The 89,146-nt window shown below is 74.2% G+C and carries 70 protein-coding genes (1 of these 70 only partly in view); 41 read left to right on the top strand and 29 right to left on the bottom strand.

Translation table 11 applies throughout. From position 1 onward, the window contains the following. Nucleotides 1-157 precede the first annotated feature (157 nt). From ACWF41_RS15720 to ACWF41_RS15705, 4 genes are read left to right on the top strand one after another with little or no spacing between them, the layout of a single operon-like run. Nucleotides 158-442 (top strand): F0F1 ATP synthase subunit epsilon, encoded by a 285-nt coding sequence (locus tag ACWF41_RS15720; RefSeq protein WP_380327012.1) that lies wholly within the window; start codon nucleotides 158-160, stop codon nucleotides 440-442. Nucleotides 443-453: 11 nt separating this feature from the next. Continuing rightward, nucleotides 454-873 carry a DUF2550 domain-containing protein gene (locus tag ACWF41_RS15715; protein WP_380327009.1) on the top strand — a complete coding sequence of 140 codons (420 nt, stop codon included), beginning with the start codon at nucleotides 454-456 and terminating at the stop codon, nucleotides 871-873. 56 nt (nucleotides 874-929) lie between these two features. After that, nucleotides 930-1,625, top strand: coding sequence for an endonuclease NucS (nucS, locus tag ACWF41_RS15710; RefSeq protein WP_380327006.1), 696 nt, complete (start codon nucleotides 930-932; stop codon nucleotides 1,623-1,625). A gap of 55 nt (nucleotides 1,626-1,680) precedes the next feature. Beyond that, nucleotides 1,681-2,964, top strand: a complete 1,284-nt coding sequence (locus ACWF41_RS15705) for an N-acetylglucosamine-6-phosphate deacetylase (RefSeq protein WP_380327003.1) — start codon at nucleotides 1,681-1,683, stop codon at nucleotides 2,962-2,964. A 98-nt stretch (nucleotides 2,965-3,062) separates the two neighbouring features. Here ACWF41_RS15705 and ACWF41_RS15700 read toward each other — a convergent pair whose 3' ends face one another. Then, on the bottom strand, nucleotides 3,063-6,113 hold the full coding sequence (locus ACWF41_RS15700; protein WP_380322499.1) for a glycoside hydrolase family 3 protein: 3,051 nt from the start codon (nucleotides 6,111-6,113) through the stop codon (nucleotides 3,063-3,065). Nucleotides 6,114-6,468: 355 nt separating this feature from the next. Here ACWF41_RS15700 and ACWF41_RS15695 point away from each other — a divergent pair, with 355 nt between their 5' ends. The 11 genes from ACWF41_RS15695 (at nucleotide 6,469) to nrdF (ending at nucleotide 20,727) form a co-directional block, all read left to right on the top strand. Further along, nucleotides 6,469-7,515: a LacI family DNA-binding transcriptional regulator gene (locus ACWF41_RS15695; protein ID WP_380322496.1), complete on the top strand. Its 1,047-nt coding sequence runs from the start codon at nucleotides 6,469-6,471 to the stop codon at nucleotides 7,513-7,515. Between the two features lie 125 nt (nucleotides 7,516-7,640). Then, nucleotides 7,641-8,966 carry an ABC transporter substrate-binding protein gene (locus ACWF41_RS15690; RefSeq protein ID WP_380322493.1) on the top strand — a complete coding sequence of 442 codons (1,326 nt, stop codon included), beginning with the start codon at nucleotides 7,641-7,643 and terminating at the stop codon, nucleotides 8,964-8,966. Nucleotides 8,967-8,970: 4 nt separating this feature from the next. After that, nucleotides 8,971-9,927 carry a carbohydrate ABC transporter permease gene (locus ACWF41_RS15685; protein ID WP_380322490.1) on the top strand — a complete coding sequence of 319 codons (957 nt, stop codon included), beginning with the start codon at nucleotides 8,971-8,973 and terminating at the stop codon, nucleotides 9,925-9,927. Further along, on the top strand, nucleotides 9,927-10,835 hold the full coding sequence (locus ACWF41_RS15680) for a carbohydrate ABC transporter permease (protein WP_380322502.1): 909 nt from the start codon (nucleotides 9,927-9,929) through the stop codon (nucleotides 10,833-10,835). The genes ACWF41_RS15685 and ACWF41_RS15680 overlap by 1 nt, the downstream gene beginning before the upstream one ends. Nucleotides 10,836-10,914: 79 nt before the next feature. Further along, nucleotides 10,915-13,218 carry an alpha-xylosidase gene (yicI, locus tag ACWF41_RS15675; RefSeq protein ID WP_380322487.1) on the top strand — a complete coding sequence of 768 codons (2,304 nt, stop codon included), beginning with the start codon at nucleotides 10,915-10,917 and terminating at the stop codon, nucleotides 13,216-13,218. Continuing rightward, entirely contained in the window at nucleotides 13,215-14,648 is a 1,434-nt protein-coding gene (locus ACWF41_RS15670; RefSeq protein ID WP_380322484.1) for a GH1 family beta-glucosidase, read from the top strand. The genes yicI and ACWF41_RS15670 overlap by 4 nt, the downstream gene beginning before the upstream one ends. A 67-nt stretch (nucleotides 14,649-14,715) precedes the next feature. Beyond that, nucleotides 14,716-16,137 carry a serine hydrolase domain-containing protein gene (locus ACWF41_RS15665; RefSeq protein WP_380322481.1) on the top strand — a complete coding sequence of 474 codons (1,422 nt, stop codon included), beginning with the start codon at nucleotides 14,716-14,718 and terminating at the stop codon, nucleotides 16,135-16,137. Nucleotides 16,138-16,714: 577 nt separating this feature from the next. Then, nucleotides 16,715-16,957, top strand: coding sequence for a glutaredoxin-like protein NrdH (nrdH, locus tag ACWF41_RS15660; protein WP_380322479.1), 243 nt, complete (start codon nucleotides 16,715-16,717; stop codon nucleotides 16,955-16,957). A 151-nt stretch (nucleotides 16,958-17,108) separates the two neighbouring features. Further along, nucleotides 17,109-17,540 (top strand): class Ib ribonucleoside-diphosphate reductase assembly flavoprotein NrdI, encoded by a 432-nt coding sequence (gene nrdI, locus ACWF41_RS15655; protein ID WP_380322476.1) that lies wholly within the window; start codon nucleotides 17,109-17,111, stop codon nucleotides 17,538-17,540. A 38-nt stretch (nucleotides 17,541-17,578) separates the two neighbouring features. Continuing rightward, on the top strand, nucleotides 17,579-19,705 hold the full coding sequence (gene nrdE, locus ACWF41_RS15650; RefSeq protein WP_452182842.1) for a class 1b ribonucleoside-diphosphate reductase subunit alpha: 2,127 nt from the start codon (nucleotides 17,579-17,581) through the stop codon (nucleotides 19,703-19,705). Between the two features lie 41 nt (nucleotides 19,706-19,746). Next, a complete protein-coding gene (gene nrdF / locus ACWF41_RS15645) occupies nucleotides 19,747-20,727 on the top strand; it encodes a class 1b ribonucleoside-diphosphate reductase subunit beta (RefSeq protein ID WP_380322470.1) in 981 nt (326 codons plus the stop codon). 99 nt (nucleotides 20,728-20,826) lie between these two features. On the opposite strand, the gene ACWF41_RS15640 is transcribed toward nrdF, so the two are convergent. Next, entirely contained in the window at nucleotides 20,827-21,387 is a 561-nt protein-coding gene (locus tag ACWF41_RS15640; RefSeq protein ID WP_380315734.1) for a TetR/AcrR family transcriptional regulator, read from the bottom strand. Between the two features lie 67 nt (nucleotides 21,388-21,454). Between ACWF41_RS15640 and ACWF41_RS15635 the strand changes: the two genes are divergently transcribed. After that, complete coding sequence (locus tag ACWF41_RS15635; RefSeq protein ID WP_380315732.1) at nucleotides 21,455-22,369, top strand: alpha/beta fold hydrolase; 915 nt, start codon at nucleotides 21,455-21,457, stop codon at nucleotides 22,367-22,369. A 6-nt stretch (nucleotides 22,370-22,375) separates the two neighbouring features. Here ACWF41_RS15635 and ACWF41_RS15630 read toward each other — a convergent pair whose 3' ends face one another. After that, nucleotides 22,376-22,906 (bottom strand): phosphoribosyltransferase, encoded by a 531-nt coding sequence (locus tag ACWF41_RS15630; protein WP_380315729.1) that lies wholly within the window; start codon nucleotides 22,904-22,906, stop codon nucleotides 22,376-22,378. 118 nt (nucleotides 22,907-23,024) lie between these two features. Continuing rightward, complete coding sequence (locus tag ACWF41_RS15625; protein ID WP_380315726.1) at nucleotides 23,025-23,990, bottom strand: FKBP-type peptidyl-prolyl cis-trans isomerase; 966 nt, start codon at nucleotides 23,988-23,990, stop codon at nucleotides 23,025-23,027. A 121-nt stretch (nucleotides 23,991-24,111) separates the two neighbouring features. Between ACWF41_RS15625 and ACWF41_RS15620 the strand changes: the two genes are divergently transcribed. From ACWF41_RS15620 to ACWF41_RS15610, 3 genes are all read left to right on the top strand, one after another. After that, nucleotides 24,112-24,411, top strand: a complete 300-nt coding sequence (locus ACWF41_RS15620; protein WP_380315724.1) for a hypothetical protein — start codon at nucleotides 24,112-24,114, stop codon at nucleotides 24,409-24,411. 64 nt (nucleotides 24,412-24,475) lie between these two features. Continuing rightward, entirely contained in the window at nucleotides 24,476-25,249 is a 774-nt protein-coding gene (locus tag ACWF41_RS15615) for an alpha/beta hydrolase (protein WP_380315721.1), read from the top strand. A 55-nt stretch (nucleotides 25,250-25,304) separates the two neighbouring features. Beyond that, a complete protein-coding gene (locus ACWF41_RS15610) occupies nucleotides 25,305-26,150 on the top strand; it encodes an alpha/beta fold hydrolase (RefSeq protein WP_380315718.1) in 846 nt (281 codons plus the stop codon). Nucleotides 26,151-26,278: 128 nt separating this feature from the next. Here the strand turns inward: ACWF41_RS15610 and ACWF41_RS15605 are convergent, their stop codons facing one another. Continuing rightward, the gene (locus ACWF41_RS15605) at nucleotides 26,279-27,781 is read right to left on the bottom strand and encodes a coiled-coil domain-containing protein (RefSeq protein WP_380315715.1); all 1,503 of its coding nucleotides are present in this window, start codon (nucleotides 27,779-27,781) and stop codon (nucleotides 26,279-26,281) included. A 307-nt stretch (nucleotides 27,782-28,088) separates the two neighbouring features. On the opposite strand from ACWF41_RS15605, the gene ACWF41_RS15600 reads away from it, so the two are divergent. The 3 genes from ACWF41_RS15600 to ACWF41_RS15590 are packed head-to-tail and all read left to right on the top strand — an operon-like array spanning nucleotide 28,089 to nucleotide 31,498. After that, nucleotides 28,089-29,510, top strand: coding sequence for a hypothetical protein (locus ACWF41_RS15600; protein WP_380315713.1), 1,422 nt, complete (start codon nucleotides 28,089-28,091; stop codon nucleotides 29,508-29,510). Further along, nucleotides 29,507-30,523 (top strand): hypothetical protein, encoded by a 1,017-nt coding sequence (locus tag ACWF41_RS15595; RefSeq protein ID WP_380315710.1) that lies wholly within the window; start codon nucleotides 29,507-29,509, stop codon nucleotides 30,521-30,523. The genes ACWF41_RS15600 and ACWF41_RS15595 overlap by 4 nt, the downstream gene beginning before the upstream one ends. Before the next feature lie 24 nt (nucleotides 30,524-30,547). Next, entirely contained in the window at nucleotides 30,548-31,498 is a 951-nt protein-coding gene (locus ACWF41_RS15590; protein WP_380315707.1) for a co-chaperone YbbN, read from the top strand. On the opposite strand, the gene glgB is transcribed toward ACWF41_RS15590, so the two are convergent. Both glgB and ACWF41_RS15580 read right to left on the bottom strand, forming a co-directional pair. After that, on the bottom strand, nucleotides 31,485-33,740 hold the full coding sequence (gene glgB / locus ACWF41_RS15585; RefSeq protein ID WP_380315704.1) for a 1,4-alpha-glucan branching protein GlgB: 2,256 nt from the start codon (nucleotides 33,738-33,740) through the stop codon (nucleotides 31,485-31,487). The two genes, ACWF41_RS15590 and glgB, sit on opposite strands and share 14 nt — an antisense overlap. A 56-nt stretch (nucleotides 33,741-33,796) precedes the next feature. Further along, nucleotides 33,797-34,684 carry a LacI family DNA-binding transcriptional regulator gene (locus ACWF41_RS15580; protein WP_380315701.1) on the bottom strand — a complete coding sequence of 296 codons (888 nt, stop codon included), beginning with the start codon at nucleotides 34,682-34,684 and terminating at the stop codon, nucleotides 33,797-33,799. 296 nt (nucleotides 34,685-34,980) lie between these two features. Here ACWF41_RS15580 and ACWF41_RS15575 point away from each other — a divergent pair, with 296 nt between their 5' ends. The 8 genes from ACWF41_RS15575 (at nucleotide 34,981) to ACWF41_RS15540 (ending at nucleotide 46,638) form a co-directional block, all read left to right on the top strand. Then, nucleotides 34,981-36,696 carry an ABC transporter substrate-binding protein gene (locus ACWF41_RS15575; protein ID WP_380315698.1) on the top strand — a complete coding sequence of 572 codons (1,716 nt, stop codon included), beginning with the start codon at nucleotides 34,981-34,983 and terminating at the stop codon, nucleotides 36,694-36,696. A gap of 39 nt (nucleotides 36,697-36,735) precedes the next feature. Then, entirely contained in the window at nucleotides 36,736-37,725 is a 990-nt protein-coding gene (locus ACWF41_RS15570; RefSeq protein WP_380315695.1) for an ABC transporter permease, read from the top strand. Nucleotides 37,726-37,739: 14 nt separating this feature from the next. Further along, entirely contained in the window at nucleotides 37,740-38,726 is a 987-nt protein-coding gene (locus ACWF41_RS15565) for an ABC transporter permease (RefSeq protein WP_380315692.1), read from the top strand. Then, nucleotides 38,723-39,640: an ABC transporter ATP-binding protein gene (locus tag ACWF41_RS15560; RefSeq protein WP_380315689.1), complete on the top strand. Its 918-nt coding sequence runs from the start codon at nucleotides 38,723-38,725 to the stop codon at nucleotides 39,638-39,640. The genes ACWF41_RS15565 and ACWF41_RS15560 overlap by 4 nt, the downstream gene beginning before the upstream one ends. Further along, a complete protein-coding gene (locus tag ACWF41_RS15555; protein WP_380315686.1) occupies nucleotides 39,637-40,440 on the top strand; it encodes an ABC transporter ATP-binding protein in 804 nt (267 codons plus the stop codon). The genes ACWF41_RS15560 and ACWF41_RS15555 overlap by 4 nt, the downstream gene beginning before the upstream one ends. Before the next feature lie 69 nt (nucleotides 40,441-40,509). Continuing rightward, nucleotides 40,510-41,730: an ROK family transcriptional regulator gene (locus ACWF41_RS15550; RefSeq protein ID WP_380315683.1), complete on the top strand. Its 1,221-nt coding sequence runs from the start codon at nucleotides 40,510-40,512 to the stop codon at nucleotides 41,728-41,730. A 112-nt stretch (nucleotides 41,731-41,842) separates the two neighbouring features. Further along, nucleotides 41,843-44,437, top strand: a complete 2,595-nt coding sequence (locus tag ACWF41_RS15545) for a glycoside hydrolase family 2 protein (RefSeq protein ID WP_380315680.1) — start codon at nucleotides 41,843-41,845, stop codon at nucleotides 44,435-44,437. Beyond that, on the top strand, nucleotides 44,434-46,638 hold the full coding sequence (locus ACWF41_RS15540) for an alpha-galactosidase (protein WP_380315677.1): 2,205 nt from the start codon (nucleotides 44,434-44,436) through the stop codon (nucleotides 46,636-46,638). The genes ACWF41_RS15545 and ACWF41_RS15540 overlap by 4 nt, the downstream gene beginning before the upstream one ends. On the opposite strand, the gene ACWF41_RS15535 is transcribed toward ACWF41_RS15540, so the two are convergent. The 3 genes from ACWF41_RS15535 to ACWF41_RS15525 are packed head-to-tail and all read right to left on the bottom strand — an operon-like array spanning nucleotide 46,622 to nucleotide 51,876. Further along, nucleotides 46,622-47,989 carry a maltokinase N-terminal cap-like domain-containing protein gene (locus tag ACWF41_RS15535; RefSeq protein WP_380315675.1) on the bottom strand — a complete coding sequence of 456 codons (1,368 nt, stop codon included), beginning with the start codon at nucleotides 47,987-47,989 and terminating at the stop codon, nucleotides 46,622-46,624. The two genes, ACWF41_RS15540 and ACWF41_RS15535, sit on opposite strands and share 17 nt — an antisense overlap. Next, nucleotides 47,986-49,788 carry a maltose alpha-D-glucosyltransferase gene (gene treS, locus ACWF41_RS15530; RefSeq protein ID WP_380315672.1) on the bottom strand — a complete coding sequence of 601 codons (1,803 nt, stop codon included), beginning with the start codon at nucleotides 49,786-49,788 and terminating at the stop codon, nucleotides 47,986-47,988. Before treS ends, ACWF41_RS15535 begins: the two co-directional genes overlap by 4 nt. 24 nt (nucleotides 49,789-49,812) lie before the next feature. Next, a complete protein-coding gene (locus tag ACWF41_RS15525) occupies nucleotides 49,813-51,876 on the bottom strand; it encodes an alpha-1,4-glucan--maltose-1-phosphate maltosyltransferase (RefSeq protein WP_380315669.1) in 2,064 nt (687 codons plus the stop codon). 352 nt (nucleotides 51,877-52,228) lie between these two features. Between ACWF41_RS15525 and ACWF41_RS15520 the strand changes: the two genes are divergently transcribed. Then, nucleotides 52,229-52,966, top strand: a complete 738-nt coding sequence (locus ACWF41_RS15520; protein WP_380315666.1) for a hypothetical protein — start codon at nucleotides 52,229-52,231, stop codon at nucleotides 52,964-52,966. Between the two features lie 89 nt (nucleotides 52,967-53,055). Here the strand turns inward: ACWF41_RS15520 and ACWF41_RS15515 are convergent, their stop codons facing one another. Beyond that, nucleotides 53,056-54,771 carry an FAD-binding dehydrogenase gene (locus tag ACWF41_RS15515; RefSeq protein ID WP_380315663.1) on the bottom strand — a complete coding sequence of 572 codons (1,716 nt, stop codon included), beginning with the start codon at nucleotides 54,769-54,771 and terminating at the stop codon, nucleotides 53,056-53,058. Between the two features lie 124 nt (nucleotides 54,772-54,895). Here ACWF41_RS15515 and ACWF41_RS15510 point away from each other — a divergent pair, with 124 nt between their 5' ends. Then, nucleotides 54,896-55,144 carry a ribbon-helix-helix domain-containing protein gene (locus tag ACWF41_RS15510; protein ID WP_380315660.1) on the top strand — a complete coding sequence of 83 codons (249 nt, stop codon included), beginning with the start codon at nucleotides 54,896-54,898 and terminating at the stop codon, nucleotides 55,142-55,144. Continuing rightward, a complete protein-coding gene (locus ACWF41_RS15505) occupies nucleotides 55,144-55,458 on the top strand; it encodes a type II toxin-antitoxin system PemK/MazF family toxin (RefSeq protein WP_380315657.1) in 315 nt (104 codons plus the stop codon). The genes ACWF41_RS15510 and ACWF41_RS15505 overlap by 1 nt, the downstream gene beginning before the upstream one ends. Nucleotides 55,459-55,470: 12 nt before the next feature. Here the strand turns inward: ACWF41_RS15505 and glgX are convergent, their stop codons facing one another. The 3 genes from glgX to ACWF41_RS15490 all read right to left on the bottom strand — a co-directional run bounded on the left by glgX (nucleotide 55,471) and on the right by ACWF41_RS15490 (nucleotide 59,568). Then, the gene (gene glgX / locus ACWF41_RS15500) at nucleotides 55,471-57,759 is read right to left on the bottom strand and encodes a glycogen debranching protein GlgX (protein WP_380315654.1); all 2,289 of its coding nucleotides are present in this window, start codon (nucleotides 57,757-57,759) and stop codon (nucleotides 55,471-55,473) included. Between the two features lie 118 nt (nucleotides 57,760-57,877). Then, nucleotides 57,878-58,624 carry a sugar isomerase domain-containing protein gene (locus ACWF41_RS15495; RefSeq protein ID WP_380315651.1) on the bottom strand — a complete coding sequence of 249 codons (747 nt, stop codon included), beginning with the start codon at nucleotides 58,622-58,624 and terminating at the stop codon, nucleotides 57,878-57,880. Continuing rightward, nucleotides 58,621-59,568, bottom strand: coding sequence for a MurR/RpiR family transcriptional regulator (locus tag ACWF41_RS15490; protein ID WP_380315648.1), 948 nt, complete (start codon nucleotides 59,566-59,568; stop codon nucleotides 58,621-58,623). The genes ACWF41_RS15495 and ACWF41_RS15490 overlap by 4 nt, the downstream gene beginning before the upstream one ends. 101 nt (nucleotides 59,569-59,669) lie before the next feature. Here ACWF41_RS15490 and ACWF41_RS15485 point away from each other — a divergent pair, with 101 nt between their 5' ends. The 4 genes from ACWF41_RS15485 to ACWF41_RS15470 all read left to right on the top strand — a co-directional run bounded on the left by ACWF41_RS15485 (nucleotide 59,670) and on the right by ACWF41_RS15470 (nucleotide 66,341). Then, entirely contained in the window at nucleotides 59,670-60,653 is a 984-nt protein-coding gene (locus tag ACWF41_RS15485; RefSeq protein WP_380315645.1) for an N-acetylglucosamine kinase, read from the top strand. A gap of 150 nt (nucleotides 60,654-60,803) precedes the next feature. Then, on the top strand, nucleotides 60,804-64,382 hold the full coding sequence (locus tag ACWF41_RS15480; protein ID WP_380315642.1) for a discoidin domain-containing protein: 3,579 nt from the start codon (nucleotides 60,804-60,806) through the stop codon (nucleotides 64,380-64,382). Between the two features lie 121 nt (nucleotides 64,383-64,503). Then, a complete protein-coding gene (locus ACWF41_RS15475) occupies nucleotides 64,504-65,310 on the top strand; it encodes an electron transfer flavoprotein subunit beta/FixA family protein (protein ID WP_380315639.1) in 807 nt (268 codons plus the stop codon). A gap of 11 nt (nucleotides 65,311-65,321) precedes the next feature. Beyond that, complete coding sequence (locus tag ACWF41_RS15470) at nucleotides 65,322-66,341, top strand: electron transfer flavoprotein subunit alpha/FixB family protein (RefSeq protein WP_380315636.1); 1,020 nt, start codon at nucleotides 65,322-65,324, stop codon at nucleotides 66,339-66,341. A 13-nt stretch (nucleotides 66,342-66,354) separates the two neighbouring features. Here the strand turns inward: ACWF41_RS15470 and ACWF41_RS15465 are convergent, their stop codons facing one another. From ACWF41_RS15465 to ACWF41_RS15405, 13 genes are all read right to left on the bottom strand, one after another. Beyond that, nucleotides 66,355-66,624, bottom strand: a complete 270-nt coding sequence (locus tag ACWF41_RS15465) for a MoaD/ThiS family protein (protein ID WP_380315633.1) — start codon at nucleotides 66,622-66,624, stop codon at nucleotides 66,355-66,357. Between the two features lie 2 nt (nucleotides 66,625-66,626). Beyond that, on the bottom strand, nucleotides 66,627-67,736 hold the full coding sequence (gene moaA, locus ACWF41_RS15460; protein WP_380315630.1) for a GTP 3',8-cyclase MoaA: 1,110 nt from the start codon (nucleotides 67,734-67,736) through the stop codon (nucleotides 66,627-66,629). 4 nt (nucleotides 67,737-67,740) lie between these two features. After that, nucleotides 67,741-68,058: a DUF6457 domain-containing protein gene (locus tag ACWF41_RS15455; protein WP_380315627.1), complete on the bottom strand. Its 318-nt coding sequence runs from the start codon at nucleotides 68,056-68,058 to the stop codon at nucleotides 67,741-67,743. Continuing rightward, nucleotides 68,055-68,798, bottom strand: coding sequence for a molybdenum cofactor guanylyltransferase (mobA, locus tag ACWF41_RS15450; protein ID WP_380315624.1), 744 nt, complete (start codon nucleotides 68,796-68,798; stop codon nucleotides 68,055-68,057). Before mobA ends, ACWF41_RS15455 begins: the two co-directional genes overlap by 4 nt. Before the next feature lie 14 nt (nucleotides 68,799-68,812). After that, nucleotides 68,813-70,228, bottom strand: coding sequence for a molybdopterin molybdotransferase MoeA (locus ACWF41_RS15445; protein WP_380315621.1), 1,416 nt, complete (start codon nucleotides 70,226-70,228; stop codon nucleotides 68,813-68,815). A gap of 88 nt (nucleotides 70,229-70,316) precedes the next feature. Next, nucleotides 70,317-71,546, bottom strand: coding sequence for an MFS transporter (locus ACWF41_RS15440; RefSeq protein WP_380315618.1), 1,230 nt, complete (start codon nucleotides 71,544-71,546; stop codon nucleotides 70,317-70,319). A 72-nt stretch (nucleotides 71,547-71,618) separates the two neighbouring features. Continuing rightward, nucleotides 71,619-72,380 carry a respiratory nitrate reductase subunit gamma gene (gene narI, locus ACWF41_RS15435; RefSeq protein ID WP_380315615.1) on the bottom strand — a complete coding sequence of 254 codons (762 nt, stop codon included), beginning with the start codon at nucleotides 72,378-72,380 and terminating at the stop codon, nucleotides 71,619-71,621. After that, a complete protein-coding gene (narJ, locus tag ACWF41_RS15430) occupies nucleotides 72,371-73,084 on the bottom strand; it encodes a nitrate reductase molybdenum cofactor assembly chaperone (RefSeq protein ID WP_380315612.1) in 714 nt (237 codons plus the stop codon). Before narJ ends, narI begins: the two co-directional genes overlap by 10 nt. Continuing rightward, on the bottom strand, nucleotides 73,081-74,739 hold the full coding sequence (narH, locus tag ACWF41_RS15425; RefSeq protein WP_380315609.1) for a nitrate reductase subunit beta: 1,659 nt from the start codon (nucleotides 74,737-74,739) through the stop codon (nucleotides 73,081-73,083). Before narH ends, narJ begins: the two co-directional genes overlap by 4 nt. Further along, the gene (locus ACWF41_RS15420) at nucleotides 74,736-78,578 is read right to left on the bottom strand and encodes a nitrate reductase subunit alpha (protein WP_380315606.1); all 3,843 of its coding nucleotides are present in this window, start codon (nucleotides 78,576-78,578) and stop codon (nucleotides 74,736-74,738) included. Before ACWF41_RS15420 ends, narH begins: the two co-directional genes overlap by 4 nt. Before the next feature lie 152 nt (nucleotides 78,579-78,730). Further along, the gene (locus ACWF41_RS15415; protein WP_380346861.1) at nucleotides 78,731-79,204 is read right to left on the bottom strand and encodes a hypothetical protein; all 474 of its coding nucleotides are present in this window, start codon (nucleotides 79,202-79,204) and stop codon (nucleotides 78,731-78,733) included. 9 nt (nucleotides 79,205-79,213) lie between these two features. After that, complete coding sequence (locus ACWF41_RS15410; protein ID WP_380324243.1) at nucleotides 79,214-79,696, bottom strand: hypothetical protein; 483 nt, start codon at nucleotides 79,694-79,696, stop codon at nucleotides 79,214-79,216. Nucleotides 79,697-79,733: 37 nt separating this feature from the next. Beyond that, the gene (locus ACWF41_RS15405) at nucleotides 79,734-80,204 is read right to left on the bottom strand and encodes a hypothetical protein (protein ID WP_380324240.1); all 471 of its coding nucleotides are present in this window, start codon (nucleotides 80,202-80,204) and stop codon (nucleotides 79,734-79,736) included. Between the two features lie 164 nt (nucleotides 80,205-80,368). Between ACWF41_RS15405 and ACWF41_RS15400 the strand changes: the two genes are divergently transcribed. The 4 genes from ACWF41_RS15400 to ACWF41_RS15385 all read left to right on the top strand — a co-directional run bounded on the left by ACWF41_RS15400 (nucleotide 80,369) and on the right by ACWF41_RS15385 (nucleotide 88,048). Beyond that, the gene (locus ACWF41_RS15400) at nucleotides 80,369-82,651 is read left to right on the top strand and encodes an AfsR/SARP family transcriptional regulator (RefSeq protein WP_380324237.1); all 2,283 of its coding nucleotides are present in this window, start codon (nucleotides 80,369-80,371) and stop codon (nucleotides 82,649-82,651) included. Between the two features lie 203 nt (nucleotides 82,652-82,854). Further along, the gene (locus ACWF41_RS15395) at nucleotides 82,855-84,219 is read left to right on the top strand and encodes an MFS transporter (RefSeq protein WP_380324233.1); all 1,365 of its coding nucleotides are present in this window, start codon (nucleotides 82,855-82,857) and stop codon (nucleotides 84,217-84,219) included. Beyond that, complete coding sequence (locus tag ACWF41_RS15390; protein ID WP_380324230.1) at nucleotides 84,216-86,390, top strand: molybdopterin oxidoreductase family protein; 2,175 nt, start codon at nucleotides 84,216-84,218, stop codon at nucleotides 86,388-86,390. The genes ACWF41_RS15395 and ACWF41_RS15390 overlap by 4 nt, the downstream gene beginning before the upstream one ends. Continuing rightward, the gene (locus tag ACWF41_RS15385) at nucleotides 86,387-88,048 is read left to right on the top strand and encodes an FAD-dependent oxidoreductase (protein WP_380324227.1); all 1,662 of its coding nucleotides are present in this window, start codon (nucleotides 86,387-86,389) and stop codon (nucleotides 88,046-88,048) included. The genes ACWF41_RS15390 and ACWF41_RS15385 overlap by 4 nt, the downstream gene beginning before the upstream one ends. Here the strand turns inward: ACWF41_RS15385 and ACWF41_RS15380 are convergent. Both ACWF41_RS15380 and ACWF41_RS15375 read right to left on the bottom strand, forming a co-directional pair. Continuing rightward, a complete protein-coding gene (locus ACWF41_RS15380) occupies nucleotides 88,045-88,356 on the bottom strand; it encodes a hypothetical protein (protein ID WP_380324224.1) in 312 nt (103 codons plus the stop codon). The genes ACWF41_RS15385 and ACWF41_RS15380 overlap by 4 nt on opposite strands. Beyond that, nucleotides 88,353-89,146: the 3' portion of a sulfite exporter TauE/SafE family protein gene (locus ACWF41_RS15375; protein WP_380324221.1), read on the bottom strand. Its footprint extends 49 nt past the window's final position; the window shows 794 of its 843 coding nt (coding positions 50-843); its start codon lies beyond the right edge, outside the window — the gene reads right to left on this strand; its stop codon occupies nucleotides 88,353-88,355. Before ACWF41_RS15375 ends, ACWF41_RS15380 begins: the two co-directional genes overlap by 4 nt.

Genomic DNA, 89,146 nt, shown 5'->3' with positions numbered 1-89,146 from the left:
GGGGGGGGGGGGGGGGGGGGGGTGGAGGGGGGGAGAAGGAGGGAGTTGCGTTTTCTTTTCTTTTTCCGCTGTTTGTGCCCGTGGTGGTTCTTCCCCTCTTGGGTGCTCCCGCCGCGACTCATGACGACCCTCGTACGATCGGAAAGAGGACATGGAGATGGCAGAGCTGAACGTGGACCTCGTCGCGTCCGACCGCAAGGTCTGGTCCGGCGCGGCGCGCGAGGTCAGCGCACCGTCCGTCGACGGGCAGGTCGGCATCCTCGCCGGCCACGCCCCGCTCCTCGCGGTGCTGCGGCCCGGCACGGTCAAGGTGTCGACGGCCCACGGGACCGCGGTCGAGGCGCACGTGACCGGCGGCTTCGTCTCCGTCGACGGCAACCTCGTCACGATCGTCGTGGACGAGGTCTCGGAGCTGTCCGGCCGCGAGCCGGCGCTGCGCTGAGGCAGGTGCCGGTGGCGTACGTCGTCTGGATCGCGATCGGTCTCGTCGTCGCGCTCGGACTGGTGCTCGCCGCCGGCGCCTCCCGCCTGCGGACCCTCTCCCGGAGGGTCGGCTCCTTCCCCTGCCACGCCCGGCCCGCGGACGACCCGCAGGCCGCGTGGATGGTGGGGATCGCCCACTACGCCGTGGGCCGCATCGACTGGTGGCGCGGCTGGTCGCTGGCCCCGCGCCCCGCGCGGGTCTGGCACCGCGACCGCCTGTCGATCACCGGCCGAGCCCCGCTCGACCAGGCCGGCCAGCCCGACCAGGTGCTGGTGCGCTGCCGCTACGACGGCACCGACTTCGAGCTCCTGATGTCGTCCGGCGCGTACGCCGGCCTGGCCTCCTGGCTCGAGTCCGCGCCCCCGGGGCGTCGCGACCTGGTCCTGTAGCGACCTGGTCCCGTAGGGCACCGCCACAGCACCTGCCACGAACGAAGAGGGGGACCGTGCGTCTCGTCGTCGCCCGCTGCTCGGCCCGGTACACCGGCCGGCTCACCGCCCACCTGCCGCTCGCCACGCGGCTGCTCGTCGTCAAAGCCGACGGCAGCGTGCTGCTGCACTCCGACGGCGGCTCCTACAAGCCGCTGAACTGGATGAGCCCGCCGTGCGCGACGTCGGTCGCGGACCCGGACGACGAGGCGCGGGAGCGCGGCGTCACCCAGGTCTGGACCGTGCAGCACCAGAAGTCGGACGACCGCCTCGAGATCGAGCTGCACGAGGTGGAGCACGACTCCGCCCACGACCTCGGCATCGACCCGGGCCTGGTGAAGGACGGGGTCGAGGCGCACCTGCAGGAGCTGCTCGCCGCGCAGATCGACCGCCTGGGGGCGGGGCACACGCTGGTACGCCGGGAGTACATGACGGCGATCGGCCCGGTCGACATCCTCGCGCGGGACGGCGCGGGCGCCACGGTCGCGGTGGAGCTCAAGCGGCGCGGGGACATCGACGGCGTCGAGCAGCTGACGCGCTACCTCGAGCTGCTCAACCGCGACCCCCTGCTGGCCCCCGTGCGCGGCGTCTTCGCCGCCCAGGAGATCAAGCCGCAGGCCCGCGTGCTCGCGACGGACCGCGGCATCGAGTGCCTGATCCTCGATTACGACGCGATGCGCGGCGTCGACGACGTCGACTCCCGCCTCTTCTGACCGGGTTTGTCAGGAAGGTTTCGCAACTTGTGTGGCGTGCGGCAGGATGTGGCGCATGAGTGATGCGACCTCCCCGGCCCCTGTCCCCGCGCCCGGCGAGCTCGCCGTGCTGCGCGGTCGGGTCGTGACACCGCACGACGTCGTCGAGGACGGCGCCCTCGTCGTGGCCGACGGCGTCGTCCGCTGGGTCGGCCCGGTGGCGGCGGCCGAGCACGCGGATCCCGCGGTGGCGGCGGCCGTCGCGGCGGCGCCCGCCCCGGAGCCCGGCACGGTGCTGCTGCCCGGGCTCGTGGACCTGCACGACCACGGCGGCGGCGGCGTCGGATTCCCCGACGCGGCGAGCGCGCAGGAGGCGATGGTCGCGGTGCTGGAGCACCGGCGGCACGGCACCACGACGATGCTCGCCTCGCTCGTCACCGCCGACCGGGAGACGCTCCTCGCGCAGGCCGCGATGCTCGCCGGGCTGGCGGAGGCGGGGGAGATCGCGGGTATCCACGCCGAGGGTCCGTTCCTGTCGCACGAGCGTCGCGGCGCCCAGAGCCCCGACGACCTCGTGCCCGGTGACCCCGCCCTGGTCCGCGACCTCGTCGAGGCCGCGCGCGGGCACCTGCGGACGATGACGGTGGCCCCGGAGATCGAGGGGGTCGCCGGCCCCGGAGGCGCGGCCGAGGCGCTGGTCGAGGCCGGCGTCGTCCCGTCGTTGGGCCACACGGACGCCACGACCGAGCAGGCGGAGGCGCTCGTCGCCCAGGTCGCGGCCGGGCTCGCCGCGCGTGCCGCCGACGGTGAGGCCCCTGCGCGGGAGATGACCGCGACCCACCTGTTCAACGGCATGCGCCCGCTGCACCACCGCGCGCCCGGCCCGATCGCCGCGTGCCTGGCGGCGGCGGCCCGCGGAGACCTCGTGGTCGAGCTCATCGCGGACGACGTGCACCTGGCGCCGGCCACCGTGCGCAGCGTCGTCGAGACGGTCGGCGCCGACCAGGTCGTGCTCGTCACCGACGCGATGGCGGCGGCGGGCATGGCGGACGGCTCCTACGAGCTGGGGCCGATGGCGGTCACCGTGCGCGACGGCGTCGCGCGGCTCGCCGACCCGGAGTCGTCCGAGGGCGGCTCGATCGCGGGCGGCACCGCGCACCTGGTCGACGTGGTGCGCTCCACCGTCGCCGCCGGCGTCCCGCTCGTGGACGCCGTCCGCTCGGCGTCGTGGGTGCCCGCGCGCGTGCTCGGCCTCACCGACGTCGGCGGCCTGGTCGTGGGCCGGCGTGCCGACGTCGTCGAGACCGACGGCGACCTGCGCGTGCGCCGCGTGCTGCGCGGCGGCGTGCCGGTGGTCTGAGGCGCGGCCCAGGTGACGCCCGGCCCGGCGTGCCCGCGGCCGGCCCGGGACGAGCGCCCCGGGCCGGCCGCGTCGTGCGTCCCGGCCTGCGTCCCGCCCTACGAGGTCAGGTGGAACGTCGAGACGCGGACACCGTCGCCGAGCACGAGGTAGACGTCCTGACGCCCCGCCGCACGCCGGATCGGCACGGTGACGTCGGCGTAGGCACGGGCGTCTCCCGTGGCAGGTACCTCGGCGCTGCCCACCAGCCGGCCGTCCGGCGCGCCGAGCCGCACCTCGAGGCGCGCCGGGCCGTCGCCCGCCTTCGCCACGGAGGCGACGAGGGACCGGGCGCCGTTCGTGAGGTCCGCGTCCTCGTAGGCCACCCACGCGCCGTCGCGCGTCGCGGCCACCGAGGTGCCGCGCTCCTTGGTGGTGTCGACGAGGGTCGTCCCGTCGGCGTCGTCGTAGTTCTGCGCCTGCGTGACGCGCGTCAGGTCGCGCGCGGGGATGCGCTCGCCGTCCACGCGCACGGACGCCCGCGCCCGGACGTCGGTCGACGATGCCCCGACCAGCAGGTCGTGCGTGCTGGCCTCGACCACCCAGCGGTCGCGGGTGACGTCCCAGTGCCGCAGGGCGTCGACGGGCACCTCGAGGTGCACCCGCACGGTCTGGCCGGCGCGCACGTGGACGCGGTCGAAGTCGCGCAGCTGGCGCACGGGCTGGTCGTCGCGCGACGTGCGCTGGTGCGTGTAGAGCTGGACGACCTCGTCCCCGTCGACGTCCCCGGTGTTGGTGACGTCCACCGACACCCGGACCGTGTCGCCCGGCGCGACGGACCTGTCCGCCACCCGCAGGTGCGAGTACCGGAACGACGTGTACGACAGCCCGTAGCCGAACGGGTACAGCGGGTCGTGGGCGTCGTCGTACAGGTAGGTCTGCCGGGATCCGACGACGTCGTAGTCGAGCATCGTGTCCGGCAGGTCGTCGACGGACCGCGGCCACGTCTGCGTGAGCCGTCCTGCGGGGTCGGCGTCGCCGAACAGCGTGTCGGCGAGCGCGTTCCCGGTCTCCTGCCCGGCGTGCGTGGTCCACAGGATGGCGGGCACGGACTCCTGCAGGCCGCCGATGGTCTGCGGGTAGCTGGAGGTGAGCACGACGATCGTGTTCGGGTTCGCCTCCCGCACCGCCCTGACGAGGGCCTCCTGGCCGGCCGCCAGGTCGAGCCCGGTCCGGTCGTGGGCCTCGCGGCCGTTGATGAACGGCATCGTGCCGACCACGACGACGGCGGCGTCCGCCTCCTCGGCGGCGGCGACCGCCTGCGCCGTGCCGTCCACCACGACGTCGCGCGTGAACGCGGTGGCCTCGTCGGCGGTCCGCGCGCCGAGCTGGAGCGAGCCGTCGTCGGCGACGACGAGGTAGGGCGTCGCGAACGACGGCGACCACGACTCGGCCGAGTCGTAGCCGGCGTACCGCAGCACCACGTCGCCGTCGGGGCGCTCCTCGATGCGGAAGAGCTGCTGGACGTACCAGCCGTTCGGCTGCTCCTGGTCGTTGGCGAAGCCGCTCCAGTTGAAGCCGACCGTCTTGCCGTTGGCCGCGCTGCGCAGCGTCACGACGCCCTCGCCCCAGTCGAAGACGTCGAACTGGGCGGTGGTGTCGGGGGAGTCCGCGGTGGCCGCGAGCGGGCCGCCCGCGGAGCCCGCGCCGCCGGCGAGGTACCGGCCGGTCTCGGCGTCGCGCAGCGTGATGCGGTCCACGCCCTCGGTGGTCGCGACGGCGTCGGCCCCGAGGCGGGCCGCGATGCCGTCGACGGGCGTGACGGAGTACGGCTGCTTACCGCCGTACCAGTCGGTGTAGAGGGTGTCGGCCAGCGGGCCCACGACGGCGACCTCGCCGGTGGTCGCGGGGTCCAGCGGCAGGGTCCCGCCGTCGTTCTTGAGCAGCACCTGCGCCGCGGTCGCGCTCTCGCGGGCGAGGGCGCGGTGGGCCGCCGTGTCGACGGCGCCGACGTCCCCGTAGGGGCCGCCGTCCGGGTCGAACTCGCCGAGCCGGAACCGCAGCTCGAGGTTGTGCGACGCGGCGGTGCGCACGTCGGACCACTCGAGCAGGCCCTGGTCCAGGGCGTCCTGGACGGCGTCGATGGTGGGTTGCGGGTCGTTGTCGTTGACCGTCATGGAGTCGAGGCCGGCCTTGACCAGCGCGGCGTCGGCCTCGGCCTGGGTGTCGTAGTACTGCTGGGACGCCACGAGGTTCAGGGGTGCGGCGGCGTCGGACACGTTGAAGAGGGTCCGGTCCGTCCACGAGCGGACGGTGTCGTCGAGGCTCGGGTCCGCGGTGGCGGGGCGGCCGTTGATGAGGTTGTACCCGGTCATCACCCCCGTCGCGGCGTTCGCCCGGATCACGGGCTCGAACGCCTGCTCCTCGTACTCGTGCAGCGCGCGGGGCGGGAGGACGGCGGAGACGGTGTCGCGCGCGGTCTCGGTGTTGTAGCCCAGGTAGTGCTTCAGCGTGGGCGCGGTCTTGAGGTAGAACGGGTCGTCACCGGTGAGGCCGTGCCCGTAGGCGGTCGCGATCTCGCTCGAGAGCGTCGGGTCCTCGGAGTACCCCTCCTCGTTGCGCCCCCACCGCGGGTCGCGCAGCAGGTTGACGACGGGCGCCCAGAGGTTGAGCCCCCACAGGTCCGGGTCCTGCGCGTGGTAGGCGCGGGCTTCGTCGGAGACCACGGTGCCCACCTGCTCGACGAGCTCGGGGTCCCACGTGCTGGCCAGGCCCACGGCCTGCGGGAAGGTCGTGGCGGTGGCGGTGTGCACGGCGCCGTCCTCGTGCGACGTCGTCCAGGCGAGGCCGTGCAGCGCCTCGGTGCCGCTGCGGAACTGCCCGATGCCGAGCCGCGGAACGGGCAGCGGGAACTGGTGCAGCAGGCTGATGGTCTCGGTCCTCGTGAGCCGGCCCAGGAGGTCGTCGACCCGCTGGTCGACCGACAGGTCGGGGTCGCGGAACGGCAGGTCGTCGAGGTGGTCGGGCGCCGCGGCGGCCGCGGTCGTCGCGGCGTCGGCGGGGGTCGCGGTGGCGGAGGCCCACGCCAGCCCGGGCGTGAGCGCGAGGACGCCGAACGCGGTCGTGGCGGCGATGCCGCGGCGCGTCCGACGGCGGTGTCGGGTACTCATGGTGCTCCCTCGGTTCGGGGGCGGCCGTCGTCGGCCGCCCGCTGGGGGACGGAACGAGCACCTCACCGGGGAGCGTCGGGCGCGCCGACGCCGGGCAGCGGCCCCGAGCCTGGTGAGGACGTGCGGCCTGGCGAGACGATCATCGTCGAAGCGCTTCGACCCGCTGCTTGTCCATGACGCTAGTCCGGTCGACGGGCTTGTGGCAATGGATGAACTAAATCCGCCCGGAGGTCTTGACAGGCGGCTCCCGCCCCGCCCATGCTGGCCGTCGAAGCGCGTGGTCGAAGCGCTTCGACGGTCTCGGGACCGCGGCGTCCGCCGACGGTGCGGGACCCCGGCACAGGGAGGTGGCGGCATGACGACGATGCAGGACGTGGCGCGGCGGGCGGGGGTCTCGCTCAGCACGGTGTCCTACGCGTTGTCCGGCAACCGGAGCGTCTCCGCGGCGACCCGGGACCGGATCGCGGAGGCGATGGCGGAGCTCGGGTACACGCCGAACGCGATGGCCCGCGGCCTGGCCTCCCGGCGCAGCCGCGTGCTCGCCCTCGTCTTCCCGGCCGCCGAGCGCGGCCTCGGCGGCACCGTGGCGGAGTTCGTGTCCGCCGCGGGGGACACCGCCCGGGAGAACGGCCACCACCTCGTGCTCTGGCCGTTCCGGACCACCCAGGCCGACGAGGTGCGCGACCTCGTCCTCCAGGGGATGGCCGACGGCGTGCTCGTCATGGAGGTCACCCTGGACGACCCGCGCGTCGCGACGCTCCGCGACGCCGGCGTGCCGTTCACGATGATCGGCCGCACGCGGGACGTGGCGGGGCTGCCGAGCGTCGACGTGGACTTCGAGCGGACCACGCGGGAGGCCGTCGAGCACCTCGTCGGCCTCGGGCACCGGCACATCGCCTTCCTCAACCACTCCCAGGCCACGGCGGACGAGGGCTATGCCCCGACGTTCCGCGCCGAGGAGGGCTTCGCCGCCGCGATGCGGGCCCGGGGGCTCGAGCCGGTCACGCGTCGCGTCGACGAGACGCCCCAGGCGGGCCGCGAGGCCCTCGGCGAGGTGCTGGCCGCGGAGCCGCGCACCACCGCCCTGGTGACGATGAACGAGATGGCGACCTTCGGCGTCCTCGCCGAGCTCCAGCAGCGGGAGATGCCGGTGCCCGGGCGGATGTCCGTCCTGGCGATCGTCACCTCGCCCGGGGTGGCCGACATGAGCAACCCCCGGCTGACCACCATGCACTCTCCCGGGACGGAGCTGGGCAGGCTCGCGGTGCTCACCCTGCTCGCCCGGGTGGCGGGGGAGGACGACGGGCCGGCGGGCACCCTCATCGGCTGCACGCTCGAGCCCGGCGAGAGCGTCGGGCCGGCACCTGCCGACGCAGGCGTGCCGGGGCCGAGCCGACCCTGACGGGCGGCCGCCCGCCGACCCACGTGCCGTACCACCACCGACCACAACTGACGACCGACCTGACCGGGCACCGGAGCCCGGCGCCCCGACGCGCCCGCGCCGGGGCCGACGAAGGAGGAACTGCGATGACGCGTATCCGCAAGGCATCGACGATCGCCGCGCTGGCGGCCCTGCCCCTGGTCCTGACCGCCTGCGTCGGCGGTGGCGGAGGAGGCGGTGGCGACGCCGCGGGCGGCGGCGACACCGACGACAAGACGCTGACCATCTGGCACTACGAGAACGACGACTCGGCCATGGGGCAGGCCTGGGCGAAGGCGATCGAGATCTTCGAGGACGAGCACCCCGACGTCACCGTCGACGTCGAGAAGCAGACGTTCGAGCAGATCCAGAAGAACGCCAAGATCGTGCTCACCGGCGACGACGTCCCCGACGTCATGGAGTACAACAAGGGCAACGCGACCGCGGGGCAGCTCGCCGCGCAGGGGCTCATCGCCCCGCTGACGGACGCCGCGGAGAAGAACGGCTGGGCCGACAAGCTGTCCGGGTCGCTGCAGACCACGGCGCGCTACGACGACAAGGGGCTCATGGGCTCCGGCGACTGGTACGGCGTCCCCAACTACGGCGAGTTCGTCGGCGTGTACTACAACAAGGCGATGTTCGAGAAGGCCGGGCTCGAGGTGCCGACCACGCTCGACGAGCTCGAGCAGGTCATGAAGGCGTTCAAGGACGACGGCGTCACGCCGCTGGCCGAGGCCGGGGCCGAGTACCCGATGGGCCAGCTCTGGTACGAGCTCGTGCTCGCGAACGCGGACCGCGACCTCGTGGACCAGTACCAGCTCTTCGACGGCGACGTGGACTTCCACGGCCCGGAGCTGACGGCCGCCACGAAGAAGCTCGACCAGTGGATCAAGGATGGCTACGTCGCCTCCGACTCCGCCGGCCTCACGGCTGAGGACATGGGCGTGGCGTTCATGAAGGGCGACTACCCGATGATGGTCTCCGGCTCCTGGTGGTTCGGCCGCGTCACGGCCGAGATGAAGGACGACTGGGGTCAGTTCAACTTCCCGGGCAACACGCTGCAGGTGGGCTCGTCCGGCAACCTGTGGGTGGTGCCGACCAACGCGGACTCGCCGTCGCTGGCCGAGGAGTTCATCGACACCACGCTGCGGCCGGAGGTGCAGGACGTGCTGGCGCAGACCGGCGGCCTGCCGGTCGCGGGCGACGCGTCGACCATCACGGACGAGAAGACGCGCGAGCTCACCCAGAACTTCCAGGACATCCTCGACGACGACGGCCTGGCGTTCTACCCCGACTGGCCCGTGCCCGGCTACTACGACGTCATCGTCAGCCAGCTGCAGTCGCTGGTGAACCAGTCCAAGACGCCGGACCAGGTGCTCGACGGCCTGAGCTCCGCCTACACGGACGGCAAGGCCGACCTGCTCGGCGAGTGACGACATGACGGCCACCACCACGACCGCCCCGGCGGCGCCCCGCCCCGCGCGGGCGCGCGGCCGCCGCCGCTCCCTGCCGTACCTGCTCTACCTGCTGCCCGGCGCGGTGCTCTTCGTGCTCGTCATCGGGTACCCCCTGGTGACCAACGTCTACATCAGCCTGTTCTCCTGGCGCGGCGGGCTGGCCCCGCTCACCTGGGTGGGGTTCGACAACTACGCGGAGCTCTGGCACGACGCCGCGTTCTGGACGTCGTTCCAGAACTCGATCGCCATGATCGTCGCGATGGTGATCGTGCCGACCGCGATCGGCCTGCTGCTCGCGGCGGTGCTGTTCGACTACCTCGGGCGCCGGTTCGGCCCCCGCGTCGCGTCGGTCCTGCGGGCCACGTACTACCTGCCGCAGATCCTGCCGGTCGCGGTCGCGGGGGTGCTGTGGAACTGGATCCTCAACGCCCAGACGGGCGCGCTCAACGAGATCCTGCGTGCCCTCGGCGTGGCGGAGCCGCCGAACTGGCTCGGTGACCCGAGCACGGCCCTGCCCAGCGTCATGCTCGTGCTGATCTGGGTGCAGATCGGCTACCCCGTGGTGATCTTCATGGCGGCGCTGCAGCGGGTGGACCCCGAGCTGTACGAGGCGGCAGAGCTGGACGGCGCCGGCTGGTGGCGGCGGTTCCGCGCGATCACGGTCCCGCAGATCCGTCCGGAGACGTTCGTCGTCACGCTCACGTGCACGGTGGCGGCGCTCAAGGTGTTCGGGCCGATCTACGTGCTCACGCGGGGCGGCCCGGAGAGCTCCACGCTGGTGCCGAGCTACTACTCGTACCTCAACTTCTTCGACAAGTCGCGGGTGGGCTACGGCGCCGCCGTCGCGACCGTGCTCACGGTGGTGATCGTGGTGGTGGCCGTCGTCATCCTCGCGCTGCAGGCGCGGGCCGAGCGGGCCGAGGAGGTGGGGCGGTGATGGCCACGACGGTCGAGACCCCGCGCACCCCGCACCCCGCGCGCCCACGGACCGGCGCGCCCCGTCGGCCTGAGGGCGGGCGCCACCGCCGCGGCGCCGCGCGCTGGTTCGTGCTGGCCGGGGCGGTCCTCGTCGCGCTGCTGGTGCTCGCGCCGCTGCTGGTCATGCTGCTCAACGCGTTCAAGTCGCCGGAGGACTACACGCAGCACGGCCCGCTCAGCCTCCCGAGCGGCCTGTACCTCGACGGCCTCGTGAACTTCTGGCAGCGCACGGAGTTCCCCGTGAAGCTGTGGAACTCGTTCTTCATCTCCGCCGTGGTGGCGGTGGCCGCGTGCGTGCTCTCGCTGCTCAACGCGTACGCGATCGGCGTCGGCCGCATCCGGGGCCGCATGGGGATCGTGCTGCTCTTCCTGCTCGCGAACATGCTGCCGCAGGAGGCGCTGATCTACCCCCTGTTCGACATGGCGCGGCAGGTGGGGCTGTCCAACTCGCAGTGGTCGGTGATCATCATCTTCACGGTGATCCAGTCGGCCTTCGGCACCTACCTGCTCGCCTCGGTGCTCGGCACGTTCCCGCCCGCGCTGCTCGAGGCGGCCGCGCTCGACGGCGCCGGCCGCTGGCGCATCCTGTGGCAGGTGGTGTTCCCGATCGTGCGGCCCACCCTCATGGTGCTGATGATCTTCTTCTTCATCTGGACCTGGAACGAGTTCTTCATCCCCCTGGTCATGCTCACGACGCACGACACCCAGACGATCCCGATCGCCCTGGCGTCGCTGCAGGGCGACCGGATGATGGACGCCCCCACGACGAACGCCGGCGCCCTCGTGTCCCTGGTCCCGGCGCTCGTCTTCTTCCTGATCTTCCAGCGCACCCTCACCCGCGGCGTCACCGCCGGCGCGGTGAAGTGAGCGCCCCGAATCCCGCGCGGCGAGCCTGCGGGCCGTCCGCCATCATCGAATCCGACAGCACGGAGTAGGTGCACCCCTGATGAAGTTCACCGACGGCTACTGGCAGACCCGCCGCGGCATCGAGCCGCTGTACGCGGTCGAGGTCGACGACGTCCGCGTCGACGAGGCCACCGGCACCATGACCGTCTACGCGCCCACGGCGCACATCGCCCGGCGGGGGGACACCCTCAACCGGCCGATGCTCACCGTCACCTACTCCTCGCCCGCGCCCGGCGTGGTCAAGGTCCGCGTGGAGCACTTCGCCGGCGCCGCGCACCGCGGTCCGCAGTTCGCCGTCGCCCCCGAGCCGGGGTTCCGGCCCGTGGTCAAGGTCGACGAGACCACCGGCGTGCTCGAGACCGGCGGGCTGTCCGTCCGCGTGCACCGCGGCGGCGGCTGGCACGTCGACTTCGAGCACGACGGGCGGGTGCTCACCTCCAGCCTGCCCAAGTCCGTGGGCGCGATGACGGCGACGGCGGGGCCGGAGGCCGGCGCCTGGGTGCACGAGCAGCTCACCCTCGACCCGGGCGAGCACGTCTACGGTTTGGGCGAGCGGTTCGGGCCCTTCGTCAAGAACGGGCAGTCCGTCGACGTGTGGAACGAGGACGGCGGCACCTCCAGCGAGCAGGCGTACAAGAACGTGCCGCTCTACGTGACCAGCAAGGGGTACGGCGTCTTCGTGGCCCACCCCGAGCGGGTGTCGCTCGAGGTCGCGTCGGAGGTGAACACCCGCGTCCAGCTCTCCGTGGAGGGGCAGGCGCTGGAGTACTACGTCATCGCCGGCCCGACGCCCAAGGACGTGCTGCGCCGGTACACCGGGCTCACCGGCCGGCCGGCGCGCGTGCCGGCGTGGTCGTTCGGCCCCTGGCTGTCGACGTCGTTCACCACCGACTACGACGAGGCCACCGTGATGAGCTTCGTCGACGGGATGGCCGAGCGGGGGCTGCCGCTGAGCGTCTTCCACTTCGACTGCTTCTGGATGCGCGAGTACCAGTGGTGCGACTTCGAGTGGGACCCGCGCGTCTTCCCCGACCCGGAGGGCATGCTCGCGCGCCTGCACGAGCGCGGCCTCAAGGTGAGCGTCTGGATCAACCCGTACATCGGGCAGCGGTCGCCGCTGTTCGCCGAGGGACGGGAGAAGGGGTACCTCCTGCGCACCGCCGATGGCGGCGTCTGGCAGTGGGACCTGTGGCAGGCCGGCATGGCGCTGGTCGACTTCACCAACCCCGACGCGACGGCCTGGTACCTGGGCCACCTGGAGCGCCTGCTGGACCAGGGGGTGGACGCCTTCAAGACCGACTTCGGCGAGCGGGTGCCCACCGAGAACGTGGTCTGGCACGACGGCTCGGACCCGCGCAAGATGCACAACTACTACGCGGAGCTCTACAACGAGGCCGTCTTCGGCCTGCTCGAGCGGCGGCGGGGGCGCGGCGACGCCGTCGTCTTCGCGCGGTCCGCCACCGCGGGCGGCCAGCAGTTCCCGGTGCACTGGGGCGGCGACTGCGACTCCACCTACGCCTCCATGGCCGAGTCGCTGCGCGGCGGGCTCTCCCTCGCCCTGTCGGGCTTCGGGTACTGGAGTCACGACATCGGTGGCTTCGAGGGCACGCCCGACGCCGCCGTGTTCAAGCGGTGGCTCGCCTTCGGGCTGCTGTCCAGCCACTCGCGGTTCCACGGCTCGTCGTCGTACCGCGTGCCGTGGGCCTTCGACGAGGAGGCCGTCGACGTCGCGCGCCGCTTCACGCACCTCAAGATGTCGCTCATGCCGTACCTCGCCCGGGCGGGGGAGCAGGCGCACGCGACGGGCACGCCGATCATGCGACCGATGGTGCTCGAGTTCCCCGCCGACCGCGGCACCTTCGGCGTGGACATGCAGTACATGCTGGGCGACGCGCTGCTGGTGGCCCCGGTGTTCACGGCGGACGGCACCGTCGAGTACTACGTGCCCGAGGGCACGTGGACGCGGCTGCTCGACGGCGCGGACGGCGGCCACGCCGAGACGGTCACGGGCCCGCGCTGGGTCACCGAGACCCACGGCGTCGACTCGCTGCCCGTGCTCGTGCGGCCCGGCACGGTGCTGCCGGTCGGCGCGCGCACCGACCGGCCCGACTACGCGTGGGCCGAGGGCGTCGAGCTGCGGCTCGTCGCGCTGCCCGACGGCTACGACGCCGTGACCCCCGTCCCGACCGGCGGGCCCGACGGCGAGGCGGCGCGGTTCCGCGTCCGTCGCGCCGGCGGCGAGGTCGTCGTGACCACCGACGACGCCCCCGGCGACTGGAGCGTCCGGGTCGACGGGCGCGTCGCCACCACCGCCGGACCCGGAGAGCTGAGGATCACCCTGTGACGACCCGTACCTTCCCCGCCGACTTCCTGTGGGGCACCGCCACCGCGGCCTACCAGATCGAGGGCGCCGCCGCCGAGGGCGGCCGCGGGCCGTCGATCTGGGACACCTACTCCCACACCCCGGGCCGCACGCTGGGCGGCGACACCGGCGACGTGGCCTGCGACCACTACCACCGGTGGGCCGAGGACGTGGACCACCTCGACCGGCTCGGCGTCGGCGCCTACCGCCTGTCGATCTCGTGGTCCCGGGTCCAGCCCGGCGGCACGGGCCCCCTCAACCCCGAGGGCGTCGCGTTCTACCGCCGCCTGCTGGAGGCCCTGCGCGAGCGCGGCATCCGCCCCTTCGTCACCCTCTACCACTGGGACCTGCCGCAGGAGCTCGAGGACGCCGGCGGCTGGGTGAACCGGGAGACGTCGACGGCGTTCGCCGCGTACGCCCGGCACATGGCCACCGAGCTGGGCGACCTCGTCGAGGCGTGGACCACCCTCAACGAGCCGTGGTGCTCGGCCTACCTCGGCTACGGCTCGGGCGTGCACGCCCCCGGCCGCACCGAGCCGGAGGCGGCGCTCGCGGCCGTGCACCACCTCAACCTCGCCCACGGCCTGGCCGCCCGCGCGATCCGCGAGGTGCTGCCCGGCGCGCAGGTCTCGATCACGCTGAACCTGCACGCGATCCGCCCCGCCGACCCGGCCTCGGAGGCCGACGCCGACGCCGTCCGGACCATCGACGCGCTCGCCAACCGGGCGTTCCTCGGCCCGTTGCTCGACGGCGCGTACCCGGCCGACCTGCTCGCGGACACCGCGCACGTCTCGGACTGGTCGTTCGTGCTCGGCGGCGACCTCGAGCAGATCCGTCAGCCCCTGGACGTGCTGGGCGTCAACTACTACTCGACCGTCACGGTGCGGCGTTTTGCCGGGGACGGCGAGCGGTCGGAGAACGACGGGCACGGCGCGTCGTCGCACAGCCCGTGGATCGGCGTCACGGACGTCGAGTTCGTGCAGCAGCCGGGCCCGTACACCGCGATGGGCTGGAACATCGAGCCGTCGGGACTCACCGACCTGCTCGTCGGGCTGCACCGCACCTACCCCGACCTGCCGCTCGCGGTCACCGAGAACGGCGCGGCCTTCGACGACGAGCTCGTGGTCGACGACGGAGAGCGGCGCGTGCACGACGACCGTCGCGTGGCGTACCTGCACGACCATGTCGAGGCCCTCGGCGCCGCGCGCGACGCCGGTGCGGACGTGCGCGGCTACTTCGCCTGGTCGCTGATGGACAACTTCGAGTGGGGCTACGGCTACTCCAAGCGCTTCGGCATCCTGCACGTGGACTACCCGACCGGGGAGCGCACGTGGAAGGACTCGGCGCACTGGTACCGCCGCCTGGTGACCACCGGTGAGCTGCCCCCGGTGCAGGGCCGAACAGGCAGTTGACACCGTTATCCGGGCCCGAAGGCCCCGATAAGGGTGTCAACCGCCTGTTCGGCACTACCGTGCGGGCATGACCACCGCCGCGCCGCTCCCGCCAGAACTCCCCGCCCCGCTCGACGGCGCCCTGCTCGACGACGCGCTGCGCGACCGGTGCCGCGAGCGGCGGGTGCCGGCGCTGTCCGCCGCGGTGGCGCGGGGCGGCAGGGTGGCGTGGGCCGGCTCCGCCGGGTGGGCGCGGGCCGACGCCGGCACGGCGTTCCGCATCGGGTCGATCACGAAGCCGATGACGGCGGTGGCCGTGCTGCGGCTGGTCGCGGCGGGCCGCGTCGGCCTGAACGACCCCGTCGGGCGGCACCTGCCCGACGCTCCCGCGCCCGACGCCACGCTCGCCCACCTGCTCACGCACACCGCGGGCCTGCCGGCCGAGCCCCCGGGTCCGTGGTGGGAGCGCCACGGCGCGGGCACGTGGGCCGAGCTGGTCGAGTCGGGGGTGGTGCCCCTGGAGGAGCCGGGCGGGCGCCACCACTACTCCAACGTGGGCTACGCGGTGCTGGGCCGGCTGCTGGAGGTGTCCCACGGCCGGCCGTGGGACGCCGTGCTGCGCGACGAGGTGTGGTCGCCGCTGGGCATGACGAACACCGGGCGCACTCCGTCCGGCGACGCGGCCGTCGGCTACGCCGTGCACCCCGACGCCGGCACCGTCCTCGTGGAGCCCGTGGCCTCCTACGGCGCGATGGGCCCGGCCGGGGAGGTGTGGTCGACGCCGTCGGACCTGGTGCGGTTCGGCTCGTGGCTCGTCGGCGCCGGCCCGGACGACGCGGCGGGCGAGGACGTGCTGTCGCGGGAGTGGCGACGTCGGATGACGACGGCCCGCGCGGTGGTGGACGACGACGGGCGGCCGTTCACCGCCGCCTGGGGGCTCGGCGTCTCGGTGCACCACACGGAGGCGGGCCGGCGCACGGTCGGTCATGGCGGCTCGGTGCCGGGGTTCACGGCCACGCTGCGGGCCGATCCCGCCACGGGGGAGGCGTGGGCCGTGTGCGGCAGCTCGACGGCGGGGTTCGGCGACGCGTCCTTCGTCGAGGAGGTCCTGGCCGGCTCTCCGCCGCTCGCGCCCGCGAACCGCGCGGCGGACGTCGTGGACCGCGACGCGCTCGCCCTGACGGGCACCTGGTACTGGGGCCCGATGGCGTACACGCTCGCCGCCCGCGCCGACGGGCGCCTGGAGCTGAGCGCCGACGGCGGCCGCAGCACGGTGTTCGGCCGCGCGGACGACGGCGGCTGGGTGGGGGTCGAGGGCGGCTACTGGCGGGGGGAGCGGCTGCGCGCCGTCGCGCCCGGCACCCCCGCCGAGGCGCTCGACGTCGGCACCTTCCACCTCACGCGCGCGCCGTACGACCCCGCCACCGCGGTGCCGGGCGGCCTCGACCCGCGCGGCTGGCGGGCGGTCCCCGACGCGACCGACGGCGGCGACGTCTCTGCGACCGGGTGACCCCGGGGCCGGCTGTGCGACACACCACCGACCACGACACGCCGAGGATCTCGACGAGTTTTCGGCGACCTCCCGGGCCTTGAATGTCCGTTCTGTCCGTACCGCGGTGCCCCAACGGCGCGTCGGGGGAGGCGCCGTGGTCGGGGTGCGGGCCCGGCGTCGGTCGCGCACATGCTGTGGACGCCCGTCACCCACCGCCTGTGGACATCCGGACGTGAACCGCACGGTGCTGCGGGCGAACGCCTCCGGGTGGTGGGGACGGAGGCCCGGGGAGCCTGTGGACGGACGGTGTCAGAGGCCCGTGGAAGGCTGTCGACAGGGTCGGCGGGCGAAGGGCGTTCGATGAATGACATGGATGTCAACCACTAGATGTCGGTCCCGCGCGCGCCCCGACCACTAGGTGTAGTGTTTGGAGCACGCGGGGCCCACGGCCCTTCGAACAAAGCACACCGGCGTAGTTCCACGAGCGTCATCCCTGGTCCAGGCCCCTCTCGGGCCCACCTGGGACCGGCTCGCCAGGGCATCGCGCGGGTCGGACCAAGCCCCCCGGGAGGGGAGCGCAGAGAGGGAGAGACACATGAGCATCACGGTCTACAGCAAGCCGGCCTGCGTGCAGTGCGACGCGACCTACCGCGCCCTCGACCGCAAGGGGGTCGAGTACTCGGTGGTCGACATCACCCAGGACGCCGAGGCGCTCGAGATGGTGCGCGGGCTCGGCTACCTGCAGGCCCCGGTCGTCGTCGCCGGCGACACCCACTGGTCGGGCTTCCGCCCCGACCAGATCGCCGCGGTCGCGGCGCAGCAGGCCGTCACGGCCTGACGCCGAGACCGGCACGGGCGGGGCGCGCGAGGCGCGACCGCCCACCCCACACACGGCCGGCGCCCCGGGCTTCGAACCCGACCCGGGGCGCCGTGCGTCTTCGGCGACGCAGCGCGTCGGTCTGGTAGCAGCATCCGGGGGGAGGCTGAGCATGAGTTCTCTCGTCTACTTCTCCAGCGTGTCGGAGAACACCCACCGGTTCGTCCAGCGCCTCGGGCTCGAGGAGCTCGGCATGTCCGTGCACCGGATTCCGGTGCGCAAGCAGGACGGCTTTCTCACGGTGACCGAGCCGTACGTGCTCATGGTCCCGACCTACGGCGGGGGCAACGAGGGCGGTGCCGTGCCACGGCGCGTGCGCGAGTTCCTCAACGACCCGCACAACCGGTCGCTCGTCCGCGGCGTCATCGCCGCGGGGAACACCAACTTCGGCGCTGCCTACTGCATCGCCGGCGACATCATCTCCGCGAAGTGCCAGGTGCCCTACCTGTACGCCTTCGAACTCCTGGGGACGGCTGAGGACGCCGCGCGCGTCCGTGACGGATTGGGACGATTTTGGCAACGACAGTCACTGATCTCGGCGTGAGCTCGACGACGACCCCCGAGGTCGCGGGGGCCACCCCGGTGCCGCTGCAGGGCGTGCAGCTGGACTACCACGCGCTCAACGCGATGCTGAACCTGTACGGCGCGGACGGCCGGATCCAGTTCGAGAAGGACCGCGAGGCCACCACCGCGTACTTCGAGCAGCACGTGCTGCCGAACACGATCCAGTTCGAGACGCTCGACGCGAAGCTCGACTACCTGATCGAGAACAAGTACTACGACCCCGCGGTACTCGAGAAGTACTCGCGCGCCTTCGTCAAGGAGCTGTTCCGGCTCGCGTACTCGAAGGACTTCCAGTTCGAGTCGTTCCTCGGCGCGTTCAAGTACTACACGTCGTACACGCTGAAGACGTTCGACGGGAAGAAGTACCTCGAGCGCTTCGAGGACCGCGTCTCGATGGTCGCCCTCGGGCTGGCCGACGGCGAGGAGCAGGTCGCGCGCGACATCGTCGAGGAGGTCGTGTCGGGCCGCTTCCAGCCCGCGACGCCGACGTTCCTCAACGTGGGCAAGGCGCAGCGCGGCGAGCCCGTCTCCTGCTTCCTGCTGCGCATCGAGGACAACATGGAGTCCATCGCGCGCGGCATCAACTCCGCGCTGCAGCTGTCCAAGCGCGGCGGCGGCGTGGCCCTGCTGCTGAGCAACATCCGCGAGCACGGCGCGCCGATCAAGCACATCCAGAACCAGTCGTCCGGCGTCATCCCGGTGATGAAGCTGCTCGAGGACTCGTTCTCCTACGCCAACCAGCTCGGCGCGCGCCAGGGCGCCGGTGCCGTCTACCTGCACGCGCACCACCCGGACATCATGCGGTTCCTCGACACCAAGCGGGAGAACGCGGACGAGAAGATCCGCATCAAGACCCTCTCGCTGGGCGTCGTCATCCCGGACGTCACGTTCGAGCTGGCGAAGACGAACGCGGACATGCACCTGTTCAGCCCGTACGACGTCGAGCGCGTCTACGGCAAGCCGTTCGCCGACATCTCCATCTCGGAGAAGTACGACGAGCTCGTCGCCGACGACCGCATCACGAAGACCACGATCAAGGCGCGCGACTTCTTCCAGACGATCGCCGAGCTGCAGTTCGAGTCCGGGTACCCGTACGTGATGTTCGAGGACACGGTGAACGCCGCGAACCCGATCAAGGGCCGCATCACCCACTCGAACCTCTGCTCGGAGATCCTGCAGGTCTCGACGCCGTCGACGTTCCACGAGGACCTGTCCTACGACCACGTCGGCCGGGACATCTCCTGCAACCTCGGCTCGCTGAACATCGCGAAGACGATGGACTCGCCGGACTTCGCCAAGACGATCGACACCGCGATCCGCGCGCTGACGGCCGTCTCCGACCAGACGAGCATCGAGTCGGTCCCGTCGATCCGCCGCGCGAACGAGCTCGGGCACGCCATCGGCCTCGGGCAGATGAACCTGCACGGCTACCTCGCCCGCGAGCGGATCTACTACGGCTCCGACGAGGGCGTCGACTTCACGAACCTGTACTTCTACACGGTCGCGTACCACGCGATCGCGGCGTCCAACCGCCTCGCGATCGAGCGCGGCAAGGCGTTCGGCGGGTTCGAGGACTCCAAGTACGCCACCGGCGAGTACTTCGACAAGTACACGGACGGCGAGTGGAAGCCGGCGACCGAGCGCGTCGCGCAGCTCTTCGCGGAGGCAGGCGTCGCCATCCCGACGCAGGACGACTGGCGGGCGCTCAAGGCCTCGGTCATGGAGCACGGCATCTACAACCAGAACCTGCAGGCCGTGCCGCCCACCGGGTCGATCAGCTACATCAACAACTCGACGTCGTCGATCCACCCTGTGCCCGCCAAGATCGAGATCCGCAAGGAGGGCAAGCTCGGCCGCGTGTACTACCCGGCGCCGTACATGACGAACGACAACCTGGACTACTACCAGGACGCGTACGAGATCGGCTACGAGAAGATCATCGACACCTACGCCGCGGCCACGCAGCACGTGGACCAGGGGCTGTCGCTGACGCTGTTCTTCCCCGACACGGTGACGACGCGCGACGTCAACCGGGCGCAGATCTACGCCTGGCGCAAGGGGATCAAGACGCTGTACTACATCCGTCTCCGGCAGATGGCCCTCGAGGGCACGGAGATCGAGGGCTGCGTCAGCTGCATGCTGTGACCGCGTCGAGCAACTATCAGGAATTCGGGGAAGAGACACAGATGGCGCCCACGGGGAAGCTCAAGCTCATCGATCGCGTGACCGCGATCAACTGGAACCGGCTGCAGGACGAGAAGGACCTCGAGGTCTGGGACCGCCTGGTCGGCAACTTCTGGCTGCCGGAGAAGGTGCCGGTGTCCAACGACATCCAGTCGTGGCACACGCTCACCGACGCGGAGCGGCTCATGACGACCCGCGTGTTCACCGGCCTCACGCTGCTGGACACGATCCAGGGCACCGTCGGCGCCGTGTCGCTGATCCCGGACGCGCTGACCCCGCACGAGGAGGCGGTGTACACCAACATCGCGTTCATGGAGTCGGTGCACGCCAAGAGCTACTCGTCGATCTTCTCGACGCTGATCTCGACGCGGGAGATCGACGAGGCGTTCGCCTGGTCGGAGGAGAACCCGCACCTGCAGCGCAAGGCCGAGATCGTGCTCGACTACTACCGCGGCGACGACCCGCTGAAGCGCAAGGTCGCCTCCACGATGCTCGAGTCGTTCCTGTTCTACTCCGGCTTCTACGCGCCGATGTACTGGTCCAGCCGCGCCAAGCTCACGAACACGGCCGACCTCATCCGCCTCATCATCCGCGACGAGGCCGTGCACGGGTACTACATCGGCTACAAGTACCAGAAGGGCCTGGCGCAGGTCAGCCAGACCGAGCAGGACGAGCTCAAGGCCTACACCTTCGAGCTGCTCTTCGAGCTGTACGAGAACGAGGTCGAGTACACCGACGCCCTGTACGGCGAGCTCGGCCTCACCGAGGACGTCAAGGCGTTCCTGCGGTACAACGCCAACAAGGCCCTCATGAACCTGGGCTACGAGGCGCTGTTCCCCAAGGAGGACACGGCCGTGAACCCGGCCATCCTCGCCGCGCTGTCCCCGAACGCGGACGAGAACCACGACTTCTTCTCCGGGTCGGGCTCGTCGTACGTCATCGGCAAGGCCGTGGCCACCGAGGACGACGACTGGGACTTCTGACCCGTTCGCCGAGGTAGTTCGAGACCCGCCGAGATAGTTCGAAAAGGGCGGCCCGCAGCATTGCGGGCCGCCCTTCGCACTACCTCGGCGGGTCTCGAACTACCTCGGCGTCGCCAGCGCGGCGTCGACGACGAGCGTGAGGGTCGGGCGCGGGTCGGTCGGGTCGTGCCGGGCGATCGCGTGCAGCAGCAGCCCCTCGTAGGCGCCGGCGACGGCGACCATCGCCGCGCGCGCGTCGGGCGCGCCGAGCCGGCCCATCATCCGCTCGCCCCACTCGACGAGCGCCTCGCGGCCCCGGTTGACACGCCCGCGCAGGTCGGGGTCGTGGCTCGCCTCGAGGAAGAGGACGAGGCGGGCGGTCGTGGCGGCGCGGTCGGGGCCGGTCGCCTGCGCGAAGCCGGCGCACAGCATGTCGACGATGTCGGCCGCCGACGCGGGCTCCGGCACGGCGGACAGGCCGGCCAGGTCCCGGCTCGCGAGCTCCTCGGACACTCCGGCCAGCAGGGCGGCGCGGGTGCGGAAGTAGTTCGACGTCGAGCCGCGGGGGAGCCCGGCGCGGTCGTCGACCTTCCCGTGCGTGAGGGCGCGCAGCCCCTCGGTGCCGAGCAGGTCCACGGCCGCGTCGAGCGCGCGGCGTCGGGGCGGGAGGGTGGCGGTCACGACGTCACCCTAAACCCGTTACTACGAATATAGTGACACGACACTACGAACGTAGTAGCGTCGAGGGATGGACGAGAACGTGGTGAGCGAAGCGTCGGCCGAGGTGCCGATGCCCGAGCTCGCCGGTGTCACCCATCGGTGGGTCGACGTCGACGGGCTCGTGATGCACGTGGTCGAGCAGGGCGCCGGTGACCCGGTGCTGCTGCTCCACGGCTTCCCGGAGCACTGGTGGGAGTGGCGCGGGGTGATCGGTCCGCTCGCCGCCGACCATCACGTCGTGTGCCCCGACCTGCGTGGCTTCGGCTGGACCGACGCGCCGCCGGGCGGCTACACGCGCGACCGGCTGCTGGCCGACGTCGTCGGCCTGCTCGACGCGCTGGGCCTGGAGCGCGCGCACGTCGTCGCGCACGACTGGGGTGCGCTGGTCGGCTTCCACCTCGCGCTCGAGCACCCCGACCGCGCCGCGTCGTTGCTGAGCATGGGCGTGCCCCACCTGTGGCTGCGGTTCGACCCGAGGCTGCTGCTCATGCTGCGGCACACCTGGTTCCAGGTGGTCATCGCCTCGCGGCTCACAGGGCCGCGCGCCCTGTCGCGGGGGCGTCAGCGGTTGCCGCGCCACCTGCTCCAGGAGTACGGCAGCGACGCGCCCGTGATGACGGAGAGCGACGTCGAGGCGTACCTCGCGCCGCTGCGGCTGCCCGCGGGCGCCCGCGCGGGGTCGGCGCTCTGCCGCGACTTCGTGCGGCGCGAGCTGTGGTCGGTGCTGCGCGGCGCCTACCGCGACCAGCACCTGACCACGCCGACGGACGCGTTGCTCGGCGAGAACGACATCCTCAGCGACCCCGCCCTGCTCGGCGGGTACGAGGAGCACGCCGACGACCTCACCGTCGACGTGCTCCCCGGGGTCTCGCACTTCATGGTCGACGAGCGCCCGGACCTCGTCGTGGACCGCGCTCGAGAGCTGTTCGCCCGCGCGGCGTGACGGTGCTCAGACGTCGGCCGAGTGCGCGCCGGTGACGGGCGGGTCGGCGGACCACGGGAACGTGATCCACAGGTCGGTGTCCCGCCACGAGTAGTCCGGCCGGATGATCGTGCGCGGCTTCGTGTACAGCACCACGGAGCGGGCGTCGGCGCCCTGCTTCGTGAGCATGTCCATGACGAGCGCGAGGGTGCGGCCGGAGTCGGCGACGTCGTCCACCACGAGCACCTTGGCGCCGGGCAGCTCGGAGGTGTCCATCAGGGGCGGCAGCACGCGCGGGTCGTCGAGGGTCTTGCCGATGTCGGTGTAGAACTCGACGTTCAGCGTGCCCACCCCCTTGGTGCCCAGCGCGTACGCCATCGCGCCGCCGGGCACGAGGCCGCCGCGCGCGACCGCGACGACGACGTCGGGCCGGAACCCGCTCGCGACGACGCGCTCGGCCAGCTCGCGGATGGCGACGGGCAGCAGGGTCCAGGTGAGCACCTCGCGCTCGGGCGCCGGCGCGGCGCCGGTGGGCGGCTCGGGTGACGATGCGGTCATGGCAACCGAGCGTACGCGCGACGGCGGGCCCCCGTGACCGGGGACCCGCCGTCCTGATGCTGCTGACCTGCGCCGACGCGGCTGCGACGTGCGAGACGTCACGCGCGCCGCTCGGGCGTCACTGCGCCGCGAGGATGTCCACGACGAAGACGAGCGGCTGGCCGGCGAGCTCGTTCTGGTCGCTCTTCTTCGCGCCGTACGCCTGGTCGGCCGGGATGACGAGCAGCACCTGGCTGCCGACGGTCTGGCCGGCGAGGCCGTCGGTCCAGCCCGGGATGACACCCTGCAGCGAGAACGAGGCGGGGGCGCCGCGGTCCCAGGACGAGTCGAACGACTTGCCGTCGAGCGTCCAGCCCGTGTAGTTGGCCGTGATCGACTGGGTCTTGGTGACCTTCGCTCCGTCGCCCTTGATGAGGGTCTGCGCCACGAGGTCCTTGGGGGCCTTGTAGCCGTCGGGGATCTTCACGGACGGCTTGCCCGAGTCGTCGAGCGTCACGGTCGGCAGGCCGGCCGCCGGCTTCACGGCCTCGCCCTCGGCGCGGGTCGGGATCTTCTTCGCGCCGGTGACCTCGACGAGGTTGACGGCGGTGACGGCGTTGCCCTGCTGATCCTGCGTCGGGAACGCGACGAGCACGCGCGAGCCGACCTTCTGGCCGGTGAGCGGCTCGGTGAGGACGCCGTAGCTCTGGTCGCCGAGGATGAAGGTGGCCGGCTGCTTCTGCTGCCACGTCGAGCCCTGGCTCTTCCCGTCGGCGCCCGTGTAGCCCACGAAGTCGATCGTCACCTGCATGCCCTCGGCCAGCGCGTCGCCCTTGCCCTCGTCGATGACGCGGGAGGTCGGCACGGAGACCTCGAGCGGAGCCTTGAAGGAGAGCTTCGGCTCCTTCCCGGCGTCGCCGTCGACCTTCACGGCCTCGAGGGCGGCGACGTCCTCCTTGGTGGGCGTCGGCGCCTCGGTGGCCGGCGACGACGACGCCGACGCGGACGGGGTGGCGCCGTCGCCGGAGTCGTCGGCGCAGGCGGTCAGGGCCAGGGCCGTGGCCAGCGCCAGCGCGGCTGCGGCGGCGGACGTGCGGAGCTTCACGGAGAGTCCTTCGGTCGGCGGGGACGAACCGGGACACTGTAACGGCACCACCTGACCGCCCCGTCCAGGCTTCTGCACCGGCCTCGCCCGGCCGGTCCGGCGCCCGGGCGACAATGGGTGCATGCCGTCCAGCCGTCCGTCCCGCAAGCGCCCCTGGGGCGCCACGCCCCCGCCGCTCGACCTGGACCGCGCCCTGGGCGGCGTGCGACGGGAGAGCGCGGCGGACGGCGAGTGGACGGTCCGCAGGCTGCGGGGCGGGGACAAGGCGTACCGCTGCCCCGCGTGCCGCCAGGAGATCCCCGCCGGCACGCCGCACGTCGTGGCGTGGCAGCGCGACGTCGTCGGGGGCGAGAGCGCCGGCCTGGAGGACCGCCGGCACTGGCACTCCTCGTGCTGGGAGCGCCGCGCGCGGCTGCGCTGAGCCCCACGCTCGGCGGGGCGCGCGGACCGGCCGGGAGCGTCCGTCCGAACTACGCTGGGCGGTGATGAACGACAAGCCCGCCGGCGAGTCCACCGGCCACCAGATCCGCTCGCTGACGATGCTCCCGGCACGGCGCGAGGACGTCGACCTGCACACCGCGGACGGGCTGACGCTCGTCGGGGAGCTGGCCCTCCCTGCCGACCGCGACCCGGTCGCGACGCTGCTGACCTTCCACCCCCTGCCCACGCACGGCGGGTACATGGACTCGCACGTCTACCGGAAGGCCGCCTGGCGGCTCCCGGCCCTCGCCGACCTCGCGGTGCTGCGGTTCAACACCCGAGGGACGTCATCGCCGCGGGGCACGTCCGAGGGCGAGTTCGACGGAGGTGACGCCGAGCGGTTCGACGTCGCGGCCGCGATCGAGCTCGCCGAGTTCCGCGAGCTGCCCCGCCCGTGGCTCGTCGGCTGGTCGTTCGGCACGGAGCTGGTGCTCAAGCACGGCACCGACCCGAGCGTCGAGGGCGCGATCCTGCTGTCCCCGCCGCTGCACCGTGCCACCGACGAGGACCTGGACCGCTGGGCCGCCTTCGGGCGCCCGCTGGTCGTCCTCGTGCCCGAGCACGACGACTACCTGCGGCCCGAGGAGGCGCGGCGCCGGTTCGCGCGCGTGCCGCAGGCCGAGGTGATCGGCGTCGACGGCGCCAAGCACCTGTGGGTCGGGGAGCCGGCGGTGCGCCGGGTGCTCGACGAGATCGTCGGGCACGTGCTGCCCGGCCACGCCCCGCTGCCCACGCACTACGACGGCGACGTGCGACAGGCGGAGACGGTGCCGCGCTGACGGCGCCGCACGAGGTTCCCGGATGACATGACATGGCGATGACGAGGAGTCGACGATGACCACCACCTCCGCGCTCCTGGCGACGTACGAGCTCCACGACGGGGCCGGCACGCCGCTGCTGCTGCTGCACGGCTTCCCCCTCGACCACCGGATGTGGGCGGCGGCAGCCGAGGCTCTGCCCGAGGGGGTGCGCGCCATCGGCGTGGACCTGCCCGGCCAGGGCCACTCCGACCTCGGGGGAGTCCCGCCGCGGCTCGAGGACGTCGCGGACGCCGTGCACCGGACGATGCAGCAGCAGGGGGAGGGGAACGCGGTGGTCGTCGGCCTGTCGATGGGCGGCTACGTGGCCCTCGCGCTGGCCGAGCGGCACCCCGGGTTCGTCGTCGGGCTCGGGCTGGTGGACACCAAGTCGACGGCCGACCTCGACGCCGCCCGGGCGAACCGCCTGCGCATCGCGGCCGCGGTGACCGAGGGCCAGACGCTCGACCCCGTCCTCAGCATGCCGGGCACCCTGCTCGGCTCGACGAGCACCGAGAAGCGGCGCCACCTCTTCCCGCTGCTGGAGTCGTGGATCCGGGGGCAGTCGCCCTCCGGCGTGGCCTGGGCGCAGCGGGCGATGGCGGCCCGGCCCGACCGCACGGACGTGCTGCGCGCCTTCGACGGCCCCGTCGCGGTGGTGGTCGGCGCCGAGGACCAGGTGACCCCGCTCGTCGAGGCGGAGCACATGGCTCACGCGGCGCGCGACGGCGCCCTCACCGTGGTGCCCGGTGCCGGGCACATGAGCGCGGTGGAGGACCCGGCCACCGTCGCGGCCGCCCTGGGCCTGCTGCACCGGCGCGTGGCCCAGGAGACGCACCCGCCCCGCTGGCCCTGGCAGTACCGTCCCGCGGCCGACGCCTGATCCCGCCGCGCGCGGGCCCGTCAGGGCCACGCGAAGGTTTCCGTGCACCTCGCCCTGACAGGTCCGGGCCTGGCACGACGGGGGCCGGCCACCCGGGTGGGTGACCGGCCCTCGTCGTGCGTGCGGTGTCAGGCCTGCGAGGCGGCCGCCGCCTCCTGGCCGGCCTCCGCGTCGTCGGTGCCCTCGGCCGCCGGCTCCTCGGCGGCCGATGCCTTGGCCTTGCTGCCCTTGGCCGCCTTCGCGGACGCGGTCCGCGCGGCGTCGTCCTCGGCTGTCTCGCCCTGGACGACGGGCTCCTGCGGGTTCACGACCTGCTCCTCGGTCACGGGCTCCGGGGCGGAGACCGTGGCGACGGGGGCCGCCGGCACGTCGGCCAGTGCAGCGGCCGTGCGGGCCGAGCCCTGGTCGGACTTCTTCTCCGCGCCGAGCAGCCCGCGCAGCTCCTCGAGGTAGGAGTTGATCGAGTCGTGCCGGCGGGTGAGGTCCTCGAGCTGCCGGGAGGCCGTGGCGCGGTGGGTCTCGGCCTCGACCCGGGCGTCGCCCACCATCGTCTCGGCGAACTCGCGCGCCTCGGCGACGATCCCGTCGGCGGTGCGGCGAGCGTCGGCGACGAGGGCCTTGACGTAGGCGTCGGACTCGGCACGCACCTTCTCCGCCTGCTGCAGCGCGAGGGCGACGCGCTGCTCGGCCTCGGCAGCGTGCTCCTCGGCGGCACGGACGAGCAGGTCGGTCTCCTGGCGCGCCGTCTCGTGCCGGGCGGCGGCCTCGTGCTCGACCTGCTCGCGGCGCTGCGCGATCTCCAGCTCGGCGTCGGCCAGCGCGGCGCGGGCCTGTTCGCGCAGCTGCTCGAGCTCGGTGGTGACGGCGTCGGACGCCTCGGTGGCCTGGTGCTTCGCCTCCGCGATGATGCGGGCGGCCTCGCGGCGGGTGCGCTCGAGCAGGTCGGACGACTCGCGGTCGGCCTCCTCGCGCTGGGCGGCGGCCTCGGCCGCGGCCGAGGCGCGCTGCTGGGCGGTCTCGCGCTCGGCGGAGACGCGCAGCTCGGTGGTCTCGCGCTCGGCGGTGGACCGCTGGACACCGATCTCGCGCTCGAGGGAGGCGCGGCGCTCGCTCTCCTCGGCGGAGAGCGTGCTGGTGATGAGGGCGGCCTCGCGCTCGGCGGAGCCGACCAGCTCCTCCGCGCGCCGCTGGGCGGCGAGCAGGGTGCCCTCGGCCTCGGCCGCGGTGGTGGACCGGATCTCCTCGGCCTCCCGGCGGGCGCTGCCGAGCAGCTCCGACGCCTCGGACTCGGCGCGCGAGCGCACCTGGCCGGCGGACAGCTTGGCGCGCGCCATGATGTCGGCGGCCTGCTGGTTGGCCTGGGTGAGGACCTCGGTCGACTGCTCCTCGGCGGACCGCAGGAGGCGTTCGACGCGGGACCCGAGCCCGGCGTAGGACGGCTTCTCGTTCTCCCGGAGCTGGCGCTGCGCGAGCGCGAGCTCCGAGGAGATCTGCATGGCGCGCGCGTCGGTGCTCTCGACGTTCCGACGAGCCTCCTCCAGGGCCTGCTCGAGTCGGGCGATGTGGCCGTCCACCTGGGCGCGGTCGTAGCCGCGCATGGTGATCGGGAAGAGCGTGCGCTCGTCGGACACGTGCAGACCTCCGTGTGTGGTGGGGTGTCCCGGCCACGTCAGGATAGTGGTGCGACCGTGGCGCCGATACTCGGGACATACTGGCCCAACGGGACGAGCCAGGCATTCTCTCACACGGCGGACCCGCCCTGCTGGGGGCGGCGCCGCGCCGTCCCCGGCGGCTCGTGGGGGCGGGCGGGAGCCCGGGCGCGGCCGACGTACCCGAGTCGTGAAGGGTTCGTGAACCGGCCCCCGCGAGGGGGCCGACGTGGACGGAGCTCCGCGTGCCGTCCCTATGCTGGACTGTCCACGTCGAAGGGAAAGCTCGGTGCTGCAACGCATTCTGGGCGGCGTCCTGGTCCTCATCGGACTGGCCGCTGCCGCGCTCGGTGTCGCCTCCGCCACGGTCTGGCGCGACACCGACACGGTGGCCGCCACGGCCAAGCCGTCCGGCGACGGCACGTTCGTCGTCACCGACCCCGGGGTCCTCGGGCTCGTCGGGGACGACGTCACCATCAGCGCATCCGTCCCCGAGGGGCAGAAGGTCACCCTGGCGGTCGGCCGGGACGTCGACGTCGCGGGGTGGGTCGGCAACGACCCGTACTCGCGCGTGACCGGCCTCAGCGACTGGGAGAACCTGTCCGTCGCCGCGGGCGAGCCCGCCGACGCGGACGCGAAGACCGCCAAGGCGCCGACGACGGGGCCCGACCCCGCCGGCTCCGACATGTGGGTCGCCGAGGCCTCCGACGCCGACAGCGTCACGCTCCGCTGGAGCGACCGCCCGGGCCGCTGGACCCTGCTCGCCGCGGGCGTCGGCAAGGGCGCCCAGGCGCCCACGCTGGAGCTCACCTGGCCGCGTGCCGTCGCGACGCCGTACCTGTGGCCGGGCGTCATCGCCGGCGCCGTGCTCGTGCTCGTCGGTGCGCTCCTCCTCGTGCTCGGCGGGCGCCGCGTCCGCGCACAGCGGGCGGACCGCGACCAGCGGGACGAGGTCGGCCCCGCCGACGCGACGTCCGTCGACGCGGACGGCGCCGGCCCCTTCGGGGGTCCGTCGGCGGGCCCGTTCGCCCCGGTGACCCCGGGCGCCCTCGGCGCCGGGCCGCCGTCCCAGTCGTCGTCCCCGTCCTCGGAGCCCGAGGCGTCCGCCGCGGGCGACCCGCAGGACGGCACGCAGGACGCGGGCGAGACCGAGGACGGCACGGCGACGGCGACCGCGGGCACCGCCGAGGTGCCGGTCGCGGGCCGCCTGCTGCGCCGCTCCCGCCGTCGCCAGCGCGACGACGCCGCTCCCGCGACGGACGAGACCGCACCCGAGACGGACGCCGCCGCACCCGCCGCCCCCGCCGCGCCGTCGTTCGGCGACGCGCACCCCGTGCCCGTCCCGGCCGCCGCGCCGACGCCGCACGCGCCGGTCCCGGCCGCGCCGGCGTCCCACGAGCCCGTCCCGGAAGAGCCCACCACGGCGACCGGCGCCCTGCGGATGACCCGCCGCGAGCTGCGCGCCCAGGAGGAGGCCCGCCGGGCCCAGGAGCAGGGCGGGATGACGCGCATGCTGCGCGCCATCACCGGCTCCATCCCCGCGGTGCGCCCGCAGCAGGCGGCGCCGGCCGAGGCGGAGGCCGAGCCTCGCCCCGACCTGTCCACGCCCACCGGCCGCGCCGCGGCCTGGCGCGCCACCTGGGGGTTCGGGGCCGGCCAGTCCGCCGACGCCGACCCGCGCCCGACCGACACCGACGGGGAGAACCGATGAACCGCCGTACCACCCGCCGCGGCCTGACCGTGGCGAGCGCCCTCGTCGTGTCCTCGGCGCTCCTCACGGGCTGCGCGCAGGAGCTGCCGCAGCCCGCGCCGGACGCGGCGGACACCCGCCCGGTGCTGACGAAGGACCAGGACACCCACGTCGTCACGACGGTCGCCGCGACGGTCGACAAGGCCGACAAGGCGAAGAGCGCCAAGGCCCTCAAGCCGCGCGTGACGGGCCCGGCGTACGAGGTGCGCTCGAGCCAGCTCGCCGTGGCGAAGAAGCGGGACAACTCCGAGTTCGTCACGGACATCCCGGACAGCTCGCAGCAGATGATCATCCCGACCACCGAGGGATGGCCGCGCACGAGCTTCTCGATCACCGAGGCGACCGAGAAGCTCGAGACGCCGCGCCTGGTCGCCTTCGAGCAGGCGAGCGCCCGGGAGAACTACAAGATGTGGTCCTGGGTGCAGCTCATCCCCGGCCAGGAGATGCCGTACTTCGCCGACTCCGCCATCGGCTCGGAGGCCGTCGGGGCGAAGGACGACTCGCTGGCCGCCTCCCCGGCCGACGCGCTCGCGCAGTACGCCGACATCGTGACCCTCGGCGCGAAGAAGTCGTCGTTCGCGAAGGGCTTCGACCTGCCCGACGCCGACCTGGTCGCCGCGGTCGCCGCGGACGAGAAGGCATGGAAGTCGGTGGACGGCTTCGAGGAGTCGGGCACGAAGTACTCGAAGAAGTACGCGGCCCGCAAGGACGCCGTGCGCGCGGTGCGCACCGTCGACGGCGGCGCCCTCGTCATGGGCGTGCTCGACGGCAAGACCACGGTCCAGGCCGAGGAGGACGCCAAGGTGCCCGCGCTGTCCGAGACGCAGAAGGCGCTGCTCGGCGACGCCGACCCGACCAACGTGCTCAAGACCGAGTACACCGACATGGTCGCGCTGTACGTGCCGCCCAAGGACTCGGACGAGAAGATCCGCCCGCTCGGCTACTCGCACGTGGCGACGGCGGCCTCGAACTGATCCACCGCTCGTAGGATGACGTCCATGACCAACGCCACGCCCGACCCGTCCTTCGCCGTGCGCGGTGCCGTCGACCTGTCGGCGCTGAACCGCCCGCAGTCGCCGCCCCCGGGGGAGCCCGGCGGCGCGCCGTCCGCCGCCGGCTACGTGCTGGACGTCACGGACGCGAACTTCCAGCAGGTGGTGCAGGACTCGACCACCTACCCGGTCGTCATGCTGCTGTGGATCCCCACCGACAAGGCGAACGCCGACCTCGGCGAGCTGCTGGGCCGCCTCGCCCAGGAGTACGCGGGCAAGTTCCTGCTGGGCCGCCTCGACGCGCAGGCGTACCCGCAGGTCGCGGCGGCGTTCCAGGTGCAGGGCGTGCCGACGGTCGTCGCGGTCCTCCAGGGCCAGCCGCTGCCCCTCTTCCAGGGCGCGGCCCCCGAGGAGCAGGTGCGCGGCGTGCTCGACCAGGTGCTGGCCGCGGCGGAGCAGAACGGCGTCACCGGCCGGGCCCCCGCCCAGGGCGGCGAGACCGAGGCCCCGGCCGAGGCCGAGGCGGAGCCGGTCGAGGAGCCGCTGCCGCCGCTGCACCAGGAGGCGTACGACGCCATCGAGCGCGACGACCTGGACACCGCGGTCGCCGCGTACGAGAAGGCGATCAAGCAGGACCCGAAGGACGCCCTGGCCGTGGCCGGGCTCGCGCAGGTGCGGCTGCTGCAGCGCACCCGCGGCGTGGACCTGCAGGCCGCCCGCACCGCCGCCGCGGACGCCCCCGGCGACGTCGACGCCCAGCTCGGGGTCGCGGACATGGACATGCTCGGCGGCAAGGTGGAGGACGCCCTCGCGCGCCTGCTGGAGCAGCTGCCCGGTGCCGACCCGGACGCCAAGGAGAAGCTCCGCGTGCGCCTGGTGGAGTACTTCGAGATCGTCGGCCCCACCGACCCGCGCGTGGTCAAGGCCCGCCAGCGCCTGGCGATCAGCCTGTACTGACGCTGGGCCGGAGGACCAGCGCGCCCAGGGGCGGCACGCGCAGGGTGACGGAGTGGCGGCGGCCCTTCCAGGGGACGTCCTGCGCGTGCACCCGGCCGAGGTTGCCGACGCCGGAGCCGCCGTAGACCTCGGCGTCGGTGTTGAGCACCTCGTCCCACGCGCCGCCGTCGGGCAGGGCGAGACGGTAGCCCTCGTGCGGCACGCCGGCGAAGTTCACGACCACGACCACGGGCTCGCCGGCGGCGTCGCGGCGCACCCACGAGAGGGTGTCGTGGTCGGCGTCGTCGGCGTCGAGCCACTCGAACCCGGCGGCGTCGAAGTCGCGCTCCCACAGGGCGGGCGTGGCGCGGTAGAGGGCGTTGAGGTCGCGCACCAGGCGCTGCACGCCGGCGTGGCCGGGGGTCTCGAGGAGCCACCAGTCGAGGCCGGACCCCTCGTCCCACTCGGCGTCCTGGGCGAACTCCTGGCCCATGAAGAGCAGCTGCTTGCCGGGGTGCGTCCACTGGTAGGCGAGGAAGGCGCGCACGCCCGCGAGCTGCTTCCACCGGTCGCCCGGCATGCGGCGCAGCAGCGAGCCCTTGCCGTGCACCACCTCGTCGTGGCTGACCGGCAGCACGTACTGCTCGGAGAACGCGTAGACCAGCGAGAACGTGAGCTCGTGGTGGTGGTAGCGCCGGTACATCGGGTCGTGCGCCACGTAGCGCAGCCCGTCGTTCATCCAGCCCATGTTCCACTTGAGCCCGAAGCCGAGGCCGCCCGCGTCGGTGGGGCGCGTGACGCCGGGGAACGCGGTGGACTCCTCGGCGATCATCATGACCCCGGGGGAGCGGCGGTAGGCCGTGGCGTTCGCCTCCTGCAGGAACGCGATCGCCTCGAGGTTCTCCCGCCCGCCATGGACGTTCGGCACCCACTCGCCGGGCTGGCGCGAGTAGTCGAGGTAGAGCATCGACGCGACGGCGTCGACGCGCAGGCCGTCGGCGTGGAACTCCTCGAACCAGTAGGTCGCGTTGGCGACGAGGAAGTTGCGCACCTCGCGTCGCCCGAAGTCGAAGACGTACGTGCCCCAGTCGGGCTGCTCGCCGCGGCGCGGGTCCGGGTGCTCGTACAGGGGGGCGCCGTCGAACCGGGCGAGGGCGAACTCGTCGCGGGGGAAGTGGCCGGGCACCCAGTCGAGGATGACGCCGACGCCCGCCTGGTGCAGCCGGTCCACGAGGTACCGGAAGTCGTCCGGGTGCCCGAACCGCGCCGTCGGCGCGTAGTAGCCCGTCACCTGGTAGCCCCACGACCCGCCGAACGGGTGCTCCGCCACGGGCAGCAGCTCGACGTGCGTGAAGCCCTGCTCGACCACGTAGGCGGTGAGCTCCTCGGCGAGCTCGCGGTAGCCCAGCCCGGGCCGCCACGAGCCCAGGTGCACCTCGTAGGCGCTCACCGGGCCGGAGTGCGGGTCGCCCGACGCGCGCCGCGCCAGCCACGCGCCGTCGCCCCACTCGTACACGGAGTCGACGACGACGGACGCCGTCGCGGGGGGCACCTCGGTGCCCTTGGCGAGGGGGTCGGCCTTGGCCCGCCAGACCCGGTCGGCGCCCAGCACCTCGTACTTGTACCGCGTGCCCGCGCCGACGCCGGGCACGAAGAGCTCCCACACGCCGCTCGAGCCGAGCGACCGCATCGGGTGCACGGTGGTCCACCGGTTGTGGTCGCCGACCAGCCGCACGCCGCGCGCGTTCGGGGCCCAGACGGCGAACGCGGTGCCCTCGACGTCGCCCAGCGCGCTCGGGTAGCGGTGCCGGTTGGCGCCGAGCACCCGCCACAGCTCCTCGTGGCGCCCCTCGGCGATGAGGTGCAGGTCCACCTCGCCGAGCGTGGGCAGGAAGCGGTACGGGTCGTCGACGGTCTGCACGTCGTCGTCGTACCGGGTGCGTACCCGGTAGTCCGGGGCGTGCCGCCCGCCGTCCGGGTCGGCGCCCGCCGGGACGACGGCCTCCCACACGCCCGCGGCGACGTGCCGCGCGGGGTGCTCGACGTCGCCGACCACCACCACGACCTCGTCCGCCAGGGGGCGCAGCGCGCGCACGACGGCCCACGCGCCGGGGGCGTCGGCGGCGCCCGCGACGGCCGGCGGGGCGTCCAGGAGGTGCGGGCCGAGCACGGCGTGCGGGTCGTGCAGGGTGCCCTGCGCGAGGGCGGTCAGCACCTCGGGGTCGACGGGGGGCGGTGCGGGGGCGGCGGCGGACCCGGTCATGGCCTCACTGTTCCACGTCCGCTCCCGGTCCGCCCCGCTCCTGGTCGGCCCCGCGCCTACGACGTGGGCGCGTCCCCGGCCGCGGCGCTCTCGGCGACGGGCGGCGCCGCCGTCGACCCGCGCACCAGGAGCCGCGGGAACGGGGCCGTGCGGGTGGTCGGGGCGAGGCCCTGCACGGCGTCGAGCAGGGCCTCGCCGATGAGGCGCCCCATGCCGTGCACGTCGTGGTGCATCGCGGACAGCGGCGGGGAGGACAGCCGGCACAGGGCCGAGTCGTCCCACGCGACGATCGACAGGTCGTCGGGCACCCGCAGGCCCGTGGACCGGGCGTGCTCCAGCCCGCCGATGGCCATGACGTCGTTGTCGTAGACGACGGCCGTGGGCCGCGGGTCGAGGCCGAGCAGCTCACCGGTGGCGCGCGCGCCGGACTCCTCCGTGTATTCGCCCTCCACGACGTGGGGGACGACGCCGGCGGTGCGGCAGCGCTCGAGGAACGCGTCCGTGCGGGTGCGCGTGTGCGCGAACACGGCGGGCCCGGTGACGCGGGCGACCACCGTGTGGCCGAGCTCGGCGAGGTAGCCGACCGCGTCGCGCGCGGGCCGGGCGTTGTCGATCCACACGTGCGGGGCGTCGCCGGACGGCCGCGGCCCGCCGGCGACGACGTAGGGCAGGCCGAGCTCCCGCAGGGCGTCGGGGCGCGGGTCGTCGGTGCGCACGTTGGTCACGACGACGGCGCCCACGGTGCCGTTGCGGGTCCACCGCTCGTAGGTGGCGAGCTCGGCGTCGAGGTCCTGCACCACGTGCAGCAGCAGCGACATGTCGTCGGCGGTGAGGACCTCCTCGATCCCCGCGACGAGCTCCATGAAGAACGGCTCGATGGCGAGGAGCCGGGCCGGACGGGCGAGGACCAGGCCGACGACGTCGGGGGACGGGGAGCGCTGCACGGCCACACGCTACCCGTGACCATGGCGAGGGCCGCTACTTCGCAGCGCGAACAAAGGAGGCGCTCGGGGTCGGAGGCGGCCCGGGAGGTGTCGAGGCGGTTGCGCCGGTCTTTTCCCGGGAATGCGCGGATCTGCCCCGATCGGCGTCCTGAATCGCGGACCACCTCTTGCGGGAACTTTCTTCGGTCCGCTACAAAAGTCCCTGCCGGCTCGCAGGCTCGCCGCACCGATGGGGGTGCGGGCTCGAGGAGCGGCACAGGTGTCGCCGACGACGGCGACCGACAGAAGGACTCCTGATGACCGACATGACACGACGCCGTGCCCGTCGCCGGGTGCTCACCGGGATCGCCGCGGCCTCCGCCGCACTGCTCGCCCTGGCCGCCTGCTCCGGCGGCGGCACCGGCGGCGGCGGCGCCACGCCCGCGGGTGGCGGCAAGGACGCGTCGATCACCGTGTTCAACGGCTCGACCGGCACCATCAACGAGAACTGGAACCCGTTCTCGCCCACCGCCCTGCAGCCGACGCTCGGCGTCATCTACGAGCCGCTGTTCTGGTACAACCTGGCCCAGACGTCCGACCCGACCCCGCTGCTCGGCACCGAGTTCTCCTGGAACGACAACGGCACGGAGCTCAGCGTCACCACGCGCGACGGCGTGCAGTGGTCCGACGGCGAGCCGTTCACCGCCAAGGACGTGGCCTTCACGTTCAACCTCATCCAGAAGACCCCCGAGCTCAACACGTCCGGGCTGTCCGCCTCCGCGAAGGCGACCGACGACACGCACGTCGTCCTGACGTTCCCCGAGAAGAACTCGTTCATGCAGGAGGCGCAGGTCCTGGGCAACCAGGCCATCGTGCCCGAGCACGTCTGGTCGAAGATCGACGACCCGATCACCACGATCAACCCGGACCCCGTGGGCACCGGCGCCTACACGCTCAAGGACTTCACCCCGCAGAGCTACCTGCTGGAGAAGAACGACACGTACTGGGAGAAGGGCAAGCCTTCCGTCCAGGAGGTCCGGTACATCTCCCTCGACACGGCCGACGCCGCGTCCGCCGCGCTGCTCGCGGGCAAGGTCGACTGGATGAGCTCGTTCCTGCCGGGCCTCGACCAGATGCTCAAGGACAACCAGGAGATCTCGTACGTCAACACCCCTGCGATGACGACGTCGATCTTCACCTGCTCCGACGCCGGCCTCGGCTGCAAGGGCCCGCAGACGGACCCGGCCGTGCGCCAGGCCATGTACTGGGCGCTCGACCGCGACCAGCTCAACAAGCTCGCAGGCGGCGGCTTCGCCGCGACCGGATCGCCCACCCTGCTGCTGCCGGAGCGCGACCAGGACTGGGTCGCGGACCCCGGAAACCTCGAGACGCCGACCGGCGCCGACGTCGACAAGGCGAACCAGATCCTCGACGACGCGGGCTGGGTCAAGGGCGACGACGGCGTGCGCGCCAAGGACGGCGAGCGCCTGAAGATGACGATCCAGACCGTCACCGGCTGGTCGGACTACATCTCCCTGAACGACACGATGAAGCAGCAGCTCGCCGCTGTCGGCATCGAGCTCGAGCCGTCGCAGCTCGCCTGGAACGAGTGGAACGACAACCAGCTCAAGGGCACCTACCAGCTCTCGCTCGACTCGATCGGGCTGGGCGCGTCCGACAACCCGTACTTCACCTACAACCCGAAGTACTCGTCGGTGAACACCGCGAAGGTCGGCGAGATGGCGTCGGGCGGCAACTACGCCCGCTACAAGAACGCGAAGGTCGACGCCGCGATCAAGGCCGCGTCGCAGACCTCCGACCCGGCGGAGCAGAAGGCGCAGTACGCGATCGTCCAGGACGAGATCGTCAAGGACCTCCCGTACGTCCCGATCTATATCAACTCCACGCTGACGGAGTTCAACAACACCCGGGTGACCGGCTGGCCGGACAACGACGACAAGTACGCGTTCGCCGCGTCCTGGAAGGCCTGGGACAACGGCATCGTCCTGAAGACCATCCAGCCGGCCGGCTGACGCGCAGGCGCCGAGGAGGAAGACCGCGAGGTCAACGACATGACGTTCGTCGCACGCAAGCTCGGGTTCTACGTCGTCGCCCTGTGGGCGGCCCTGACCCTGAACTTCCTGATCCCACGGCTCATGCCGGGCAACCCGGTGGACCAGCTGGTGTCCAAGCTGGCCCAGAAGGGCCAGGTCACCCCGGCCACCCGGCACGCCATCGAGCTCCTCCTCGGCGCCGACACGTCGTCGCCGCTGTGGCAGCAGTACGTGGACTACCTGCGCCAGCTCGCCCACGGCGACCTGGGCGTCTCGGTCTCGTACTTCCCGGCGCCGGTGACGCAGGTGATCTCCCAGACCCTGCCGTGGACGGTGGGACTGATCGGGCTGTCCACGGTGATCTCTTTCGTGCTCGGCATCGGGCTGGGCACGCTCGCCGGCTGGCGGCGGGGCTCGTGGCTGGACAACCTCATCCCCGTCACCACGATGTTCCAGTCCGTGCCGTACTTCTGGCTGGCGCTGGTGCTGCTGTACCTCTTCGGGTCGGTGTGGCAGGTGTTCCCGCTCAACGGCGGCTACGACGTGTACACGACGTCGCCGGGCTGGAACGCGGCCTTCATCGGGTCGGTGCTCTACTACGGCGCGCTGCCGGCGGTGACCATCGTCGTGTCGTCGATCGGCGGCTGGATGCTGGGGATGCGCAACATGATGGTGTCCACGCTGTCCGAGGACTTCATCGTCACCGCGGAGGCCAAGGGGCTGCGGCGCGGGCGGATCATGCGCACCTACGCGGCCCGCAACGCCGTCCTGCCGTCGATCGCGGGCTTCGCGATCTCGCTCGGCTTCGTCGTCGCCGGCTCCATCGTCACCGAGGCGGTGTTCAGCTACCCGGGCATCGGGTCGGCCCTGCTCTCCGCGGTGAACAGCAGCGACTACGCCCTGATGCAGGGGATCTTCCTCGTCATCACGCTCTCCGTGCTGGGCGCCAACCTCCTGGTCGATCTCCTGTACTCGGTGATCGACCCCCGAACCCGCGCGCGCGGCTGAGAAAGGACGGATCGATGTCGATCACCTCCTCCGAGATCGTCGACGCCGCGGGCGTCGACACGGCGGCCGGGGCGCCGCCCCCCGGCGGCGGGCGCCGCATCCCGCTGCCCCCGCTCACCCCCAAGCTCGTCGTCGGGTCGGGCCTCGTGGCCGCGTTCGTGCTCTTCGGGCTGCTCGGCCCGCTGGTCGTGCAGGACCCGTCGGCGGTGAACAGCATCGGCATGACGCCGCCGTCCGCCGACCACCTGCTCGGCACCACCCAGACCGGCCAGGACGTGCTCGCCCAGCTCGCCTACGCGACCCGCGGGTCGCTGCTCATCGGCGCGATCGTGGGAGTGCTCACCCTGGTGCTCTCGGCCTTCTTCGGCGTCGTCGGCGCGTACGCCGGCGGCCTCACCGACGAGGCGTTCTCCCTGCTCTCGAACGTCATGCTGGTGATCCCCGGCCTGCCGCTGGTGATCGTCATCTCCAGCTACGTGCCGGACAAGAGCATCCTGCTCGTGGCGTTCGTGCTGGCGATCACCGGCTGGGCCGGGTCGGCGCGCGTGCTGCGCGGCTTCACCCTCAGCGTCCGCGGCCGGGACTACGTGCTCGCCGCCCGCGTGGCGGGGGAGCGGCCGTGGCGCGTGCTCGTCGTCGAGATCCTGCCGAACCTCATCCCGCTGCTCGCGTCGCAGGTGGTCATGGCGGTCATCTTCGCCATCCTCGGCGAGGCCGGCCTGTCGTTCCTCGGGCTCGGGGCCACCGGGTCGTTCACCTGGGGCACGATGCTCTACTACGCGCAGAACGGCCTGGCCCTGCGCCTCGGCGCCTGGTGGTGGTTCGTGCCGCCGGGCCTGGCGATCGCCGTCTTCGGCGCCGCGCTGTCGCTGGTCAACTACTCCATCGACGAGATCATCAACCCGAAACTGCGCAGCCAGACGCGCTCCGAGCGCAAGGGGTGGCGCCGCAGCGCGCGCACCGCCGCCGTGGCGACCGACCCGACGGAGGTGGCCGCATGAGCGCGGCGACGCAGACGAGCCCGGCACCGACGGGCACCGGTCGCCCGCCGGTGCTGTCCATCCGGGACCTCAGCATCACGTACCAGACCGCGACGCCCGTGCACGCCGTGCGCGACGTCAGCCTGGAGCTGGGCCGCGGCGAGGTCCTGGGGCTGGCCGGCGAGTCCGGCTGCGGCAAGTCGACGCTCGCCTACGGGGTGACCCGGCTGCTCAAGCCGCCGGCCGAGGTGACGTCCGGGTCGGTCGAGTTCCACTCCCGCGAGGGGTACGCCCTGGACGTCATGCGGATGGACGGCGAGGAGCTGCGGCAGTTCCGCTGGTCGAAGATCTCGATGGTCTTCCAGGGGGCGATGAACTCGCTCAACCCCGTGAAGAAGGTCCGCGACCAGCTCGACGACGTGCTGTCCACGCACCGGCCCGACATGTCGAAGGCGCAGCGCCGCACCCTGTGCGGCGAGCTGCTCGAGCGGGTCGGGGTGGACCGCAACCGGCTCACCGCGTACCCGCACGAGCTGTCCGGCGGCATGCGGCAGCGCGTGATGATCGCGATGGCGATGGCGCTCGACCCGCAGGTCATGATCATGGACGAGCCGACGACGGCGCTCGACGTCGTCGTCCAGCGCGAGATCCTGCAGGAGATCTCCCGCCTGCGCGACGAGCTCGGCTTCGCGGTCATGTTCATCACCCACGACCTGCCGCTGCTGCTGGAGATCAGCGACCGGATCGCGGTGATGCGCGAGGGCCGGGTGGTGGAGCTGGCCGACGCGCTCACGCTCTACACCAGCCCCCAGCACGAGTACACGCGCACGCTGCTGTCGTCGTTCCCCAGCCTCACCGGGGAGCGCGGCGGGTTCGTGCGGCACGGGTCGCGGGCGGTGCGCCCGGCCGCCGACGTCGAGGAGGAGACGGTATGACCACGCTCGAGGTGCGCGACGTCGTCAAGGAGTACCGGCTGCGCGCCGGCTTCCGGTCCACCGTGCTGCGGGCCGTGGACGGGGTGTCCTTCCGGCTCGAGCCCGGCCGGACCACCGCCCTGGTGGGCCAGTCCGGGTCCGGCAAGTCGACGGTCGCAAAGATGCTCATGCACCTGGAGCGCCCCACCACGGGAGAGATCCTCGTGGACGGCGCCCGCGTGCGGCGGGGGCGGCGGGCCGAGGTGGCCTACCGCAGCCGGGTGCAGATGGTGTTCCAGGACCCCTTCGGCTCCCTCAACCCGTACCACTCGATCGGCCACCACCTGGAGCGGCCGGTGCGCCTGCACCACCCGCGCCTCGGCGACGCCGAGGTGCGGGAGCGGGTACTGGGGCTGCTGCGGCGCGTGCGCCTGGACCCCGCCGAGGCGTACGCCCAGCGCCGCCCGCACGAGCTGTCCGGCGGGCAGCGGCAGCGGGTCGCCATCGCCCGAGCACTCGCGCCCGAGCCCGGCATCCTCGTGGCCGACGAACCCGTCTCCATGCTCGACGTGTCCATCCGGCTCGGCGTGCTCAACCTGCTCGCGTCGCTGCAGGAGGAGGACGACCTCGGCGTCCTGTACATCACGCACGACCTGGCCACCGCCCGGCACTTCTCCGACGAGATCCTGGTGATGCACCAGGGCCGGATCGTGGAGGGCGGGCCGGCCGACGACGTCATCCTGCGCCCGCAGCACGACTACACCAAGACGCTGCGCGCGGCGTCGCCGGACCCCGACCGGCGCCTCGCGGAGCTGTCGTGACCGGGCGCCGCGCGCCGCAGGCGGGCGCGCGGCGCCCGTGTCGTGACACCCTGAGCCGGGAGGTTGACCATGACAGAGGTGCTCGGTGGTGCCGGGCCGGCGGCGGGGCCGTCGAGCCGCTCGGCCGTGCTCGACGCGATCCGCGCCGCGGGGACGATCAGCCGCGTCGAGATCACGGCCGCCACGGGCCTGACCGGGGCCACCGTGTCGACCACGGTGCGCCGGCTCATCGAGGACGGGCTGGTGCAGGAGTCGGGGCTCGGGGAGTCCACCGGCGGCAAGCGGCGCGTGCTGCTGGAGCTGGTGCCCACGAGCCGGCACGCCGTGGGGGTGCACCTGGACGGCACGGACGTCACGTACGCCCTGGTGAACCTCGACGGCGCGGTGGTGGCGCGGCTGCGCCGCACCTCGGTGACCGGGGACCCGGACGACGTGGTGCGGGGCATGGCCGAGACGGTGCGCGGCCTGGTCGACAGCGCCGGCGCCCGCTGGGAGAACGTGCTCGGCCTCGGCGTCGTCTCGCCGGGCCCGCTCGCGACCGGCTCGCGAATGGTCCTGACCGGGCCGGCCGCGGGCGGCTGGGCGGACTTCCCCCTCGGCCCGCGGCTCGGGGAGGCGACGGGGCTGCCCGTCGTCCTCGACAACGACGCGACGGCCGCGGCCGTGGGCGAGCACTGGACCGGCGGGGCGGGGGGCAGCACGGCGTTCGCGGCGCTGTACCTCGCCACCGGGATCGGCTCCGGCGCCGTGCTCGACGGCGTCCCGCTGCGCGGCGTGAGCTCCAACGCGGGCGAGATCGGGCACGTGTGCGTGGAGGCCGACGGGCCGGAGTGCTGGTGCGGGTCGCGCGGCTGCGTGGAGGCCCTGGGCGGCCCACGGGTCGTGGTCGCGGCGGCCGAGGCGGCCGGCTTCGACCTCGGCGGCGCGGACCGGCCCGTGTCGGTGCGCTTCGCGGCCCTCGCCCGCGCGGCGCTCGCGGGCGACCCCGTCGCCGCCAACCTGCTGCACCGCTCGGCCCGCTACGTCGCGATCGCCGCGCAGACCCTCGCGCGCGTGCTCGACGTCGACCGCCTCGTCCTCACGGGCCCGGCGATGGCGCTCGCCGGGTCGCTCTACCTGCCCGCCGTCCAGGAGCGCCTGGCCGCGTCGTCGTTCGCGCCGCAGGACCACGGCGTCCAGGTGGTCATCTCGTCCGCCGCGGCGGAGGCCGCCGCGATCGGCGCGGCCGCCCTCGTCCTGCAGGGCGAACTCGTGGCCCGCACCGGCGGCCTGCGCGTCGCGGCCGGCTGACCGGGTCGCCGCCACCGCTTCCGCCGCCACCGACCCCCTCGCCGCTGCTCCCGTCGCCCCGCCGCGCCGTCATCCCCGTCTCGTGACCCCCGACATCCTCCGGAGGAACCGCATGTCCCGCACCACCGCCGTCTCGCGCGAGCTGCACGACGGCTGGACCGTCCGCGCCGTCGCGGGCCCCGTCCCCGACGACCTCGCCGCCGTCCTGCACGACCCGCGCGGCGTCCCCGCCACCGTGCCCGGAACCGTGCACACCGACCTGCTCGCCGCGGGCCTCATCCCCGACCCGTACCTCGACGACCACGAGGCGCTGCTGAAGTGGGTCTCGGCGTGCGACTGGGAGTACCGCACCACCGTCGCGTGGGAGCCCGACGGCCGCGACCGGCAGGACCTGGTCCTCGACGGCCTCGACACGGTCGCCACGATCACGCTCAACGGCGCCGAGGTGGGCCGCACCGCGAACCAGCACCGCCGCTACCGGTTCGACGTCTCGGCGCTGCTCCGCCCGGGCGCCAACGAGCTGACGGTGCGGTTCGCGTCGCCCGTGCGCGAGGCCGACGCCCGCAGCCTGTCCCTCGGGTACCGCCCGCAGGTGAACCACCACCCGTTCAACGCGCTGCGCAAGGCCGCGTACAACTTCGGCTGGGACTGGGGCATCGACGCCGCGACGGTCGGCGTCTGGCGGCCCGCGCGGCTCGAGTCGTGGAGCACGGCCCGCCTCGCCGAGGTCCGCCCGCTGGCGACCGCCGACGTCGCCCGCGGCGTCGGCCTGCTCGACGTGCACGTCCGCGTGGAGCGCGCGGGGGCGCGGGACGCCGGCCCGCTCGACGTCGCCGTCCGCGTGACCGGGCACGGCGCAGACGTCGCCGGCACCGCGCACCTGGCCGCGGGGGAGGACGCCGCCCTCGTGCGCCTCGAGGTGCCGGACGCCGCCCTCTGGTGGCCGCGCGGGTACGGCGACCAGCCGCTGCACGACGTCGCGGCGACTCTCACGGCTGCCGACACGGACGGCGCCGCCCCGGCGCCCGACGACGCCCTCGACCGCTGGGCGACGCGCACCGGCTTCCGCACCGCGCGGCTCGCGGTGGAGCCGGACGCCGACGGCACGTCGTTCACGATCGTGGTCAACGACCGGCCCGTGTGGGTCAAGGGCGCCAACTGGATCCCCGACGACGAGTTCCTGCCGCGCGTCACCCGCGCCCGCTACGCCGCGCGCCTCGACCAGGCGGAGCTGGCCGGCATCAACCTGCTGCGCGTGTGGGGCGGCGGGGTCTACGAGGCCGACGACTTCTACGCCGAGTGCGACGAGCGCGGCGTGCTCGTGTGGCAGGACTTCGCGTTCGCCTGCGCCGCGTACGCGGAGGAGGAGCCGCTGCGGGCGGAGGTGGAGGCGGAGGCCCGCGACAACGTCGCCCGGCTGGCGCCCCACCCGAGCCTCGTGCTGTGGAACGGCAGCAACGAGAACATCTGGGGCCACGGCACCTGGGGCTGGATCAAGCGCCTCGACGGCCGCACCTGGGGGCTCGACTACTACGAGAACCTGCTGCCGGCCGTCGTCGCCGAGCTCGACGGCACCCGCCCGTACACGCCGTCGAGCCCCTGGTCCGGCGACCTGCCGATCAAGCCCGACCTGTTCCCCAACGACCCGCGGCACGGGTCCATGCACTCCTGGGAGCTGTGGAACCGGGAGGACTGGCCGCACTACCGGGACGTCGTGCCGAGGTTCATGGCGGAGTTCGGCTGGCAGGGCCCGCCCACCTGGTCCACGCTCGTGCGCTCGGTGAGCGACGACCCGCTGACGCCCGAGTCGCCGGGCATGCAGGTGCACCAGAAGGCGGCGAGCGGCAACGACAAGCTCACCGACGGCCTGGTGGCCCACGTGCCGCTGCCGGACGACATGGACGACTGGCACTGGGCGATGTCCTGGAACCAGGCCACCGCCGTCCGCGTCGCGGTGGAGCACCTGCGCTCGTGGAGCCCCCGCTGCATGGGGTCGGTGATGTGGCAGCTCAACGACTGCTGGCCGGTGACGTCGTGGGCCGCCGTGGACGGCGACGGCCGCCCCAAGCCGCTGCTGCACGCCCTCGCCCGCGCGCACGCCGACCGGCTCGTGACGATCCAGCCGCGCTCCGCCGCGGGCGGCGAGCCGGCCGGGGACGGCACCGACACCCTGGCGGCGGTGCTCGTCAACGACACCGACGAGGCCTGGGCCGGCACGCTGCGGTGGCGCCGGGTGGGCTTCGACGGGGCCGAGGTGGCCGCGTCCGAGCAGGTCGTCGAGGTCGGGCCCCGGGCCGCGGTCACCGTGCCGGTGCCCTCGGCGCTCGCATCGGTCTCTGACGGTGCCGGCGCCGACGGCGCGGGGTCCGAGGTGCTCGTCGCGACCGTCGGCGATGCCCGGGACCTGTGGTTCGCCGCCGAGCCGCGCGACTCCGCGCTCGCCGCGCCCCGCCTGCAGACCGCGGTGGACGCCGTCCCGGGCGGGTTCCTGGTGCGGGTCACCGCGCAGAACCTGGTGCGCGACCTCACCCTCCTCGCGGACAAGGCGCACCCCGACGCCCGGGTGGACGACATGCTCGTCACCCTGCTGCCGGGGGAGAGCGTCACCCTGCGCGTGACCGTGCCCGACGGCGCGGACGTCGACCCCGACGCGCTTGTGGCGCCGCACGTGCTGCGGTCGCTCAACCAGCTCGTCGCCGACCGGTGACGGACGCCGCCCGGCACGTGCACCTGCGCGCCGGCGGGGTGAGCCTCGTGCTGCGCCTCGCCGGCGGGCGGCTGCCGGCCGTCGTGCACTGGGGCGCCGACCTCGGCGACCTCGACGACGACGCGCTGGCGGCGCTGGCGCTCGCCGCCGCGCCGCAGCCGTTCGGGTACCCCGTCGACGGACCGATGCCGGTGTCCCTGCTGCCCGAGGCGTCCGCCGGCTGGCCGGGGCTGCAGGGCGTCACCGGCCACCGGGCGGGGGCCGCCCCGGCGCCGCGGTTCGTCGTGACGGGCGTCGAGACCGTGGAGCTGCCCGCGCCGTGGGCCTCTGGTGTCGTCGTGACGGCGGCCGACGAGGACGCCGGTCTGGCCCTGCGCCTCGAGGTCGAGCAGGCGCGCTCCGGCCTGGTCCGGCTGCGCGCCGCGGTGCGCTCGACGTCGGGACCGACCGGCGACCCGACCGTCGACCCGACCGCGCCCTACGACCTCGCCGGCGTGCTGCCGGCGCTGCCGGTGCCGGCGCGCGCCGTGGAGCTGCTGGACGTCACCGGCCACCAGCTGCGCGAGCGGTCGCCGCAGCGGCTGCCGTTCGTGCACGGGCGGCACGAGCGCGGCAGCCTGCGCGGCCGGCCCGGGTTCGACAGCGGCTTCCTGCTCTGCGCGGGGGAGCCCGGGTTCGGCGACCGGCACGGCGAGGTGTGGGCCGTGCACGTCGGCTGGTCGGGCAACCAGCGCATGGTCGCCGAGCGCTCGCCCCACGGCGTCGCCCTGCTCGCCGCGGGGGAGGCACTGCTGCCGGGCGAGGTGCGCCTCGGCGCCGGCGAGGAGTACGTCTCGCCGTGGACGTACGCGGTGCACGGCGTCGGGCTCGACGGCGTGCGCGCCCGCGTGCACGACTGGCTACGCGCGCGTCCCCAGCACCCCCGCGCGCCGCGACCGGTCGTCGTGAACACGTGGGAGGCGGTGACGTTCGACCACGACCTGGGGCGGCTCACCGCGCTGGCCGAGGCGGCCGCCGCGGCGGGCGCCGAGCGGTTCGTGCTCGACGACGGGTGGTTCGGCGCGCGGCGCGACGACGGCGCCGGCCTGGGCGACTGGGTGGTCTCGCCCGACGTCTGGCCCGACGGGCTGTGGCCGCTGGTGGACCGCGTGCGCGCGCTCGGGATGGACGTCGGGCTGTGGGTGGAGCCCGAGATGGTCAACCCGGACTCCGACCTGGCGCGGGCCCACCCGGAGTGGCTGCTCACCGGCGCGGGCGGGCGCCCGCTGGGCCCCGCGCGGCGCCAGCAGGTGCTCGACCTGGCCCACCCGGGCGCGTACGCGCACGTGCGGGACCAGCTCGACGCCCTGCTCGAGGAGTACCCGATCGCCTCCCTCAAGTGGGACCACAACCGGGAGCTCGTCGGCGCGGGGCACGCGCCGTCGGGCCGCGCGGCCGCGCACCGGCAGACCCTGGCCCTCTACCGGCTGCTCGACGAGCTGCGTGCCCGCCACCCGGGCCTGGAGATCGAGACCTGCGCGTCCGGCGGGGCGCGCGTGGACCTGGGGATCCTGGAGCGCACCGACCGCGTGTGGGCCTCGGACTCGACCGACGCGCACGAGCGGCAGCAGATCCAGCGCTGGACCGGCCTGCTGGTGCCGCCGGAGATGCTCGGCGCGCACGTCAGCGCCCCCGTCGCGCCGACGTCGGGCCGGGCCGTGCCGCTCGACTTCCGCGCGGCGACGGCCCTGTTCGGGCACCTCGGCATCGAGTGGGACCTCACCGAAGCGGCGCCGGAGGACCGGGCCCGCGTCGCCGCCTGGGCGGCGTACTTCACGGAGGTGCGCGGCCTGCTGCACGGCGGCGCCGCGGTGCACGCCGAGCACCCCGACCCCGCCTACCGGCTGCACGGCGTCGTCGCGCCCGGCGCGGACGACGCGCTGTTCGCCTGGGTATGCACGGCCACCTCGGACACGTGGCCGCCCGGCGCGGTGCCCCTGCCCGGCCTCGACAGGCGGCGCACCTACCGGGTGCGGCTGGACGGGCCGGCGCGCACGCTCGACGGCGTCGCCGCACGCTGGGGCACCACGCTGCCCTGGGTCGACGCCGGCGGGGTCACGCTGCCCGGCGCGGTGCTGGCCGACGTCGGGCTGGCGATGCCCGTGCTCGACCCGGACCGGGCGGTGCTGCTGCGGGTGACCGCCGTCAGCGCGGCCGGCTGAGCGCGCGGTCCACGGCCGACAGCGGGATGTGCGCCCACGCGGGCCGCTGCCGGGTCTCGTAGACGACCTCGTAGAGCGCCTTGTCGAGCACGAGGGCGGCGAGGACGGCGTCGGCCGTGGGCGGGTCGAGGTCCGGGGAGCGGCGGGAGGCCAGGCCGCTCACCGCCGCCGACGCGTCGGCGGACTGGCGGTAGCGGGCGACGAAGGCGTGCACGGCCTCCGCCTCCCAGTACGGGTCGGGCGCCCCGCCCACCGCCGCCGCGTACGCGAACGACCGGACCATGCCCGCGACGTCGCGCAGGGGGAGGTCCGGCGCGGAGCGCTCCGCGGCGGGGCGCTGCGGCTCGCCCTCGAAGTCGAGCAGCTTCCAGCCGGTGGCGCCGTGCAGGGCCTGGCCCAGGTGCAGGTCACCGTGCACGGTCTGCAGGCGCAGCCGGGGCAGGCGGCCCTGCAGGTCGTCGAGGAGGGCGTCGATCTCCGTCTCGCGCGCGGCCAGGGACGGCGCCTCGGCCGCGGCGAGCGCCGCCCTCCGGCGCAGGCCGCCCACGAACGCCTCCGGGTCGAGCAGCGGTCCCGGCGGCATGGCCTGGCGCAGCACCACGTGCAGCTCCGCCACGGTGCGCCCGAGGTCCGCCGCGAGGTGCGCGAACGACTCGCCCCGCCCGGCGTGCTCGCAGGCCAGCTCGAACCCGTCCTGGGCCTGGGGCACCAGCTCGCTGAGCACGGCCAGGGCCGTGGTCACCCCCGGCCCGGTGGGCACCTGCAGGGCGCCGAGGAACCGCGGCACCCCGTCCCACCCGGCGCGCGTGAGGGCGCGCGGCACGACGACGTCGGGGTGCGGGCCCGGGGTCACGGTCCGCAGGATCTTGAGCATCCCGCCCGAGGACCCGGGGGACGGCACGCCCGGCAGCACCACGCTGGTGTTCGACTGCTCCCCGGCGACGACGTGCCCGCCGGCCACCAGGTCGGCGTCGGGCACCCCGTCGCCGGCGCCGGTCGCGCGCAGCAGCGCGAGCCACCCCGCGGGGTGGGCCCCGCCGTCGTGCACCGCGACCGGCCCTGCGGCGGTGTGCACCTCCGCGATGAACCCGGGCCCCCGGTCGGCCGGGTCGGTGAGCACCAGCGGCACCTGCGCCACCGCGGCGCCGCCCGGCACCCCGGCGCCGCGCAGCCGGGTGAGCACGACGACGACGTGCTCGTCGTCGAAGGTCACCGCGAGCCAGGGCTCCACCTGCACGCCGGCGCCGCTCGCGCCGCCCGCGGGGAACCAGCGGCGGCCGGGCAGCCAGGCCGCGAGCAGGTCCCCGACGCTCGGGTCGGGGACGTCCGCGGCCGGCCGCACGGCGGTCATGCCCGCTCGCCCCCCGGGGCCGACCCGGCCGGCGGCGTGAGGAGCAGCCAGTAGAAGTCGCGCGAGCCCCATGTCATCGTGACCTCGCCGTCGGGCGCCACGTCGGGGAACCTCGCCCCGCCGAAGAGGTCGGTCAGCGACCACCCCGCGTACCCCGGCAGCCGCACCCGCGCCGACCGCGCCGTCGCGGACAGGTTCGCCGCCACCAGCAGCGTCTCGTCCGGCGTCGCGCGCGTGAACGCGAGCACCGCCTCGTCGTCCGCGTCGAGGGCACCGAGGTCGCCGGTGCCGAACGCCGGGTGCAGCCGCCGCACCGCGAGCATGCCGTGCACCCAGTGCAGCAGCGACGACGACTGCGCGAGCTGCGCCTCCACGTTGGTGTGCTGGTAGTGGTGCACCAGGGACTGCACCAGCGGCAGGTACAGCTGGCCCGGGTCGGCGGTGGAGAAGCCGGCGTTGCGGTCGGGCGTCCACTGCATGGGCGTGCGCACGGCGTCGCGGTCCGGCAGCCAGATGTTGTCGCCCATGCCGATCTCGTCGCCGTAGTACAGGCACGGGCTGCCGGGCAGGCTCAGCAGGAGGGCGTGCGCGAGCTCGATCTCCTTGCGGGAGTTGTCGAGCAGCGGCGCCAGGCGCCGGCGGATGCCGATGTTGGCGCGCATGCGCGGGTCGGGCGCGAACCACCCGTACATCGCCGCGCGCTCCTCCGTGGAGACCATCTCCAGGGTCAGCTCGTCGTGGTTGCGCAGGAACGTGGACCACTGGCCGCCCGGGGCGGGCACGTCCGGCGTGTCCGCGAGGATGTCCAGCAGGGGCCGGGCGCGCTGGTCGCGCATCGCGTAGTACACCCGCGGCATCACCGGGAAGTGGAAGCACATGTGGCACTCGGGCTCGTCCGCCGTGCCGAAGTAGTCCACCACCTCCTGCGGCCACTGGTTGGCCTCGGCCAGCATGATCCGGCCCGGGTACTCCTCGTCGATCATGCGGCGCACCCGGCGCAGGAACGCGTGCGTCTCCGGCAGGTTCTCGCAGTTGGTGCCCTCGGCCTCGAACAGGTACGGGACGGCGTCGAGCCGGAACCCGTCCACGCCGATGCCCAGCCAGAACCGCGCCACGTCGAGCATCGCGTCCACCACGCGCGGGTTCTCGAAGTTGAGGTCCGGCTGGTGGCTGAAGAAGCGGTGCCAGAAGTACTGCCGGCGCTCGGGGTCGAACGTCCAGTTGGACGTCTCGGTGTCCACGAAGATGATGCGCGCGTCCGGGTAGCGGGTGTCGTCGTCGGACCACACGTAGAAGTCGCCGTACGGGCCCTGCGGGTCGGAGCGCGACGCCTGGAACCACGGGTGCTGGTCGCTGGTGTGGTTCATCACCAGGTCCACCACCACGCGGATGCCGCGGGCGTGCGCCGCCTCGATCAGCTCGGTGAAGTCGCCGAGCGTGCCGTACTGGCCCGCGATCGCCGTGAAGTCCGCGACGTCGTACCCGCCGTCGCGCAGCGGCGACGGGTAGAACGGCGGCAGCCACAGGCAGTCCACGCCCAGCCACTGCAGGTAGTCGAGCCGCTCCGTCACGCCCCGCAGGTCGCCCGTGCCCCCGCCGGCCGTGTCCGAGAACGCCCGCACGATCACCTCGTAGAACACGGCCGTGCGGTACCACTCCGGGTCGTCGGACAGGCCCGGCTTGTCCAGCGGTGGTGGAGTCGGCTGCGCGCGCGTGGGCAGCGCCTGCACCGGCACCTGCCGCGTGATCGGGCGGGGCACCGGTGCGCCGCGGGCCGTGGCCGGCACGTCCGGGGTCATCGCTGTCCCGTCATGGCCGGCCTGTCATGCCAGCCCCACCGTGAGCACGTGCGCCACCTGCTCGCGCGGGTCGAGCCGGACGTACGGGTGCGCGCCCCACGGGTACGTGGCGCCCGACAGCTCGTCGTGCGCGACGAAGAACGGCTGGTCCTCCACGCCGTCGGGCCGCGTCAGGCCGAGGGCCTCGAGGTCGAGCAGCACCGTGGACTCCTGCGTGGCCCAAGGGTCCAGGTTGAGCACCACCAGCACGACGTCGTCCTGCGTCGCGCCCGGCCGGCCGGCCGCGGGCAGGTGCTCGGCCCGCACGCGGCGCGAGAACGCCACCACCTGGTCGTTCGTCGTGGGGTGCACGGCGAGGTCGCGCAGCTGCTGCAGCGCCGGGTGCGCGCGCCGGACCTCGTTGAGGCGGCGCAGCAGCGTCGAGATCCCGATGACGTCGGCCTGCGACCAGTCGCGGGGCTTGTACTCGTACTTCTCGTTGTCGATCTGCTCCTCGACGCCCGGGCGCGGCACGTTCTCCACCAGCTCGTAGCCGGAGTAGACCCCCCACGTCGGGCTGCCGAGCGCCGCCAGGACCGCGCGCACCGCGAAGCCCGCCACGCCGCCGTGCTGCAGGTACGGGGGCAGGATGTCGTGCGTCGTCGGCCAGAACGACGGGCGCAGCACCGAGCCCTGCGGCCCGGCGACCTCCTGGAGGTACTCCTCGACCTCCTCCTTGGTGTTGCGCCAGGTGAAGTACGTGTACGACTGGTGGAAGCCGATCCGCGCGAGGGTCTGCATCATCGCGGGCCGGGTGAACGCCTCGGACAGGAAGATCACCTCGGGGTGCGCGGCGTGCACCCGCGCGAGCAACCACTCCCAGAAGTCCAGCGGCTTCGTGTGCGGGTTGTCGACGCGGAACGCCGTGACGCCGCGGTCGATCCACAGCTCCACGATCCGCAGGATCTCCGCCGACAGGCCCTCGGGGTCGCGGTCGAAGTTCAGCGGGTAGATGTCCTGGTACTTCTTGGGCGGGTTCTCGGCGTAGGCGATGGTGCCGTCCGCGCGCACCGTGAACCACTCCGGGTGCTCGGTCACCCACGGGTGGTCCGGCGAGCACTGCAGCGCCAGGTCGAGCGCCACCTCCAGGCCCTCCTTCCGGGCGGCGGCCGTGAACGCGCGGAAGTCCCGCTCCGTGCCCAGGTCGGGGTGGATCGCGTCGTGCCCGCCGTCGGGCGAGCCGATCGCGTACGGGCTGCCCGGGTCGCCCGGCTGCGGGTCCAGCGTGTTGTTGCGGCCCTTGCGGAACGTGGTGCCGATCGGGTGCACGGGGGTGAGGTAGACGACGTCGAACCCCATCTCCGCGATCGCCGGCAGCCGCTGCGCCGCCGTCGCGAACGTGCCGGACCGCCACGTCCCGTCCTTGCGGCGCTTCGCCCCCTCGGAGCGCGGGAACATCTCGTACCAGCTCCCGGCGAGCGCCAGCGGCCGGCTCACGCGCAGCGGGTACGCGGCGCTCGCGGTCACGAGGTCGCGCAGGGGATTCCGGCGCAGCGCGTCATTCACGGCCGCCGTCATCGCCATCGCGAGGCGTGCCTCGGGGGGGCGGGTGGCGTCGGCGAGCTCGCGGGCCGCCGCCTCGAGGGTCGCCGCGTCGGCGGCGGGCCGGGCGGCCTGCAGCTCCGGAGCGACGATGCGCTCGAACAGCAGCCGGCCTTCCGCGAGCACCAGGTCGACGTCCTGCCCGGCGTCGAACTTGATCACCGCGTCGTGGGACCACGTGCCGTACGGGTCGGACCACGCCTCGACGCGGTACGACCAGTCGCCCTCCCCGTCCGGCTGGACGAAGCCGCGGAACCGGTCCAGGCCGGGCGCAACGTCGACCATCGGGGCGGTGGAGTGCACCGCGCCGTCCGGGGCGAGGAGAACGGCGGTGGCCCCGACGGCGTCGTGCCCCTCCCGGAACACCGTGGCCTCGACGGGCACCACCTCGCCGACCGCGGCCTTCGCCGGCCAGCGCCCGCCCTCGACGACGGGGGAGAGGTCCAGGACGGGTATCCGTCCGATCGGCACGTGCGGTGTGGGCTGCGGAGACGTCACGGCCTCCACGCTAGCCAGCCGCCGAGCGTTCCGCGCGGTAGTGCCATGCGTCCTGCCGTAGGTCCCGCGGGGCACTACCGCGGGACGGGAGGCACTACCGGGTCGCGTCGTCCACAGGGCGTCCCCGGCGGCGCCGGCCTCCTGCCACGCTGGTGCCATGCCCGACGACGCGCCCCCGTCACGACGCGACAGCCGGAGGCCGCGGGACACCGCCGTCCCGCGGCCGAGAGCCCTGCCGCCGGTCGTGACCTACGACGAGTCGCGGCGATCCACGATCGAGCGTCGACGGCGGCGCGGTGAGCTGGTACGGGTGGGGCGCGGCCAGTACGCAGGCCCGCCGCCAGCGGAGGCAGGGCCCGCGGTGCAGCGGGAGCAGCGCGTCCTGGCGAGGATCGTCGCAGCGTCCCGGACGCTGCACACCGACTACTGCTTCAGTCACGAGTCGGCAGCGCTACTGCACGGGCTGGGGGTCTACCGACTTGCCGAGGAGGTCCACGTCAGCCAGGCGTGGAAGCCGAAGGTGCGCCGGGAGCGGGGCACCACGTTGCGCAGGCACCCGGTCACGACCCTCGAGCGCACGATGGTCGACTGCGCCCGGTGGCTGCCGGGCGAGCGCGGGCTCGTCGTCGCCGACTCGGGTCTGCGCGCGGGGGCTGACCGTCGCGTCGCCGCATCCGTCCTTGCCGAGGCGGCCGGGAGGCCCGGGGTGCGGCAGGCGCGGCGGATCCTGGAGCTCGCCGACGCGAGGTCGGAGTCGGTGGGGGAGTCGCGGCTGCGCTGGACACTGCACTCGGCCGGTGTCGAGGTGCCGTCCCTCGCCGTCGCCGTGGAGACCTGGCGTGGCACCGTCTGGGTGGACGCCGGCTGGCCGGACCTCAAGGTGGGAATCGAGTTCGACGGCGCGGTGAAGTACTCCGGTGGTGAGTACGGCGACCCGCGCGAGCGGCTGCTCGCCGAGAAGCGTCGCCACGACGCGCTCACGGAGGCGGGGTGGGCCGTCCTCCGGGTCACCTGGGAGGAACTCGCCGACCCGGACCGCCTGATCGCCCGCATCCGGCGGGCGCTCGCCGAGGCGGCCCGCCGTCGTCTTGCGAGGTAGTGCCACCCGTCCTGCGGTAGGTCCCGCCGGGCACTACCGCAGGACGGGAGGCACTACCTCGGCCGTCATTGCCGATCGGCGAGGCGACGTTAGGCGTCGGCGGCGAGGGCGCGGCCGGTCGTGCGGCCGGTGTGCAGGCAGCCGCCGAGGAACGTGCCCTCCAGGGCGCGGTGGCCGTGCACACCGCCCCCGCCGAAGCCGGCGGCCTCGCCGACGGCCCACAGCCCGTCCAGCACGGACCCGTCGGCGCGCAGGACCCGCCCGGACGGGTCGCACCACAGGCCGCCGAGGGTCTTGCGGGTCAGCACCGAGAGCCGGACGGCGAGCAGCGGGCCGTCCTTCGGCGTCGTCAGGGGGCGCGGCTTCGCGACCCGGATGAGCTTGTCCACGCGGTAGTCGCGGGCGGCGCGGGTGGCCACGACCTGCGGGTCCTTGCCCAGGCCGGACGCGACCTGCGCGTCGCGGGCGGCGACGACGGCGGCGAGCGCGGCAGGGTCCACGTGGCCCTTCGCGCCGGGGGTGGCGTCCACCAGCGCGTTCATCTTCGCGGCGAGCTCGTCGGTGGTATCGGCCCAGAGGAACTCGGGCGACTCGGCGGCGAACTTCGCGACGGGCCCGACCGCCTTCGGCAGCACCCGCTGGGCGAGGAGCTTGACGTCCTTGCCGGTGAGGTCGGGGTTCTGCTCCGAGCCGGACAGGGCGAACTCGGACTCCATGATCGCCTTGTTGAGCACGAACCAGGAGTGGTCGTCGCCGCGCCGCGTCACGTGCTGCAGCGCCCCGAGCGCGTCGAAGCCCGGGAACAGCGGGGCGGGCAGGCGGCCGCCGTCGGCGTCGAGCCACAGCGACGACGGGCCCGGCAGGATGCGGATGCCGTGGTTCGTCCAGACGGGCGAGTGGTTGGCGATGCCCTCCGGGTAGTGCCACATGCGGTCCTCGTGCACGAGGGCGCCGCCGGCCTCGGCGGCGACGCCGAGCATCAGCCCGTCGGTGGAGTCCGGGACGCCGGACAGCATCCGCTCCGGCAGCGTGCCGGCCTCGGGGTCCCAGTGCGCGCGGGCCAGGTCGTGGTTGGCGCCGATGCCGCCGGACGCGACCACGACGGCGCCCGCGGCGATCTCCTCGCTGCCCACCACGTCGCGGTTCGACGGCGCGCCGCGGCCGCCGAACGGCAGCCCGGCCACGGGCTGGTCGGCCAGCACGTCGGCGCGCACCCCGGTGACGCGGCCGTCGGTCGTCACCAGGCCGGTGACGCGGCGGCGGAACCGCAGGTCGAGCAGGCCGGCGTCGCGGGCCGCGAGCGCCGCCTCCACGAAGGGTCGGATGATGCCGGGCCCCGTGCCCCAGGTGACGTGGAAGCGGGGCACGGAGTTGCCGTGCTCGGTCCGGCCATCGTCATGGCCGACGGTGTACCCGCCGCGCTCGGCCCACTGCACCAGCGGGAACCAGCGCACGCCCTTGTCGTGCAGCCACGACCGCAGGTCGCCCGCGGCGAACTCGACGAAGCGGCGCGCCCACGCGTACCCGTGCCGATCGGGGCCCTCGCCGCGGTCGGCGCCGGGCGCGAACTGGGCGGAGCCCAGCCAGTCGGACCAGGCCAGGTCCGCGGAGTCGTGCACGCCCATCGCGCGCTGCTCGGGCGAGCCGATGAGGAACAGCCCACCGAACGACCACCATGCCTGGCCGCCGAACGACGCCTCCGGCTCCTGGTCCAGCAGCACGACCCGGCGGCCCGCGGCGGTGAGCTCCGTGGCCGTGACGAGCCCCGACAGGCCCCCACCGATGACGACGACGTCAGCATCCATGCGCGCAGTCTGGCAGAGGTCGGGCGCCCGGTGAACGGCTCGGCCGGGCGACTTCGGGGAACGGCGTCGTGGGGTCAACGCCCGGGTCTCGACGCCATGCATCCCGAAGCGGTACCGTTCTGGGATGACGACGCAGATCGCGGTCCGCCTGCCTGACGAGCTCGTCGCGTGGGTGGACCAGCAGGTGGCCGAGGGGAAGACGCGGAGCCGGGCCTCCGCCGTCGAGCGCGCGCTGCGGCGCGAGGTGCGGCGGCAGCTCGCCGAGCGTGACGCGCAGATCTACGCGGCGACGGCCGACCAGGACGATCCTGACGACCTCGCCGGCATGGTGCGCTGGGTGGAGAAGAACTCGAGCTGGGACCACCTCGACTGATGCGGCCGATCCACATCGTCCACCTGGAGAAGTCGCGTCCCGCGGTCGTCCTCACCCGCCCGGGGGTGCGCGATCGGATGTCACACCTGACCATCGCGCCGATCACCAGCACGGTGAAGGGGCTCTCGGTCGAGGTCCCCGTCGGCCCGCGCAACGGGATCGACCACCCCTGCGTCATCAACTGCGACAACATCGAGACGGTTCATGTCGACCGGGTCGGCCGGAAGGTCGGGTTCCTCCTGGACGACCAGGAGGAGGACCTGGCCCGCGCGATCTCGACGGCGTTCGACCTGGAGGACTTCGGACTCCTGTGACTACCGTCCGACCTACCGCCCGAGGAAGACCTCCACGCTGAGCGACTCGAGCACGGCGTCCTCGGCCTCGTCGTCGGGCGCCTCCGGCCGGTCCCACGCGGAGCTCCACGCCCGCTCCCACGCGCCGCCGCCGGGCGCGGGCGGCAGCGTCACCTCGGCGTCGTCGAGGCCGCCGTTGAGGACGAGGAGCACGTGCGCGTCGCCGTCGTCGGGCCCGGGGCGGAGCATCTGCACCACGCGCCGTCCGGCGACCGCCCAGGCGTCGCGGTCCATGGGCGCGCCGTCGGCGCCGAACCACAGCAGGTCGGTCTCGTCCTCCCCGGGCCGCGGCGAGCCGAGGAAGAACGAGTCCGCGCGCAGGGCGGGGTGCTCGGCGCGCAGGGCCAGCAGGAAGCGGGTGGTGTCGAGCAGGTCGCGCGCGGCGTCCTCGAGGTCCCAGTCGACCCACGACACCTCGCCCGCCTGCGCGTACGCGTTGTTGTTGCCGCGCTGCGTGCGGCCGAGCTCGTCGCCCGCGGTGAGCATGGGCGTGCCCGCGGACAGCAGGAGAGTCGCGAGCAGGTTGCGCTGCGAGCGCCGCCGCAGCGGCACGACGGCGGACCACGGCTCGGTGCCGGTGTCGCCCGCGCCCTCCCCGTCCTCGGCGCCCGGCGCGTGCCCCTCCACGCCGTGGTTCCACGACAGGTTGTGGTCCGAGCCGTCGCGGTTGTCCTCGCCGTTCGCCTCGTTGTGCTTGTGGTCGAAGGCGACGAGGTCGGCCAGGGTGAACCCGTCGTGGGCGGTGACGTAGTTGACGGACGCGACGGGGCCGCGCACCAGCGGCGGGTCGGAGTGCCCGAACAGGTCCGCGGACCCGGCCAGCCGCGTGGTGAGCTCGCGCATGCCGTGCATGGGCCGCCCGTGGGAGCCCTCGCGCGGGGCGTCGAGCCAGAACCCGCGCGCGGCGTCGCGGAACCGGTCGTTCCACTCCGCCATGGGCGGGGGGAAGTTGCCGGTCTGCCAGCCGCCCGGGCCGACGTCCCACGGCTCCGCGACGAGCTTGAGGTTGTTCAGCACCGGGTCGGTCTGCAGCGCCACGAGGAACGGGTGGTCGGGGGAGAAGCCGTGATGGGTGCGGCCGAGGGTCACCGCGAGGTCGAACCGGAAGCCGTCCACGCCCACCACCTCGGCCCAGTAGCGCAGCGAGTCCAGCGCGAGCTGCACCACGCGCGGGCGGCGGAAGTCGAGGGAGTTCCCCGTGCCGGTGACGTCGGCCAGCGCGGCCGGGGAGGCGCCGTCGTGCAGGTAGTAACCGGCGTTGTCGAGGCCGCGCCAGCTCACGTGCAGCGCGTCGTCGCCGCCCTCGCACGTGTGGTTGTAGACGACGTCGAGCAGCACTTCGATGCCCGCCTCGTGGAGCAGGTGCACCATGCCCCGCACCTCGTCCAGGACGGCGGCGGGCCCGGCCTCGCGCGCCGCGCGGGTGGCGTAGGCGGCGTGCGGGGTGAAGAAGCCGAGGGTCTGATAGCCCCAGTAGTTCGTGAGCCCGCGGGCCACGAGGTGCGGCTCGCTGACGAACGCGTGGATCGGCAGCAGCTCGAGGGTGGTGACGCCCAGGCTGGTCAGGTGCGCGATCGTGGCCGGGTGCGCGACGCCGGCGTACGTGCCGCGCAGCTCCGGAGGGACGTCCGGGTGCGTCGCCGTCAGCCCCTGGACGTGCGCCTCGTAGACGACGGTGTCCGCCCACGGCACGCGCGGGCGCGTCAGCGGCGGCGGCCCCGGGTGCGACGCCACCACCACGGAGTGCGGCACGAACGCCAGGGAGTCGCGGTCGTCCGGCGCGCCGTACGGCTCCGCCACCCACCAGCGCCCGTCGGGCGAGTCGGGGTCGGCCGGGTCGCGGGGCGCGCTCGTCGCGCCGAGGGTCTCCGGCCCGTAGGTGAGGTCGCCCACCAGCCCGCGGGCGTACGGGTCGACGAGCAGCTTCGCCGGGTTGTGCCGCTGGCCGGCCCCCGGGTCCCACGCGCCGTGCACGCGGAAGCCGTACCGCTGCCCGGGCCGCACGTGCGGCACGTGGGCGTGCCAGACGCCGTACACCGGCCCGTCGAGCGGGACGCGGCGCTCCGCGTACCGGGCGGGGTCGTGGGGGTCGCGGTGCGGCTCGACGACGTCGATCAGGCACAGCTCGACGCCGTCCGCGTGCGACGCCGCAACGGCCACGTCCACCCCGCCGTCGGGCGTCGGGTGCACCCCCAGCGGCGGGACGTGGCTGCGCCGCGCCAGCGGGCGCGTCAGCGGCGTGACCTTGGGGCGGGACTCCATGGGGACATGCTGCCCGGGGTTGCCGCCGGCCGCGCGCCCGCAGGTCAGGGCAGCATCGACTCCACGGACCGTCGTCGACGTGCCCGGCCTGACGCCGGGCCGGCGTGACGCCCCCGCGTCACGCGAGGTGCTTGATGCGCGCCCCGTAACGCTCCTCGAGGGCCTTGTTGTGCTCGTCGCCCTCCGGGATGTTCGCCGAGATGTACACCGGCGGGACCGTGCCGGCCGCCTGGAGACGCTCGGCGGCGCCGATCGTGAGCAGCTGCGCGATGAACGCCGCCGTGATCGAGGAGACGGCCCCGACCTCGATGCCGTCGCCGAGGTCGAGCGTGGTGTCCCCGTACGGGGCCCGGTTGTCGAGGACGACGTCGGCCACGTCGCTCAGGCGCTTGCCGCTGGGGTGCTTCGGCTCGACGGCGCGGGTGTGCTCCAGGCTCGTCACCGCGATCACGGGGTGCCCCTCGGCCTTGGCGCGCAGGGCGAGACCGACGATCGACCCGTTCACCCCCGAGTTGGAGGCGATGAGGAAGACGTCCGCGGGGTGGATCTCGTAGAGGTCGTAGAGGTCGTCCGAGATGCTGCTGTCCCGCTCGAGGTCGGCGCCCTCCAGCGCGGAGGGCTCGCGGACGCCGCGCAGGACGAGGTCGCGCAACGAGAGGGCGTGGCTCGGGACGAAGCCGCCGGCACGACCGGCGATCTCCATCGCGAACGCCTGCGAGTGCCCGGTGCCGAACGCCTGGAGGATACCCCCGCCCTCGAGGGCGGTGACGATCAGGTCGATCGCCGGGTCGAGGCCGCCCGCGCGCGCGTCCTCGTCGATCGGGTGCAGGCGGTCGAGGACCTGGGTCAGGTAGTCGGTAGTCATCCTGTGGTCGTTCCTTTCGAGGGGGAGGGGTCCGGACGTCGGGACGTCGTGCGCGGGGCGCGACGGTGGGACGCGATGGCGGCGGTCGACGCCGCGAGCATCGTCGTCGTCCGACGGAAGTCCTGGCGCGCCACCATGAGGTAGAGCAGGTCGAGGACGAAGAGCCTGGCGTACCGGGCGGAGAGGTCGTCGGGCTGGAGGTACTCGCCCGGCGCGTAGCCGGTGATGTGCACGTCCGCCACCGCCGCGAGCGGCGAGTGCGGGTCGCTCGTCACCGCCGCCGCGAGCGCCCCCGACGACTTCGCCAGGGACAGCATGTCGATCGTCTCCTTGGTGCGGCCGGAGTGGGAGATGCCGATGGCGACGGTCGACCCGCGCAGGAGCGCCGCGCTGGCCAGGCCGAGGTGGACCTCGCCCCATGCGTGCGCGTTCACGCCGATGCCGTACAGGCGGAGCTGGAGCTCGCGGGCCATGGTGGCGCTGCCGCCGATGCCGTAGATGTCGAGCTGGTCGCTCGCGGCGACGGCGGCCGCGACGCGCTCCACCAGCGCCGTGTCGACGAGGTCGGCGGTGGACTGCAGCGCGGCGACGTGTGCGCCCAGCAGGGTGCGGATCACGTCGGCAGGGCTGTCCGCCGGGTCGAGGGCTCGCCGGACGTCCGGTTCGGCGGCCTCGTGGGTGCTGGACCGGGCGACGTCGGCCGCGGCGCCGACCCGCAGCGGGACGTAGCCCTCGTAGCCGATGAGCCGGCAGAAGCGGGTGACGGTCGCGGCGGACGTGCCGGCGCGCCGGGCGAGCTCGGTGCTGGACAGCTCGAGCGGCAGCGCCGGGTCGTCCAGCAGGAGCTGGGCGATCTTCGTCATCGACTTCGACAGGTGCGGGAGGTTCGCCCGGATCCGGCTCCGGAACCCGGACCCGCCTGCCGGCAGGTGGAGTGCGGTCACGTCCATATGAATATCTGTACCATCTCCGAACGAGGTCGGATGAAAACTGGTTGCAACGTCGTCTCGGGAGCAATGGTGCACGAGTGGCAGGTGGGTCACGGATGACGGTGCTGCTCGCCCTCGACGCCGGAGGGACCTCCACCCGTTGCGTCGTCGTGACCCCCGCCGGTGAGTGCGTCGGGTACGGCCGCGACGGGAGCGGGAACCCGGTCTCGGTGGGCGTCGATGCCGCCGGGAGGTCCGCGGCGGCGAGCGCCGCCGCGGCGCTCGGTGCCGCCGGGGTCGACCCGGCCGACGTCGAGGGGGTGACGCTCGCTGCGGCGGGGGTGAGCGCCCAGACGCCGCTGGAGGAGCTCGGCCGGCCGCTCCGCGACCTGGGCATCACCGCATCGCCCGTCTTCCGGTCGGACCTCCTCGCCACCTTCTTCGCCGGCACCTACCGCGACACCGGCTACGCGCTCGTCGCGGGTACGGGAGCGGCGGCGGTCCGGGTGGAGGGCGGGGAGGTCACGGCGACGGCGGACGGGCTCGGCTGGCTGCTCGGCGACGACGGCTCCGGGTTCTGGATCGGGCGCCGCGTCGTGCGGGCGGCCCTTGCCGACCTCGACCGCCGAGGCGCTCCGACCGCCCTCACGGCGATGCTGCTGCGCGAGCTCGGGCTCGACGGGCCGGCCCCGAGGTCCCGCGACGGCCGGGCGGAAGCGCTGTGGCGTTCCGTCGACGCCCTGTACGCGATGCGACCGGTCGAGCTGGCCCGCTTCGCCCGGCTCGCATTCGAGGCGGACGGCGACGAGGAGGCGGACGCGATCGTCGCCGCCGCGGAGGACGCCCTCGTGCACACCCTCGGGGCCGTCGCCCTCCCGGGCGTGCGCGGTCCCGTGGTGCTGGGCGGCGGCACGGTCGCCCTGCGCCGCACCCTGCCCGGCAGAATCGCCGCCCGGGCCGGCGACGGCGAGCCCCCGGAGGTGCGCGCGGTGACCGACGGGGTGGTCGGCGCGGTCGTGCTGGCGCTGCGCGACGCCGGCACGGTCGTCGACGCGGCCGTGTTCGGGACGGTCACGGGCACTCTCGCGACGCTGCGCTGAGCGGCGTCCGGCGCGCGTCCGACGCGGCCGGCTCTCGACAAGTGGATGAAAATCTCTTTCACCTCGGCGTCGTTATCGTGTACAACAGAACCACTGCAACCCCCGCGTGGCCTGAGACGTGCACCGACGACCGCTCGACGAGGAGTAGCCGTGACCGCTCGACGTTTCCCCCGGCCGGCCAGGACCGTGGCCGTGCTGCTGGCGCTGTCCCTGTCGGTCCTCGGCGTGCCGGCCGTCGCGGGCGCCGCGGAGGAGGCCACGGCGGACCCCGCCGACATCGGCTCCTACGCCCCGGTCGGCACCGAGAACCTGACCGGCGGGGCCGTCGTCACCGCGTCGTCGTCCTACGAGATGGCGGGCGAAGGGTGGAGCCGCGCCAAGCTCGTGGACGGCGTGCTGGCGGCCCCGGGCGCGCCCAACGGGTGGACCACGAACCCCTACGACCAGGTCCTCGACCCCGCCACGCCCGCCTGGGTGGAGGCGTCCCTGCGGTCGGCGTCCCAGGTCGAGCGCGTCGTGCTGTTCCCCCGGAGCGACGTCGGCGCGGAGCCCTACGGGGCGTACTTCCCGGTCGAGTACGCCGTCACGCTGCTCGACGCGACCGGCGAGGCGGTGCACACCGTGCACCTGACCCAGGCGCAGCGCCCGGCCGCGCCCGTCGTCCTCGACCTGGACCAGCCGGTCACCGCGTCGGGAGTGCGCGTGGACGTCTCGCAGCGGTACAGCCAGGACGCGCCCGGCGGCGGGACCGGCAACGACGGCAAGCTCGTGCAGCTCTCCGAGGTCGCCGTCTACGGCGTGCCGGCCGAGGGCACGCTGGAGATCGGCAAGCCGGCGCTGCTGCTCGAGCCGGGCGCGGTCGAGGAGCTGACGTACGAGGCGTCGTTCGGGGACGACGCACCGGAGCTCGTGTGGTCGTCGTCGGACGAGGCGGTCGCGACCGTCGACCGGACGGGCCGGGTGACCGCCGTCGGGCAGGGCGACGCGACCGTCACGCTGGCGGCTCCCGCCGCCGACCGCTCGGCGACCATCGCCGTCGAGGTCGCCGACGACGTCGAGCGCGCCGGCGACGACTTCATGATCACGGTGTTCTGGCCGCCCACGAAGGACTACGTCGACGAGACCCAGTACGGCTACCTGGCCGACGCGGGCATCGACTTCGTCCAGAACGTGCACACCGGCGACCTCACCGACAAGGCGACCAATCTCGAGATGGCCCGGCTGGCGCACGAGCACGGGATGCAGGTCGGCGTGGCCGACCACCGCTTCGGGCCGGGCCTGCTGAACCTCACGGACGCCGAGATCGAGGACCTCGTGCGCGAGTACACCAACGTGCCCGGCGTCGGTGGCTACTACGTCCTGGACGAGCCGTACGACCCGACGCCGTACGCCCGCGTCTTCAACGCCATGAAGGACGCCGCGCCCGAGTACTACCACCACCTGAACTTCCTGCCCGGCTTCGCGTACCCCTCGATGGCCGAGTACGAGGAGTACATGCAGCGCTGGGTCGACCAGACCGGCGCGCGGGACTATCTCATGTACGACCGGTACCCGTTCGGGTGGGCGCCCGGCAGCCTCGACTACACGAGCATGCTCGCGAACATGGAGTCGGTGCGGCGCGTCGGGCTCGCGAACGGTGTCAAGACCGGCCTCTACCTGCAGTCCGTGGGCGTCGTGAACAACTTCCGCCGCACCAACGAGGCCGAGCTGCGGTACGAGGCCAACATGTCGCTGGCCTACGGGTACAAGCAGCTCTCGTACTTCACCTGGTGGACGCCGACGAACCGCGGCGAGGACTTCACCGAGGCGATCATGACCGCCACCGGGAAGAAGACCGACCTGTACGAGCCCGTGCAGCGGCTCAACGCCGAGATCCACGCGCTCGGCCCGACGCTCATGCGGCTCGACGCCAAGGAGGTCTACCTCCACGGCCGGACCTGGGGACAGGAACCCGTCCCGGCGACCTTCCCGGTGCAGTCGCTCACCGACGACGACCTGACGTTCTCCTACCTGCGCGACCGCGAGAGCGGGCGCAACTACGTGATGGTGGTCAACAACAGCTTCACCGAGGCGAAGGACGTCGCGCTGCGGTTCGACGCCGGGATCTCGTCCCTGCAGGAGGTCAGCCGTCGGTCCGGTGACCTGGTCGACGTCGGCCTGTCGGACGGCGTCCTCGAGCGCCGGCTCGACAAGGGCGAGGGCGTGCTTCTCGCGCTCCCGGTGAGCTACGACTACGAGGCGACGCCGACCCCGGGGAACACCAACCTGGCGCGCGGCGCGACGGTCCGGGCGAGCGACTCGGTGGGCTCCGGCGGCTGGTTCGCCCGCGCCACCACGGACGGCGCGCGCTTCTCCGACGGCGGCACCTTCGGCTGGAGCACGACGACGTCGGACGCCTCGCGCACCGCGCGGGCCACCGTGGACCTGGGCCGGGCGCAGACCGTCGACCGCGTCGACCTCTACCCGGCCGGCAACCTCCTCGACCGCGGCGCGACCTTCCCCCGCGACTACACCGTGGACGTCTCGACGGACGGCGAGACGTGGCGGACCGTCGCGTCAGCGAGCGGCCAGGAACCGCCGTCGTCGGGGGTGACGCACGCCTTCGACGCCGCGCAGGCGCGGTACGTGCGCGTGTCCGTGACGGCGATGAACGCCACCGACGACGGCTACGCCGCGGCCCTCGCGGAGATCGAGGTCTTCCACGACGACGGCGGCACGCCGCCGGTCGAGCAGCCTCCGGCGGTCCCGCGGCCCGACCCGTACGTCGAGGGGCAGAACGTCGCGCGGGGCAAGACCGTCGTGGTGTCGTCGTCGACCCCGGACGCCAGCCACGAGCAGTGGGGCTGGTCGTCGAAGTTCCTCGCCGACGGCCGGACGGACAACGGCTGGTCCAGCGGCCTGGGGCGCAACGCCCGCCCCGATGCGGTCGAGTGGGCGGCGGTCGCGCTCGGAGCCACGCACGACGTCAGCAAGGTCGTGCTGCACCCGAAGGGCACGTTCGCGGTCGACTACCGGGTGCAGGTGTCGCTCGACGGCCGGCGCTGGACGACGGTCGCGGACGTGACGGGCGACGACGGCAGCACCGCGCCGCGGACGTTCGCGCTCGACGAACCGGCGCCCGGCGCCTACGTCCGCGTCGTCAGCAGCAGGCTGCGCTCGGGCGGTCGCGACGGCTACCTCATGCAGGTCGCGGACGTCGAGGTGTACGGCACGCCGGCGAGCGACCGCACCGCGCTGCGGGCGCTGCTCGACGACGTGGCCTCCCTGGCCGAGGCGGACCACACGCCCGAGAGCTGGGCGCTGCTCGCCGAGCCGCTGGAACAGGCGCGTCGGGTCGAGGCGCTGGCGTACCCGTACCAGTTCCAGGTCGACGAGGCCGAGGACGCGCTCGCCCAGGTGCGGGACGGCCTGGTCCGCATACCCGTCTGGAGCCGCTCGGCGACGTACACCGGGGGCGAGTACGTGACGTACGACGGTCGCGCGTACCGCGCGTCGTGGTGGACGAAGGGGAGCGCGCCCGGATCGTCGCCCTGGGGCGCCTGGGCGGAGCTCGGCACCTCCGTGGACACCGCGTACGGGCGGGTCCGGACATGGACAAGCTCGTGGATCTACGACGACGGCGACCGCGTCGTCCACGGCGGCCGGGTCTGGGAGGCGCAGTGGTGGAGCCGCAACCAGGTGCCGGGGACGGACGGGGGCCCATGGCGCGCCGTCGGGGCCGGGGCATGACTCCTCGGTGCGTGCCCGGGTGGTGCGGGCTGAAAGGACGACGGGCCCACGGGTAGGCTCGGCACCGTCGGCCGCGGCGCCTGCGGCCGGTCGTCACCACCGTGAGCTGGAGGTCGCGCCTGTGCGCATCGTCGTCGCCGTGAAGTACGTGCCGGACATCAACGCGGAGCGACGGTTCGTCGATTGTCGTGTGGACCGCGACCCGGGTGTCGGCACCCTCAACGAGCTGGACGAGAACGCGCTCGAGGCGGCCCTGCGCATCCTCGACGCCCTGCCCGAGGGCGAGCGCGCGGCCAGCGAGGTCGTCGCCCTCACGGTCGCCCCCGCCGACGGCGACGTGGCGCTGCGCAAGTCGTTCCAGATGGGCGTGGACCGCGCCGTCCGCGTCACGGACGACGTGCTCGCGGGCTCGGACTACTTCGGCACCGCCGCGGCGCTCGCGGCCGGCGTGCGGAAGCTCGAGGCCGACGGCGCGCCGGTCGACCTCGTCATCACGGGCATGGCCGCCCTCGACGGGCTCGGCTCCGTGGTGCCGGCGCTCGTCGCGGCCGAGCTCGGCCGCCCGGCGATCACGCTGGCGAAGAAGGTCGACGTCGCCGGCGGCACCCTCACCGTGACGCGCGAGACCGACGAGGCCGTCGAGACGCTCACCGCCCCGCTGCCCGCCGTCCTGTCCGTCGCGGACACCGCGAACACCCCGCGCATGCCGAACTTCAAGCTGATCATGGCGGCCCGCACCAAGCAGATCGAGGAGTGGTCGGCGGCCGACCTGGGCCTCGACCCGGCCGCCGTCGGCGACGCCGGCGCCCGCACCGAGGCGGTGGCCGCCGCGCCGCGCCCGGCCCGCCCCGAGGTCGAGCTGGTGGTCGACAAGGGCGAGGGCGGCACCGCCCTCGCCGACTACCTCATCCGCAACGAGCTGGTCTGAGAGGACGCGAGATGACCGTGCCCACCCCCGTGCCGACCCGCAACCGCACCGTCCTCGTCCTGCTGGACCCGGCCACCGAGGTCCGCTCCAGCGCGCTGGAGCTGCTGACCATCGGCCGCGGCCTCGGCCGCGTCGAGGCCGTGACCCTGGAGGCCCCCACGGTCGAGGTGCTCGCCCAGCTCGGCGCGTACGGCGTCGAGACGGTGCACCAGGCCGAGGTGCCCACCGACGCGCTCCAGGCCGCCGGCGGCGACGCCGCCCGGCACCTGCCGTCGGTCGTCGCCGCGACCCTCGCCGCGGCGGTGCGCCGCGCGGACGCGGACGTCGTCCTCGCGCCCGCCACGTTCGGCGCCAAGGAGGCCGCCGCGCTGGCCGCGCACGCGCTCGGCGCGGGCCTGGTCATCGACGCCGCCGTCGTCGGGGAGGACGAGGACGGCCGCGTGGTGGCCGGCAAGCGTGTCTTCGCCGGCGCCTGGGACACCCGGTGCCTGGTCACCGCCGACGTGGCCGTGCTCACCGTCCGTGCCAACGCCGTCGTGCCGGAGCCCGCCGAGGCCCCCGTCGCCACCGACGTCGAGGCGCTGCCCGTCGCGCTGCCCGCGGGCACGTCCGGCGTGGTCGTGACCTCCCGCGAGGTCAAGGAGCGCACCCCGGGCCGCCCGTCGCTGGAGGAGGCCGCCGTGGTCGTCGCCGGCGGGCGCGGCACCAGCGGCGACTTCGGGCCCGTCGAGGAGTTCGCCGACGCCGTCGGCGCCGCGGTCGGCGCCTCGCGGGACGCCGTCTTCGAGGGCTGGTTCGACCGGTACATCGGCCAGACCGGCGTGACCATCGCCCCCCGCCTCTACGTGGGCGCGGGCATCTCCGGCGCGCCGCACCACCGCGGCGGCATGCAGGCGTCGCAGGTCATCGTGGCCGTGAACTCCGACCCCGAGGCGCCGATCTTCGAGATCTGCGACTTCGCCGTCGTGGGCGACCTCGCCGACGTGCTGCCGCAGGCCGCCGCGGCGATCCGCGCCCACCGCGAGGGCTGACCCCGAGCGCTGGTCAGCCGCCCGCGAAGGGCGGCAGCAGGTCGAGGCTCGCGCCGTCCGGCACGACGTCGGACGGCGCGGCCCGGCGGCCGTCGAGCAGCACGCTGCAGCGGGCGAGGACGGGCTCGGCCGCGGGGTCGGCGGCGGCGAGGCGGGCGACGACGTCGGCGACGGTCGCGCCCGGCGGGACGGCCAGCTTCTCCTCGGAGCGGCCGAGGGCGGCCCGGGCGGCGGCGAAGTAGCGCAGGCTCACGGTCTGCTGGTCGGTCGTCAGGTCCGTCATCGTCATCCTCCGATGGCGCTCATGGTGCGCTCCGGCTGCGTGAACCCCGAGCTGTCGAGGTCGGTGCCGGAGCCGGTGTCGCTCATGCCATGCCCGGCCTGCTTGTGCCACATGGCGGTGCGCCACAGGTCGGCCAGGGTGGCGTCGTCGGCGCCCGCGCGCAGCGGGCCCAGCAGGTCGGTCTCGGTGTGGGCGAACAGGCAGTCGCGCACGCCGCCCTCCGCGGTGAGGCGGGTGCGGCGGCAGTCGTCGCAGAAGGGCTCGGTGACCGACGCGATGATGCCGACCCGGCCCAGGCGCTCGCCCCGCGCGTCCCGCACGACGAACCGTTCGGCGGGGGCGCCGTCGCGCGGCTCCTCGTCGGGCTCGAGGGCGAAACGGGTGCCGAGCTGTTCGCGCACCTCGGCCGCGGTGACCATCGCGTCGCGGTCCCACGCGTGGTCGGCGTCGAGCGGCATCTGCTCGATGAACCGCAGCTCGAAGCCGCGCTCCAGGCACCACGCCAGCAGCTCGGCCGCGTGGTCGAGGTTGACGCCGCGCACCAGCACCGCGTTGATCTTCACGAGGTCGAACTCGCGGGCCGCGGCGTCGATCCCCGCGAGGGTGCGGGCGAGGAACGGGCGGCGGGCGAGCGTGGCGAAGGTGTCCGGGTCGAGGGTGTCGAGCGAGACGTTCACGCGGTCCAGGCCGGCCTCCCGCAGCGCGGCGGCGCGGGAGTCGAGGCCGACGGCGTTGGTCGTGAGGCTCAGCTCCGGGCGGTGCGGCAGGGCGGCGCACTCGCGCACGATGTCGACGAGGTCGCGGCGCAGCAGCGGCTCCCCGCCGGTGAACCGCACCTGCCGCACGCCCAGGTCGCGCGTCGCGATACCGACGAGCCGCACGATCTCCTCGCGCGTCATCACCGAGTCCTTGGGCAGCGTGGGCAGCCCCTCGGCCGGCATGCAGTACGTGCAGCGCAGGTTGCAGCGGTCGGTGAGCGACACCCGCAGGTCCGTGGCGACGCGGCCGAACCGGTCCACCAGCCCGTCGGTGGCGGGTCGGTCCGCGGGCAGGCGGACGTCCGGCACCCCCGCGCCCGGCACCCGCGGCATCCCCAGCGAGACGGTCGTCATCCGATCAGCTCCCCGACCCCGCGCCGGCCGTCGCGCCGCCCGGGCCCGGGTCCTGCCAGGACAGCGCGGCCGACGTGGCGCGCTCCAGGGCGTCCGAGCCGGAGCCGCGGGCCGCGGCGAGGCCCGCGGCGTACCCCACGGCATACGCGGTGACGGGGGCGGCGGGGCGCGCCACCTGGTGCGCCGCGTCCCGCGCGAGGTCGAGGACGGCGCCGACGTCGACACTGCGCACCGGCAGCCCCAGCTCGGCCTCAAGGGCGTCCACCCAGCGGTCCAGGGTGCTCGAGCCCGGCTCGGCGGCTCGGGGCATCTGGTCGGTCATCGGAATCCTCCCCAGCGGTGGGCGTCGGCGGTGACGGCGGAGACGTCGTGGAGTCCTACCGTAAGGCGTCGCACGTCGTCCCAGGTGTCGACGTCCGCGCTCAGGCCGTCGACGTCGGGCACCTCCAGGCACGACAGCCCGGCTACCAGCCGCCGCACCGGCAGCCCCGTCAGGCCGTCGAGCCCCGCGAGGGCGTCGAGCGCCCGGCGCAGGGCGTCGCGGCGGTACGCGCCGACCAGCCACTGCGCGCGGCCGTCGCGCACCAGGTAGGCGCCGTCGGGGGGCGAGCCGGGCGCCGAACCGTGCGCCGAACGGGGCGCCGAGCCGGGCGGCGGACCGGCGACCGCGGCGCGCAGCAGCGGCACGGCCTCGGCGGCGCGCGGCACGTCCACGGCGAGCACGAGCACCCAGGCCGGCGCCGCGCCCGGGCCCTGATCGTCCGTCCGCCCGTGCGCCCGGTCGAGTGCGAGCAGGCCCGCGTCCAGGCCGGCGACGGGGCCGCCGAACGGCGGGTCCTCGCGCGCGACGAGCACGCCCCGGCCGGGCGGCACCGCCGCGTCCGGCCCGACGACGACGGTGCGGTCGGCGTCACGGGTGGCGGCCAGGGCCCGGTCGAGCAGGGTGGCGCCGTCGAGCACCACGGTGGGCTTGGGCACGCCGCCGAGCCGGGACGCGCGACCGCCCGCGAGGACGACGGCGTCGAACCCGACCTGCGGCGCGGGCCCGGGAGCGGTGGTCACCTCGTCCGCCGCCTTCAGCGCAGGCCGAACGGGAGGTCGAGGGACAGGACCTGGACGAGGTCGCCGGCCTCGACCTTCGCGACGTCCGGCTCCACGAGGGCCAGGCCGTCGGCGCCGAGCAGGGCAGACGTCGCGTGCCCGCCGACGCCGTCGCGTCCCGCGCCCGGGGCGGCGGCGCGCTCGACGGCCCCGGACGCCAGCGTCCGCACCGGCACGACGTGCGTGCGCCCGGGCGGGCTCGCCCACGCCTCGGCGGCCGGACGGGTCACGGGGCGCGCGGGCTCCCGGCCGGCGAGCGTCGCGACCGCCGGCCGCACGAACAGCGCGAAGGACACGAACGCGCTGACCGGGTTGCCGGGCAGGGCCACCCACGGCACGCCCCGCCACCGTGCCAGCGCCTGCGGGCGGCCGGGGCGCAGCGCGACGGCGGCGACGTCCACGTCGGCCAGCCGCGGGTCGTCGGCGTCGAGCACCGCCCGCACGACGTCCGACGCCCCCGCCGACACCCCGCCCGTCGTGACGAGCAGGTCCACCGCCGGCCCCTGGAGTGTTGTGGGTGGGCGTTTGGCCCTCTCTCCCGGCGTGTCGAGGGCCAAGTGCCCATCCACAACGCTGTCGAGGGCGGCGCGCAGGGCGTCGGCGTCGTCGGGGACGGCGCCGACGCGCACGACGTCGGCCCCCGCGGCGCGCGCGAGGGACGCCAGCAGCAGCGAGTTCGAGTCGGGGATGCGGCCCGCGCCGGCGCCGGCCGCGCTGCCCTCCGCGGGCACCAGCTCCGAGCCGGTGGACAGCACCGCGACGCGCGGCCGCCGCCGCACGGGCAGGGCGGTCAGCCCGGCCGACGCCGCGACCGCGACGAGCGCGGGGGTGACGGCGTCGCCGGCAGCGCCGAGCAGGTCGCCCGGACGCACGTCCTCGCCGCGGCGGCGCACGTGCGCGCGGTCCTGGCGCGCGAGCGTGACCTCGGTCTCCGTCGTCGGGCCGCCCGCGACGAACCGGCCCGTCGACGTGCGCTCCACCGGCACGACGGCGTCCGCCCAGCCGGGCACCGGGGCGCCGGTCATGATCCGGACCGCGCCTCCCGGGTCGGTGTGAGCGGGATCTTGGCCCCCGTGCACGGCGTGTCGCGGGCCAAGATCCCGCTCACAACGATCGGGGGGCGAGCCGGGGCGGCGGTCGCCGACGACGGTGAGGGTCACCGGGGAGCCGTCGGCGGGCAGGTCGGCGAGGCGCACGGCGTAGCCGTCCATGGCGGCGGCGTCGAACGGCGGCACGAGCGCGACGGCGCGGACCTCCGCCCCCAGCGACCGCCCGGGTGGCTCGACGGCAAGGTCGGCCAGCCCGACGTCCTGCACCGGCAGCGGCGCGACCCCCGCCAGCACGGCGGCGACGTGCTCGGCCAGGCTCCGCGGCGTGCTCGGCGCTGTCATGGGGCCAGGCTAGGGCGGGGACGTGTCGCGCGGACGACCGGCGCCTCACCGGCGCGCGACGGGCGGTGTGCGGGGACGGGCCGAGCGGTCATCCGGCGTTCGCCTGCACGCGCCGGCGCACCGGCCCGAGCGTGAACAGCAGCGTGAGCAGGGCGGTCAGCGCGAGCAGCCCGAACCCGATGCCGTAGTTGCCGTTCGCGCCGTACACGGCGCCCATGATCAGCGGCGGGATGAACCCGCCGAGCCCGCCGGCCGCGCCCACGACGCCGGTCACGGCGCCCACCGTCCCGGGCGGCGCCATCTTCGCCACGAGGGCGAAGGTCGCGCCCGACGACCCGCCGAGCGCGGCGGCCATGGCGAGGAACGCGATTGTCGCGCCCGGGATCAGGGCCGGCTGGAAGAGGATGGCGGCGGCGCCGAGGGTGACGACGGCGTAGCACACGAGGTTCACCGCGACCCCGCCCACCTTGTCCGAGAGGGTGCCGCCGATCGGCCGGCAGATCACCGCGAGCACCACGAACCCGGCGGTGCGGAACGAGGCGTCGCTGGCGCTGAGGTCGTACGCGTTCTGCAGGAAGGTGGGCAGGTACACCGAGAAGGCCACGAAGCCGCCGAAGCCGATCGCGTACAGCCACGACAGCTGCAGGGTGGCGGGGATCTTCAGGGTGGCCCAGGTGCGCGCCCACATGCCGCCGCCCGAGCCGGGGGACCAGGCGGGGGAGTCCTGCAGCATCGCCCGCGACAGCAGCGCGAACACGGCGAGGAAGACGGAGACGATGATGAACGGGGCGCCGTCGCCCCACGCGTCGCGGATCGGCACGGTGGAGAACGACGCGATGGCGGTGCCGCCCATGCCGGCGCCGAAGATGCCGATCGCGGTGCCGCGCCGGGCCGGCGGGTACCAGTTGTTGACGAACGGGACGCCGATGGCGAAGGTCGTGCCGCCCAGGCCGAGGAAGAACCCGCCGATCAGCAGCCAGACCAGGCTGTTCGCGACGAACCCGATGAACAGCACCGGCACGATGGTCAGCGCGCTGCACAGCGGGAACATCACCTTGGCGCCGAACCGGTCGGTGAGCGCGCCGATCGGGATGCGGCCCAGCGACCCCACGATCACGGGGACCGCGACCAGCACGGACACCTCGAAGTCGGACAGGTGGTACAGCGTGCCGTAGCTGTTGCCTAGCGGGCTGAGCAGCGCCCACGCCCAGAAGCAGATCGCGAAGCCCGCCGTCGCCAGGGCGAGCTGCGTCACGTTGCCCTGGACGGCGGGGACGGCCGGCGCGTCGGCCGGGCCGGGGGTCGGTGCCGAGGTCATGGCTCCTCCTTCGAGGCCCGCGGGCCGGTCGGGTCGGGCGGTTCGGTCGGGCGGTTCGGTCGGGTGTGGCGGTCAGCGGGGCGGGGTTCCGGTGGGGTCCCAGCCGCGGCGCGGGGCGCGCGACGACACGGACGCCTCGCGGGACCGGTAGACGACGTACGGGCGGAACGGGTACTGCACCGGCGCGGAGAACGCGTGCACCAGGCGGGTGAAGGGCCACAGCGCGAACAGCAGCATCGCCATCGTGATGTGCACCTGGAACGCGGCGGGCACGCCCGCCATGAGCTCCGGCTGGGGCTGCAGGTACCACAGGGACCGGAACCAGGGCGAGATGGTCTCCCGGTAGTTGTACCCGTGGCCGCCGGCCAGGAGCTGGGTCTGCACGGTGGCCCACGCGCCCGTCAGCAGCGAGCCGGCGAGGAACACGTACATGAGCTTGTCCGTCTTGGTGGTGGCGAGGAAGACGGGGCCGGTGGAGCGGCGGCGGTAGATGAGGATGAGCAGCCCGGCGACGGCGACGACGGCGGCGATCGAGCCCATCGAGGTGGCGATGAAGTGGTAGAAGCTCTCGCTGATCCCGACGGCCTCGGTCCACGACTGGGGGATCACGAGCCCCAGGAAGTGCCCGAGCACCACGAACAGCAGCCCGAAGTGGAAGAGCGGGGAGCCGTACCGCAGCAGCCGCTTCTCGTACAGCTCGCTGGAGCGTGTGGTCCAGCCGAACTTGTCGTACCGGTAGCGCCAGATCGACCCCACGACCAGGACGGCGAAGGTCACGTAGGGCACCACGACCCACAGGATGATCTTGTCGGCGGAAGCGTCCGTCAGGCCCACGGCAGGTCCTTCCCCTCGTCCCCGGCGTCCCCGTACCCGCTCAGCCCCACGAGCTCGGCCGGCGGCCCGGCGGCCACGAGGTCGGCGACGCGCTCGGCGGTGGCGGCGTCGACGGGCGGCAGCGTGAGGCACACGGCCTCGACCGCGGCCGTCCACGGCGAGCGCTGGGCGGCGAGCGCCGAGCGCAGCACCTCGATGCCGTCGCGGTGGGCGGACAGGAGCGCGCCGGCGATGCGGGCGCCGTCGGGGCCGCCGCGGGCGGACAGCTCGAGCACGGTGGGCAGGTAGTCCGGCAGCTCGTCGCCGGTGGTTTCGAACCCGGCGGCGCGGTACGCCTCGACGAAGCGGACCAGCGCGAGGCCGCGCTTCCGGGTGTCGCCGGCGGCGTAGTACGACAGGTACATCGCGCACCGGCGCTTGAGGTCGAACGTGGCGACGTACTCGGCCTGCAGCGCGTCCGGGTCGCCGTCGAGCAGGGTGGTGGCCAGGCCGGCGAGCCGGTCGCGGACCGAGCCGGGGAGCCCGGCGACGGCGTCGCGGACGGTGGCGGCGGCCTCGAGGGTCGCGGCGTCGGGGTAGGCGAGCAGCAGCGACGCGCCCATGTGCGCGACGGCGCGGTCGGCGTCGCGCAGCGGTACCGCGGCGAGCGGGTCGAGCCGCCTGGCCCGCACCCCGGGCCGGGGGAGGAAGGCGAGGCGGCTCATCGCGGGTCCTCCTGCGCCTCGTCGGGCGGGAAGAGCCCGTCGGGGCGGCCGTTGCCGTCCCAGTTGAGCAGGTTCACGCGGCCGGGGGTCGACGGTCCGTACGGGGAGTCCGCCGTCTGGCGGGCCGCGAGGGCGTGGAAGTTCTCCACGGCGACGGGCACGGACTGGCCGGAGGAGGAGCCGAAGGGGCCGGCGCCGCCCATGCCGGGGCCGCCCTCGAAGTCCAGCGAGCAGGCCATCTCCTCGAGCTCGCGCGCCACCTCGGTGTGCGCGGTGGGGATGACGTAGCGCTCCTCGTACTTCGCGATGGCGAGCAGCCGGTACATCTCCTGGACCTGGTCGCCGGTCATGCCGACGGCGGCGGCGTTCTCCTCGGGGAACTCGCGGCCCAGGTTGACCTCGCGCATGCCCGACCGCATCGCGGCGAGGCGGCGCAGCACCCGCTCCACGGGCCCGGTGTCGCCCGCGGTGAACAGCCCTGCGAGGTACTCCAGCGGGATCCGCAGCTGCGAGATCGCGGCGAACAGGGTGCGGCCGTCCTCGCCGTCGTTGCCCGAGCTGGCGACCACGTCGACCACGGGCGACAGCGGCGGGATGTACCAGACCATCGGCAGCGTCCGGTACTCGGGGTGCAGGGGCAGCGCGACCTCGTAGTCGTGGATGAGCTTCCAGATGGGGGAGCGCTGCGCGGCGTCGATCCAGTCGTCCGGGATGCCCTCGCGGCGGGCCGCGGCGACCACCTCGGGGTCGCTCGGGTCGAGGAAGACGGAGCGCTGGGCGGCCAGGAGGTCGTGCTCGTCCTCGATGGCGGCGGCCGCACCGACCTTGTCCGCGTCGTACAGCACGAGGCCGAGGTAGCGCAGGCGGCCCACGCAGGTCTCAGAGCAGACGGTGGGCAGGCCGACCTCGATGCGCGGGTAGCACAGCGTGCACTTCTCGGCCTTGCCGGTCTTGTGGTTGAAGTAGACCTTCTTGTACGGGCAGCCGGTGACGCACATGCGCCAGCCGCGGCACTGGTCCTGGTCCACCAGCACGATGCCGTCCTCGACCCGCTTGTACATCGCGCCCGACGGGCAAGAGGCGACGCACGACGGGTTGAGGCAGTGCTCGCAGATGCGCGGCAGGTAGAACATGAACGTCTGCTCGAGCTCCTCGGCGACGTGCTCGCTCATGTGCTTCAGGATCGGGTCGTCCTGCATGGTGGCCGTGGAGCCGCCGAGGTCGTCGTCCCAGTTGGCCGACCACTGAATGCTCATGTCGTCGCCGGTGAGCAGCGACTTCGGCTTGGCGACCGGGGTGTGGGGGCCCTGCGGGGCGTTGAGCAGCATGTCGTACTCGTAGGTCCACGGCTCGTAGTAGTCGTGGATCGACGGCAGCTTCGGGTTGTGGAAGATCGACGCGAGCTTCTTGGCCCGCCCGCCCGCGCGGAGCTTGAGCTTGCCCCGCTTGGTGCGCACCCAGCCGCCCTGCCAGGTCTCCTGGTCCTCGTAGGTGCGGGGGTAGCCGAGGCCCGGGCGGGTCTCGACGTTGTTGAACCACACGTACTCGGTGCCGGTGCGGTTCGTCCACGCCTGCTTGCAGGTGACCGAGCAGGTGTGGCAGCCGATGCACTTGTCGAGGTTCATCACCATCGACATCTGCGCCATGACCTTCACGAGTAACGCACCTCCTGGGAGCGGCGGCGGATGACGGTGACCTCGTCGCGCTGGTTGCCGGTGGGCCCGAGGTAGTTGAACGCGAAGGTGAACTGCCCGTACCCGCCGGCCAGGTGGGTGGGCTTGAGCAGGATCCGCGTCAGGGAGTTGTGGATGCCGCCGCGCAGCCCGGACGCCTCCGCGAGCGGCACGTCGACGGTGCGGTCGGTGGCGTGGTGCATGTACACGGTGCCCTCGGGCATGCGGTGGGAGACGACGGCGCGGGCGACGACGACGCCGTTGCGGTTCACCGCCTCGATCCACTCGTTGTCCTTGACGCCGATCTTCTCGGCGTCGGCCGGGCTCATCCACACGTTGGGGCCGCCGCGCGACAGCGACAGCATGAACAGGTTGTCCTGGTACTCCGAGTGGATCGACCACTTGGAGTGCGGGGTCAGGTACCGCACGGCGACGGCGACCTGGTCGGCGCTGCCGCCGGTGCTGGTGCCGTCCGCGGTGCTGCCCGGCACGGGGGAGTCGCCGTACAGGCGGTGCAGGTCCAGCGGCGGGCGGTAGACGGGCAGCTGCTCGCCCAGCTCGATCATCCAGTCGTGGTCGAGGTAGAAGTGCTGGCGCCCGGTGAGGGTGTGCCAGGGCTTGAGCCGCTCCACGTTGATCGCGAACGCCGTGTACCGGCGCCCGCCGTGCTCCGACCCGGACCACTCCGGCGACGTCACGACCGGCGTCGGACGCGACTGCACATCGGGGAACGTGACCCGCTTGGCCTGCTCGTCCATGGCGAGGTCGGCCAGCCGCTGCCCGGTGCGCTTCTCCAGGTCCTGGAAGCCCTGCACGGCCAGGCGGCCGTTCGTCGTGCCCGACAGGGCGAGGATCGTCTCGCAGGCGTGGGTGTCCTGGTCCAGGCGCGGGCGGCCCGCGGTGGGGCCGTCCGGCACGAGGCCGTTGCGCTCCCCGAGCCGGCGCACCTCCTCGTCCGGGTGGAACGTCACGCCCTTGGTGACCATGCCCTTGGTCTCCGCGAGCGGGCCGAGGGCGGCCATCCGCGCGGCGAAGGCGGGGTAGTCGCGCTGCACCACCTGCAGGCGCGGCATCGTCACGCCGGGCACCAGCTCGCGCTCGGTGACCGGTGCGCCCGCATCGGTGAGGGTGCCGTGCGGCACCGCGAGCTCGTCGGGGGTGTCGTGCAGCAGGGGCGTCGCGACCAGGTCCTCGCGCACGCCCAGGTGCGTCTCGGACAGCTCGGACACCCGCCGCGCCAGCGTGTGGAAGGTGTCGAAGTCCGTGCGCGTCTGCCAGGGCGGCGCGATCGCGGGGTTGAACGAGTGCACGAACGGGTGCATGTCCGTGCTCGACAGGTCGTGCTTCTCGTACCAGGTGGCCGCCGGCAGCACGACGTCGGAGTACAGGGTGGTGCTGGTCATGCGGAAGTCCATCGTGACGAGCAGGTCGAGCTTGCCGCGGGGCGCCTCGTCGCGCCACGTCATCGAGCGCGGGCGGCGGTCGGGCCCGCTCTCCTCGGCGAACACCGCGGAGTCCGTGCCCAGCAGGTGCTTGAGGAAGTACTCGTTGCCCTTGCCCGACGAGCCGAGGATGTTGGCCCGCCACACCGTGAGCACGCGGGGGAAGTTCGCCGGGTCGTCCGGGTCCTCGCAGGCGAACCGCAGCCGGCCCGCCTTGAGCTCGTCCACGACGTGCTGCTCGGGCTCCTTGCCCGCCGCGCGCGCCTCGTCGACCAGGTCCAGCGGGTTGCGGTCGAAGGTCGGGTAGCTCGGCATCCAGCCGCGCTGCGCCGACTCGACCAGCGAGTCCGCCGTCGTGCGGCCCTTGAGCCGGCCCGGAGCCAGCGGGGAGGAGAGCGCGTCGGCCGGCATCCCGTCGTACCGCCACTGGTCCGTGGCGAGGTAGAACCAGCCCGTGCCGATCATCTGGCGCGGCGGGCGCACCCAGTCCAGGCCGCCCGCGTACTGCGCCCACCCGGTGATCGGGCGGCACTTCTCCTGGCCGACGTAGTGCGCCCAGCCGCCGCCGTTGACGCCCTGGCAGCCCGTGATCGTGGTGAGGGTGAGGAACGCGCGGTAGATGGTGTCGGAGTGGAACCAGTGGTTCGCGCCGGCGCCCATGATGATCATCGACCGGCCGTCCGAGTCCTCCGCGTTCTGCGCGAACTCCCGCCCGATCTGCGCGGCGTCCGCGGCCCGCACGCCCGTGATCTCCTCCTGCCACGCCGGGGTGCCGGGGGCCGACGCGTCGTCGTAGCCCGTGGGCCACTCGCCCGGCAGCGCCAGGTCCTTGCGCTCGACGCCGTACTGCGCCAGCAGCAGGTCGAAGACGGTGGTCACCAGGTGCCCGCCCACGCGCCGCGTCGGCACGCCGCGGGTGAGCACGCCCGCGCCGCCGAGGTGCGAGGACTGGCCGTCGGCGGCGTCAGGGACGATGTCGAACCGGGGCAGGAGGACCGCCACGGTGCCCGGCTCGCCCGCGCCCTGGCCGCCGGGAGCGTCCGCCACCGACAGCAGCGGGTCGACGTCGCCCAGGTCGAGGTTCCACCTCCCCTCGCCCGCCTCGCCGTACCGGTCGGCCAGGGTGCCGTTCGGCGCGACGACGGTGCCGTCGGCGTCCAGCAGCAGCGTGCGGAACTGCGCGTTCGCCGCCGACGACGCGCCCGGCAGCGTCGCGTCGTCCACGTCGGCCGCGGTGAGGAACTTGCCCGGCACGTACGCGCCGTCGCGCTCGTCGCCCGGCGCAGGATCGAGCCGGATGAGGAACGGCGCGTCCGCGTACCGCTTGAGGTAGTCCGCGAACCGCGGGGTGCGCCGGTCCACGAGGAACTCGCGCATGATGACGTGCCCCATCGCCAGGGCCAGCGCGCCGTCCGTGCCCGGCTGCGGGGCCAGCCACTGGTCCGCGAACTTCGTGTTGTCCGCGTAGTCCGGGGAGACCGACACGACCTTGGTGCCGCGGTAACGCGACTCCGCCATGAAGTGCGCGTCCGGGGTGCGGGTCACCGGGATGTTGGAGCCCCACATGATGAGGTACGACGAGTTCCACCAGTCCGCCGACTCCGGCACGTCCGTCTGGTCGCCGAAGACCTGCGGCGAGGCGACCGGCAGGTCCGCGTACCAGTCGTAGAACGACAGCATCGTGCCGCCCAGCATCTGCACGAACCGCGCCCCGACGCCGTGCGAGACCATCGACATCGCCGGGATGGGGGAGAAGCCCGCGATCCGGTCCGGCCCGTGCGCCTTGATGGTGTGCACATGCGCCGCCGCGACGATCTCCGCCGCCTCGTCCCACGTGGCCCGCACCAGCCCGCCCTTGCCGCGCGCGCTCTTGTACGCCCGCGCCGTGGCCGGGTCCGACGTCAGCCGCTCCCACGCGAGCACCGGGTCCCCGCCGACGGCCGCCTTCGCGTCGCGGTACGCCTGCAGCAGCACCCCGCGCACGTACGGGTAGCGCACCCGCGTGGGCGAGTACGTGTACCAGGAGAACGCCGCGCCCCGCGGGCAGCCCCGCGGCTCGTACTCCGGGGAGTCCGGGCCCACCGACGGGTAGTCCGTCTGCTGCGTCTCCCACGTGATGATGCCGTCCTTGACGTACACCTTCCACGAGCACGACCCCGTGCAGTTCACGCCGTGCGTGGAGCGCACCACCTTGTCGTGCGACCACCGGTCCCGGTAGAAGACGTCACCCTCGCGCCCGCCCTTGAGGAACAGCTGGCGCAGGTCGTCCGACACCTCGCCGGAGCGCAGGTGCTTGCCGAGCCGGAGCAGGGCGTCGGCCGCCCCGGTCGGTGGTGCCGACCCGACGTCGACGGTGACGGGCGGGCGGGTGGTCGACATGTGCGCTCCTGGGGCTGGGGTACCGAGAGTCACTGCTTCGAATCATGGGCCCGGACCTGCAGGGGCGCATGTCGGGGGTGCCCCCGGCAGCCGTCCGGCGCGACGACGGGCGGGCGAGCAACGCTCGCCCGCCCGGTCGTGGCCGCCGCCGATCAGCTCTTCCCCTTGGCGACCTTCTTCGTGCAGACGGCGTTCGGGGAGTCCGACGTGCAGGCCTGGACGTACACGGTCTGGCCCTCGTCGTAGGAGAGATTCACGTCGCGGTAGGTGTGGTCGCCCTTGGAGTAGAAGACGGCCGGACCGCTCCCGCCCACCCAGAGCTTGACGATGGACCTGCGGCCGTTGGCGTGCTGGTCGGAGATGAACAGGTGCTCCCCGTAGGGGACGAAGCGGCCGTAGACGTACACCTTGCCGCCGGTGCCGCCCTTGGACGCCATCTCCGTGATGCCGATGCCGCCCTTGTCGTACGGGTCGTGCCACGACCAGGCCTCGCGGTACCAGGTGGCCGTGGTCTGCGCGTCCCCGGTCGGGGCCTCGGGCGGGGCCGCCGTGGCGGCCGGGCCGAGGAGCCCGACGCCGGTCAGCGCCAGCGCGGCGGCGGCCGCCGCCGTGGTGAGTGCTCGCATGGTTCCTCCTCAGGACGTGCCCTTTTCCCGCTTCGGGGTGCAGACGGCGTTGACGGACGTCGAGGTGCAGGCCTGCAGGTACACGCGCTGGCCCTCGTCGTAGGACAGGTTGAACTCCTTCTTCGTGCCGTCGCCCTTGGCGTAGAAGACGGCGGGGCCGCTCTTGCCGACCCAGAGCTTGACGATCGCCTTGCGGCCGTTGGGGTGGTGGTCCCAGACCGTGAGGTGCTCGCCCTTCGCCTCGAACATGCCCATCACGTACTGCGTCGTGCCGTTCTTGATGGCCTGCTCGTAGATGCTGACGCCGCCGGCGTCGCCGTCGTCGGCCCACGCGTCCGTGTCCATGTACCAGCCGGCGGCCGTGGTGGCCGTGGTGGCGGCGCGGTCCGTCGGGTCCGGCGCGGGTGCGGCGGTGGCGGCGGGGGCGAGCAGCGTCGCCCCGGCCGTGACGAGCGCGGCGGCCGCGGCCGCCGTCGTGGTGCGAAGTCGCATGATCATCCCTTCCTCAGGACCGGCCTCAGGACCGGCCTCAGGACCGGCCGCGGTGCGTGCCGGACGAGCACTGGGCGTTCGGCGACGTCGAGGTGCAGACCTGGATCTTCACGGTCTGGCCCTCGTCGTAGGAGAGGTTGAACCTCGTCTCCGTGTCGTCGCCCTTGGCGTAGAAGACCGCCGGGCCGCTCCTGCCGACCCAGAGCTTGACGATGGCCTTGCGGTCGTTGTCGTGGTGGTCCCAGATCGTGAGGTGCTCGCCGTTCGCGATGAACTGCGCCATCACGTCCTCGCGGGTCGAGGACTTGGACGTCTTCTCGTAGACCGAGATGCCGCCCTTGTCGTTCGGGTCGTTCCAGGACGCGCCCGAGTCGTGCCAGGTGGCCGCCGTGGCGACGCCGTCGAGGGCCGGTCGGGGCGCGGCCGCGGCGGCCGTGCTGCCCAGCAGGCCGAGGCCGGCCGCGCCGACCGCGGCCGCGGCGAGCGTCCTTCTCGTGGTCGTTCTCATGGGTTCCCCTCCGTGCTGTCGTGGGCCGTCGTTCGTGCGGCGACCGATGCCCCCCACGGTGCCGAGGGCCGCTTTCCTCGCGCTTTCGCCGTACTTCCGTCGCCCCGGTCACCTCTTGAGGGGAGTGGGCGCCGGTCGGCGGCGCCCGGGCAGGGGGCCGAGGGATGCGGTTCGAGGTGCTGGGCCCGGTGCGGGTCGCGGGGGCGGCGGACGCCGCCCCCGTGACCGGCGCGGTGCGCCTCGGGCTGCTGGGGCTGCTGCTCGCGCGGGCCAACTCCCCGGTCCCGGCCGACGAGCTCGTCGACGCCCTGTGGGGAGCCGCGGCCGACCCGCAGCGCCTGCAGCTCACCGTGCACCGGCTGCGCCGCGCGCTGGGGGAGCCGGACCGGCTCGAGCGCGACGGCAGCGGGTACGTGCTGCGCGTCGGGCCCGGCGAGCTCGACGCGGAGCGCTTCGACGACGCCGTCGCGCGCGCCGAGAGCACCCCGGACCCGGAGGTGCGCGTGAGCCTGCTGCGCCCCGCCCTGCGGCTGTGGCGCGGGGCGCCGTTCCAGGGCCTCGACCTCGGGCCCCTCGCGGCGGAGACCGGGCGGCTGACCGAGCGCCGGGACGCGGCGATCGAGCAGCTCTTCGCCGCCGAGCTGGACCGGGGCCGGCACGCGCGCGTGGTCGCCGACCTGGCCGAGGCGGTGCGCCGGCACCCGCTGCGCGAGCGGCTGCACGTGCTGCTGATGACGGCGCTGTCCGGCTGCGGGCGGCAGGCCGACGCGCTCGCCGCGTACCGGTCGGCCCGCCGGACCCTCGTCGACGAGCTGGGCCTGGAGCCCGGCCCGGAGCTGCGCGAGGCCGAGCGTCGCATCCTCGCGGGGGAGTGCGGTGCCCCGGCGCCCACGGCCGCGCACGCCGCCGACGCGTCCGCCGCCGCCACCTCCGCGGCCGCCGTCGCGGCGACGGCCGCGGCCGCCGGCGCCGCGCACCGCCCGCCCGCGCAGCTGCCCCACGACCCGTGCGGCTTCGTCGGTCGCGACGCCGAGCTGACGGCGCTGGACCGGGCCTCGCTGCCGACGACGGGCGGCGCCGCCGTGGTCGCCGTGACCGGCACGGCGGGCGTGGGCAAGACCGCGCTCGTGACGCACTGGGGTCACCGGGCGCGCGACCGGTTCCCGGACGGTCAGCTCCACCTCGACCTGCACGGGTTCAGCCCGCACGACCCGGTGTCGTCGACGGAGGCGCTGGGGGTGCTGCTGCGGTCGCTGGGCGAGGACGCCGACGCCGTCCCCGCGGACCGGGACGCCCGGGCGGCGCGCTTCCGCACCCTCACCGACGGGCTGCGGCTGCTGGTGGTGCTGGACAACGCCGCGGACGTCGACCAGGTGCGACCCCTGCTGCCCGGGTCCGCGACCTGCGTCACCGTCGTCACCAGCCGGGACGCCCTCGCCGGGCTGACGGCCGGGGAGGGCGCGGAGCGGGTGGACGTGGGCCGCATGACGCGGCCCGACGCGCGGGCGCTGCTGGGCGCCCGGCTCGGCGGCGCGCTCACCGAGCGCGGAGCGGGGAGCGCGACCGACGACCTGGTGGAGCGCTGCGCCCGCCTGCCCCTCGCGCTGCGGGTGGCCGCCGAGCGGCTGCGCGGCGCGGGCCCGGGCGACGTCGCGGACCTCGTGGCCGCGCTCGGGGTGGAGCGGGACCGGCTGGACCTGCTCGACACGGGCGACGAGCACACGTCGGTGCGCTCGGTGCTGTCGTGGTCCTACCGGCAGCTCTCCCCGGAGCAGGCGACGCTGTTCCGGCGCGCGGGCTTCCACTGCGCGCACGCACGCCACTACCTCGACCCGTTCTGCGCGTCCGCGCTGCTGGGCAGCACGGACCTGCAGGCCACGCGCCGGCTCATCGACGACCTCGTGCGACGCCGCCTGCTCGACGAGGCCGAGCGTGGCCGCCACGAGATGCACGACCTGCTGCGCATCTACGCCGCGGAGCTCGCCGCGGAGCAGGAGGACACCGCGGAGGGCCCGCGCCGGATCCTCGACTACTACCTGGCCGCGGCCCTCCGCGCGGCGGCATGTCTCGGGGGGCCCGGGACCTCGCCGCGCACCGTGCTCCCGGACGACCTGGCGACGCCACCGTTCGACGGCCCCGACGACGCGCGGCGCTGGCTCGACGCCGAGCGGTCCGCGCTCGTGTGCGCGACCGAGCAGGCGGCGGCCCTCGGCCACCCCGGCCACGCCCTCGACCTGGCGGCCGCGCTCGAGCGGTACCTCGACGCCGGCGGGCACCGCGACGAGGCGCGGCGGGTGCGGGCCGCAGCGCACGAGGCGTGGGAGGTCGAGGCGGCGCGGGAGGACGGGGCGGGGCGTGAAGACGAATCGGCGCGGGAGGCCGCGCTCCGTGCGCGCGGGGGCCACGCCGTCCTCGCCGTCCTCGCCGTCTGCGCGGTCCGCGCCTGACGCTCACAGGCCTGCCGTGCGCCCTGTGCGTTCGTGCTCACGCGCATTTCACGCCTCGACGCCCGGCACGGAAACACCGCCTCCCTAGCGTCGGGGGCACCGGCGCGACGGCGAGCCGGCGGCTCGTCCCGCCCGCCCGGCACCCGCCCGGCGGGCTCGACCGCCCGGCGTCGGCGTCGGGCCCGCGCACAGGAGGACACGCGATGGCGGCTCCGACGACGGCTGCACCGACCCCGCCCGGCACGCACCCGGCGCCCGCCCCCGGCGCCCACTCCCGCCCCGGCCGCTGGATCGACGATTGGCGCCCGGAGGACCCGGCGTTCTGGGCGGGCGGCGGCCGGCGCGTCGCGCGCCGCAACCTCGTGCTGTCGGTGTTCGCCGAGCTCCTCGGGTTCTGCGTGTGGGCGCTCTGGTCGATCGTCGTGCCGCAGCTGCCCGCCGCCGGGTTCGACCTCACCACCGACCAGATGTTCTGGCTGATCGCCGTGCCGGCGCTGGTGGGCGCCGCCCTGCGCATCCCGTACACCCTCGCCGTCCCCGTCTTCGGCGGGCGGACCTGGACGGTCGTGTCCGCGTCGCTCCTGCTGGTGCCGACGCTGGCGCTCGCGGTCGTCGTGCAGCGTCCGGAGACGTCGTTCGGCGTGCTCGTGGCGGTGGCGGCGCTCGCGGGCCTGGGCGGCGGCAACTTCGCGTCGTCGATGGCGAACATCTCCTTCTTCTTCCCCGAGCGGGAGAAGGGCGCGGCGCTCGGGTGGAACGCCGCGGGCGGCAACCTCGGCACGGCGGTGGTGCAGCTCGTGGTGCCGCTCGTCGTGATCACCTCCGCCGGAGTCGCCCTCGAGCGGGCGGGCCTGGTGTTCGTGCCGTTCGTGGTCCTGGCGGCCGTGCTGGCGTGGCGGTTCATGGACAACCTGTCGACGGCGAAGGCCGACCCGCGGTCGTTCGCGGTGGCCGTGCGCGAGCCGCACACCTGGGTGATCGCGTTCCTCTACATCGGCACGTTCGGGTCGTTCATCGGGTTCTCCGGCGCGTTCCCGACGCTGCTGGCCGGCCAGTTCCCGGAGGTGAGCGTGTCGCTCGCGTTCCTCGGCGCGCTCGTCGGGTCGGTGGCGCGGCCGCTCGGCGGCATCCTCGCGGACCGCGTGGGCGGGGCCGTCGTGACGATCGGCTGCTACGCCGTGATGATCGCCGGGGCCGTGGGCGCGATCACCGCGCTCGGCAGCCACCGGTTCGGCCTGTTCTTCGCGTCGTTCCTCGTGCTGTTCGTCGCGACCGGGGTGGGCAACGGCTCCGTGTACCGGATGATCCCGGCGGCCTTCCGCGTCGCCGGCGCCGGCCGCGACGCCACGGCCACCGCCCGCGCCGCCGCGGGCTGCATCGGCATCGCGGGGGCCGTGGGCGCGTTCGGCGGGTTCCTCGTGCCGCGCGGCTTCGCGGTCTCGACGTCGATGACCGGGTCGCTGGTCGCCGCGCTGTGGGTGTTCGTCGGGGCGTACGCGGTGATGGCGGTCGTGACCTGGGCCGTGTACGCCCGGCGGGGGACGGCGATGCGGGCGGCGCGGGTATGACGGCGGTCGCGACGCACTGCCCGTACTGCGCGCTGCAGTGCGGCACGGACCTCGCCCCGACCCCGAGGGGCTCGTCGCTGCCCGTGGCCGTGACGCCCCGGCAGTTCCCGACCAACGGCGGCGGGCTGTGCCAGAAGGGCTGGACGGCGGCCGCCGTCCTGCGCGCGCCGGACCGCCTGACCACGCCCCTGGTGCGCGGGGGCGACGGCGCGCTCCGGCCGGCGTCGTGGGACGAGGCGCTGGACCTCGTCGCCGGGCGGCTCGCGACGCTGGCGGCCGAGGACGGGCCGGGCGCGGTCGCCGTGTTCGGCGGCGGGGGCCTGACCAACGAGAAGGCGTACACGCTCGGCAAGTTCGCGCGCGCCGTGCTGCGCACCCCGTTCATCGACTACAACGGCCGGTTCTGCATGTCGTCCGCGGCGGCCGCCGGTAACCGCGCGTTCGGCGTCGACCGGGGGCTGCCGTTCCCCGTCACCGACCTCGCCGGGGCGGACGCGATCCTGCTGCTCGGCTCCAACGTGGCCGAGACGATGCCGCCGTTCGCGGCGCACCTCGCGGGGGCGCGCGCGGTGGGCGGGCTGGTCGTCGTCGACCCGCGACGGTCCGCCACCGCGCGGCTCGCCGGCCCCGGGGAGGGCGTGCACCTGCAGCCCGTGCCGGGCACCGACCTCGTGGTGCTGCTCGCGCTGCTGCACGTGCTGGTGGCGGAGCGCCTGGTGGACCGGGACTACGTGGGGGCGCGCACCGCGGGAGTCGACGACGTGGCGCGGTCCGTCGCGGCCTGGTGGCCGGAGCGCGCGGAGACCGTCTGCGGCGTGCCGGCCGAGGAGCTGCGCCGGGTGGCGCGCCTGCTGGCTGCGGCGTCGCCGTCGCGCGGCGGGCGCGGCGCGTACGTGCTGACCGGGCGCGGCGTCGAGCAGTCCGCGCAGGGCACGGCCACCGTGACGGCGGCGATCTCGCTGGCGCTGGCGCTCGGCCTCCCCGGGCGCGTGGGGTCCGGGTACGGCTGCCTCACCGGGCAGGGCAACGGGCAGGGCGGGCGCGAGCACGGGCAGAAGTGCGACCAGCTGCCCGGCTACCGCCGCATCGACGACCCGGTCGCCCGCGCGCACGTCGCGGGCGTGTGGGGCGTCGACCCGGGGTCGCTGCCCGGGCCGGGCGTGCCCGCCGTCGAGCTGCTGACCTCCCTCGGGACGCCGGGCGGCCCGCGCGCCCTGCTCGTGCACGGGTCGAACGTCGTCGTGTCCGCCCCGAACGCGGACCGGGTGCGCGAGCGCCTCGCCGCCCTCGACCTGCTCGTGGTGTGCGACGTCGTGCCGTCCGAGACCGCGCTGCTCGCCGACGTCGTGCTGCCCACCACCCAGTGGGCCGAGGAGGAGGGCACGATGACGAACCTCGAAGGCCGGGTGATCCGCCGCCGGCGCGCCGTGGACCCGCCCGGCGAGGCGCGCTCCGAGCTGTGGATCCTCGCCGAGCTGGCCCGGCGGCTGGGCTCGGACGTGACGTTCCCCGTCGCGCCGGACGAGGTCTTCGACGAGCTGGCGTGGGCGTCGGCCGGCGGCGTCGCCGACTACTCCGGGCTCAGCCACGCCCGCATCGACGCGCACGAGGCCGCCGGCGGCGCCGGGCTGTACTGGCCCTGCCCCGCCATCCCCGCTGACAGGTGGGCGGAGGCGCACCCCGGGACGCCGCGGATGTTCCTCGACCGGTTCGCGACGCCGGACGGTCGGGCCCGGATGATCGCGGTGGACCACGCGGGCCCGGCCGACGACGTGCGGCCGGACGCGCCCACCTACCTCGTCACCGGGCGGGTGCTGCAGCACTACCAGTCCGGCGCCCAGACCCGCCGGGTGCCCGAGCTGGAGCGGCTGGTGCCCGAGCCGTACGCGGAGCTGCACCCGCTGCTCGCCACGCGCGTGGGGGTGGAGGACGGAGCGCCGGTCCGCCTCGCGTCGTCCCGCGGCGTCGTCGAGCTCACCGCGCGCTGGACCGACGCCGTCCGCCCGGACACCGTCTTCGTGCCGTTCCACTGGGGCGGCGCCGGCAGCGTCAACCGCCTCACGACCGACGCCGTCGATCCGGTCTCCGCCATGCCCGAGTTCAAGGTCTGCGCGGTGTCCGTCGCGGCCGTCGACGCCCCCGTGGTTTCCGAGAGGCGGGTGCCCGCATGAGCACGGAACCGCTGCGGCTGCCGCGCCGCGTCGTCGTCGTGGGGCACGGGATGGTCGGCGCGCGGCTGGCCGACGAGCTCGCCCGCCGCGACGCGGACGGCGCCCTCGACGTCACCGTGCTGGGCGCGGAGCCCTACGAGCCGTACAACCGGGTGCTGCTGTCCGACGTGGTCGCGGGCCGCACGGACGTCGCCGCGATCTCCCTGCCCGCGGTCGACGACGGGCGCGCGCTCGTGCGCCGAGGCACGGCGGCGGTGGCCGTCGACCGCGACGCGCGCGTCGTGCTCGCCGACGACGGCACCCTGCACCCCTACGACCACCTGGTGCTCGCCACCGGCGCCACGGCGCGGCTGCCCGACGTGCCCGGTCTCGGCACCGACCCGGGCACCCTGCCCGCCGGCGTGCACGCGCTGCGCACGCTCGACGACGCCCGGGAGATCGTCGCCGCGACGGTGAACGCCCCCCGCGCGGTGGTCGTCGGCGGCGGGGTGCTGGGCGTGGAGGTGGCCCTCGGTCTCGCCGGGCGCGGCCTGCCCACCACGCTCGTGCACGGCGCCGGCACCCCGATGGACCGCCAGCTCGACGACGAGGCGGGCGCCGTCCTGCGCGCCGCGCTCGAGGCGGCGGGGGTGGCCGTACGCACGGGCGTCCGGCCACGTGAGGTGCTGGTCGTGGGCGGGCGCGCCGTCGGGGTGCGCCTGGCCGGCGCGGCCGGCGACCCGGGGGAGACGCTCGGCGCCGGGCTGGTGGTCCTCGCGTGCGGCACCGCGCCCCAGACGGCGCTCGCGCGGCTGGCCGGGCTCGCCGTCGACCGCGGCGTCGTCGTCGGCCCGGACCTGGCGAGCGTCACCGACCCGCGCGTCTTCGCCGTGGGCGACTGCGCGCAGCCGCCCGAGGGCTCCCGCGGGCTCGTCGCCGAGGGCTGGGACCAGGCGCGCCGCCTCGCGGACGCCCTCGTGGCGCTCGCTGCACGGCCGCGCCCCGCGCCGCCGGTGGTCGCCGGCCCCCGGGAGCACCTGCGCCTGCCCGGGGACGGCGCAGGCCCGTCGATGGCGGTGCGGCTGGGCGCGCTGCTGTCCTCCCGCGCGCCGGGCGCGGCGGCCGGCCCCGCCGTCGACACCCGTGGCACCGACGTCGTCAAGGTCAAGGCGGGTTCGCTGAGCGTGGTCGCGATGGGCCGCTGCGGCTCGGGGCGCGCGCCGGTGGCGGGGGAGCGGGTGGTGCGGCTCGGCGACCCGGCAGCCGGCCGCTGGGTGGAGGCCGTCGTGGCGGACGGGGTGCTCGTCGGCGCCACGTGCGTCGGCGACGCGCGCGTGGCCGCGGACCTCACGGCCGCCTACACGCGCCGCACGCCCGTCCCGGCGGACCCGGCGTTCCTGCTGCTCACGCCGGTGGCGCCGGTCGCGGCCGCGGCGTCGAGCCCCGAGCACATGCCCGACGACGCGACGGTCTGCCGCTGCAACGGCGTCACCAAGCACGACGTCGCGTCGTGCGTCGCCGACGGCGCGACGACCACCGACGAGGTCGTGCACGCGACCCGCGCGACGACCGGGTGCGGCAGCTGCCGGGACGCCGTGTGCGGGCTGGTGGACTGGCTCGCGGCGGCCCGGCCCGACGACGCCGACCGGGACGTCGACCGGGTGGCCGGGCGCCGCTAGACCACGAGGCCGGCCGCCGCACCGGCGACGACGAGACCGATCACGAGGGCGGTGATGACGACGAACGGCGTGTCCGACCGGCGGGCGAAGTGCCTGAGCATCAGCACCAGCCGGACGAGCGGCAGCAGGACGAGGGCGGCGCAGCCGGCGGTCAGGGCGACCGTCGACGGCAGGCGGGCGCCGGCGGCGAGGAGGACGACGCCGACGACCAGGAGCGCCACGGCCGCGGCGGTGCCCCCGCGCATGAGGGTCGCGAGGCGGCCGGCGAGAGCCCGGTCGTGGCCCGCGGGGGTCGTGTCGTCGCTCATGCCAGCCCCGCCCCGCCGACCCCGCAGGCGTGGAGGACCATCGGCACGCTCAGGGCGAGCAGCACCGCGGTGAACACGAGGCGGAGCCCTGGGCCCGCGACCCGCACCAGGACGCGCGCGCCCACGACCGAGCCGGCGACCGAGCCCAGGACGACGGGGGCAGCGAGCTCGAGGTCGAGGGTCCCCGAGACGAGGTACGCGGCCGCGGCGCCGCAGGCGGTGACGCCGATCATGAGGTTGGCGGTCGCGGACGACACCTTGATCGGCAGCCGCATGGCCGCGTCCATCGCCGGGATCTTCAGCACGCCGCTGCCGATGCCCAGGAGCGCCGAGAGCGTCCCGGCGCCGAACATGAAGGTCATCCCGAGCGGCAGCCGGGCGACCTGATAGGCGACGGCCGACCCGTCGCGGTCGGTGTAGGTGGCGCCCAGGGCGAGGCGGTCGCGCCGGACGGACGGCGCCGCCGGGCGGGCGCGCCGGCCCGTGAGCATCTGGACCGCCGACACCAGCAGGACGGCCGCGAAGACGCCGTACAGGAAGGACTCGGGGAGCGACCCGACCAGGAAGACGCCCGCCACGGCCCCGAGGGCCGTGGCGGACTCGAGCACGACCGCGAGCCTGAGGTTGGTCAGCCCCGCGGCGAGGAACTGGGGCGCGCCGGCGCACGAGCAGGCGATCACCGAGACCAGGCCGACCGCGACGGCGACGGGGAACGACGCGTGGGCGTACAGGGTCAGCAGCGGCACGACGAAGATCCCGCCGGCCATCCCCAGGGCGCTGCCCAGGGCGC

The sequence above is a fragment of the Isoptericola sp. NPDC055063 genome (assembly GCF_053608125.1).
The sequence above is the reverse complement of the archived record's forward strand: the minus strand, read 5'-3'. Positions and strand labels throughout refer to the sequence as shown.

What these genes read in the sequence shown, in the direction of transcription:
- ACWF41_RS15720 (WP_380327012.1), top strand. Translation starts at nt 158, where the DNA reads ATGGCAGAGCTGAACGTGGACCTCGTCGCGTCCGACCGCAAGGTCTGG.
- ACWF41_RS15705 (WP_380327003.1), top strand. Translation starts at nt 1,681, where the DNA reads ATGAGTGATGCGACCTCCCCGGCCCCTGTCCCCGCGCCCGGCGAGCTC.
- ACWF41_RS15700 (WP_380322499.1), bottom strand. Translation starts at nt 6,113, where the DNA reads ATGAGTACCCGACACCGCCGTCGGACGCGCCGCGGCATCGCCGCCACG.
- ACWF41_RS15695 (WP_380322496.1), top strand. Translation starts at nt 6,469, where the DNA reads ATGACGACGATGCAGGACGTGGCGCGGCGGGCGGGGGTCTCGCTCAGC.
- ACWF41_RS15690 (WP_380322493.1), top strand. Translation starts at nt 7,641, where the DNA reads ATGACGCGTATCCGCAAGGCATCGACGATCGCCGCGCTGGCGGCCCTG.
- ACWF41_RS15685 (WP_380322490.1), top strand. Translation starts at nt 8,971, where the DNA reads ATGACGGCCACCACCACGACCGCCCCGGCGGCGCCCCGCCCCGCGCGG.
- ACWF41_RS15680 (WP_380322502.1), top strand. Translation starts at nt 9,927, where the DNA reads ATGGCCACGACGGTCGAGACCCCGCGCACCCCGCACCCCGCGCGCCCA.
- yicI (WP_380322487.1), top strand. Translation starts at nt 10,915, where the DNA reads ATGAAGTTCACCGACGGCTACTGGCAGACCCGCCGCGGCATCGAGCCG.
- ACWF41_RS15665 (WP_380322481.1), top strand. Translation starts at nt 14,716, where the DNA reads ATGACCACCGCCGCGCCGCTCCCGCCAGAACTCCCCGCCCCGCTCGAC.
- nrdH (WP_380322479.1), top strand. Translation starts at nt 16,715, where the DNA reads ATGAGCATCACGGTCTACAGCAAGCCGGCCTGCGTGCAGTGCGACGCG.
- nrdI (WP_380322476.1), top strand. Translation starts at nt 17,109, where the DNA reads ATGAGTTCTCTCGTCTACTTCTCCAGCGTGTCGGAGAACACCCACCGG.
- nrdF (WP_380322470.1), top strand. Translation starts at nt 19,747, where the DNA reads ATGGCGCCCACGGGGAAGCTCAAGCTCATCGATCGCGTGACCGCGATC.
- ACWF41_RS15635 (WP_380315732.1), top strand. Translation starts at nt 21,455, where the DNA reads ATGGACGAGAACGTGGTGAGCGAAGCGTCGGCCGAGGTGCCGATGCCC.
- ACWF41_RS15630 (WP_380315729.1), bottom strand. Translation starts at nt 22,906, where the DNA reads ATGACCGCATCGTCACCCGAGCCGCCCACCGGCGCCGCGCCGGCGCCC.
- ACWF41_RS15620 (WP_380315724.1), top strand. Translation starts at nt 24,112, where the DNA reads ATGCCGTCCAGCCGTCCGTCCCGCAAGCGCCCCTGGGGCGCCACGCCC.
- ACWF41_RS15615 (WP_380315721.1), top strand. Translation starts at nt 24,476, where the DNA reads ATGAACGACAAGCCCGCCGGCGAGTCCACCGGCCACCAGATCCGCTCG.
- ACWF41_RS15610 (WP_380315718.1), top strand. Translation starts at nt 25,305, where the DNA reads ATGACCACCACCTCCGCGCTCCTGGCGACGTACGAGCTCCACGACGGG.
- ACWF41_RS15595 (WP_380315710.1), top strand. Translation starts at nt 29,507, where the DNA reads ATGAACCGCCGTACCACCCGCCGCGGCCTGACCGTGGCGAGCGCCCTC.
- ACWF41_RS15590 (WP_380315707.1), top strand. Translation starts at nt 30,548, where the DNA reads ATGACCAACGCCACGCCCGACCCGTCCTTCGCCGTGCGCGGTGCCGTC.
- glgB (WP_380315704.1), bottom strand. Translation starts at nt 33,740, where the DNA reads ATGACCGGGTCCGCCGCCGCCCCCGCACCGCCCCCCGTCGACCCCGAG.
- ACWF41_RS15575 (WP_380315698.1), top strand. Translation starts at nt 34,981, where the DNA reads ATGACCGACATGACACGACGCCGTGCCCGTCGCCGGGTGCTCACCGGG.
- ACWF41_RS15570 (WP_380315695.1), top strand. Translation starts at nt 36,736, where the DNA reads ATGACGTTCGTCGCACGCAAGCTCGGGTTCTACGTCGTCGCCCTGTGG.
- ACWF41_RS15565 (WP_380315692.1), top strand. Translation starts at nt 37,740, where the DNA reads ATGTCGATCACCTCCTCCGAGATCGTCGACGCCGCGGGCGTCGACACG.
- ACWF41_RS15560 (WP_380315689.1), top strand. Translation starts at nt 38,723, where the DNA reads ATGAGCGCGGCGACGCAGACGAGCCCGGCACCGACGGGCACCGGTCGC.
- ACWF41_RS15555 (WP_380315686.1), top strand. Translation starts at nt 39,637, where the DNA reads ATGACCACGCTCGAGGTGCGCGACGTCGTCAAGGAGTACCGGCTGCGC.
- ACWF41_RS15550 (WP_380315683.1), top strand. Translation starts at nt 40,510, where the DNA reads ATGACAGAGGTGCTCGGTGGTGCCGGGCCGGCGGCGGGGCCGTCGAGC.
- ACWF41_RS15545 (WP_380315680.1), top strand. Translation starts at nt 41,843, where the DNA reads ATGTCCCGCACCACCGCCGTCTCGCGCGAGCTGCACGACGGCTGGACC.
- ACWF41_RS15535 (WP_380315675.1), bottom strand. Translation starts at nt 47,989, where the DNA reads ATGACCGCCGTGCGGCCGGCCGCGGACGTCCCCGACCCGAGCGTCGGG.
- treS (WP_380315672.1), bottom strand. Translation starts at nt 49,788, where the DNA reads ATGACCCCGGACGTGCCGGCCACGGCCCGCGGCGCACCGGTGCCCCGC.
- ACWF41_RS15515 (WP_380315663.1), bottom strand. Translation starts at nt 54,771, where the DNA reads ATGGATGCTGACGTCGTCGTCATCGGTGGGGGCCTGTCGGGGCTCGTC.
- ACWF41_RS15510 (WP_380315660.1), top strand. Translation starts at nt 54,896, where the DNA reads ATGACGACGCAGATCGCGGTCCGCCTGCCTGACGAGCTCGTCGCGTGG.
- ACWF41_RS15505 (WP_380315657.1), top strand. Translation starts at nt 55,144, where the DNA reads ATGCGGCCGATCCACATCGTCCACCTGGAGAAGTCGCGTCCCGCGGTC.
- glgX (WP_380315654.1), bottom strand. Translation starts at nt 57,759, where the DNA reads ATGGAGTCCCGCCCCAAGGTCACGCCGCTGACGCGCCCGCTGGCGCGG.
- ACWF41_RS15495 (WP_380315651.1), bottom strand. Translation starts at nt 58,624, where the DNA reads ATGACTACCGACTACCTGACCCAGGTCCTCGACCGCCTGCACCCGATC.
- ACWF41_RS15485 (WP_380315645.1), top strand. Translation starts at nt 59,670, where the DNA reads ATGACGGTGCTGCTCGCCCTCGACGCCGGAGGGACCTCCACCCGTTGC.
- ACWF41_RS15470 (WP_380315636.1), top strand. Translation starts at nt 65,322, where the DNA reads ATGACCGTGCCCACCCCCGTGCCGACCCGCAACCGCACCGTCCTCGTC.
- ACWF41_RS15465 (WP_380315633.1), bottom strand. Translation starts at nt 66,624, where the DNA reads ATGACGGACCTGACGACCGACCAGCAGACCGTGAGCCTGCGCTACTTC.
- moaA (WP_380315630.1), bottom strand. Translation starts at nt 67,736, where the DNA reads ATGACGACCGTCTCGCTGGGGATGCCGCGGGTGCCGGGCGCGGGGGTG.
- ACWF41_RS15455 (WP_380315627.1), bottom strand. Translation starts at nt 68,058, where the DNA reads ATGACCGACCAGATGCCCCGAGCCGCCGAGCCGGGCTCGAGCACCCTG.
- ACWF41_RS15445 (WP_380315621.1), bottom strand. Translation starts at nt 70,228, where the DNA reads ATGACAGCGCCGAGCACGCCGCGGAGCCTGGCCGAGCACGTCGCCGCC.
- ACWF41_RS15440 (WP_380315618.1), bottom strand. Translation starts at nt 71,546, where the DNA reads ATGACCTCGGCACCGACCCCCGGCCCGGCCGACGCGCCGGCCGTCCCC.
- narJ (WP_380315612.1), bottom strand. Translation starts at nt 73,084, where the DNA reads ATGAGCCGCCTCGCCTTCCTCCCCCGGCCCGGGGTGCGGGCCAGGCGG.
- ACWF41_RS15420 (WP_380315606.1), bottom strand. Translation starts at nt 78,578, where the DNA reads ATGTCGACCACCCGCCCGCCCGTCACCGTCGACGTCGGGTCGGCACCA.
- ACWF41_RS15415 (WP_380346861.1), bottom strand. Translation starts at nt 79,204, where the DNA reads ATGCGAGCACTCACCACGGCGGCGGCCGCCGCCGCGCTGGCGCTGACC.
- ACWF41_RS15410 (WP_380324243.1), bottom strand. Translation starts at nt 79,696, where the DNA reads ATGCGACTTCGCACCACGACGGCGGCCGCGGCCGCCGCGCTCGTCACG.
- ACWF41_RS15405 (WP_380324240.1), bottom strand. Translation starts at nt 80,204, where the DNA reads ATGAGAACGACCACGAGAAGGACGCTCGCCGCGGCCGCGGTCGGCGCG.
- ACWF41_RS15400 (WP_380324237.1), top strand. Translation starts at nt 80,369, where the DNA reads ATGCGGTTCGAGGTGCTGGGCCCGGTGCGGGTCGCGGGGGCGGCGGAC.
- ACWF41_RS15395 (WP_380324233.1), top strand. Translation starts at nt 82,855, where the DNA reads ATGGCGGCTCCGACGACGGCTGCACCGACCCCGCCCGGCACGCACCCG.
- ACWF41_RS15390 (WP_380324230.1), top strand. Translation starts at nt 84,216, where the DNA reads ATGACGGCGGTCGCGACGCACTGCCCGTACTGCGCGCTGCAGTGCGGC.
- ACWF41_RS15385 (WP_380324227.1), top strand. Translation starts at nt 86,387, where the DNA reads ATGAGCACGGAACCGCTGCGGCTGCCGCGCCGCGTCGTCGTCGTGGGG.
- ACWF41_RS15380 (WP_380324224.1), bottom strand. Translation starts at nt 88,356, where the DNA reads ATGAGCGACGACACGACCCCCGCGGGCCACGACCGGGCTCTCGCCGGC.